99 protein-coding genes, 1 pseudogene and 3 riboswitches (2 of these 103 only partly in view) are annotated in these 115,343 nt (G+C 47.0%); of the genes and pseudogenes, 24 read left to right on the forward strand and 76 right to left on the reverse strand.

Going from position 1 to position 115,343, the window contains the following annotated elements; translation table 11 throughout:
- The 4 genes from MKY48_RS18725 to MKY48_RS18740 form a co-directional block, all read right to left on the reverse strand.
- Window positions 1-836 carry the 5' portion of a sugar ABC transporter permease gene (locus tag MKY48_RS18725; RefSeq protein WP_076321643.1) on the reverse strand. Its footprint begins 58 nt before the window's first position, so only the first 836 of its 894 coding nucleotides appear in the window; the start codon lies at window positions 834-836; its stop codon lies off the left edge, out of view.
- Between the two features lie 97 nt (window positions 837-933).
- Complete coding sequence (locus MKY48_RS18730; RefSeq protein WP_339265384.1) at window positions 934-2,316, reverse strand: sugar ABC transporter substrate-binding protein; 1,383 nt, start codon at window positions 2,314-2,316, stop codon at window positions 934-936.
- Window positions 2,317-2,445: 129 nt separating this feature from the next.
- A complete protein-coding gene (locus MKY48_RS18735) occupies window positions 2,446-3,522 on the reverse strand; it encodes a GntR family transcriptional regulator (RefSeq protein ID WP_339265386.1) in 1,077 nt (358 codons plus the stop codon).
- A 526-nt stretch (window positions 3,523-4,048) separates the two neighbouring features.
- Window positions 4,049-5,104 carry a substrate-binding domain-containing protein gene (locus tag MKY48_RS18740; RefSeq protein ID WP_339265388.1) on the reverse strand — a complete coding sequence of 352 codons (1,056 nt, stop codon included), beginning with the start codon at window positions 5,102-5,104 and terminating at the stop codon, window positions 4,049-4,051.
- A gap of 131 nt (window positions 5,105-5,235) precedes the next feature.
- Between MKY48_RS18740 and MKY48_RS18745 the strand changes: the two genes are divergently transcribed.
- Window positions 5,236-6,837 carry a sialidase family protein gene (locus MKY48_RS18745; protein ID WP_339265390.1) on the forward strand — a complete coding sequence of 534 codons (1,602 nt, stop codon included), beginning with the start codon at window positions 5,236-5,238 and terminating at the stop codon, window positions 6,835-6,837.
- 700 nt (window positions 6,838-7,537) lie between these two features.
- On the opposite strand, the gene MKY48_RS18750 is transcribed toward MKY48_RS18745, so the two are convergent.
- The 3 genes from MKY48_RS18750 to MKY48_RS18760 form a co-directional block, all read right to left on the reverse strand.
- Window positions 7,538-8,272: a class I SAM-dependent methyltransferase gene (locus MKY48_RS18750; protein ID WP_339265392.1), complete on the reverse strand. Its 735-nt coding sequence runs from the start codon at window positions 8,270-8,272 to the stop codon at window positions 7,538-7,540.
- Between the two features lie 126 nt (window positions 8,273-8,398).
- On the reverse strand, window positions 8,399-9,040 hold the full coding sequence (locus MKY48_RS18755; RefSeq protein WP_339265393.1) for a hypothetical protein: 642 nt from the start codon (window positions 9,038-9,040) through the stop codon (window positions 8,399-8,401).
- Between the two features lie 34 nt (window positions 9,041-9,074).
- Window positions 9,075-10,061, reverse strand: coding sequence for a phosphotransferase (locus MKY48_RS18760; RefSeq protein WP_339265395.1), 987 nt, complete (start codon window positions 10,059-10,061; stop codon window positions 9,075-9,077).
- Window positions 10,062-10,370: 309 nt separating this feature from the next.
- Between MKY48_RS18760 and MKY48_RS18765 the strand changes: the two genes are divergently transcribed.
- A complete protein-coding gene (locus MKY48_RS18765; protein ID WP_339265396.1) occupies window positions 10,371-10,541 on the forward strand; it encodes a hypothetical protein in 171 nt (56 codons plus the stop codon).
- 11 nt (window positions 10,542-10,552) lie between these two features.
- Window positions 10,553-10,732, forward strand: a complete 180-nt coding sequence (locus MKY48_RS18770) for an H-type small acid-soluble spore protein (protein WP_076321652.1) — start codon at window positions 10,553-10,555, stop codon at window positions 10,730-10,732.
- Window positions 10,733-10,839: 107 nt separating this feature from the next.
- Here MKY48_RS18770 and MKY48_RS18775 read toward each other — a convergent pair whose 3' ends face one another.
- The 20 genes and pseudogenes from MKY48_RS18775 to MKY48_RS18870 all read right to left on the reverse strand — a co-directional run bounded on the left by MKY48_RS18775 (window position 10,840) and on the right by MKY48_RS18870 (window position 36,685).
- The gene (locus tag MKY48_RS18775; protein WP_339265397.1) at window positions 10,840-12,246 is read right to left on the reverse strand and encodes a PQQ-binding-like beta-propeller repeat protein; all 1,407 of its coding nucleotides are present in this window, start codon (window positions 12,244-12,246) and stop codon (window positions 10,840-10,842) included.
- A gap of 195 nt (window positions 12,247-12,441) precedes the next feature.
- Window positions 12,442-13,392: a hypothetical protein gene (locus tag MKY48_RS18780; protein ID WP_339265399.1), complete on the reverse strand. Its 951-nt coding sequence runs from the start codon at window positions 13,390-13,392 to the stop codon at window positions 12,442-12,444.
- On the reverse strand, window positions 13,352-13,873 hold the full coding sequence (locus MKY48_RS18785; protein ID WP_339290321.1) for a sigma-70 family RNA polymerase sigma factor: 522 nt from the start codon (window positions 13,871-13,873) through the stop codon (window positions 13,352-13,354). The genes MKY48_RS18780 and MKY48_RS18785 overlap by 41 nt, the downstream gene beginning before the upstream one ends.
- A gap of 335 nt (window positions 13,874-14,208) precedes the next feature.
- Window positions 14,209-16,485, reverse strand: a complete 2,277-nt coding sequence (locus tag MKY48_RS18790; RefSeq protein ID WP_339265403.1) for a glycoside hydrolase family 3 C-terminal domain-containing protein — start codon at window positions 16,483-16,485, stop codon at window positions 14,209-14,211.
- Between the two features lie 19 nt (window positions 16,486-16,504).
- Window positions 16,505-17,746: a PTS transporter subunit EIIC gene (locus tag MKY48_RS18795; RefSeq protein WP_098745902.1), complete on the reverse strand. Its 1,242-nt coding sequence runs from the start codon at window positions 17,744-17,746 to the stop codon at window positions 16,505-16,507.
- A 201-nt stretch (window positions 17,747-17,947) separates the two neighbouring features.
- On the reverse strand, window positions 17,948-20,443 hold the full coding sequence (locus MKY48_RS18800; RefSeq protein ID WP_339265405.1) for a helix-turn-helix domain-containing protein: 2,496 nt from the start codon (window positions 20,441-20,443) through the stop codon (window positions 17,948-17,950).
- 377 nt (window positions 20,444-20,820) lie between these two features.
- Entirely contained in the window at window positions 20,821-22,278 is a 1,458-nt protein-coding gene (locus MKY48_RS18805) for a discoidin domain-containing protein (protein WP_339273563.1), read from the reverse strand.
- A gap of 51 nt (window positions 22,279-22,329) precedes the next feature.
- Window positions 22,330-23,517, reverse strand: a pseudogene (locus MKY48_RS18810) (glycosyl hydrolase family 8); the annotation flags it as partial.
- A gap of 116 nt (window positions 23,518-23,633) precedes the next feature.
- The gene (locus tag MKY48_RS18815; RefSeq protein WP_339293527.1) at window positions 23,634-23,963 is read right to left on the reverse strand and encodes a discoidin domain-containing protein; all 330 of its coding nucleotides are present in this window, start codon (window positions 23,961-23,963) and stop codon (window positions 23,634-23,636) included.
- Window positions 23,964-24,293: 330 nt separating this feature from the next.
- A complete protein-coding gene (locus tag MKY48_RS18820; RefSeq protein WP_339290324.1) occupies window positions 24,294-25,037 on the reverse strand; it encodes an ABC transporter permease subunit in 744 nt (247 codons plus the stop codon).
- A 108-nt stretch (window positions 25,038-25,145) separates the two neighbouring features.
- On the reverse strand, window positions 25,146-25,838 hold the full coding sequence (locus tag MKY48_RS18825) for a CD3324 family protein (protein ID WP_339290326.1): 693 nt from the start codon (window positions 25,836-25,838) through the stop codon (window positions 25,146-25,148).
- 11 nt (window positions 25,839-25,849) lie between these two features.
- Window positions 25,850-26,554, reverse strand: coding sequence for a hypothetical protein (locus MKY48_RS18830; protein ID WP_339290327.1), 705 nt, complete (start codon window positions 26,552-26,554; stop codon window positions 25,850-25,852).
- A gap of 145 nt (window positions 26,555-26,699) precedes the next feature.
- Window positions 26,700-27,851 carry an N-acetylglucosamine-6-phosphate deacetylase gene (gene nagA, locus MKY48_RS18835; protein WP_339290329.1) on the reverse strand — a complete coding sequence of 384 codons (1,152 nt, stop codon included), beginning with the start codon at window positions 27,849-27,851 and terminating at the stop codon, window positions 26,700-26,702.
- Window positions 27,848-28,636: a DeoR/GlpR family DNA-binding transcription regulator gene (locus MKY48_RS18840; protein ID WP_339290331.1), complete on the reverse strand. Its 789-nt coding sequence runs from the start codon at window positions 28,634-28,636 to the stop codon at window positions 27,848-27,850. Before MKY48_RS18840 ends, nagA begins: the two co-directional genes overlap by 4 nt.
- 275 nt (window positions 28,637-28,911) lie before the next feature.
- Window positions 28,912-29,385, reverse strand: a complete 474-nt coding sequence (locus MKY48_RS18845; protein WP_339265416.1) for a heme-binding protein — start codon at window positions 29,383-29,385, stop codon at window positions 28,912-28,914.
- Window positions 29,386-29,478: 93 nt separating this feature from the next.
- A complete protein-coding gene (locus MKY48_RS18850; RefSeq protein WP_339290334.1) occupies window positions 29,479-30,507 on the reverse strand; it encodes an alpha/beta hydrolase in 1,029 nt (342 codons plus the stop codon).
- 221 nt (window positions 30,508-30,728) lie between these two features.
- Complete coding sequence (locus MKY48_RS18855; protein ID WP_339290336.1) at window positions 30,729-31,598, reverse strand: hypothetical protein; 870 nt, start codon at window positions 31,596-31,598, stop codon at window positions 30,729-30,731.
- 354 nt (window positions 31,599-31,952) lie between these two features.
- Window positions 31,953-32,552 carry a short chain dehydrogenase gene (locus MKY48_RS18860; RefSeq protein WP_339290338.1) on the reverse strand — a complete coding sequence of 200 codons (600 nt, stop codon included), beginning with the start codon at window positions 32,550-32,552 and terminating at the stop codon, window positions 31,953-31,955.
- 188 nt (window positions 32,553-32,740) lie between these two features.
- Window positions 32,741-35,014 (reverse strand): hypothetical protein, encoded by a 2,274-nt coding sequence (locus MKY48_RS18865; protein WP_339290339.1) that lies wholly within the window; start codon window positions 35,012-35,014, stop codon window positions 32,741-32,743.
- A gap of 297 nt (window positions 35,015-35,311) precedes the next feature.
- Complete coding sequence (locus tag MKY48_RS18870) at window positions 35,312-36,685, reverse strand: extracellular solute-binding protein (RefSeq protein WP_339265424.1); 1,374 nt, start codon at window positions 36,683-36,685, stop codon at window positions 35,312-35,314.
- Between the two features lie 245 nt (window positions 36,686-36,930).
- On the opposite strand from MKY48_RS18870, the gene MKY48_RS18875 reads away from it, so the two are divergent.
- A complete protein-coding gene (locus MKY48_RS18875; protein WP_339290341.1) occupies window positions 36,931-37,803 on the forward strand; it encodes an AraC family transcriptional regulator in 873 nt (290 codons plus the stop codon).
- Window positions 37,804-37,979: 176 nt separating this feature from the next.
- Here the strand turns inward: MKY48_RS18875 and MKY48_RS18880 are convergent, their stop codons facing one another.
- Window positions 37,980-39,368 carry a HAMP domain-containing sensor histidine kinase gene (locus MKY48_RS18880; protein ID WP_339290343.1) on the reverse strand — a complete coding sequence of 463 codons (1,389 nt, stop codon included), beginning with the start codon at window positions 39,366-39,368 and terminating at the stop codon, window positions 37,980-37,982.
- Window positions 39,368-40,081 carry a response regulator transcription factor gene (locus tag MKY48_RS18885; protein ID WP_215162392.1) on the reverse strand — a complete coding sequence of 238 codons (714 nt, stop codon included), beginning with the start codon at window positions 40,079-40,081 and terminating at the stop codon, window positions 39,368-39,370. The genes MKY48_RS18880 and MKY48_RS18885 overlap by 1 nt, the downstream gene beginning before the upstream one ends.
- A 152-nt stretch (window positions 40,082-40,233) precedes the next feature.
- Here MKY48_RS18885 and MKY48_RS18890 point away from each other — a divergent pair, with 152 nt between their 5' ends.
- The 3 genes from MKY48_RS18890 to MKY48_RS18900 are packed head-to-tail and all read left to right on the forward strand — an operon-like array spanning window position 40,234 to window position 42,649.
- Complete coding sequence (locus MKY48_RS18890; RefSeq protein WP_339290344.1) at window positions 40,234-41,157, forward strand: ABC transporter ATP-binding protein; 924 nt, start codon at window positions 40,234-40,236, stop codon at window positions 41,155-41,157.
- The gene (locus MKY48_RS18895) at window positions 41,157-41,906 is read left to right on the forward strand and encodes an ABC transporter permease (protein WP_339290345.1); all 750 of its coding nucleotides are present in this window, start codon (window positions 41,157-41,159) and stop codon (window positions 41,904-41,906) included. Before MKY48_RS18890 ends, MKY48_RS18895 begins: the two co-directional genes overlap by 1 nt.
- A gap of 11 nt (window positions 41,907-41,917) precedes the next feature.
- Window positions 41,918-42,649: an ABC transporter permease gene (locus MKY48_RS18900; RefSeq protein WP_339290347.1), complete on the forward strand. Its 732-nt coding sequence runs from the start codon at window positions 41,918-41,920 to the stop codon at window positions 42,647-42,649.
- 409 nt (window positions 42,650-43,058) lie between these two features.
- On the opposite strand, the gene MKY48_RS18905 is transcribed toward MKY48_RS18900, so the two are convergent.
- The 19 genes from MKY48_RS18905 to MKY48_RS18995 all read right to left on the reverse strand — a co-directional run bounded on the left by MKY48_RS18905 (window position 43,059) and on the right by MKY48_RS18995 (window position 66,025).
- The gene (locus MKY48_RS18905; protein ID WP_339290349.1) at window positions 43,059-44,003 is read right to left on the reverse strand and encodes a copper amine oxidase N-terminal domain-containing protein; all 945 of its coding nucleotides are present in this window, start codon (window positions 44,001-44,003) and stop codon (window positions 43,059-43,061) included.
- Between the two features lie 149 nt (window positions 44,004-44,152).
- Window positions 44,153-44,974 (reverse strand): GNAT family N-acetyltransferase, encoded by an 822-nt coding sequence (locus MKY48_RS18910; protein WP_339290350.1) that lies wholly within the window; start codon window positions 44,972-44,974, stop codon window positions 44,153-44,155.
- 198 nt (window positions 44,975-45,172) lie between these two features.
- The gene (locus tag MKY48_RS18915; RefSeq protein WP_339290351.1) at window positions 45,173-49,618 is read right to left on the reverse strand and encodes an S-layer homology domain-containing protein; all 4,446 of its coding nucleotides are present in this window, start codon (window positions 49,616-49,618) and stop codon (window positions 45,173-45,175) included.
- Window positions 49,619-49,776: 158 nt separating this feature from the next.
- Window positions 49,777-52,371 carry a LuxR C-terminal-related transcriptional regulator gene (locus MKY48_RS18920; protein WP_339290352.1) on the reverse strand — a complete coding sequence of 865 codons (2,595 nt, stop codon included), beginning with the start codon at window positions 52,369-52,371 and terminating at the stop codon, window positions 49,777-49,779.
- Window positions 52,372-52,720: 349 nt separating this feature from the next.
- Window positions 52,721-53,359 (reverse strand): L,D-transpeptidase family protein, encoded by a 639-nt coding sequence (locus MKY48_RS18925; RefSeq protein WP_339293528.1) that lies wholly within the window; start codon window positions 53,357-53,359, stop codon window positions 52,721-52,723.
- Between the two features lie 206 nt (window positions 53,360-53,565).
- Complete coding sequence (locus MKY48_RS18930) at window positions 53,566-53,820, reverse strand: CUE domain-containing protein (protein ID WP_076321686.1); 255 nt, start codon at window positions 53,818-53,820, stop codon at window positions 53,566-53,568.
- 390 nt (window positions 53,821-54,210) lie between these two features.
- The gene (locus MKY48_RS18935; RefSeq protein WP_339265446.1) at window positions 54,211-54,864 is read right to left on the reverse strand and encodes a SprT family zinc-dependent metalloprotease; all 654 of its coding nucleotides are present in this window, start codon (window positions 54,862-54,864) and stop codon (window positions 54,211-54,213) included.
- Between the two features lie 131 nt (window positions 54,865-54,995).
- A complete protein-coding gene (locus MKY48_RS18940) occupies window positions 54,996-56,489 on the reverse strand; it encodes an arylsulfatase (RefSeq protein ID WP_339290354.1) in 1,494 nt (497 codons plus the stop codon).
- Between the two features lie 292 nt (window positions 56,490-56,781).
- Complete coding sequence (locus MKY48_RS18945) at window positions 56,782-57,168, reverse strand: YkvA family protein (RefSeq protein WP_339265450.1); 387 nt, start codon at window positions 57,166-57,168, stop codon at window positions 56,782-56,784.
- Window positions 57,169-57,444: 276 nt separating this feature from the next.
- A complete protein-coding gene (locus MKY48_RS18950) occupies window positions 57,445-58,239 on the reverse strand; it encodes a DUF2935 domain-containing protein (protein ID WP_339265451.1) in 795 nt (264 codons plus the stop codon).
- A gap of 160 nt (window positions 58,240-58,399) precedes the next feature.
- The gene (gene hprK / locus MKY48_RS18955) at window positions 58,400-59,317 is read right to left on the reverse strand and encodes an HPr(Ser) kinase/phosphatase (RefSeq protein WP_076321691.1); all 918 of its coding nucleotides are present in this window, start codon (window positions 59,315-59,317) and stop codon (window positions 58,400-58,402) included.
- 229 nt (window positions 59,318-59,546) lie between these two features.
- Window positions 59,547-59,993, reverse strand: coding sequence for a nitroreductase family protein (locus tag MKY48_RS18960; RefSeq protein WP_339290355.1), 447 nt, complete (start codon window positions 59,991-59,993; stop codon window positions 59,547-59,549).
- Window positions 59,983-60,573, reverse strand: coding sequence for a nitroreductase family protein (locus tag MKY48_RS18965; protein ID WP_339265455.1), 591 nt, complete (start codon window positions 60,571-60,573; stop codon window positions 59,983-59,985). Before MKY48_RS18965 ends, MKY48_RS18960 begins: the two co-directional genes overlap by 11 nt.
- 73 nt (window positions 60,574-60,646) lie before the next feature.
- Window positions 60,647-61,120, reverse strand: coding sequence for a MarR family transcriptional regulator (locus tag MKY48_RS18970; RefSeq protein WP_339265457.1), 474 nt, complete (start codon window positions 61,118-61,120; stop codon window positions 60,647-60,649).
- A 437-nt stretch (window positions 61,121-61,557) separates the two neighbouring features.
- On the reverse strand, window positions 61,558-62,721 hold the full coding sequence (locus MKY48_RS18975) for an MFS transporter (protein WP_339265459.1): 1,164 nt from the start codon (window positions 62,719-62,721) through the stop codon (window positions 61,558-61,560).
- A gap of 67 nt (window positions 62,722-62,788) precedes the next feature.
- Window positions 62,789-62,888: riboswitch (purine riboswitch) on the reverse strand.
- 33 nt (window positions 62,889-62,921) lie between these two features.
- On the reverse strand, window positions 62,922-63,347 hold the full coding sequence (locus tag MKY48_RS18980; RefSeq protein ID WP_339265460.1) for a VOC family protein: 426 nt from the start codon (window positions 63,345-63,347) through the stop codon (window positions 62,922-62,924).
- A 117-nt stretch (window positions 63,348-63,464) separates the two neighbouring features.
- Entirely contained in the window at window positions 63,465-64,286 is an 822-nt protein-coding gene (locus MKY48_RS18985; protein ID WP_339265461.1) for a helix-turn-helix transcriptional regulator, read from the reverse strand.
- Between the two features lie 60 nt (window positions 64,287-64,346).
- Window positions 64,347-64,787 carry a hypothetical protein gene (locus MKY48_RS18990; protein ID WP_339265463.1) on the reverse strand — a complete coding sequence of 147 codons (441 nt, stop codon included), beginning with the start codon at window positions 64,785-64,787 and terminating at the stop codon, window positions 64,347-64,349.
- Window positions 64,787-66,025: an aminotransferase class I/II-fold pyridoxal phosphate-dependent enzyme gene (locus MKY48_RS18995; RefSeq protein WP_339290358.1), complete on the reverse strand. Its 1,239-nt coding sequence runs from the start codon at window positions 66,023-66,025 to the stop codon at window positions 64,787-64,789. The genes MKY48_RS18990 and MKY48_RS18995 overlap by 1 nt, the downstream gene beginning before the upstream one ends.
- Window positions 66,026-66,156: 131 nt before the next feature.
- Between MKY48_RS18995 and MKY48_RS19000 the strand changes: the two genes are divergently transcribed.
- Window positions 66,157-67,362 (forward strand): MFS transporter, encoded by a 1,206-nt coding sequence (locus tag MKY48_RS19000; RefSeq protein ID WP_339265467.1) that lies wholly within the window; start codon window positions 66,157-66,159, stop codon window positions 67,360-67,362.
- A 1,911-nt stretch (window positions 67,363-69,273) separates the two neighbouring features.
- Here the strand turns inward: MKY48_RS19000 and MKY48_RS19005 are convergent.
- The 9 genes from MKY48_RS19005 to MKY48_RS19045 form a co-directional block, all read right to left on the reverse strand.
- Window positions 69,274-69,603, reverse strand: coding sequence for a four-helix bundle copper-binding protein (locus MKY48_RS19005; protein WP_339265469.1), 330 nt, complete (start codon window positions 69,601-69,603; stop codon window positions 69,274-69,276).
- Window positions 69,604-69,830: 227 nt separating this feature from the next.
- Window positions 69,831-70,481: a type A chloramphenicol O-acetyltransferase gene (gene catA, locus MKY48_RS19010; RefSeq protein WP_339265471.1), complete on the reverse strand. Its 651-nt coding sequence runs from the start codon at window positions 70,479-70,481 to the stop codon at window positions 69,831-69,833.
- Between the two features lie 229 nt (window positions 70,482-70,710).
- Window positions 70,711-72,927, reverse strand: coding sequence for a stalk domain-containing protein (locus MKY48_RS19015; protein ID WP_339265473.1), 2,217 nt, complete (start codon window positions 72,925-72,927; stop codon window positions 70,711-70,713).
- 180 nt (window positions 72,928-73,107) lie between these two features.
- The gene (locus MKY48_RS19020) at window positions 73,108-73,251 is read right to left on the reverse strand and encodes a hypothetical protein (RefSeq protein WP_339265475.1); all 144 of its coding nucleotides are present in this window, start codon (window positions 73,249-73,251) and stop codon (window positions 73,108-73,110) included.
- Between the two features lie 38 nt (window positions 73,252-73,289).
- Entirely contained in the window at window positions 73,290-73,559 is a 270-nt protein-coding gene (locus MKY48_RS19025; RefSeq protein WP_256720460.1) for a histidine phosphatase family protein, read from the reverse strand.
- Window positions 73,560-73,592: 33 nt separating this feature from the next.
- On the reverse strand, window positions 73,593-73,967 hold the full coding sequence (locus MKY48_RS19030; protein ID WP_339265477.1) for a VOC family protein: 375 nt from the start codon (window positions 73,965-73,967) through the stop codon (window positions 73,593-73,595).
- Window positions 73,968-74,110: 143 nt separating this feature from the next.
- Entirely contained in the window at window positions 74,111-74,260 is a 150-nt protein-coding gene (locus tag MKY48_RS19035) for a hypothetical protein (RefSeq protein ID WP_215163912.1), read from the reverse strand.
- 32 nt (window positions 74,261-74,292) lie between these two features.
- Window positions 74,293-74,805 (reverse strand): GNAT family N-acetyltransferase, encoded by a 513-nt coding sequence (locus tag MKY48_RS19040; protein WP_339265483.1) that lies wholly within the window; start codon window positions 74,803-74,805, stop codon window positions 74,293-74,295.
- Between the two features lie 54 nt (window positions 74,806-74,859).
- Entirely contained in the window at window positions 74,860-75,732 is an 873-nt protein-coding gene (locus MKY48_RS19045; protein WP_339265485.1) for an aminoglycoside phosphotransferase family protein, read from the reverse strand.
- Between the two features lie 178 nt (window positions 75,733-75,910).
- Between MKY48_RS19045 and MKY48_RS19050 the strand changes: the two genes are divergently transcribed.
- On the forward strand, window positions 75,911-76,879 hold the full coding sequence (locus MKY48_RS19050) for an S-layer homology domain-containing protein (RefSeq protein WP_339265487.1): 969 nt from the start codon (window positions 75,911-75,913) through the stop codon (window positions 76,877-76,879).
- Between the two features lie 103 nt (window positions 76,880-76,982).
- On the opposite strand, the gene MKY48_RS19055 is transcribed toward MKY48_RS19050, so the two are convergent.
- Both MKY48_RS19055 and MKY48_RS19060 read right to left on the reverse strand, forming a co-directional pair.
- On the reverse strand, window positions 76,983-77,258 hold the full coding sequence (locus MKY48_RS19055) for a CD3324 family protein (RefSeq protein WP_076321710.1): 276 nt from the start codon (window positions 77,256-77,258) through the stop codon (window positions 76,983-76,985).
- Window positions 77,259-77,477: 219 nt separating this feature from the next.
- Entirely contained in the window at window positions 77,478-78,938 is a 1,461-nt protein-coding gene (locus tag MKY48_RS19060; RefSeq protein ID WP_339290364.1) for a serine hydrolase, read from the reverse strand.
- 239 nt (window positions 78,939-79,177) lie between these two features.
- On the opposite strand from MKY48_RS19060, the gene MKY48_RS19065 reads away from it, so the two are divergent.
- Window positions 79,178-80,458, forward strand: coding sequence for an XRE family transcriptional regulator (locus MKY48_RS19065; protein ID WP_339265491.1), 1,281 nt, complete (start codon window positions 79,178-79,180; stop codon window positions 80,456-80,458).
- A gap of 249 nt (window positions 80,459-80,707) precedes the next feature.
- Window positions 80,708-81,121 carry a hypothetical protein gene (locus MKY48_RS19070; RefSeq protein ID WP_339265493.1) on the forward strand — a complete coding sequence of 138 codons (414 nt, stop codon included), beginning with the start codon at window positions 80,708-80,710 and terminating at the stop codon, window positions 81,119-81,121.
- Window positions 81,122-81,161: 40 nt separating this feature from the next.
- Here the strand turns inward: MKY48_RS19070 and MKY48_RS19075 are convergent, their stop codons facing one another.
- Window positions 81,162-82,265: a beta-eliminating lyase-related protein gene (locus MKY48_RS19075; RefSeq protein ID WP_339265495.1), complete on the reverse strand. Its 1,104-nt coding sequence runs from the start codon at window positions 82,263-82,265 to the stop codon at window positions 81,162-81,164.
- A 262-nt stretch (window positions 82,266-82,527) separates the two neighbouring features.
- On the opposite strand from MKY48_RS19075, the gene MKY48_RS19080 reads away from it, so the two are divergent.
- Together MKY48_RS19080 and MKY48_RS19085 are read left to right on the forward strand one after the other, a co-directional pair.
- Complete coding sequence (locus tag MKY48_RS19080) at window positions 82,528-83,451, forward strand: cation diffusion facilitator family transporter (protein ID WP_339265497.1); 924 nt, start codon at window positions 82,528-82,530, stop codon at window positions 83,449-83,451.
- 155 nt (window positions 83,452-83,606) lie between these two features.
- Window positions 83,607-83,813 carry a hypothetical protein gene (locus tag MKY48_RS19085; protein WP_076321717.1) on the forward strand — a complete coding sequence of 69 codons (207 nt, stop codon included), beginning with the start codon at window positions 83,607-83,609 and terminating at the stop codon, window positions 83,811-83,813.
- A 51-nt stretch (window positions 83,814-83,864) separates the two neighbouring features.
- Here the strand turns inward: MKY48_RS19085 and MKY48_RS19090 are convergent, their stop codons facing one another.
- From MKY48_RS19090 to MKY48_RS19105, 4 genes are all read right to left on the reverse strand, one after another.
- Window positions 83,865-85,652, reverse strand: coding sequence for an ABC transporter substrate-binding protein (locus tag MKY48_RS19090; protein WP_339265499.1), 1,788 nt, complete (start codon window positions 85,650-85,652; stop codon window positions 83,865-83,867).
- Window positions 85,653-85,765: 113 nt separating this feature from the next.
- A complete protein-coding gene (locus MKY48_RS19095; RefSeq protein ID WP_339290366.1) occupies window positions 85,766-87,052 on the reverse strand; it encodes a histidine--tRNA ligase in 1,287 nt (428 codons plus the stop codon).
- 259 nt (window positions 87,053-87,311) lie between these two features.
- Window positions 87,312-89,381, reverse strand: coding sequence for a catalase (locus tag MKY48_RS19100; protein ID WP_339265502.1), 2,070 nt, complete (start codon window positions 89,379-89,381; stop codon window positions 87,312-87,314).
- Window positions 89,382-89,615: 234 nt separating this feature from the next.
- Entirely contained in the window at window positions 89,616-91,097 is a 1,482-nt protein-coding gene (locus tag MKY48_RS19105) for a PLP-dependent aminotransferase family protein (RefSeq protein ID WP_339265504.1), read from the reverse strand.
- Between the two features lie 97 nt (window positions 91,098-91,194).
- On the opposite strand from MKY48_RS19105, the gene MKY48_RS19110 reads away from it, so the two are divergent.
- Window positions 91,195-92,109, forward strand: a complete 915-nt coding sequence (locus MKY48_RS19110) for an EamA family transporter (RefSeq protein ID WP_339265506.1) — start codon at window positions 91,195-91,197, stop codon at window positions 92,107-92,109.
- Between the two features lie 115 nt (window positions 92,110-92,224).
- Here the strand turns inward: MKY48_RS19110 and gcvH are convergent, their stop codons facing one another.
- Complete coding sequence (gene gcvH / locus MKY48_RS19115; protein ID WP_076321723.1) at window positions 92,225-92,614, reverse strand: glycine cleavage system protein GcvH; 390 nt, start codon at window positions 92,612-92,614, stop codon at window positions 92,225-92,227.
- Between the two features lie 176 nt (window positions 92,615-92,790).
- A riboswitch (glycine riboswitch) is annotated at window positions 92,791-92,912 on the reverse strand.
- Window positions 92,913-93,098: 186 nt separating this feature from the next.
- Window positions 93,099-93,200: riboswitch (glycine riboswitch) on the forward strand.
- 220 nt (window positions 93,201-93,420) lie between these two features.
- Between gcvH and gcvT the strand changes: the two genes are divergently transcribed.
- The 4 genes from gcvT to MKY48_RS19135 all read left to right on the forward strand — a co-directional run bounded on the left by gcvT (window position 93,421) and on the right by MKY48_RS19135 (window position 98,479).
- Window positions 93,421-94,533 (forward strand): glycine cleavage system aminomethyltransferase GcvT, encoded by a 1,113-nt coding sequence (gcvT, locus tag MKY48_RS19120; protein ID WP_339265508.1) that lies wholly within the window; start codon window positions 93,421-93,423, stop codon window positions 94,531-94,533.
- A complete protein-coding gene (gcvPA, locus tag MKY48_RS19125; protein WP_339265510.1) occupies window positions 94,530-95,879 on the forward strand; it encodes an aminomethyl-transferring glycine dehydrogenase subunit GcvPA in 1,350 nt (449 codons plus the stop codon). Before gcvT ends, gcvPA begins: the two co-directional genes overlap by 4 nt.
- Window positions 95,876-97,333 (forward strand): aminomethyl-transferring glycine dehydrogenase subunit GcvPB, encoded by a 1,458-nt coding sequence (gcvPB, locus tag MKY48_RS19130; protein ID WP_339265512.1) that lies wholly within the window; start codon window positions 95,876-95,878, stop codon window positions 97,331-97,333. Before gcvPA ends, gcvPB begins: the two co-directional genes overlap by 4 nt.
- A 363-nt stretch (window positions 97,334-97,696) precedes the next feature.
- Entirely contained in the window at window positions 97,697-98,479 is a 783-nt protein-coding gene (locus MKY48_RS19135) for an arylamine N-acetyltransferase (protein ID WP_339265514.1), read from the forward strand.
- 42 nt (window positions 98,480-98,521) lie between these two features.
- Here MKY48_RS19135 and MKY48_RS19140 read toward each other — a convergent pair whose 3' ends face one another.
- On the reverse strand, window positions 98,522-99,001 hold the full coding sequence (locus tag MKY48_RS19140; RefSeq protein ID WP_339265516.1) for a nucleoside deaminase: 480 nt from the start codon (window positions 98,999-99,001) through the stop codon (window positions 98,522-98,524).
- Window positions 99,002-99,229: 228 nt separating this feature from the next.
- Between MKY48_RS19140 and MKY48_RS19145 the strand changes: the two genes are divergently transcribed.
- The 3 genes from MKY48_RS19145 (at window position 99,230) to MKY48_RS19155 (ending at window position 101,943) form a co-directional block, all read left to right on the forward strand.
- Window positions 99,230-99,571 (forward strand): hypothetical protein, encoded by a 342-nt coding sequence (locus MKY48_RS19145; protein WP_339265518.1) that lies wholly within the window; start codon window positions 99,230-99,232, stop codon window positions 99,569-99,571.
- A gap of 63 nt (window positions 99,572-99,634) precedes the next feature.
- Window positions 99,635-101,341: an ABC transporter ATP-binding protein gene (locus MKY48_RS19150; protein WP_339265520.1), complete on the forward strand. Its 1,707-nt coding sequence runs from the start codon at window positions 99,635-99,637 to the stop codon at window positions 101,339-101,341.
- Between the two features lie 254 nt (window positions 101,342-101,595).
- Complete coding sequence (locus MKY48_RS19155; RefSeq protein WP_339265521.1) at window positions 101,596-101,943, forward strand: hypothetical protein; 348 nt, start codon at window positions 101,596-101,598, stop codon at window positions 101,941-101,943.
- Between the two features lie 87 nt (window positions 101,944-102,030).
- Here the strand turns inward: MKY48_RS19155 and MKY48_RS19160 are convergent, their stop codons facing one another.
- Together MKY48_RS19160 and MKY48_RS19165 are read right to left on the reverse strand one after the other, a co-directional pair.
- A complete protein-coding gene (locus MKY48_RS19160; protein ID WP_339265522.1) occupies window positions 102,031-102,684 on the reverse strand; it encodes a response regulator transcription factor in 654 nt (217 codons plus the stop codon).
- On the reverse strand, window positions 102,681-103,508 hold the full coding sequence (locus MKY48_RS19165; protein WP_339265524.1) for a histidine kinase: 828 nt from the start codon (window positions 103,506-103,508) through the stop codon (window positions 102,681-102,683). The genes MKY48_RS19160 and MKY48_RS19165 overlap by 4 nt, the downstream gene beginning before the upstream one ends.
- Before the next feature lie 240 nt (window positions 103,509-103,748).
- Here MKY48_RS19165 and MKY48_RS19170 point away from each other — a divergent pair, with 240 nt between their 5' ends.
- Window positions 103,749-104,594 carry a chemotaxis protein gene (locus MKY48_RS19170; RefSeq protein WP_339265526.1) on the forward strand — a complete coding sequence of 282 codons (846 nt, stop codon included), beginning with the start codon at window positions 103,749-103,751 and terminating at the stop codon, window positions 104,592-104,594.
- A 42-nt stretch (window positions 104,595-104,636) separates the two neighbouring features.
- Here MKY48_RS19170 and MKY48_RS19175 read toward each other — a convergent pair whose 3' ends face one another.
- The 6 genes from MKY48_RS19175 to MKY48_RS19200 form a co-directional block, all read right to left on the reverse strand.
- Window positions 104,637-105,113, reverse strand: coding sequence for a GNAT family N-acetyltransferase (locus MKY48_RS19175; RefSeq protein ID WP_339265528.1), 477 nt, complete (start codon window positions 105,111-105,113; stop codon window positions 104,637-104,639).
- Between the two features lie 75 nt (window positions 105,114-105,188).
- Entirely contained in the window at window positions 105,189-107,051 is a 1,863-nt protein-coding gene (locus MKY48_RS19180) for an ABC transporter ATP-binding protein (protein WP_339265530.1), read from the reverse strand.
- A complete protein-coding gene (locus MKY48_RS19185) occupies window positions 107,048-108,835 on the reverse strand; it encodes an ABC transporter ATP-binding protein (protein ID WP_339290372.1) in 1,788 nt (595 codons plus the stop codon). The genes MKY48_RS19180 and MKY48_RS19185 overlap by 4 nt, the downstream gene beginning before the upstream one ends.
- Before the next feature lie 238 nt (window positions 108,836-109,073).
- Window positions 109,074-109,319 carry a hypothetical protein gene (locus tag MKY48_RS19190; protein ID WP_076321737.1) on the reverse strand — a complete coding sequence of 82 codons (246 nt, stop codon included), beginning with the start codon at window positions 109,317-109,319 and terminating at the stop codon, window positions 109,074-109,076.
- Between the two features lie 233 nt (window positions 109,320-109,552).
- Entirely contained in the window at window positions 109,553-110,107 is a 555-nt protein-coding gene (locus tag MKY48_RS19195; protein ID WP_339290374.1) for a chromate transporter, read from the reverse strand.
- Entirely contained in the window at window positions 110,107-110,673 is a 567-nt protein-coding gene (locus tag MKY48_RS19200) for a chromate transporter (RefSeq protein ID WP_339290376.1), read from the reverse strand. Before MKY48_RS19200 ends, MKY48_RS19195 begins: the two co-directional genes overlap by 1 nt.
- 107 nt (window positions 110,674-110,780) lie before the next feature.
- Between MKY48_RS19200 and MKY48_RS19205 the strand changes: the two genes are divergently transcribed.
- Window positions 110,781-111,659, forward strand: a complete 879-nt coding sequence (locus MKY48_RS19205) for a LysR family transcriptional regulator (protein ID WP_339290377.1) — start codon at window positions 110,781-110,783, stop codon at window positions 111,657-111,659.
- Between the two features lie 122 nt (window positions 111,660-111,781).
- Here MKY48_RS19205 and MKY48_RS19210 read toward each other — a convergent pair whose 3' ends face one another.
- A complete protein-coding gene (locus MKY48_RS19210; protein ID WP_339290379.1) occupies window positions 111,782-114,019 on the reverse strand; it encodes an MMPL family transporter in 2,238 nt (745 codons plus the stop codon).
- Window positions 114,020-114,186: 167 nt separating this feature from the next.
- Between MKY48_RS19210 and MKY48_RS19215 the strand changes: the two genes are divergently transcribed.
- Complete coding sequence (locus tag MKY48_RS19215) at window positions 114,187-114,810, forward strand: TetR/AcrR family transcriptional regulator (protein ID WP_339290381.1); 624 nt, start codon at window positions 114,187-114,189, stop codon at window positions 114,808-114,810.
- A 130-nt stretch (window positions 114,811-114,940) separates the two neighbouring features.
- Here the strand turns inward: MKY48_RS19215 and MKY48_RS19220 are convergent, their stop codons facing one another.
- Window positions 114,941-115,343: the 3' portion of a nitroreductase family protein gene (locus tag MKY48_RS19220; RefSeq protein WP_339290382.1), read on the reverse strand. The gene runs 233 nt beyond the window's last position; 403 of the gene's 636 nt are visible here — the last part of the coding sequence; its start codon lies off the right edge, out of view; its stop codon occupies window positions 114,941-114,943.

Below are 115,343 nucleotides of genomic sequence, written 5' to 3' on the forward strand. Positions count from 1 at the left end.
ATGAGAATGCCCAGTACCCAGGCCACCGCGCTGGCATAGCCCATATTGAAGTACTCGAACGCGTGCTGGAAAATATAATAGACGACCGTGGCACCGCTGTATTCCGGCCCGCCATCCACCGCAAGCACGTAAATTTGGCTGAATGACTGGAACGCGCCAATGATACCCATGACGATGACGAAAAAATGGATCGGCGTGAGCAGCGGGATCGTAATTCGCGTCAGTTTGTGCCATGCACCAGCGCCATCGATTTCCGCAGCTTCATAATACGTTGAGGAGATCGATTGCAATCCTGCAAGGTACAGCACCATGTTCCCGCCGATGCCGCTCCACAGCCCGATCAGGATGAGCGAAGGCTTCACCCACTCCGGCTTGCCCAGCCAGTTAGGCCCGGTTATACCGAACGTTTCCCACAGGAAGTTGTTGAGCAATCCGTAATCCTGATTCAATATCCACTGCCACAGCAGTGATACCGCGATAATCGGCGATATGACCGGAAGATAATAAATCGTCCGCATGAACGAGATGCCGGCAAATTTGCGGTTCATTAAGATGGCCAGCAGCATTGAGAGGATCATGCCGAGTGGAATGCCGATCATCAAATAGATCGTATTGTACAACGATTTGAACACTTTCTCGTCTTTCAACAGATCCTTATAGTTTCCGAGCCCCGACCACTGCGGATCGGTAAGCATATCCCATTTGTGAAAGCTGATATAGATCGAGAACAAGATCGGCACAAGGCCGAACAAAAGAAACCCGAGAACCGGCGGAGCCACGAACAGATACAACCACGCCAGTTCTCTTCTGCGATACCCGCCAAGCTTGGTACCCATATTCCATTCCACCTTCGCCTGTATTCGTTATGACAGGATGTCCGTACGGCGGGAGGCACCGATTTGGATGGCTGACGCCCCCCTGCCTTTTACGGCATTATTTATTTCCTTTATCGTACAGCTCCTGCATCTTCGGCTGGATCTGGGCCGTAAAGTCTTTTGCCGACATCTCACCGTTCCATACTTTGCTCGCGTTCTGGTTGAACGTATCGATCCATTGCGTATCCTTCGAGAAAGCCACCACGTCCGGGCGTCCGTAATCTTGGATAATATCAAGGAATACTTGCCGTGTTTGCGGTCCTTTGTCCATTTCCTTAAATTCGCCTTCTGCCATGTCGATCAGGTTAGGAACCGCTTGGCCAAGCTGGTAGTTTTCGCGCTGCCCTTGCTCATCCAGGGACAGAAAGGCCGCCAAGTCGAACGCTTCCTGCGGGTGTTTGGATTTCGCCGAAACGGAAAATCCCATCGAGCCGAGCCAGGTCGCCGTTTGTCCCGTCTTCGGGCTTGCCGGCCACGCAGCAATGTCCCAATCGAAAGGCAGCTCCCAGAATGCAGGCTGATCCCATGGGCCCATCGCAAACATCGCCAGCTGGCCGTTAATAAAGCGGGTATATGCATTCATCGCTTGCTCGGCTTCCTGATTCGGACTGACCTTATGTTTCAGGTTCAGGTCAGCGACAAATTGCATCGCCTCATAGAATTCGGGCTCGTTTACCTTTACCGTGCCAGTGGCGTAGTCGATATATTCACCGCCGTTGCCCCATACTGCCGATTCCAAGCTGTAAGCGCCTACACCATATTGATCGGGCTTTCCGTCGCCGTTAGCATCGACCGTCAGCTTTTGGGCGGCTTCCAGCATGTCGTCCCAGGTCCATTCCCCTGCCGTTGCAGAAGGGTAAGGTACACCTGCTTCGTCAAACAAATCCTTGTTATAAACAAATGACCATGGTCCTACGTCCTTGGGCAGTCCGTACATGTCTCCGGCACCGACCTTGCTGCCGTCAAAGCGATAGCGGTCCATTGCCTGCTTCCATACGTTATCGGGATTAAACAATGAGGTCTGGTCCAGATAGGACTGAATGTTGAGGAGCGTTCCGGCTTCCGCGAAGCGGTAAAACTCGGGACCTCCAACGTAGAATACGTCCGGAACCTTGCCGGAGCTGATCAGCGTCGTCATCTTCTGTGAGTACTCACCTGGCGGCACCGAAGTGTATTTAACGGTAACGTGCGGGTACTTCTCCTCGAAGGAAGCGATCAGCTTTTCGAAAATCTTCTTTTCGTTCGGATTGCCGTGGCCCATAAACTCAATCGTTACAGGTTCTTTTGAGTCCTGCCCGGTGGAAGCTTCATTGCCTGATTTCGGAGTGTCCGGGTTGCTTGGAGTAGCTCCGTCCTTTGGTCCATTGCCGCCGCTGCAAGCGGTTAAGGCGAACATCAGCAGCAGCATGATCATGCCTGCGAATTTGCTCTTCGATTTCATGCGATTCCCCTCTTCTTTAAAAGATGTGGTGTAAGCGCTTTACGAAATCATGATAACTTATAATAATATAATTTTATATACTATATTTAATATAAAATAGGTGATCTCCTCTATTGTCGACCAGCCGCTTTACTCTTTTACCAGCATAACTGGCACCACGATTCTTCTCGCCTCAAAAGCTCCTTCGATCTGCTCGATTAGCAGCTCTACGGTCAACCGGCACATTTCCTCCTCGTTTTGGCGAATATACGGGACATTCGGCAGATCCGGCGGATCGAATGTGATCAGCTCCACTTCGTCCGGCACCTGTCTACCGGATGCAACTGCGGCTTTATAGACATTTCTGCACAGCTCCGTATTGGCCGTGATGATGCCGGTGATATGGGGACTGCCATCTAAAAACGCCCTGATATGTTCAATGGATTGACCTGATGCGATCTCTTCCAGCGGGAGGAGACACCATAAGCTTTTGTCGATCGAATATCCATGCTCCAGAAAAGCCTGCTCAAACCCTTGGGCCCTCTCGTCCGTCACCGTATTCGTAATTTCAGGAGAGATGAACGCGATAGACGAATGGCCTTTGTTAAGTAAATACTCCACGGCTTCCCTAGTGCCATTAACGTTATCCGAGCTTACACTGTATGTCTTGACCTCCTTCAAGAACCGGTCGATCAGAACGAAGGGGAAACGGTCCAGCGAGAGCCTCAGAATCGAATCGTTGTACGTCTCGTTTTCAACCGGAAAAATGATCATGCCGTCCACCCCCTGCTTCAGAAAGGACGAGATGACCTTGGACTCCTCAAGCTGGGATTCGCGTGTAATTCTCAGCATCACTTCATAACCTGCGGCAGAGGCGTACTTCTCGATGTTATCTAAAAAACGCTGGTCCACTTTCGTTTTCATCGTCGGCAGCACTAACCCGATACGCCCGCTCTTGCCCGGACCTGCTGTCCATTCTCCCAACTGATCAAGCGCCGTGGAGTTTTCCGGTCTGCTCATAACGAAGGTGCCCTTGCCTTGGATCCGGACAAGCAAGCCTTCCTCCATCAGTCCGACCAGCGCATTTTTGCTTGTAATTTGACTGACGCGGTAACGTTCGGATAATTCTCTCTCCGAAGGGACCCGGTCCCCTTCCCGCAGCTTGCCGATGGCGATCAGCCGCTTGATATCTTCCTGAATTTTTTTGTATAGCGGCAGAGATTTCAATGCCCATCACAACCTTTATGATTTAAATAGTATATTTAGTATATTATTATAATATAACTTGGTGTTTGTAAATGACTAAAAACATCTATAGAGAGGATTCCAAAGGAAACAGACTGCTCTTAATGGAGACTTTTCAGACGATATCAACAGCAGGAGCTTTGAGATGCAAAGTTTCTTATCAATTAAGCGGCTGACCCAAAAGGTCTTAGATCTTGCGGAAGGCCCCCTTCTTGGAATGGTTCTGAGCAAGGGTGAAATGTGGTGGCAAAGGCAAGCGCTGACACTTGTCCGGAATCGATTCGTCCTCACCGCTACGCCGTGCAGATTGCTTACTTTTAGACGCAAAGAAACCGTTCTTTGGTAAAATGGAGGTTCAACCCAAACCATTTACGAAAGGAACGGTTTCTTTTGTACATTCAATATGCCGTGGGGCAATTCTAAGATATCCCTCAACAATCTACTTTAAGGACGACCCCTTGATGGGTTATTTCATTGTATTCTTAGATCGAACTTCGTGAAGTCCGATTCATTCCGGCCAAATCCAATGGACCGGTACGACTTCACGCCTTGGCTCGTTCGTACCGGACAACTGTTCCGACAGCAAATCGACGGCACGCCGGCTTACTTCATCCAATTGCTGACGGACGAAAGGAATGCCTTCGATATCCGGATCGTCAAAAGCGGCTAGTTGCGGTTCGTTCCCTGCTCCCGTCCTCATTTCCCGAATGGCATAATGGGTATAGCGGGCCAATTCCGCGTTAACGGCAAAGACGGCCGTGATATCGCTCCGATCACGCAGAAAACGAACGACATCCCGTTGTCCGTGACCCTCTGCTATAGTTTCCAAATCCAGCATGCACCATAGTGTCTTGTCTATAGGCAAGCCCTGTTCCATAAAAGCGGCCTCGAAGCCTTTGGCTCTTTCGTCCGTAACCGAATTTGTAATTTCCGGTGACAGGAAGGCAATGCGCCTGTGTCCCACCGCAAGCAAACTGGATATAGCCTCGCGAACGCCTCCGTAATTGTCAGAGCTGACGCTGTACGCTTTGATCTCTTTCAAGAAACGGTCGACTAGCACCAATGGAACCCGATCGAGCGACAAGCGTAGAATTGCATTATTGTAGCTTTCCTGCTCGACCGGGAAAATGATAAACCCATCGACGCCTCGTTCTTGGAACTGCTTGATCGCTCGGTATTCTTCCTCTTGCGACTCGCGTGTAATGCGGATCAACAGGTCATACTCCCGCTCCGCACAATAACGTTCCAGACCATCCAGCAGCTGCTGGTCGATCTTGGTTTTCATCGTTGGCAAAATAATCGCGATCGTCTTTTTTGTGCCCGACTTAAGATGTAGCTCTTCCAGAATGACCTGTTCCCGAACGAAGGTGCCCTTTCCCCGATATCGCACTAACAAGCCTTCCTCTACCAAACCGTTGAGCGCGTTTTTGGTTGTAATCTGGCTCACACCGTACCGCTGGGCCAAGTCCTTCTCCGACGAGACCAAGTCGCCGGCCTGCAGCTCGCCGCTCTGAATGCGCTGGCGTATGTCGTTCTGAATACGTTTATATAACGGATGCTCCATGTCTGACCTCGCTTTTTACGTCAGTCCCACTGAAAAAATAATATATATTTAGTATATCTTAAATGATATTAATTGCGATACAATCCCTTTTAGAAAGCGCTTTCTAATTCGGGTTGGGAGGTTAATTGCATATGATTCGAAACAAAGGCTTCTGGAAGAAACCACTTGCTTTCGTCGTCATGCTTGCGCTTGCTTTAACGGCAATTCCATTGTCGCCGGTTCATGCCGCTTCATCAGGTATGGCGTGGGCTTCGCAGCAGATTGCCATTTATACGCCGCCATCGGGAGGCGTATGGTATCCTCGGCTGCTCAAGCTTACGCCGAGCGAGTGGCTCGTATCCTTCGATACCAACGCTGGCGGAGGCAACACGCGCATTGTCGTCTCCCGAACGCAAGACGGCGGCTATACATGGAGCGCTCCGATCACAGCTGTCTCAAGCAGCGACGGCAATGTGGGGAACGGTCAAATGTTAAGGCTGCCAAGCGGGGAAATTTGGTTAGCCTATCGGCAGGTCGTACAGAACGGCTCGACCTATGACATCCAGCTTAACGTCAAGCGGAGCGTCGACGGTGGTTACACCTGGAGCGATTTGCCTGGCGGATTGGTCGGGAGTTCAACCGCCTCCAGCTTTAAAGGTTTGTGGGAGCCGCATCTAGACATGATCAACGGCACAATCGCGGTGCTTTATGCGGACGACAGTCCGGCTGCGGTCGGAACGACCGGGCTGCAAAATTTGTATATGAAGACCTGGAACGGAAGCGGCTGGGGCAACCGCATCACGGTTAGCGACGGAGTGGCAGCCAGCTCCCGCGACGGTATGCCGGTCATCACGCGAATGAACGACGGGCGGTATATAACCGTATTCGAAGCCTCGGACGTTGCCGGCCACCCTTTTGTCATCAAGTATAAAATATCGCCGGACGGCTTTAATTGGTCGGTTCCCCGCCAAACGATGTACGTGCCCAGCGGCAATGGCAAAAAGGCGGGTGCTCCGTTCGTCGTGAAGCTTGACGACGGCCGTCTTATGGCCGCATTCCAGACCGATGAAAGCAGCGCCAACACGGGGGATCCTTACACCTCGATGTTTACGATGATCAGCTCCGATAACGGCGCGTCATGGCAGTACAAAACCAACGTTTTTCCGGTATCCGATACGAAATCCTCCAACTGGAATGCCCTGATGACCATTGATTCGACCCGTGTCGCAGCTGTCACCAGCGCAACTTATCCGGCAAACGGCATCTATCTGCGCTTCGGGCATGCCGTGACACCGCCGCAAACGAATGTCGTTAACAATCCCGGTTTTGAAACAGCCAATGTAGCGGGCTGGACGACGTACGGCGATGATTACCCGAAACGGATTCTTATTCATGGAGCTAATGACGGCGTTGGGCTTCCCGCTGCCGAAGGCTCTTACTTTGTCGGTCTCGCGGGCACAAGCGGACCTTCGACCGCGTATGTCGGACAGACGATTAGCGGTCTCGATAACGGCACGTATACGATGCGCGCCCGCATGCGCAGCAGCGGAGGCCAGAACAGCTGTGTCATGGAAGTGAAGGACTATGGAGGCAGCATGCTTCAAACCGGGTGTCCGGTGACAACAGCGTGGACGTCTGTCACGATATCCAATATTCAAGTGACGAGCGGCAAGGCGACGATCGGATTTTACGTATCCAATTCGTCCTCTTCCCAATGGGCGGATATCGATCAGGTCGAGTTCTTCCGGAACTAGTAGGAGTATAACCTCCGGCTAAACCAATCGTCTAAATGAGGCCTCTCCACTATAGGAGTAGGCTAATGATAGATTAACATTGTTAAAATTAATTTAATCTAGGGCCATCCATATGTCATCATTGATGCAGTGGGCGGCCCCCTTTCATTTTTTAGTCAGCAAAAAGAATGCTTCATGCCTTTGATTATCTTCATTGTATGAATGATCATCGTCCGGATCGGATAGAGCAGCAGTGTGCCGGAAGCGCTCCTAGTGCGCACCTGACCGCTGGCGCATCTGAAAGCAGAAAAAGGTTGGCTGGGCCGTCTTAAGTGTATGAGCTGGGCCGTGCCTGTTGCCCAGCTTTAGCCCGCAGCACTTCTGGTATCAACGATCTGTTTGTACAAGGGGAGAGAATAGAAGTATGGTATTCGATATAAGTGGGCGACACATTTGATTCTAATCTATTGTGAAATATTCACATGGTGATAGTTTCTAAATCATTGATAAAAGTTCTCTACCTTAACGCCTAGGCATTACAAAAGGCGCTGAATTAATCCCCCCTCCTAACGATACTTTATACGGTCGATGAAAGTTCCCGAAATCAAATGAATAATATCCGGCAGTTTAATATGTAATGGTCGTCACCTTGACCGATTCTCCTCATGAACTAAAAAGGACACCTGTTTAGGTGTCCCTCTGTTTATTTTGTCCAAGCGGGTCAGACCTGCTTATCTGCGGCGATCAATAAGAAAATGGGGCGTCTGAATGCATCATGCCATTCTGGATCCTGAAGCTGCTCGTGTTCTGGCTTAAGCTCAGACATTTCCCTAAACTGGAATCCTGCTTTCACTAACGCATTCATCTGTGTGGCTATATTCCGATGGTACTTGGTGACTTCATTGTCAAGAAATCTAGTTTGGCGTGCGCCTTCCTCATGATAGTGATCGAGAGGCCAAAATAACTTTTCCCCGTCCGGGCCATAATACCAATCTTGTTCGGGCACAGCAGTAAACACGGGGTGTTCAACTGAAAAGACAAACGAACCTCCAACCGTTAGACTCTGATATACCTTTTTACAGATATCCTCGAAATCACGAATGTAATGAAGTGCAAGCGAACTAATCACGACATCGAACTCGTTAGCAGGGTAGTCAAAATCCTCTATTGCGGCCTGCACATATTCTATATTCGTGTCATCGGTCATCAACCTTGCCCTCTCTAGCATGTTCTTTGAGATATCCACTCCGACCACAGAACGTGCATGCTGTTCTCTTACGTACCTGCAGTGCCACCCGAATCCGCAGCCGAGATCAAGCACCTTTTTGTCCCTAAGTTCCGGAAACATCGATCGAAAGGCACCCCATTCTCCTGCTCCCTCTAATCCTTTGATTGAACGGGGAAGTTGATTGTAATTCTCGAAAAATCCTAGATCATCATACTTGTTTTGCTTCACTACAATCACCCCTTAACGTTATTTTATAATTCCCCCCCATTATATTTGACCTGTTTTCATTCCTCAACGCCAGTCATGTTTCTGCTTTAATTGTGATCATGGATCAAGCACTGTAACCCAAAGCGTTTATTCTATGTGTTCTTCATCAAGACGCAAAGTGAACACAAGTGCCCACTCCGTTTTTCTCAACGATTCCGTTGAAAGATCCGCTGTATGTATTTTATTGGTACTTGTAGCATGCATCCCAAATACATGCACGGGCTGGTCTATCGTAAACGAACGTGGACGCGTATCCTGAATCAAACCGTGTGCTGTCAACTTTTTGTCCCAAGGAATAGTAATGGTAGAAAGACTTGATCCCGTGTGAGAAGTGGTGTTGACTTTAATCTTGCTGAACTCCTTTTGACCCTCTATGGATTCCGTGTCAACGGATATGATTAGTTCTACTTCGTTGCTGCCCTTTTGCTCATTCGAACTGTAAAACAAATCTCCGATCGACCCTGCCGAATCTACCTTCTGCCCGTTCTTCCAAATATCGATGTCCAAGCTGACGTTAGGTTTATTTCCCTCATACTTTAATTTAAATGCACCCGTCATCGGACCGAGGAATAGCTTAAACTTCGCTGCGTCCCCTTGGAACAAATCCACCGGTGTAAATTCGATCTTGGAAGATGTCGAATCGGTCTCAGGAGAGATCTGTTCCTTAGTTCCTGCAAAGCAACCCGTTAGAATCATGAAGGCGATTAATATACACGCTTTTAACCTCAATTTACTACCTCCATTAAAATAAGCTATCATGTTACTAAAGTTGAATATCACAGCCATCAAAAGGCAAGCCTCTTTCAATCAGCATAACAGCATGGTTGATTGCATTCTGTTGGTTCTCTGTAAGGCAGCTCTCATGCCCATTCCATTCACTAAGCCACCAGAAGAAAGAACAAATATTTCTATACTCCATAAACATGGGGATTGTTTGTTTCCAGTACTCGGTGAGATGGTGTTCCTTCTCGTAACCCATGAGGAATTCACGCAAGAACAGTTGGGCAAACCTGCTTTTTGTGACACGATCTTCTGCATGCACTCCCCACCAAACGGCATGAGTGGCCGCTATTGCAATGTCTAATGAAAACCAGCCATAGATACTATCATCAAAATCAAAAACCGTTATTTCACTGTTGTCGATAAAAAAATTATAAGGATGGAAGTCATGATGTATGAGTCCAAACGAATCGCAACACCTAGGCAGTGAATCAATCGTACTCTCCATAGAGATCAATTTTTCAAGAAGTACATTGAAACTGCCTTGCTGCAGATGAGGATTATTGATGCTTCTTCTGCTCCAGCTGTCTCTCTTCACAAGGATGTCTGATACTTCATATGATTTCGATAGCCTATGCATTCTTCCCATGGTTTCTCCCCAATTTCTGAATATCTTTGGGCCCCATAGCTGTTCATTGTTTTTATCAAAAAAGCGACCTGCAGCCTCATGAAAAGCAGTTGCTATATACCACTTATCTTCATCGCAGAATATGGCCGTTAACTCATTATTACATGTTTGAATCGGTAATGAAGCACGTACTCCGTTCTTCACCAAGTAATAAACCCAATCTACCTCCGCCCTTATCTTCGGTACATATTCGTGTGATTTCTGAGATAACCGCAAGATATAGGACTGATTGTCCTTCGTAAACCGATATACTTCATTGGTTGAGTTACTCAGGAAGACTAACGTTCCTACATGAAATTCGAAAGATTCTGCGGCTTTAAGCAATAGCTTCGAGCTTCCCATTCAGGATACCTCCATCTTTTTAAGAGTCCTATAGACCAATAATTATAAAAGCCGCTCAAGCGAGCGACTTTGTATTGATTACTGTAATCTCGATCACGATCATGTTTTCATTCGAAGAGTATTCGTTAAGAAGTTTGTGCGACTCCTGTTTTGGAATTATTAGCCAATCAATATGATACCACTCTTCTTATGATTTCGGAAGATAACCCTTCGCGAATGCACGTGAACAGCTGCATAAGTTCGTTTATTTTGGTGCATTGTAGTAATGCAGAGATTACAAAGGTCTTACTACAAAATGGAGGGATCGTTTTGGCGAAGAGTAAACAGCATCAAGAAGCGCATGGGATTGGACAAATAGAACAACAGCTGAATGATCAAATGGAGGCTGCCGAAGAACTTCAAGGACCATCGAAGCTGGATCGAGACATACAAAAAGCCTCTCACCGTCAGGCTGATCCATTGAAAGATCTTTCGAAATAAGGAGAACTGTCATGAACAAACAAAGAGCGATTGAAATTTCGGAATCGGCCATTATGAAAAATGTCACTTATCAGGATACCCCTATCTTTATCCAGCATGTCAATGAGGATGAAACCGCTCGGGTCTATCCGATCGGAAACTCGGAGCAGGAAATGACCGTCCCTTTATCCAGTCTCACCGAGCATCCATAAGATAGAAACACTCACCCAACCTTAAATAAAAAATCCCCATCCAATTTCGTTGGTGGGATTTTTTATTGTTAAAACGAAATATGATTCAAGTAGCACAAGCTATTCCTTTATTTCAACGATGCCGGTACCTTTACCCCGAGGAGTTTATCCTCCGCTTGGATGATGATCATACCGTTTGTCTTTAGCGTCGACTCGTGTAAATCTGCACCCGTCGTTACTCTAAAAACTGGCAACGTCGTCAACATATTGATGCCGAGTAATGTGCCGTTACGCTGCGCCCGATATAACCCTTTCCCATATACGTCAATCTGCGCAACAGGTGCATCGCCTCTCCAATCGATCTGTTCTCCATTCGCCAGCTTGATGCCTGCCAGTTCACGAGTCATTATGTCTTTGAAAATCAACCGTTCCTGAACCAGTCCGATCAACTCCCAGTCGCCCCCATAAGGGCGAGGAAAAGTTCGCAAAGGGACCTCACCTTTCTTATAGGTGTCAAAATTATATTCGGCCACCTTATTGCCCTGATCCATGTATAACTTCCCTTGGTTTATAAATAAGCCGCCTCCGCCGTACTCATATGGCGGCTCCCCCGACATTTTCCAGCTATAATCTCGGCTGCTCTTCTTTACGCCGGTCTTAAGGTTATACACATTTACGATCACTTTGCGGTCCGGCAGCGACTGATAATCAGTCAGCAATGGAGAATAATAGTCAACCGAATACACGAGACCGTTTTTAATTTGGAGCGCTTCTCCCTGACCAAAATGGTCCCATAACTTCTTGCCCGTCTTCTTGTCATAGGCAGTCAATTGAAGAGAAGTGAGCGCTCCTTGTATATAGAACGTCCGAAGGATTACTCCATCCGCCTCCTGAAGATAATCAGTGCCATGTCCTTCTCCTGACGGCTCGTTCGTTTTCCACCGTAACTTTCCTGTGGCTGCATCAAACGCGAAGGTACTGCTCCCTTTTATTGCATACAGCGTATCAACAGTTGGAACCAGCACTTCCGTACGAAGCCGAGTATCCATGTAGATGGATGTGTTCGACTGCCATTTCAATTTACCTGTCTTTGCGTTCAAAGCGTATGGCATCTGATCTCCCGATAGGCCATAAATAACGCCATTATGAAATACAACGTAAGGCTTTAGGTCCTTACCGTAACTCCATAACCGCTTGCCTGTACTCGCATCGATGGCAATCAGCTTTTTCCCGGTGAATGCGAACACCTTCCCATCTTCAGCAATCGCCTGGCGACCTAGATAATTCTCGTCGTCCATATCCAGATAGTTGTCCACCTTCACCGTCCAAGAAGGTTTTACTTCAGGAACTTCGAAGACTGAGGAAGGATACCAGTTGCGTACCGAAACATCGGCAGGTTCTGCATTCACTTGCGTAGGTGGTACTGCCAACACGCCATGGACTGTAAGTAAGCCTGCTGCAATACTTGCAATGATAAGCCGGCGTAATTGACCTTTGAGATGTTTAATCCATCGTTTCATTTCAATTCTAAGCATGAATAGCCCTCCCATTTGTTATGGCTTCTTGCTTCACGACAAATACAACGCTCAGAGAAGGCATAAAGTTCCAAGCGAACTATAAATAATCTTTAAGTTCCCTTAAGTAATTGCCTACATAAAAACTGTTTATCATCCCAAAACGGGAATCAACCCCAATTCGCATTGGAGAAGATTCCCGTTGATTAAAATTTATTATTTCAAATAGCTTTCAGCAATTTTCATCAAGGTTTCTTTGCTTACTTTATTCATGTCTCCATCTATACTATAGACGTATTTGACCTTTTTGTCCGGGCTCTCGTATACCCATTTCAGCTCGTGCCACTGCGAAGGACCAAATTCTGTATGCAGCATTTCTACACCCTTCACTTGAATCTTCTCCTGCTTAAATTCAACTTTCTCGTCAATATACGTTGTAGGGTCGCTCTTTCCAGTCAGATTAGTGATATTAACCCCGATTTTATCCTCTCCATTTTGATACGTAGCATTGAGAATGAAAAACTGATCTGTCATTTCAACCGGCATCATGGCATATCCCTGATTGGATTCTTCCGCCTGCTTTCTCAGCTTTTCTGCCATTTTCTTTTTTTCTTCCGAAGAAGGAGGATTCACTTCCTGAGCATTTTTAAACATTACGTGCGCCGTTTGGAATGTATAATTTCCATTGACTTTGTCTGCGATCTTAACGTATTTATCCGTAATCTTATCGCGCAATTGAGAAAGATCTTGGAACTTAGTTATCTGCGTTCCAAGAATTGTTTCATGATTCGGGTTATTGGCAACCAAATAGAACAGCCCAGCTTCCCCGTTCTTTAGCACCTTTTCCTTAAGTTCATAGTATGCCTCCCAACGCTCTATCTCTTCTTTCGATTCTGTTTTTCCGTAATCTTTCGTCGATTTAGTCTCATATACGACTTCGCCATCCTTATTCGTCAAAGAATGATATTGAACTGCCGCATAACCTGTGGAGGCCATTAACATCATTCCTACAAACGCAGTCAAAGCAACTTTATATTTCACAAAAAACCTCTCCTTTTCTTTTGGCTGAGCATATAGTGTATTCATTACTTTTCCTGTCAGGTCGACGTCGGGAATGCGCGGGTCATCAAACAGTTTTTTCAAATCCCGTTCCCTGTCCATATTCATACATTCCCACTCCCTTTACTTGAGCATAATACTTTCGAAATTTTGCAGATGTACGTTCGTATTTTTTACGAAGGCTTGCGCTGTTCTTGCCGAGAATCAAACTGATCTCCTGGTAGCTCTTATCCTCGACACAACGTAAGATTAACAAATTACGCTCTTCCGCCGATAATTTCGCCATGGCCTGATGTACGGATTCATCAAAATAGTTGGCTTCAATATGCATATCGACATCATTATTTTCTTTATCATCCTGGTAAAAGAAAGGTAAATATTTCACCAGTTTTCGCTTACGGATGATGTCAATACATTGATGATAGGCTATCTTGTATAACCATGCGCCAAAATCCATCTTATATTGAGTATATTTCCGCAAGCTGCGGAATGTTTTCAGAAATACTTCCTGTGCGTTATCTTCGGCCTCGGCATGATTACCCAGCATATGATAACAGTAGAGAAAAATCGGTTTTTGATAAACCTTCATGATTTTCTCGAATTGTTCTGTCTCCCCATCCAACACATCTGCAATGATCTGACTTATCTCCGCGTCATTCAAGCCCTCTCCCCCCCTTTCACTCTATACAACGAACAACTTGACCCATAATGTGACAGCACAATAAATCACTACAGTCTAAAACGAACTTCGCAAGTAGTTTGTTCAGGTGGATCGCCATGTTCTGCACAACTGCTGCATCAGAGCTGGTTCTCTGACAATCTGCAATACAGGGCCTAATTATGGTGGTTGCGCCATTTTGTATACTAAAAAAGCTTGGAATCCTTTTTCAGATCCCAAGCTATTATAAGGAATATTATCTTGTCTTACATGTTACCGCGTCGCTGATAGACTCGACTTATAAGCTCTTCGATGATTTCATCCGGTGACCGGTCAACCATCCAGGTTTGGCCATACATTTGCAAAATCTTAATGACTGGACAGTCTTCCCAAAATCCGATGAACTCTTCATTGAGGTAAATCTTCTCTACGACATGCTGATTCATCTCGTTCAGACACTCTTCCAATACGGATTTCGCAGTGGGGTCGTTGATCCAATCGCTAACCAAGCTGAATTTATGAAATGATACTTCTTCCTTGCCAAAATCACAATACAGTCGCTCCGTAATTCTGATATCACGAGAAGAGCTGCCAAGTGCAATTTGGAAATAACCACTCTCCGCTACCCAGCGGTTATATTTGGTGTTGTAATAAGCAAAGTCTCTCTCTTCAAGTTCAAAGACAATCTGCTGTTTCTCCCCAGGAGCCAACTCGATTTTAGAAAATGCCTTCAATTCTTTCTCAGGACGTGTCCATGTGCATTCTTCGTCGTGGACGTAAAGCTGAACGACCTCTTTCCCTGTTCGGTTTCCGATATTCTCCAGCCAGAAAGAGACTGTGATCCCTGTCTCCGTTTGAGCTACCTTCATATCCTTATAGGCAAATGAAGTGTAGGATAAGCCATGGCCAAATGGAAACTGTGGAGCGAGTTCCTTCCTATCGTAGTATCGATAGCCGACGAACAGCCCTTCACGATAATACAGCTTGCCGTTTTCACCACGGATCCTCATATGTGAAGGATTGTCAGAAAGTTTAACCGGAAACGTCTCGGACAGTTTACCGGATGGACTCACCTGTCCAAACAAAATTTCAGCAATTGCTTTACCCATGCCTTGTCCGGAAAGCCATGAGTGAATGACAGCGGGAACATGCTGAACCCATGGACGCATCGCCAAGGCTGAACCGCTGCTGGTCACCACAATACATTTAGGTTGTACGGCTGCAATCGCTTGAATGAGCAGGATCTGCTGTTCCGGCAAATCAATGCCCTTCAAATCACGCATCTCGGATTCGGCGTACTCAGGCTGGCCAACGAATATAACTGCCACATCCGATTTTGCCGCCAATGCGACACTTTCCTTGATCATCTCCACATGAATGGAGTCATCTTCAGGGTAGCCCTGAGCATAACTCATCTCAACGGAAGCTCCAGCCAACGCCTTCATTTCTTCAAATGGAATATCAACGCGCGTCGGCGTTACTTTTGCGCTGCCGGCTCCTTGAATTCTAGGTTTTTTGGCGAAACGGCCGATAACTGCAATGGAATGGGTTGACTCCGCATGGATCGGAAGAATGCCATTCTCATTCTTTAGGAGCACAATGCTTTCTGCTGCAGCTTTTCTCGCAAGATTGTGGTACTCCATATCAGATACCGGAGCCGATTCTTCAATACCAGTTACACGTTCTACGAGTTTTAGAATACGGGCAACGCTTTTGTCGAGCTGCTCTTCTGCAAGATTTCCGCTCTCCACGGCTTTGATAATCGCATTCGTGTTATAACCGGCTGGCCCCGGCATTTCGAGATCAAGTCCTGCTTTCAGCCCACGGATCCGATCATTCACAGCTGTCCAGTCTGAGATCACGACGCCCTCGTATCCCCATTCTTCTCTCAAGATATCATGTAATAAATGCTCGTTCTCACTAGTATACGAGCCATTAAGCAAATTATAGGAGCACATGACGGTCCAAGGATCCGATTTTTTAATAATTCGCTCAAAGGCGCTTAAATAAATTTCGCGCAGCGTCCGTTCGTCCACCTCTGAACTCGTCACCATTTTCTCGAATTCCTGATTGTTGCAAGCAAAGTGTTTAAGCGAAGCGCCAACTCCTTTGCTTTGGAGACCATTGATGAAAGCAGCGCCCAGTTCGCCTGTCAGACAGGGATCCTCGGAGTAATATTCGAAATTTCTTCCCCCAAGCGGAGTCCGCTTCATGTTGATTCCTGGGCCGAGCAGCAATTCGACTCCCATCTCTTTGGATTCATTACCAAGTGCCTCCCCAACTTCGTGCAGCAGTTCAGGATTCCACGAAGAACCGATAGCGGAGCCCGTAGGATAACAAGTTGCGGGAACATTCTCTGTCGTGATCCCCATTTCATCGTCACTGTTCGTTTTTCGAATCCCATTCGTTCCGTCATACATATGAACCGGCGGAATATCGAGTCTCTCGATCCCTTTGGTCATCCACATATTTAATCCTGCGCACAGGGATGCTTTTTCAGTAAGTGTCATTTCCTTTATCAATGCGTTAATAGATACTTTCATTTGTATCCACCCTTTCATATCAAGCTTCTTCTTGTAACTCCCGCTCTTTCTTCAATTCCTGCGCATCGTACAGTTTGAAAAACGGAAACCATACGGCGAACACAATCAACAAGACGACGGCGAGCAGAATAAGTCCATTGAATCCGGACATGAGGTAAGTCGATACACCGATCGGCGTATACCATAGCTGGAAGATTTTACTTGGGATTTGTGCAAAACCCATATCAAGAGCTAAGTAAACAATAATGGGCGTAATGAGACCATTAATCCACATAGGCACCATCAATAGCGGATTGAAGGCAACTGGTGCTCCATACACAACAGGCTCGTTAATATTAAACAGGGAAGGAATTAATGTTGCTTTACCAATGGTTTTCAGCTTTTTGGATCTGGCAAACAGGAACCAGATAACAAGCGGCAATGTTGCACCCATCCCTCCGATTCCAAGCCATCCGGAGAAAAATGTTTCAAATGTATTAATGTTGACAGGATCCAGTCCCTGCGCAACCAATGCGGCATTTTCCTCAATCGCCGGAATCCATATGGCATACCATATTGGCATCAGAACCCATGGGCTAACTCCGAAGGAATACAATACAACCCCAATAAAGTTAAATAGAATAAACCCGAACAAGCTTTGCCCCATAGCATTAATAGGTTCAAACACGCTCACAATCAGTCCAAAGATATCAAAGTGGAGCTGATATACAAGAACCCAGCCTATGCCCATGATCACAGCAATCGGTACCAGGAAGTCAAACCAATCCATAATAAACTCTGGCATGGAAGACCCTTTTTTAAAGAAAGAAAACTTAGCGCAGACATTCATGATCACGGCGATGAAGACGCCTACAATGAGTGCCGTAACCATACCCGCAGGACCGAAACGCTCAAGAATGAACTGAACGGTTCCGTCTTCGTTTACGACGGGATTAAGCAGCATGAGGAATAAGGATATGCCGGTCATTCCTGCGAGCAGCTTGATTTTGTGCCTCTCCTTTTTCTCCATAACGGTATACGGCGTCAGAAATGCAATAAACAAACCGAGAAGGCCAAAACTGAATGTTGTGATTGGCGTCAAATCCGGCATGCCAGGAATGAAGTCTTGCAAAATTGAGATCAAAGTAATAATAGAACCGATAAAAATCATCGGGATGGCAACCATAATGGCTTCTTGTATTGATGCTATCCAAATGTTATTTGTAATCGCATCCAATCTTGGCGCAAAAGATTCCGTCATCCATTTCATAAAACGCTTCATCTGTTGATTCCCCTCCCTTAATTCTGTTGTGCACATAGCTATAGTATAGGTACTTTTGTTAACGCTTACTCGTTGTAAATTGCCTCGCCTATGGGCGTTTTTTGTTCAATTCTTATCCTTAGATCCGGTTATTCGCATCTACTTGGAATCGACAGCAAAAAACACCCCCTCTCATGGAGGAGGTGTTCTTGAAGATTGTGTTTAAAACTGTTTCTCTAATGTGAGCAATAGCACACCATGCGGTGGAAGATTGATTTCTTTCTGCCAACCTTGATCCTGTAATATCTCTGTCCGGATGACCGGGCCGCTTCTTCCGTGAAGATACGCAAGTTCCTCCTCCGTCAAGATTTCGGGTGCTCCCATGCGAACCCACTCGTCAAAAACGGAGCCATGATCCCGGTCCATCTGATAGGTTGTGCATTTATAGGTTCCCGGTAGATGAGGAATATTGATTTGAAACACCTTGCTGCCTTTCTCTTGGAACACGCTGTAACGGTTATAATTGGACATCTCCGACCAGTCCCCGCTTGAAAACATATGATCTAAATGGACGTAATGATACAGCAGAAGTTGTATGCTCCCGTCTTTATTCTGAGTACCTACATAACCATCACCCTTAACGATTATCTCTTCACCCAGTTTCTGAAGAAGCTCAAAGGCGTAATAGCTCGGCTTCTTAAGTCCATCCCGATTCATTAAACCAAAGCCTCCATAAAACGGAGAGGATGGAACAAGACTTTCCTCAAACACATCAGTGAAGCACCAAAAAGCCATGGCCTGCACATCTCCCAGTGTATTCATCGCATGATACATCACGAATGGGGCCATAAACATGGTATCGTGCAACAGATGCCGGTCATAGAGGGAAAAGTTCCATTCGGTAATATGCAGCTCCATATCACGGAAAGCGGCAAGCTCCATTTTTTCCTGCAGTCGATGGATGCTCTCTTTATAAAAAGTTGGAGGCATCATTTTCGTTAACATATTCTGCTCCGCTTTGAGCTGGGGATACTCCGAATAGATATGAAAAGAAAAGAAATCGATCGCTACATGATGCCTCTTGCAATATTCCATAAACTCCTCGGCCCATGTGTCGTTCCAAAGTGAACCATAACCTAAAGCAGGTCCGCCTGTTTTTAGTTCAGGAAGAACCGACTTGATCACTCGAACGGTAGATTCATAAAAGGAGAAATATTCCTCTTTGCTTCCTGCCCAGCAAACGCCTGATAAATCCGGTTCATTCCATACTTCAAAGTACCACTGTTTTACTTCCTCAGCCCCGTAGCGATTTAAGCAATGCCGAACGAACTCACGAACAAGTGCCTCCCATTTTGCCTGATCAGCTGGAGGGGAAATATTCCCTTTCCACCAGAATACCGTTTCGTTGGAACGGCTGAGCAAGGTCGGCATAAAGCCTAGCTCCACAAACGGCCTGATTCCCAGCTCAATAAGAAAGTCATAAAGCTTGTCAACATAAGCCCAATTATAGACCGGAGTACCGTCATCCTCTTCGTTGTATACCATCATCTCATCATTAAAGATGCCATGAAAACGTATATATTCAAAAGGAATTCGTGCTTTAAGCTCGGAAAGCTGCCGACGCCAGTCATCGCGCAGCCCTTCAACTGCCCTGCCAGCTGTTGTGGTAACATTCCAGTGTTTTTTGTACCCTGTTGACAACATTCCCGGCTGAATCCGAATTTGCTCCTGATCCGTAACAACCGACGTTAGTGGGTTCGCCCTCTCCTGTTCTTGATCCGACTTCACTTCCAGATATCGATATAACGCCCCCATCGCATTGATCGTATCTAATTCATAATAGTCCCCACTAGAGGATTCTTCATATGTAAGCGGTTTTCGATTAGGCTTATCCTGAAGCGGAGCAGCGGCTTCACGATACGAGCTTGGTGTACAACCGTACTTTTCTTTGAAATACTTATTGAATAGCTTTACGTTCGCAAAACCGCAATCCATCGCAATTTCGGTAATGCTCTTTTCACTTCCGGAAAGCTCCGACTGGGCCTTCTCCAATCGGATCAGCGTTAAATACTTTTGGAAAGGAATACCGATTTTATCGGTGAAAAAGTGAGAAAAATAATGCAAACTTAAGTGTTCTTGTTCCGCCATCGTCTGCAGCGTAATCTTCTCTTTATAATTTTGATCGATATAGGTAAGAACCCGATTCAACCTTTTATAGTCATAACTCTTGCTGCCATCTTCAGCTTCCGGATTGATCCCTTCCGAAAAATATCGCAATAAATGCCCACATAAGGTTTGCAGCCTTCCCATCGTGTAGCTTCGATAGCCTGGAGACTTCTTGTTCATCTCCCACACCATCTTTGCAAGTTCTTGCTTGATTGTGTCAAATCGGAAGCCGGTCGGCTCAGCCTCTGTCGTAGAATTACAGGAAATAAAAACATTATTATGCAGCCACTCCGGGCCAAATTGAAGCGTTAATAAAATATTGTCAGGGCTATTCTGTTCAAACTTATGGATCGACATGCTGTTCACCACAATGACATCGTCCTGATGCAGGGTATACTGCTTCTGGTCAAGATGCATGATAACAGAACCTTGGAGAACATAGACAATCTCCACCTCTTTATGCCAGTGAAATGGAACCTGCTTCACACTGTTGACAAACAGCTTAAAAGGCATGTCATCTTGATGCTCGATAAATTCATAAAGGTAACGCATATTGGGCCCTCATTTCTTATGAACTGAAAACGATATATCTTTATTGTACATATCGAACGGATGATAAAGTGACTCATAGATTGCAAATATCATCATAAATTATAGAACCTTATCATGATAGCATGTATAGTTTACGACTTTTACATACATTAGAACACAGGCTATCCGGAGCACTAAATGTTATTATACTAGTTTAGTTTCATTGTAAAGAAAGCTGATGCCGATTAGATAAAAACCTAATCGGCATCATGGTGTTCAGTTTCTTGAAAGGATTCGATAATCCTATGGTTCATGACCAACAAAGTGAAAGGCTGCCCAATTGGCAGCCCTTCTGTCTTAATCCAAGATTCCACTTGATCGTGGTTTTAATGTAGTCATTAATCTCCGTTAATGATAAGAACAGGGCGAATGGCCGTATCCGAATGTTCCTTGGTCGCATAATCTGCGCCCATATCTTCATCTAGACCGACGATGCGGAAGCTTACGACTCCATCCGATTGACTGTTCACAAATGAAGTGACATCAAAGCTCACATAGGCACCTGTTTGACTTACCTTCACGGTCCCCAATGCAGACCCGGCTTCTGTCGGCTGGTTAGTTGCGTTGATCGATGTTTCAGACCATGCATCATTGTTGATACCCCTGGCTTCCACTGTATAGGAGCTCGTATTGCTATGAATATTGGTTACATAGATTTTGAGAATAGCAGAGCTTACGGACCCGCTTAATGAGGTAGTATCAAATTTCAAGTATCCTGCTCGATCGTAAGAGGCATTGGAGGCGCGCAGCTTTACAGTCATCGTATTCTGGGAGCCATATTGATCCCCGGCATACGTACCGCCACGAACGAAGCTGTCCTCGATCGCTGTAAGTTTGACAGGGTTCACCGTATCCCCGCTAGTGGTCGCACTGATTTCGTTGCTTGCAGCCGAGACGTTGCCGGCTGCATCTTTCGCTTTAACCGTAAATGTATAGGTCGTGTTGGCGTTTAGCCCGCTAACCGTCGCTGTCGTGTCGGTAACGATGGCAGCCAACGTGGCGCCCTCATAAACATCGTAACCGGTAACGCCTACGTTGTCCGTTGCAGCACCCCATGAAAGCGTAACGCTGGAGGAGGTCGTGTTGGTTACTGCCAAATTCGTTGGAACCGTTGGTGTCTCCGTATCCGAGCCGCCCGTAGAATCTGTTCCGTACACTTCAAACTCATATAAGGAGTATCCGTAAGGGGTACCTCTGGCCGTGCCGTACATTCTCACGTATCTCGCATTTCGGTTCGAAAAGGCAATCTCATCTATGGCGCCATTCCCGGTTGTTGTGGAGAATACATCCGTCCAATTGGTAGGTGTCCCGTTATCGACAGATACTTGAATCTTGTAACTCTTCGCATAGGCTTCTTCCCAATTTAATTGGATTCGGTTGATGTTCTTCACTGCCCCGAGATCGACATAAATCCATTGCGGGTCAACGCCTTCTGCGCTTGCCCATCGCGTTGCCTGGCTGCCGTCAAAAGCTTTAGCTGGCTCAAAGCCCGAGGCTTCGCTTGAGCTTGCAACGGCCGTCTTGTTCAAGGCAAGATTCGGGGACGATGTATCGTTATTTGTTGTGGCTGTCACTGCATTGCTTGCGCCCGATATATTCCCGGCGGCATCTTTGGCTTTGACCGTAAAGGTGTAGGCCGTGTTGGCGCTCAAGCCACTGATGGTCGCATTCGTTCCTGTAACGGAAGCCGCTGGTGTTGAGCCGTTAAAAACCTCATAACCCGTAACCCCTACATTATCCGTAGAAGCATTCCATGAAAGAGTGACACTGGACGAAGTCTTTCCAGTAACCGCCAAATTCGACGGAGCCGTTGGTGCTTGCGTATCTGCTGGGTTCCCTCCCCCTCCTGGCTTCCACCAGTTACCTGAAATGAACAGCATGTTTAAAAGGGTGAAGCTGTCGCTGTAATAGCCGGATTTATGACTTTTCATCCAGTCCCAGCCGCTATTGATCCAGGCCTGGTTTCCGCTATTCGGGGTTCCTGCCGAAATAAACGGAGCGACAAAAACACCTTCCGCCCCGCTTGCCGATGGAGACACCGTTCCGTTCAATAGATACCCGTCCCGAATATTGTTGGGGTTGCCGCTCGTCTTTCCTTTAATCCAGGAAGTCAGTTTATCGGTGATCGATTTGGCTCTCGTCTCACCATAATGTGCGTAATCCATCACAATCCTGAGTGGTACCCGAGCGGCATTATAATTGTATTCGTCCGTTTCCGGGAACTCTTCCAAATAATTTCGTGGAGCGGGTTTTGGAGGATTGTCAACGACAAAATCCGAAATCAACCCCGTGTTCGGCGAATAGGAGGCGCTGAATGAACTATAGACGTTGTACAGGTTATTGATGACATTCAACCACGTTGAATCGCCGGTAACCTCGTAGAAGGCTCTTAAATGGCTGAGCATCCAATCCGAAGGTCTCGTGTTCAGTGCGCTTTTGCTATCCCAATCGCCGAGATTTAACCGGTTGTTAGTCGTGACATTGCTTTTCTTGATTCCATCCGTAATCATTTTTTTGGCTTCCGCCAAATAATTGATTGTACCGGATGAACCCCATTGATTATGAGCAAGAATGAGCGAGTAAGCAATGTCCAGATCCCCGTCGGTCGCCGAGTAGAAATCTCCCTGCGCGTTTTTGGAGTCCGCTACGACCCAGCCCATCAAGTTAGGATTTCCCTTGCTTTTATAAGCTCTGGCCGTTTTGAACAGGCCGTCGTAAATGGTTTTGGCATTCGGATCATAACCAGCCATTAACACCGTAATGAGCATGCCGTATCCTTGACCTTCGGAAGAGCCCAACGCCTTATACCCGCCAGGTTCTCCTGTAATTTCGCCTTTCACATAATATCCGCCGGGCAAGGAGGACAAGTTGTTCTTCAAATAGCTGGATTTCCATGAATTATAGTAAGCGATAACGTCTGCATTCAATTGCGACTGCGAGAGATGATTGGGCTTCGTAATCCCAGCAAAACTCGCTTGCTGGGGAAATGGCTTTTGCTCGCCTGCTGCGTGGGCTTTTTGTACAAACACCGGTGAGAGAAAAGTCGACATCAAAAGGACGAGGCAAAGTACGTGAATGGACCATTTTTTATACATTCCTATTCCTCCTATTGGATTGGTTTCGGGCATCTTGCCTGTGACCATAGTTACTTCTAAATGATAAGCCCTGCGTCATTGCTGATCATATCGCCGGGATCCGTATCGCTGCTTGAAGCAGCGGAACCGTACACCTCAAACTCGTACAAAGAGTACCCGTAGGATGTTCCTCTTGCCGTGCCATACATCCTTACATATCTGGCATCTCGTGCTGCGAATGAGATTTCGTCCATCCCTCCGTCACCGGTTGAAGTGGAGTATACCTCCGTCCAATTTACAGGCGCTGCCGTATCCGTCGACACTTGAATTTTGTAGCTTTTCCCATAGGCGTCTTCCCATATGAGTTTGACTTTATTAATGCTTTTTGAACACTCGGTATAAGCAATCCCCCTTTCATGGAGTTATAAAAACCACATTCTGGGATGTATACAAATTATTGTATGGTATCTTAGTTCTAATCCCATTTCTCAAATTCGGAAAGGGACTAAATTAAGGTGTATTGTTGTTTTTTTAAGGTTGTCATGTAATCGGCTATGAATTTAGCTCAAGTAGGAAGGACACTAGCGTACCCGATCACATAGACCTCGGGTCTGGATAACGGATAAGCAAAAAGCGCTGTTATCAACAGGCTTACGACGGTTCCAACCAGCGTGGTCAACTCCATTCCTTCACCATTTCTATCTCTCCCCCTTTGTTAAAATAAAGCGTCACGTTTATTAATGCGTCTTACTGCCGTATTTGCTACTAGGATAAGCACTAAACAAACGACGGATTGATAGAATCCAGCTGCTGTCGACATGCCGATATCCCCGGATTGAATCATGGCACGATAGACAAAGGTATCGATGGTATTTGTTGTCGGGATCAGAGCGCCTGTATTCATAGGAACCTGATAGAATAATCCGTAAATCCGACCGGAGAATGCCGCTGACCGCAAGCAGGGTCATGGTGGTGATGACAGGCAAAATAAGCGGGATGGTGATCCGGGTCATCTGCTTCCACTTGGTTGCACCATCAATCGTGGCAGCTTCATAGTATTCTTTGTCTATTCCGATAATGGAAGCGAAATAGATGATGGATAGATAACCTACGTTCTTCCATGCATTTACGCTGACCAGGATGTAAGGCCAATACTTGGGTTCTCCATACCAAGACACCGCCTCCGAACCAAACCAATTGATCAATAACCTGTTCACAAGACCGCTATCCACATTCAAAAAGCTGTAGACCAGATAGGCGACCACGACCATCGAGATGATATGCGGCAGCAGGAATGTGCTTTGATAGAACCGGCTGATCGCTTTATCCTTAATTTCATTAATCAGCAGCGCTACCAGAACGGCTAAAACCAGGTTCAGCACAATAAAAACGAAATTGTAAAGGAAGGTATCGCGGGTTGTTGAACAGCTTGCAGCCATTCCAAAACGCACGAAAAAGCTGTTTAAGTTTTTTAAACACAAAAAGGGGGGTCCCCAAAGGTCCTTTGACCTGGGTCGCCCCCGCTGTCTGTTGTATGACGCTGCGCGTATGAATCTCTCATTAACAATGAGGTGGCTCGTTTAGCAAAGTCATACTTGATTAATATAAAATAAAACATTTTCATAGTGTTTCATAAACCTTTTATAATTCGTTGTTTCCTTCAGTACAATTATGGTTGGATAAGCATTTACTTTGCGTTGTTTTAGTGCAGCTAATACTTTCTTCTGTTCGATGCAATAAAATTTACCTTCTTTATATTGAATAAGAAGTGGTGGAAGAGCAGCTGAGTCTGCTTCATCGGTACAGTCTTTCCCGGCCATGATTCCATTAAACTCGATGAGACGCAAAGGAAATTTAACAACACCGAAATACAAATACTCTTTTCTCATAAAATCATGTGAACTAGGAGCAGCATTTCGGGAGTGGAGCATATAACAATGAATCCATTCTTCGAGCATTCCAATATTCGCATACTGTACAGCAGATCGTACAGTTGGAGCATAAGTGAATTGTTGGTCATTTTTCTTCGAATAAATGATTTTCTTAATGGAATCCAAAGATAAAAAATACTCATCCGCAAGTTCCGAAACCGTTACCCCATTGGCATACTTATTGCGAATCATAATATTACGCCTTTGTAATTGATTTCGGTAACCCGACTTCTCGCCCCAACCCCTTTTTTCCTCTCCAGTAGGAATATAAAGAAGTTTTCCAGCAGCGTATTTCTGAATTTCTTTCAATAACTTCTCAGGTATGATATCGCTGGCATTTTCATATTTCATAGGATCACCCTTTATAAGGCGTATATTCGATCCTTCAGTTGACCGATAGATTTCATAATAGAATTGCAAGATTCTATGTCATCGATCGACGCATGCCACCGCAAAACATCGATTCCCTTGTAATACGCCATACATAAAAATCGTTCTTTAAAATCCGGTATGACAATATTCCTTTTTTTGCAATACTCGAATAACAATTCAGGTATGTTTAAGTAAGGCTTATTTAAGTCCATAATGACAAAATCTAAAAGGAAATCGCATATGCCGGATCTGCTCCAGTCTGGGAAACCGACCGTCGTTTTTCCATCTGTAATCATTATTTCAAAAAACGTGTTATTATTAACTAAATAACGTTTGCCTTCACAATAATCAATTCTAGTGTCCATTTCTATCAAGTATTTTTCGACAAAGTCACGATCTAAAATCGTTGTATCAAAGAGTTCCTTCCAATTATACCAGTATCCTTCTTTATCTTCTGCAAATGTGTCGATTAGAAATTGCCTGCAGGTGCTATACTCTGTTTTGCAATCCTCGTTGAACTCACCATAGCCTTCTACTCCCGCTATATCCGCTGCACTAATTTCCAAGACTTTGTCAAAAAACAACTCGTAACAATCTGCAAACTGATTTGGGCTTAATTCATCTGCGACAAATCCATTTGGTGTCATACTTACCTGATCCGAAAGCATGGACTTAATTATACTGTCTTTACTCATGTTCGTATCTCCTTTACATCAACAATGGTTATACACATCAGCTGCGCACCTGATATGGGGTAATGATAACATTGGCCATGTATCGGATATAGGCAACGAATAGGTTTAGTCAACTTTACACCAGTCTCTTGTGATGACTTCTATTCTAACAATACAATTTACCCTCAATCATCGTCCACTGCACTTGATACCTTTCGTCCATCAGGACGAGATCCGCATCGTATCCTACCTCGATTTTTCCTTTGTGAGATAAACCCAGAATACGGGCCGGCGTAGTTGAAGCCATGTGCACGGCGTCCTCCATTGAAATTCCGTTAGCCACGGTCAGACGTAACGCTTCATTCATAGTCACCGTGCTCGATGCTAAAGTGCCATCCGCAAGCCTTGCAATCCCCTCGGAAACGGTAACGTGATGACCACCAAACATATAATTGCCATCACCTAATCCCATCGCCTGAAGTGCATCTGTAATCAGCACCATGCCTTCAGGCCCTTTGAGACGGTGCATTAATCGGACAATGGCGGGATGAAGATGGATTTGATCGACAATCGCTTGCAGGCTGACATGCGGTTCTTCGAATGCGGCTACAATCAGTCCGGGGTCTCGATGGTGAATCGGTCTCATGCCGTTAAAACAATGGGTTACATGACTCGCACCCGCTGCGAAAGCCAGCTTCGCTTCCTCGTATGTGGCATCGGAATGGGCTACGGCAATCACAACATCCTGCTCTTTCAGATAGGATATGAGTTCCAAGCCTCCAGGCAATTCTGGTGCGATCGTAACCATTTTAATGAGCGAACCCGCTTCTTGAAAAATTAACTTTATTTCTTCCAGATTCGGGTGGCGAAGATATTTCTCGTTTTGCATCCCTTTACGTCTCGGATTCAAGTAGGGTCCTTCCAAGTGAATGCCAGCGATTCTTGCCCCCTGTTCTCGTCCGATTACAGATTTTACGCTGCGAATCATATTGAGCAGATCCTCTGTCGTCGAACTCACGGAAGTCGCCAGAAACGAAGTGCATCCGGTTGCAGCACAAGCGCGTGATACTTCTTGAATGCTGTCCTCGGTTCCGTCCATCATGTCATAGCCATTGGCCCCATGAATATGAACATCTATCATCCCGGGTATGAGCCACATTCCTTTGCCATCAATTAGTTCAGCATCAGCTTCGATTGTTTCCAGTTCTTGCGTCGCTTCTATTCGCTTCAACTTCCCATTCGCAATCCAGACCGTTGCAGAAGGAAGTATTTGATGAGGCAGGTGGACTTTGACATGTTGAATGATTTGGTTGTTCATTTCGACTCAACTCCATCCTGTTGGTTATGTGCCTGACATTCTATAAGCGTAATATTTTTGTTGTCTAATATTTCTTGTATTTCAATGGGAATCGATCGATCGGTTACAATAATATCCACATGATCCAAGTCTAACTTGAACCTCGATTTCACCGCGAATTTGGTATGATCCGCAACAAGTATGACCTGATCCGAGCGCCGGGCCATTTCCCTTTTCACCCGGACATCTTCTTCATATGGATAATAGAGTCCGTCTGGCTGGATTGCCGTCGCACCGATGAACGCTTTATCGGCACGGATTTCACTGATTTTATCAATGACGGAAGGACCGTATAATAATCGATTTTGGGTATGCAGATAACCGCCAAGCAGGTAGATGCTCAGATCTTCTCGGTTGGAGAGTATTCCTACATTATCTATGGAGTGTGTAACCGCTGTTATCTGTTTCGCTTGAATATGCTCCGCAACAAATTGTACGGTCGTAGATACGTCCAAGAATACAGTCTCATGGTCCCGAATCAGTTTAGCGCCATGCTCGCCGATTACCTTCTTGCTCGTGGGCTCATCAATAAGTCGTTCCTGATAAGAAGTAAGCTCCTTTTGCAGTTCAGGCAAGGCTACCCCTCCGTGCGTACGAACAACAACTCCTTCTTGAACTAATTTGACAATATCCCTGCGCGCGGTATCCCGCGACACTTGAAAGAACGAGCATATCTCTCCAACACTCATCGTTTTATGTTGTTTTAAGTAATCCAGGATGTTTACTAATCGTTCCTCTTGGAACATCTCTTCCCCCTCATTTCTTAAGTATTTTCATTCTTTTAATAAGTATATATAAGTAATTCAAAATAAACAATAAGTATTTGTAAGTTTATTATTATTCTTGTCAAAAGCAAAAAAACCACGATTATCGAGGTTTTAAAAGTATACATATGTTAGTCCTATGATATTTTCCATTCCGGCTATCGCACCGTGAGTCCATTTATACTCTTAAATAGGATGAAGACAGGCCGCTTCTTGCACAGAAGCAGCCTGCCCTTAACAATCGAACATGAGCGCCGTTAATAAGTAAACGATTGATTTACAGTGCCAATCCGTGCGTTTGCATATTGGATATCATTACTTCTCATATTTTCAAACGCTTGCACTGCTGCATTGGCAACGTCAATATCCTGTGCGCTTGTTCCTCCACTTACACCAATGCCACCGACAATCCTTCCTTCATGAACCAAAGGAATTCCTCCGCCGAGGATAACGACTTTCCCCTGATTCGTTGTATTAATTCCGAAGGTTGCTCCACCAGGAAGCGCAGATTGCGCTAAATTCGCTGTTGGCATTTGCAAAGCTACACTGGTCCAAGCCTTACCTATGGCAATATCGATACCTGCTATTTTGGCATTGTCCATCCTATAGAAAGCCATTAGGTTTGTGCCCTCATCTACGATCGCTATGTCCGAGTTAAGTCCCATTTGTCTGGCACGCTGTTCAGCAATTTCCAATAACTTCTTCGCAGTTGTTAAAGTGAGTTTATACATCATAGCTCCCCTTTACTAAATAGAAATACTGCATTATATTGTCATATGCCTATAGTGGTGAATTGCCCAATACCAGTACTTCCGGAATGAATGCTAAAGAAATGTCTTGGATACCCATTCAAAAAACTTTTCCTTCTCTTCAAAGTGCGGATAATGCGCAGATTGATCAAACGCGATAAACTCCTTCTGATCGGCTCCAAGCATATCGAAATATTCTTTTGCTGCATGAGAGGATGTCATATAGTCATAATCGCCCATGATAATGTAGCACGGTATTTCAAGTTTCGTTACAAGCGTTGGCAACGGATGTTCTATAACCTCCTCCAACAAAACCTTTTGAGAAAAAGATATCCCGACGTTATATCGAATGACGTCCATTAAGTTATACTCGCTGCTTAATAGCATTCCAAGGCTATTGCCGTCGGGGCTGTCAATAAGTCTTGAAGCTCCGCCATATTGAACGACATAATTTCGGGGAGTGAACATTTCGCCCTTTTTGATTTTATCGGTTAGGCCTTGCAGATATAAGACGTCTTCCGCGTTGCCGGCCTGATGAGCTTGGCTGATTAAGTAGGTCAAACTGTCCATCTCGCTTGTTAAGGTATCCCCCATCTGGCCAATCCCGACATAAGCCTCATATTTTTCGGGAGCCTTATGGGCCGCCTGTGCAGCAATATACGTACCATAAGAATGTCCAATGAGAATTATCTTTTCTTTGCCCAGACGTTCCGAAACGTGATCCGTTAAAGCCAATAAGTCATTTACCAGCAACTCCGATGAAAGATTAGCGTAATCCTCAAAAAAACGATAGGATTTTCCGCTGGCTCTTTGGTCGTAATGAACAACCGTAAACCGGGTTTCCAACAAGTCTTGATATGCCGCGGCATAAGGGATTTCCGGAGCTCCAGGTCCTCCGTGGACAAATAAAATAACGGGATTGTTCTTGTCATCGCCGCGTATCATCAGTTCTTGCTTGCTTCCATTGATCTCTACTTGTTCTAGTATGCTAATACTATTTTCGCCTTTGATGGACGATGTCCAGGTAGGAAAAATTAGGGCTGTTATGAGTAGCCCTATTAGTGTTATCCCGATAATTCTTAATGTTTTTTTCAATTTTCTCATGGTCTTGGGACACCTTTCAGCTTAAAGCTTGAAGTAAATTGCGGATTGCGGAAGATCCAATGTAGATTTCATTACATCTCATTGTACCTTAGGCTCGTTTACTCCAAATCCTTCCTGAGACTGAATTGGACCTAGACCCTAGTCGAAGAAAGCAGCGGCATTAGAACATAGCTAATAACAAAAAATGCCGCTGATCTTGATACAGATCAGCGGCGCAGAAACTACCAGGAGGATAGTTCGGTCCTTTTCCAATTGTTTTGGGCAACGCAAACATATACATATTGGTCATCCCAAGAGATCTGTCCTTGGCTGCATGCAGCAGTGGACGAAGCGGGCGTATACTTTTCGCGAAGACGCAGCATATCCCCGTTTATATCGAGCTTGGTGTCGGGTTCATTCGTGCCAATTCCGATATTGCCGTCACTGCGCTGCACGGTGAGTGGGGAATCGAGCACTTTGCCGTCATCTCCATAACGGACGAACTGCAGGTTGGCACCCGCATTGTCACCCGATTCCTCTAAACTGTCGGCCCGTACGGCCCATCTCGGTGTCGTCTCATTATCCTTGCCGGCTGCACTTAGTTGGATATCCCGATTCGTCCCGCTTTCGCCGGCTACCCGCAAGATACCACTCATGACATTGAAATTGGACGAATGCGTACGGATCTCGCTTACGTCGGTGTCAAACGGAATTTCAAACCGGGTAAACAACTGGTTGGGGTATTGACCAGTCGGCGACATAGTCGTCTCGAACGAGATATGCTTATGATCTTGCTGCTCCGGATTGTTTGCCTTGTCATGGGAAATGATCGCCGTCTTGTCCTTGCCATTCTCGTCAACCCAGACAATCGCCGGCTTGGCCCTTTCCGCCGTCCATTGCAATCGAATCAGATCGGACTGATGCCCTTCTTCCTCGATCCATTTCTTATCGGTGGATAAATGAAGCCGTTCATTGTGCGGTATGCGTATATCGTCGCCGTTTTGCTCGGATTGTCCAAGTGTCGTTTCCACTTCCTTTTCCTGATCCGTACAACCCATGCCGAGCAAGAAGATGCTCACCATTATAATCATAATCGTCCCTAATAATTTCACAGTGTTTCCCTCCATTTATCGGTATGATTCGATTTCGTTCGTGTTCATGAACAAAAACACTTTGTCTGATCGTATTATATCCAACCCCCAGCGTACACCCATTTCATCAAACTTCCCGAAAAAATGATTCTTTTCGTCTATAAAGTTTTGTCGGAATTCGTCCGAAAGGTGTGCTTCGGTTGGTCATAAAAACAGCCCAAACTTTCATTCTTTTGTAGGCCCAGCAAGAGGGACTTTTGGGTCATTCGGTAGTAACTGGTTCGAGCTTAAAACATGAAGTCCTAGTCTTCCAAGATTATTCGATATCGTTAAAACAAAAAAAGCCGCGATTTCCGCGGCTTTCAATATATGTGATTAATAAACTTCATAATTTTGTCCGGTTTGTGCTCCTTCTACGCTTTTTTTGAAAGCAAGGGCTACGCGACTAGCAGGAACTGCTTCAAAGCCCGGAAAAAACTCGCCATATTTTCCAAGTGATTCTTGTAAGACATTGGGGCTAACACTATTTATACGGATTCCCCTAGGCATTTCAATCGAGGCGGATTTAACGAACGCTTTAACACCACCATTGGCCATGGCCGCTGATGCCCCTTGAGGAATGGGATCATCCATCATGATGCCCGTTGTTAGAGTAAAGCTTCCGCTGTCATTAATGTAGTCCATTCCCAAAAGGACTAAATTGATTTGCCCTTTAAGTTTACTTTCAATCCCTATTTCGTTTAACTCAGGCGTTAATTCGGTAATTGAAGCAAAATGAGCACCGCCTGTTGCACTAATGACTGCATCCACTTTCCCAACTTGCTCATACATGTTTTTGATGCTATCAACCGATGTAATATCAACCATTACGTCTGTTCCGTTTCTTCCAGCGCGAATGATTTCATGATGTTGTCCTAGTTCTTTGGCGACTGCTTGTCCAATCGTACCGCTTGCCCCAACCATGATTATTTTCATGTTTGCTCTCCTTTCCATCTACAAAAAACCTTGCACCATTTGAAAATATCCATTCAGCGCATCTTAAAAACCATATTTATATTAACACATCATCGGTAAGACATAAAAAGTCGCCTCAATGGGCGACTTTCTATTCGTAGATGTTTTTCCTGCAAAGAATATCTACTTAAACCGATTCTCTGCTAAAATCAAGACCATTCACCAATGACCGCTTGTATGCGCTGCTCCACTTCCGAACGCTTTTCTTCCGTAATACTTCCCGCTTTGGCTTTATTCAGATGCTTGAGCGCATCATTCAGATGCTTCACGGCCTGATCCTTCTTGCCCTGTTTATGCTTTAGCTCTGCTTGTTTCAGAGCATTGCCGATCTGCTGGCTAAGCGGATGGCTGATATCACCCTGCAACTTCCAGGACTGAATATCGTCCATCAGGGAGCCCAGGCTATCCGGTGCCGCCGCATCAGACACTTCAATCTTCATCAGCTGCGTATCGTTCGTGTAGTAAATGTTGCCGTCGTGTCCCAAATTCACGTGCTGGGATTCCGCCAGCGTCTGGTGCTCCATCGTTTCCGGATTGACCACGGTGACATGACCGGCAAGCGTCAGATACATAAGGCCGTCCTCGCTCCAGCGAATATATACCGGACGCCAATTGCCGTATTTCTCAACACCTTCGTAAATCGTTTTGCTTTTTACAATTTCCTGGGTGTTCGGGTCTACAGCGAATAGCGTTCCGTCAAAAGCCGCCCACAGCAGCCCGTCCGGACCAAAACTCGTACCGCTGATGATATGAGGCGTGGGAGAAGCGCCTTCAATGGAAGGTACCCATTCCTTCTCCACTTTGCCGGTCGCGATGTCCCAGATAAACAATTTGGCCGCCGGTTCTGAAGGAGTGATGCCCAGTCCGCCAGCGACGGTGGTGGAACCATAGACCTTGCCATCTTTCACCGCAATGCCGACAATCGACTGATTGTTGATGACGTTCTTGTAGTCGGTATAATTGCTGCCGTTGGCCGGATCATAAATGGTTAGGGATCCACCGAGTTTGCCGTAATCCGGAATGGTACCGATAAACAGCTTGTCCTCCGCGGCTCTCATGATGAACGGTCGATCCTGGCCGGTAATTTTGAACAGGCTCTTACGCTGTGTCGGATTTTCCGTATTGTATTCAAAGATATCCGCCCCAGGATAAACGCCCATATACATCTTGCCGTTCATGGACACCATCCCTTCCGACTGACCCATAGGGAAGGTCTCGAATGTTCCTGTCTCAATCGAATACGCAGACCCTGTTCCGCCAGGGTATCCGCTAATGAACAGACGTCCATCCGGACCGTTCTCCATCGTCTGGACAGGAATCGGGTTGCCTTTCACCGGATATGGAATCGCCTTGACCTGTTTGGTCGTAAGATTCATGAAGGCTACGCTGCCGCCGAATTGAACGGTTGCAAGAGAAACACCTGGAAGATCCAGATCGTTTGGAACCTCAATCCAGGCCGTATTGCGCAGGAACGTTCCGTACACCACACCGGTGTCAACAGCAGCAAGGGTATTCAAATCCACTTCCATCAAATGGTTATTCTGCACGAAATAGATTTTATTGCTGCCTTCCGGTCCGTAAGAGAGACGAATGCCTTTATTGTTCAAGTGGTATGTCTCGCTCCACTTTTGCAGATCCAGATCATAGAACAAAAGCGCGTTGTTTCCTTTGCTGATGCCGGCAACCAAATATTTGCCCGCGACATCCAGCTGGTTCACCATGCCGATGTCAACCGCTCCGTTGTAGCTCGGAATCTGGATGGTCTCCTTCTCGCCAGACTCCACATTGACCTTCACAATGCTGCCTTCTATCCCGATGCCGACATACAGGTATCCATCATGATACGCAGTGGAACGACTGTAGCTTTGGCCCGTGCCTACAATGCCGTAGTCCTTCATCTCCCTTGTAGCGGGATCGTAGCGGCCCGCTTTCGCATGGGGATAAGAACCGAAGTAGACCCGGCCCTGCTCATCGTGAGACAAGCCATATACGACCTGCTCACCGATCCCGCCCAGAACTTTCAATTGTTTAGTCACCGGAGAGTAGGAGTACAGTGTGCCGTTCCCCCCGATATACACCGTCCCGTCAGGGGTCGTAATATGCGTCCAAGAGCTTTCGGATCCCGTTAACGGGTGCGTGCTCAGCACTTCTTTGGTTTTCAGATCAATGACATGAAAGATAGCCGGCTTGCCGGATACCGTTGTATACATAACCTCGCGCCCGTCCTGAATTCCAAATGCCCCGTCATAAATCGCAACGCTTTGCATCGGAGATCCCAAATCGATAGGATTACTGTAAGTTTTCCCAATGTCCGCCGAGGCACTTGTGGGGAAGAAAACCGCAGTCAGTAACGTGGCACAAATCGCGAAACACAGGCGTTGGAGTGCCTTCTTCACGTGAAGCCTGCTGTGGGTTATGTTCATTAATTCATCCTCATTTCTATTATGGAATGTACCGTAAATCAAATAACTGTCCGACCTGTGCAGGTAAACTTGATCGTTTTACCAAGTAAGGATCGCGGCATCCCTCCCCGACTAAGAATGTTGAATCATGAAGTCCTGGTATTTATGTAGTTCATATACTCGCAAAGAATTTAGCATATACCCTATATAGTGTCAACTGGTTCTTATCTGGTATTTATCTTAGAATGATAGAATCGTTCAGCCTCAATTGAAAACTTGTAAATTCGAGAAAGTAAAAAAAAGCCGTGACCACGGTGGTCACAGCTTATGAATCCATTTGTCTCTTGTTGTTTTACTTCCCAGCCCGGACATCAGCTCTTCCTCATCGATCAGATAAGAGAAGTATTGCTTCAACTGCTCGCGGAACAGCAGCATCTCATCCAGACTTAGTCGTATATCTTTGCAGGTCTTATATAGATGAGCCATTTCTCGGTGCAGGTTGAGACGGGAGGGCCGTCCCTCCATCTCCGGATCCACATTCTCAGTAATATAGCGGTTTGCTGGTAGGCTGTACGAATGCCTGCGGATGTATTCCTGCACCTCGTTAGAGGCCAGGAAATCGGCAAAGCTTTGGGCCAGCTCCTGCTCTTTGGAGTGGGCGCTTACCCCGATCCCGGTGCCCAATAGCAGTGTTGTTCCATTATCAAAATGCGGCAGAGGCGCCACGTCATAAGTAAAGGACGCTCCCTTCAGCTGGTTGAGCAGATAATACGTCGTCAAAATGACGGAGACCTTCTGCTCACGGAACAGATTCTCCGCTTCAAAAGCGCCTTGAGCCAGCGCCAACGGGAACATGCCGTCCTCGTGAATCAGCCTGCGGAGCCAGGACAAACCCTCGATCGCCCGGCTCCATGACGAATCAATCTCCGTATCGCCTCTATTCTGCATGAGGAAAATGGGCCATCGGTTCAGCGAATACAATTGCAGGGCCAGACTGTAACGTCCGGGGCTTTTCAGCTCCCTCAGCATTCGCTGAAGATCGTCCCAGCTCCAACCACTGTCCGGCTCAAACTGTCGTTTTTCCCGAAGATGCTCCTTGTTGTAGGCTAAAATCACGGGAGAATGAATGAAAGGCTTTGCCGCCAGCTTGCCTTCGGCATCCACGAACGGAGCATGCAAAAAAGTGTAGGTTGACGCATAGGGCTGCTGTGGGAGAAACAGACCGGTACTTCCGCTCTCCTGGAAATGCATCATATCCTGCATGTTGACGGACAACACGTCCACAATGCCAAGTCGCATCAGGTTCGCGATGCTTTCCGCATGTTCATACGGCAGGTCCACGATTTCTACAAAAATATCCGGGTGCCGTTCCTGGAACAGGGCAAGTAGGGCCTCCATTTCCGCCTCTGCATATAGAGAAGGATACATACCGAAACGAATCTTCCGGACTTGTCCGGTAGAAGCAACCACTTGGGTGCCCACACGGGGCACTTTAACGATCAATTCTTCCTGAACCAGCTGATCCAGCGCTTGCCGGACCGAATTTTTGCTTAGACCGTACAGCTCGATCAGAGACATTTCCGACGGAAGATAATCGCCTTGAGCGTAAGCGCCGCTTTTAATTTTTTGGCGCAGATCGGTGACCATGCGCTTCATTTTATTTTGAAAAGTATACCGGTCGGATTTAGCCATATGTGTCCACCTTTATTTACCATAACTGGTTTGCTACATCAATCCATTCTTATAGTATACTCACTCTTCAACTCGTTTGGCAAAATTAAATCCCATGAAAACTGTACCTGGGCAAATAATCGTTGAATCAACAATCAACAAAAAAGGATTTATTCATATCATCTCGAACATGATATTTCGGTGCATGGATTGCTAGGTTACATTGGTTACCATCCCCTATACTCAATCTTGAAAGGATGGTCTGTATGGATTGGCTGGATCGTATGAACAACGCAATGGAATATGTAGAAACACACCTGTCTGATACGATTGATTACGATATCGTGGCTAGAATTGCCTGCTGCTCAACATACCATTTTCAACGAATGTTTCCATTCATAACAAATGTGTCGCTTTCAGAGTATATTAGGCGCAGACGGCTGACCCTTGCCGCATTTGAACTGCAGCAGAGCGGTACAAAGGTCATCGACATCGCTTTAAAGTATGGTTACGAATCGCCTGAGGCATTTTCTAGAGCGTTTAAAAAAATGCACGGTGTGATGCCAATGTCAGCGCGCGACAAAGGCGTTACCCTGAAGGCCTATCCTCGGTTATCCTTTCATATTTCGATTCGAGGAGATGTTGAGATGAATTACAGAATGGAAGAAAAACAGGATTTTGAGATGTTCGGCGTATCAACTGTGGTGAATAGCGATGACGATCATCCGTTTATTGATATACCTGCTTTTTGGACTAAATGCATATCCGACGGCACCGTTGATCGAATCCGTACAGCTGCGGGTCTGGGGGAAAATGGTCAGATCCATGGGATACTATACAACAAGCAAGGTGGGGAATTTTCCTACATGATCGGTTACTTTATGCCCCAGAGTGGCATGCCAGAAGAGTTTGAAAGACTCCCGATCCCACCTCAAACCTATGCGATATTCTCAACCGGCCTATACCCCGACGGGCAAAGCGGTATTCATGATTTATGGAAGCGCATTTGGGCAGAGTGGTTTCCAACCTGCAATTACGAACCAGCAAATGGTCCTGAGTTTGAAATGACTTACGATAGAGGCAACAGCATGTATGAAATGGAAGTTTGGATCCCTGTCGTTAAGAAGAAGGGCTCTTAGAACGAGAAGAGCAGCACGAGGGTCAATCTCTCATGCTGCTTTCTCTCGTCCTGCTTCTAATACCCTCTACGCTTAAAATAATAAACGATACCCAACACATTAAATGATCATCCGTTCGTCTATGTGCGCGATATTCGCGGCTTTTTAACGAATATGTTAGTAATTAGATACAATGCTTACTCTCCAACCTTAGAAGCGGGCAGTTTTACAACAGCTGTAAGTCCTTCCCCTCGATCACTCTCCAGAATCAGTTCTCCCTGATGAGCCTTGGCAATCCTCTCCACCATGGGTAGTCCCAGTCCATGTCCTTGTCGGTTCGGGCGTGTTCGTCCAGAAGTGTAGGGAAGTAAAATCACGCCCTTTAGTTCTTCTTTCGGGATGCCTTTTCCGTTGTCCGATACCACAAAGCTATAAAACACCCCGTCTGCCGGACCCGTTTTCAATTCAATTTTACATCCGTCCGGATTATGCCTGATACTGTTCTGTACCAGGTTCGTTATCGCCCGATACAATAGACGTTCATCCCCGCTCACGATCAGACTCTCGTCCATCACATGAAGAGAAATGTCATAGCTCTCATCGAGGCCGTTGTTTAAAAAGTCGGATACGACCTGTCTGGCCAACGCGGAGAGACGGATCGACTTCAACTGTAATGGCTGCATATCGTATTCCAGCATCGATACCAAATTCAGATCACTCACCAAAGATCGCAAGCGTTCCCCCTGGCGACGGATGATTGCAGCCTGTTGTTTATACTCAGCAGACAGTTCCGGCTGGTCCTCCAACTCGCTCGCATAACCCAGGATCATGGACAGCGGTGTCCGGATATCATGGGAGATGCCTGCGATCCAGTTCGATCTCGCAACGTCCCTCGCTTTGAGTGCATCATTCTTCTCTTGGAGCATCTGAGAGGTCGAATTGATGCTTTGGGACACATCATTGAATATACCCCCTGTATCCACCTGGACCGGCTCTTCCTTGGAAAGAGCATGGATGCCATGAATCAACGGCCTTATTCCCCGGATGACCCGCGTTCCAATTAGCACGGAAACCAGCAGTGCAAGGGCTACATTGCACAACAGTAACAACAAAATTCGTACAGGTAGGGACCTTAGCCACTCGACCAAGAAGTCGATTTGATATTTTCCGTAGGTGTTTTTAGGATATCCCAATACCAGCAATCCATCTTCTCGTTCCCATACATATACGGGGTATTCCATTAGATAGTAGCGGGAGAACTTGGCTACGTCCGTTACATCATAGGACCTTGGAATGTCCTCAGGCAGTCGTTCGCTCCACTGTACCTGCCCATCCCGATCCATCAACATGGCCCAAGTTTGGTGCGTATCCAGCAGCTGAATCCCCTCATGGCCAAGCACATAGTTTCCCTGTTGCAGAACCAATTCGTTGGCCAATTTCTGCACAATTGCTTCAGGGGAAGGCCCTTTGTGATTTTCCTGGAAAATCAATGAACCGAGTAGTACCAGATTGAACAGTAACAGAAGAAAGGAAACCAGAATCGTCGAACCGACAAACCGCCTTAATATCCGGATAACGCCATCCATTATCGGGACTCCTGTGTCATGAGTTTATACCCGAGTCCACGCACGGTTAACAAATACACCGGATTTGATGGATCTTCCTCGATTTTCTCCCGAATGCGTCGAACATGCACCATCAAAGTGTTCTCATAACCATAAATCTCATCACCCCATACGGCTTGGCATAAAGCGTCACTGGTTACGATCCGGCCCTGATTCTCATACAGCTTCATCAGTATGGAGTGCTCCTTGGCAGTCAACGAGAATTCTTTGTGCTCCCTTAGTACGACAGCGCTATCCAAATCTACCGTTAGAGCACCCAACCGAAATACAGGTAACCGTTCTACGATGTTGGAGGCATATACCCGCTTCAAAATAGCCATCAGTCGGAGAATAAGCTCTCTGGGCAAAAAGGGCTTGACCATATAATCATCAGCGCCCAAGCCTAGCCCGAGCAGCCGATCTTCATCTTCACCTCGCGCAGACAAAAACAGTACAGGCATGTCCGTAAACGACCGGATGGATGAAAGCAGCGAAAAGCCGTCTCCATCCGGCAGCATGATATCCAATATGGCCGCATCTGGCTTCTCCGATCTGCATACAGACAGGGCATTCGAGAAATTGCCGGCAGTATAGATCCGGAAGAAGCCTTCTCTTCGTAGGAAACGTTCAATCATTTCCCGTATTTCAGGCTCGTCGTCAACAATCAGTATTTTTTTATTCTTTATCAAGTCCATTTCACATCACCCAATTTAGTATACATGACGAATGCATGCAGCCGATATTTTCCTAATCTATTTAAGGTAAATGTAAGGTTAACTTCAGGGGAACGCAAGAATCCTGTTCTATAGTGGGCAACAGAGACCTTTATGAAATGGAGTTGAAAACAATGTTAATTACGTCGCCCCCCATCGTGGAGACCCATAACCTGTCCAAAACTTACAGTGGTACACACCGTGTAAACCAGGTGAATCTAACAGTGCAACCCGGTCAAATCTTCGGCTTCCTGGGCCCGAATGGAGCTGGCAAAACAACCACGCTTAAGATGCTGCTCGGGCTCATTAAGCCTACCGAAGGCAAGGTCAAAGTGTTTGGCAAAGACTTGGACAATCATCGCCCGTCCATTTTGAACCAGACCGGTTCCCTGATCGAATCTCCTTCATATTACGGCCATCTGACAGGACTTGAGAATTTGAAGGTCATGCAGCGCCTACGCAGCGTCCCGAGCAAGAATATTGACGAGGTACTCCGAATTGTAAGACTCGAAAACCATAAGCATAAGAAGGCAGACCAATACTCTTTGGGTATGAAACAACGGCTAGGCATTGCCATGGCTTTGCTCGCCTTTCCCAGTCTGCTGATTCTGGATGAGCCAACGAATGGCCTTGATCCTGCGGGTATCGGCGAAATCCGTGAGTTAATCAAATCCCTCCCCGGACAATACGGGATTACCGTGGTGTTATCGAGCCATCTATTGTCGGAGATAGAGCAGATTGCAACATCCGTAGGCATTATCAATGACGGTAAGCTGCTTTTTCAGGGGACGATGCAGAACCTCCAAACCAGCAACAAAGCCACCATTCGTTTCAAGACAACGGACCCGACAAGTGCGGCGAAGATTCTGCTAACCCAAGGATATTTACCCAAAATCCAGGGGAAACAGCTTGTGTTTGAACATCTCCCGGACGAGGAAGTTTCACGCATAAATCGGGTGCTGGTGGAACAAGATCTTCCCGTCATCCGGATTGAGGAGCATAAAAAGAGCCTGGAAGACATTTTCCTTGATTTGACCGGAAGGGAGCGGAGCCTGTAATGAACGCTCTGTCACTGGAGTATTTCAAAATGCGCCGCAAACGGATCTGGGTCATGCTTACGCTGTTTCTTGCTGCTGAGATGGTCTGGGCATCCATGTCCATGAGTATTTCCATCTCAAGGAGCGCTGCAAATGCGAGTTGGGAAGCCTTGATCTTCAGCATCTCTTCCATGAACGGTCTGTTTCTTCCTATTATTTCAGCTATTGTGGTTTCCCGCATTTGTGATATGGAGCATAAGGGAAACACGTGGAAAATGTTAATGACAACCAATATAGGTCGGAATCATGTCTACGCTGCAAAATACATATGTGCGAACAGCCTGATCCTCTACGGTATTATGGCGCAGGCAGTTTTCATCGTGGGATTCGGCAAATCCAAAGGCATTGGCGGGAGTTTACCGCTTTCCCTGCTCGTCCAATTTACCATCGGAACGATGGTAACAACATTCGTCATCATCGCTCTCCAGCAATGGTTGTCCATTACGGTACGGAATCAGGCTTTCTCCTTATGTTTGGGCATGCTGGGCGGCTTTATTGGAACGACATCTGGGCTATTTCCGTCCGGTATTCGTCACCTGTTCGTTTGGTCCTACTACATGGATTTAAGTCCAGTTACCTATGTGTACAGCTCTACTTCAGGTTCATATCTATCAGGCACGCTGCCTGCTGGATTGCTGATTGCTTCTATTCTTATGGCTGCGGTTTTCTATTTTGCAGGGATCATTCACACTTCAAAACAAGAGATCTAAGGAGGAACCCCATGTTAAGGAGCATTTCCGCCGAATGGCTCAAACTTCGACATTCCCGCATCGGCCTGGTACTGGCGATACTGCCCGTATTCAGCCTGCTGATCGGATGCTTTAACTTTTATTTCAATCAAGCGACCTTGCAGAACGGTTGGTACAGCCTGTGGACACAAGTCAGTTTGTTTTATGGAGAGTTTTTTCTGCCCATTCTGATTGCCATTTGCTGTGCCTTCGTATGCCGATTGGAACATGCAAACCGTAACTGGAATATGGTTCTTGCTTCCCCGATGCCCATCTCCAGCCTGTTTGTTGCCAAATTGTTTACCGTCAGCCTGCTGATCTTCGCGGCCCAGACCTTCTTTATGTTCATGTACTGGGCCGCTGGCCGGTTATTCTCCATTCCGGGTCCGTTCCCGATGGAAACCCTAGTATGGAGCCTGCGCGGATGGTTCGCTTCCATTTCCATTGCGGCACTGCAGTTGGGGTTGTCCATAAGGATCAGAAGTTTCGCTACGCCTATCGGTATCAGCCTTTGCGCCGTTTTTCTGGGACTCGGCTTATATGTACTGAACTTTGGCATGCTGTTTCCCTACTCTTTGTTGACCATAGGCATGGGCGTCCTGAGTCAAAAAGGACTAACCCTTGCGGAGAGCCTCGTTTTTATGTTCATGAACAGCACCTTTATTCTGCTATTCGGAACATGGTCCATCCGCCGCTTGAAATATAAAGATGTCGCTTCATCCTAAATTCATAAAGAAAAAGGAGCATTGAATATGAAAAGAGCATTTGCCATCCCCGCATTTTGAATTGCACTTTTTGTGATTTTTATGTCAACTGTCCCATTGACTTCAAATCATCTGACGAGTAGAAACATCTACTATACTATCGTGGATCGCGCTTTCCACAGCATAGGGAATAATGACTCATATATTTATGTAATGGTTGGATATACCAAGGAAGGGAAAGCGAAGGAATTATCTTTCTCTACCAGCAAACCGATTCCAAACGGAGCTTATTTGAGGCTGTATGTCTCAATCATTCGAGGTGTAACTTACTGGGAAGAAGTTACGGTAGACGAAATGCCCTTCTTAACGAAGACATTATTAATACAAAAAGCCGCTGATCTCATTCTAAATCAGCGGCTAAGAAATTTACCTATTTTGCTTCCTCTTCATACACAACAACGGTCTGACTTTCTGATTCCCACTTGACCGTTGCATTCAATGCCTCACTTATAAAGCGTACGGGTACATACGTATTGCCCTTGGTAACGGTAGCTGGGGCATCCAACGAGACCTTCTTACCATTAACGGTCGCTGTTTTACTGCCAACCAGGAGTTGAATGCTCACCCCGTCCTTCGTGACGGTGATGGAACCTTTTTCAGAATTCCAGATTACCTCGGCTTCCAAAGCCTCGGCTATAGCGCGAAAAGGAACATATGTGTTGCCTTTTTTGACAAAAGGTTCGGCGTCAGAAGCTTCGCCGTTCACATACAGCTTAACCCCATTCTTTTTACCCGCCTTTTCGTTAAGCTTACCCATCGTTTTGTATAAATCCAGATTTTTGAAATTTGCTTGAATGGCTTCTTCTTGCAGATACACAGCGTCTGTCACGCTGCCGTTTGTTTCAAGCATGCCCGCTGCCGCTTCTAATGCCTTGTTTTTGTCAATAATGGCTTCAAGTTGTTTTTGTTGTTCGTCCGTCAGCTTGGCCGCATATTCGGTAAGCAAAATATTTGCTAAAACAGCGCCTGCCGGTTTATCTTCTACGTTTTGAATAGCATTTAACAAACCTTTGTATCCTTTATGTCCTTTGCCCTTGGAATCCGCTTTTCCGGCGGAATCGTCGTTCGTATTCTCTGTTTCTGAGGGAGGGGAATCCTCAACTTGATCTTCTTCTTTGCTGACCATGTCATCAGATGACTCGACTTTCTCGATTTGATGCTCTTCATTTTGAGTTTCTTTTTCTTTTGGTCCTTTTGGAGAAGCCGCGTTACTTGTCTTGCCAGGTGGGGTGTTGCCCGGTTTGGCTGAAATTGTGCCTGCGGTGGTCGCAAACATGAGTGCCGCACTGGTGAGCAGGATGACTGTTTTTTTCATGATAATTCCTCCAAATGATAAAGAATATATGCTCCTTCATTATCGGCAGAATAAATCGACTCCAATAGATGTTCGTTTGATAGAATTATCGGGTTAGAATGAAAAAGTCGCCCAAATGGCGACTTTTCTTGCACATATATCGATTTTTTTCATCTGCATTCATATTTATAATAATCTTGTACATGCACTGATTTGAATCCAACCGACTCGTATAATCTAAGAGCATGGTCATTTTTCGTTTCGACTTCTAAGTGTACCGTATATCCGGCGGAGCTTTGCTTTTTAACGACTTGGCCAAGCGCCTTTCTGCCTATTCCTCTGCCCTGATATTCCGGCAAAATGGAGAAACCATAAATCCACGCCTGCCCTTCTTCTCGACTCACCCGAAGTTTCCCAACCGTTTCTTCGTTCACGTCAATCATGAGCACATCCGTGTTATCCGCGAAATGATGTCTTTCCATCTTTCTGGCGTCATCTTCGTCCAATCCGAACGCCGTCACGGACAAACGAACGCTCATTTCGAAATCCTCTTCGGTTGCCTGTCTCAGAAGAATATCGTTTGTCTCCTCCAGCGGCGTTTCGCGCCATTCCATTTGATGCTCCGAGAATGCATATTCAGCACCTTGTGTATTCAAAAAGAATTTTGCCGCATCTGATCCCGCAGGCGCGTTCAACAAGATTTTCTTGTATCCATTTGAGTTTGCTTTTTCCATTGCCAGGTGAAACAACCGACCAAAATGCCCCTTTCGACGTTCACTTGGTTTTACCATGCCGCATACCTCGACAGTAGAACCAAAAGCATACAGACCTAAAAACGCTATAAGTTCGCCGTTTTCATAATGAAAAAAATCAAGCGGCTCCGTTTGGCGATCTCTTAGCATTTCCCAGTTAAGCTTCAGTTGTACATGATCATGAATTTCACACTCTTTTTGCAATTGTTCAATGTCTTGTAGTTGCTGTGTCGTTAACATATTTTTCTCCTTTTAACTGTCGCATCAATAAAACTAAAGCTATAAAAATTCGGAACACCTAGCCGGGAGACGAACATCATCTGTCCGTTAAGTTCTACTTTACCATACTCACATGATGTGAGGGCATTCATTTGACTACACAAAGAAAAAAGGACTTGTGGCTAAATACCAGCAAGTCCTTCCCTTATTCGACACTCGTTAATCCAAGCCTTTTGTCTCCATGGCGCGCCAAATCACGGTAATCGCTTCTGCGCGGCCAGCATGAGATTTGGGTTTTATCATGTCGTTTGGATAACCCTTCATGATTCCATGATCTACTGCAATCATCATCGCTTCCTGTGCCCAAGCTGCAATCTTATCCTGATCGGTAAAGATTTTGTTGGTACGCGCATGGTCCAATTGAAAAGCTTGAACCACCATTTGTGCCATTTCTTCGCGCGTAATGAAATCGTCGGGGCCAAAGGTAACCGAATCGTATCCTTGAATGATTCCGTAATAATACGCTGTTGAAATGGCTTCCCTCGCCCAATGATTCGTTGTATCGGCGAACTCCTTATTACCTTTACTAGTGAGCCCCAATGCATGAACCAGGATTGCTGCTAATTCTGCTCGGCTAATCGTACGATCAGGTCTGAAACTTCCGTCTGTATAACCGTTCACAACGCCTTTTCCTGCGAGTTTCTCAATGTTCTTTTGTGCCCAATGACCCTTCACATCGGTAAACGTAACACCGATTTCAGCTGGCACCATCGTTTTCGCGAAAATCGCAAATGAAGTAAAGTGGTCGGTTGTACCACTTATAATCCCCTCATCCCAGTCAATGTTGACGTTATCCAGCGCTACCCATTCCTTCGTATCTTCGTTAAACTGACGGAGTTGGAGCACGTGAAGGCCTTTTTGTATGGCGTTGGCGTCAAATTTCAAGCGGATGGTTACCTCTGCATCGAATTTTCCGGATACATCTTTCTTGAACTCCACAATTTTACTAGCTAATTGTTCTCCTGCGGATAGGGGAAATTCTTCATCATCTGGAAGTGTTAGATTTATGGATAAATAAAATGGCCTCTTCAGTGCTTTAGCAGGAATGAGAATCTGCCCACCCTCAAAAGCAATGGTTCTCCCTTCCAAGCCTACAAGAAAGGTGTTGCTCGGCAGTGAATATATATGGCTACCGTTAGTGAGATTTGCATCGCTTGCTTCACTCGTCTTCTGGGTTATCAAACGATATCGGCTGGACGTGACGTTAACCGCATTACCTGTTTGGTCCTGTGCTCTTACATGCAAGTACCAATCACCGTCAACACCACTTTTCATAAGCGTAGCCTCGTTCACAAATGGTCTCCAGCCTGTAGCTGGCATGGACGAATCGGTCGTCCAATGAAACTCCAGCGAGGCTTTATCTATGCTGCTTCCTGAATCAATGACCGTTACCCTCGGTGTTGCCGATGTTGCCTGCATTTCACTTCCATTAGGGTAAATCCTAATCGATGGCGGCGTATTGTCGATCTTCACCGTGATGTCCAGGAATAACGTATTGCCCGCTTGATTGGACGCCTCAAAACGAATGTTATTTTCGCCTTCGCTCGATATTTCAATGAGGGCCTTGTTCTCGTAGGCTTGTGAAGGCCCCCCGTTTAGGGTGTAAGTCAGATTAGCGATCTCGCTGACTCCCGATTCGGCATAGACGCTCAAGGTTACGCTCGACCTAGCCCATTCGCCGCTCGTATATTCACTTCCGTCCGCCTTCACTAGTGTAGGCGTCAAAGTTATACCCGTTGTGCTGATGCAGACTGTACGTCGTTCAATCGATTCATTGCCCGCTGTATCGACGGCCTTGAACGAAATTGTATGAACACCTTCATCACGAAGGACGATATCTGATAAATAAGAACTCCACGACACTCCGTCATTTAGCGAATACGTAAATGAAGTGACGCCAGACTCGTCAGATGCTTCTGCACTTACGTTAACCGTTTGATGGCTCCACGTGCGATCAACATATTCCATTCCATCCGCCGTGGTCATCGTAATGGAGATGGATGGCGGTGTATGGTCAACGGGAAGAGTCAGGTTGTCGATGATTCGATCCGTTAAACTGAGCAACGCATTGTTTGCGTGGTCGGAAATATTTCCGGATTGTGTATCGTAGGATAGGAGAACCTGTTGATCTTCTTCAAATGCTTTATCTACATTAAAGACAAGCGTATGAGTTCCCGATCCGCTCACCCGAGTAATAGTAGAAGGCCTCCCGTCCGCTGTAATTGTAATACCTCCGGCGTCAGTGAGGGTGACTTCTTCATCGAAGGTCACGATGACGTTATTCGGATGCTCACGTTTAATCTTCGCACTGGTGACGGTTGGTGGAGCAGCGTCCCATTCCAGGTTCGCTGCAATTCCTTGTAGAACAGGAAACATGGCTCCCTCCTGTAACACCCATATTCCGCTGAAGTCCCACTCGGTACCGAAGAGTGCATGCTGTTTCATTTCCGACGTCACCCGCGGTTCACCTTTGCCAGTATCAGATTGTCCGGTCGTTTCCTTATTATAGAAGCTCGCTGTAACCGTGCCGAATTCCCGTCCGACCAACCCGCCGACTTCGCCGCTGCCGGTTACACCGCCGACGGCATAAGTGGTCCTGATGTCACCGATATTCCTTCCCACGAGTCCGCCAACATCGGAACGACCGGAAGCGGAACCGATTGCGTACGAATCATTGACCTTACCGCTCTCATTCCGCCCCACGAGGCCTCCGATAAAATCCATTCCGGTAACAGTCCCAGCGGCGAAGGACAGGTTAACTTGGCTATTCATATCAAGGAGTCCGACCAACCCGCCGACATTGAATTGACCATCAACTTGACCCGTTGCGTACGCCTTATTTGCCAGACCCGCATTCAAGCCGATCAATCCACCGATATGGCTGTTTCCGCTAACGCTCCCGGTAGCATACACAGCCTCAGTAACACTCCCTATGCTGTTCCTTCCGACCAGTCCACCGACTTCGTTCATTCCATTGACCGTCGCACTCGAACTAGAACTGCCGATCATTCCGTCGTTATTCCCGATCAGACCACCCGTCTTGTCTGCTCCGGTAACATTCCCTGAAACATGGACCTTCATAATCTGACTGCTGGGGCCGTTCTGTCCCGACAGCATGCCTGTCTGAAGGCCGCCGGTGACATCCCCGTTCTTTAAATGAACGTCTCGAACCTCACCGCCAGAAATATGACCGAACATACCGACACTCAACAAACTGCTCCTGTTGATATAAAGGCCCGTAATATCATTTCCTTGCCCGTCGAGCGTACCTGTGAACGGAGTGCTGTCATTACCGATTGGTTCAAAGCCGAAACCGTTCCCTATACTCGTCGCCCACATATCGGAGCGACTGTTGTCAGTGAACGTTGTGTCGAAATCAATACCCTGCGCCAGTGTGTAATTCGCTGACAGATCCATGGCCATCAGTTGCAGTTGATGCGAGTTCCCAATTGCGGCCGACCATTCGGAGCGAAGGAATGGTCGTGTCGAGTCTTCGACCATAAACCAGTCATTGTTGAAATCCCAGCCCGAGTAACTCGATGGGGTTAGTGCATGTGCGGTAGTGAGGCCGGTCGCTTTACAAGATCCGTATGTATCGTATCCGCAGGCGTTATCCAAGCCGACCGTTTCGGCATCCCAGAAACTGTCGCTAAAAGTTCCGCTATTACTCCCAACCAGACCACCCACAATATGATCGCGCCCGCTGACGCTGCCAGTGGCGTATGACTGAATGATCGATCCGTGGTCCGTGCTGCCCACAAGACCGCCGACAGCACTCCCGCCATGTACAGCTCCCGTGGCGTATGACTGACTAATGAGAGCAGAAATATTATAACCGACCAGGCCGCCGACATGTTCAGCGCTCCCGCTGACGGCACCCGTGGCGTATGACCGGAGTATTTCCCCACCTTCATTATCCCCTACTAACCCTCCGACTATAGAGGTGCCACTGATCGTACCGGCAGCATAGGAGTCACTCACCGTCCCGTCATTACGCCCTGCCAAGCCACCGACATAATCGGTACCGATGACAGGACTCGTAGAGTAAGAGGAGGTTATTTTACCGTGAATGCCATTGTATCCGACCAACCCTCCGACGGTGGCCATCTGGCTTCTAACCGTTCCGGTAACGTAGGACTGCTCAATCGTTCCAGTGTTACGCCCTGCAAGCCCGCCTACATGGTTGTTTCCGATGATCGAACCTCCTTCGAGAGCGATATGGTCTATCACCCCGTTGGAGCCTACCATCCCGAATAGGCCGACAATGTCAATCTTGGGCTGATGAATGGTCAGATTACGGATGACATGTCCAGCTCCATCAAAGACACCGGTGAACGGGCTATTCCCGTTTCCGTCGTTGCCTATAGGCATAAAGCCAGCCCCGTTACTCCAATTTGCTGTCTCCGAAGCATCGATATCCGCTCCGAGCTTGTAATGAGCATTCAAATCATTACGCACGGCGTTTAATTGATTTAACGTTGTAATGACGTAAGGATTGTTCGCCGTCCCGTCACCGGACATTGCATCATTCGAAGCGAATGCTTGAAACGGGATGATGCCTATCACGAGAAATAATGCCATCGAAATACAGAAGATGCGTCTCATCTGATCTTTTCTTCCTTTCGTTAATTCAGTTGTCACGATGAACATTATATTGGATTTTTCGATAGTTTGAATCTAACCCCGGTTATAGGCCCGGTTATAGTTCACACATTAAAAAGAGGACCCGCCATCCGGCGAGCCTGCTGTTGAAACTTCTGTGTTTAACCCTGAAACTCTTTACCTCTTTTAATCGCCTCGACTCGGTTTTTCACCTGCAGCTTGCTGTAAATGCGATTGATATGTGCCTTCAAGGTCCCCATTCCGATGCCAAGCGTTTCAACGATTGCCGGATTGTCCATCCCTTCCTCCATATAACGAAATATCGTATATTCTCGCGGTGTCAGAAGCTTTTCTACTGTTGCTTTGCCCTGTACCGGAGATTCGGCTGTTCCTCCGAAAGCGGACAATATTCTCCGCACATAGGCAAGTGAAGGCGCATTTTTATCTCGAATATTCCCTTTTTGACGATGTTGGACATATTCCGCTAGCAGCTCTGCTACCAGATGGCCTTTATCAACAAACACACGGATATAATCATCGGGCTTCGCAAATGTAAGCGCCTCTTCCAGCTTGAGCAGTGCTTGTTGCGGCTTATCCCTCACCTGCAGCATCATCGCCTGGAGCACTTGGATCTCCAAAGCGTCCATCGGACGATGGCCTTTTACCGCAATTTGCAGCAATCTCTCAGATAACGCCCATGCCTCCTGAGTGTTGCCGGTCTCCACCAATACTCTAACAAGGAAGATATAGACGAATAGCTGATATACGGATACCGGATCATCCGACGAGACCTTGTAGCGATCCTTCCATTCAATAGCTGCAGATAAGTCTCCAGAATCCACTCGCAGACGAGCCATTTCGACATCCAGCAAGATGGGGGCTTCCTTAGCGCCATCCTCAATCGCCCTTCTATAGGCTTCCTCCAACCATTTTTCGGCTTGACTGATGTCCTGCCTGGATTTGCTGATACGTGACATGAAAAGACTAGCGGGAACGTATACCTTCTCTGGTTGATAATGCGCCTGACTCGTGCCTTGTAAGCCCAGCTTCAAGTAAGCCTCCGCCTGCTCCAGCTCGTTGCGTTCGTAGAGTAATTCTCCATAACATACAACGACCGAATCCTGCAGGCCCATTGGCTTCATGAACTCGATCATGCTCAAAAAGAAGGTATCCGAAAGGCCCCGAGGCAAATGTTGGCCGCGCTTGCCATTGTATGACCTGTAGATAGAAGGAGAAAGTGGCATATGAGGAGATGCAAAGATCAGATCCGTTCCTTTAGGACTATGCTGAAGTGACAGATGGATATACTCCAGTCCTTTTATCATATCCATGTCATATTGGGTCGCTTTAAAATTCCTTACATAATACAAATATCCCAAATAGCGATTATTCTCTTCCGGGCTCCAGCTTGCTGAGGAAGCAGCATAATGCTTTTCTGCTAGCTGTAAATACCGTTCCGACAGCTCCAGCTCCTGGGACCACAATAACGAAAAAATGTACGAAAAATAAAGGTACGGATACTGCATAAGCAGTTCCTCGGGAATCGCCGACAACCACACCTTCATGGTCGAAAATTCCCTGCGGACCATCAAACTTCTCATCTGTTCTAGCAGACGTATCGCTTCCGAATGATAGGCTCCGGCCAAGTAGTAATCTATCGCTTCTTCGAGCAGTCCCTGCGATTCACACCAGGCTGCAGCCGATTGGAAGAGCACATTTGTCCTCGCAGGATCAAGGCGTCGCTGCTGCTTCCGCAAAAACTCGCCGAATACATGGTGAAATCGGAACCAGTCCCTGTTCTCATCCAGCGGGATGAGGAACATATTGCGTTTATCCAGCTCCGCTAGCATCTGTGCACCATGTTCGCCAGCTACAACCTTACATAGCTGACCGTTCATTCGCTGTAAAATCGAGACGTTCAACAGAAATTGCCTTGTTGGCTCGTCCAACGATTCAAACACTTCCTCGAATAAATATAGCTCGACGCGTTCCGGGTTGGAATGTACGTACTTGAAAGCTCCCATCCACTCATCATCATGAATAGACAACGAGATCAGCCTAAGTCCTGTCACCCAGCCCTCGGTTTGAAATTGGATTCGTTCAATCTGCTCTCTCTGCAGCTCCCTCTTCTCAACGTTTTGGAAGAAATTCACCGTCTCCTCCAAATTGAAACACAGCTGCTGGGTATGGATTTCCTGGATCCAGTCCCGACTAATCCATCTCGACTTTAGAAATCCATGGATGCTTCGACTTGAGAAACAAAGATGCACGTAGGAAGGCAAATACTCCAGAAAATAAGAAACGGAAGCCTGGATATCCGTATTATGTATGACATGCCAGTCATCCAATATCAGAATAATCGGCTCATTCAGGCTGTTCAATTCATTTAACAGAGCAACCATAAATGGCTCGTATTGGCCCGGGCTTAGCATTGCGTTCGCGGCACGAACGGAGTCTGACAACCTGCCGATTGCCTGTTCGATCGCTTTCATGAAGTAGTTCCAAAATCGGATGAGGTCATTATCCTTGTCATCCAGCGATAACCACCCGACGGGTAGGTCCAGTTGTCTGGCCCAATCACTGACCAGTGTCGTTTTACCGTATCCGGCAGGAGCCGTCACGAATGTCGCCCTGCGGTTTAGTCCAGCATTCAATCGCGCAAGCAGCCGGGGACGCGGCACTGATTGATAAAGGGGCTGGGGCAGTTTCAATTTAGTTGAAAGCAAGAAATGGCTTTCCTCTCTCTCTTGTATCATGCAGCCTCTTTTCGTTAGCCTCTATGGGCCGTTTCTTAGGTTTTGTCAATAAAAATTTCCAGAATCAGGGGATAACCAAGTATATGTGTGACATGTTTTATAAAATGAAGGATATCTAAAATTCAGATTATCTTAGTTTAAGAACTTTTGCACCTGTATTTTGGGAACAACTCGTTTTCTTAATAGAGTCGATACTTGGAAATCACTCAATATGCCATCTGAGTAAAGCAGCATGGACGATTATGAATGGGTTGATCTTTGTGTAGGTCGCGTGAATCCGTTTTTGCCGCCAACAAACAGCCCCCATTTTGCTTAAGCAGAATGAGGGCTGTTTATCTTGGATACTCATTTATTCAATCAAACCAAACTCTTCATATACCTTTCGAGAAACAACACCATTTGGAATAAGGTGATGATCCCTCTGATATTTCTTAAGTGACTCGGTTGTATTGAAGCGGAACTTCCCGTCACATTCCCCATTGTAATATCCTGCACTTTTTAGACGGGATTGAATAAGCTGCACATCTCCACCAACATCCCCTTCAGCTAAATCCCTCGGATTTTGATTTGTGTCTCCAAGTACATGACCGTATATCGTTACTTTGGTTCCAATCGGAATTAATTCGTACAGTTCAATAACATCCTTATTATGCATCCTAATACAACCATGGCTAAGGTGTTGACCAATTGAATAGGGCTTATTCGTACCGTGAATTCCAAAATTCCCCCACGGTACATTTAATCCTATCCAACGTGGGCCAAATGAGGGTCCCCAATTCGTTCCTTTATATTCAACTTTAAAATCTCCCACTGGAGTCGGAGTTGACGGATTGCCAACAGCTACAGAGTAGGTCTTAATTACTTGCCCATGTTCTCGTACAAGTAATTTGTGACGTTCGGGGTAAATTGCAATCTCAAGATCGCTTTGATCATGTATAATCGGCAAGACAGGAGTAGTTAAATGAAATACTCCTAGGATTGCCAACATGATTAGAATTAATTTTTGATTAGTTGGTATCATGTATTTTCACCAAGTTAAGTTATTTTCATATTGATCAAACATCTTTAATATTTAATCAATCACGTCATTTTATACAGTTCATTTTTGTTGATTTTCCTCCTTCGATGACAAAACAAAAAAATATCTAAACAAAAAAAAGACTGTTCATAGACAGTCTTTTTTACTGGTTCAAATCAATTATAAATTGAGCCTGAATTTACTGTTGGCATCATAGAGTTGTTTTGCATCATGCCTTGGGTGTTCGAGTTTCCGTGACAATTATTGTACATTTGCTCTAAATCGGAATCGCTGAGATTGGGATGCATTTCTTTCATGAATGGAATCATGTCTTTAAAGGTACTTGGAGCTACCTCCGAAGCATAGACCGCAGTTCCGATGCCAAGTGTCAAAACAGCAGCACCTACTATCGCGATGAACTTGGAGTTCATGATGTTCACCTCCTTTCAAGACCTTCATGCCCAGTAAGATTCAATCTTGCTTAGGATGATTAATAAAATAACCTTCATAGCTGGCATGTTCCTACTGATATTCGGGTCAGTAATGACTCTTCCTTTATCATACATATTAAATGTGTTGAAGCTGTGAAGATATCATAAACGTCACTCTCCCTTATGATTTCTTCACATATTCGTTACCATAAAGTCTGTAATCAAACCGCCCACGCTTCGATATTGGATAAGAAAAAAAGCCACCCAATTGGCGGCTTAAGCATGCATATGTGTTTATTTTCGATCATGATTCGTACCGGTTTGGGGATATTCTCAGTTACTTGTTTACGTTCATGCTAACTGCTTCTGTTCACATTCTTCTCCAGCGCATTATAATGTCATGGCGTGTCCATACTTTGCAAGGAACGCTTCCTTCGCTTTGTAATCCTTCATCATGCTGCCAACGAGTCGCCAGAAGGAGCGATCATGATTCATGTGAATGAGATGACAGAGCTCATGAATCACCACATAGTCAATGACCTCAAGAGGCGCCATCGCGAGACGGTAATTGAAGGTAAGATGCTTAGTCGAGCTGCAGCTGCCCCACTTCGTTCGCGATTCTTCAACGGTGAAGGATTTAGGCGTAACTTTCAACTGCTTCTGATAGATCTTTATCCGTTCCCCGATCACCTTCTTACAGCTGGCGAAGTAAAACTTCTTCAGTTCATGCTGGAGCGCTTCTTCCGTAAGCCCATGCGTTTCGATTAACTCATCAAGCGAATAATATTTGCCAAGATGAAGGAATTTGCCACTCTCTTCGTATGCTCTGACCTTCGGAGCAGTTCGAGCTTCCTCAATCGCTTGCAGCTGTTTCAAAATTTTATCCCCATACTGCCTCACAGCGTTCAGCACCACATCATCACCTGTATGATTCGGTGCCTTCACCGTAACAAGCCCTGAGGGATCAATTTGGATTGAGATCTTTTTGCGTGGGCCATATTCTACATGACATTCTATTTGTTGTTGTCCTAGTTCAATCTTCATATTCAACTTCGTTTCTAAAAGATTTTATCTTCATTGTAACAGAATGGAACCGAATCCTCCTCTATTTGTGGTAAGATTCAACCTGTTGCGTGTTTTATGGGCTCGAATAAAGCACACTCAAAAAAATGCAGCTATATTTTAATATGGGATAATATTGCTGATGGTTTCCGGCCTGTGATCAGTTGTTGCCCATCCGTATAGCCCTCCTCACGACCATCAAGCTCCTGTATGAGAACAGAGCGCCAATATCGGATACGTTCTTGGCGTTCTTCATCCGCAATTGCATTATGCAGTTCTTGCGGGTCATCAATCAGGTCAAAGAATTGCTCCTCACCCGTTTGGGAGAACCAGATGTACTTCTCCTTCCCATCAGTCACCCAGTGATTCGACTGCATTCCTTGTGCGTGCTCGCCATGCAGATGGTGGCGCCAAGACCGAACGCTTTGCCCTTCTTTCTCTTCTGCTGAGGCAAGTCTCCAGATGCTTTCTCCTTCGACTGTATCCGGTATTGGCACGCCAGCCGCTTCCAGCAGCGAAGGCATGATATCCCGCATCTCCACCACTTGATCCGACACCATGCCGCGCTGCAAGCCTAATCGGTTGCCCGGATCATTGACGATAAACGGTACATGGGTGCTTCCTTCATACGGAAGAGACTTCCGGAATAAGTGATGGTCTCCAAGCAGCTCGCCGTGGTCTGATGTAAACAGGATGACTGTGTTCTGCAGCTCGCCATATTCATTCAACGATTGCAAGAAGCGGCCAATTTGGTGATCGCTATGCGTGATCAGGGCGTAATAGGCAGCCATCGCTTTACGCAAGCGGCGTTTCGGTACCAGTCCCCTCCCTGTGGTAGGAGAGTACCCAGCCAGATCGGGGTCTTCCGTTTGCGCCCAGTCACCCACCGGCGGCTCCGGAATATCGGCATCCTCATACAGATCCAGATACGCCTGCGGAGGATCGAACGGCGGATGGGGCCTGACGAAAGACATCCACAGGAAGAATGGCTTCCCGGGATCTCGGCGACGTAGAAAATCAATAGACTGCGTGACCACCCAATTCGTCGGATGCAGCATTTCTGCCAAATGCCAAGGACGGGCGACGGTCGATGCGTTGCAATCCAGACCGAGATCGATCATATCCGCGCCGGGCACCCTCTCACGGAGCCATTGCAAGTAATCGTCGACTTGATCGTAATGCTCCTGCATCGGAATACTGTGGTAATTGCGGTTGTGATGCAAGTAACCGTCGTGAAGCATGACATTGTGGAACCCCATCAGATTCCGTGCCGGATAGACGTGCATTTTGCCGATACACTGTGTATGATAACCGGCACCGGCCAATTCCCCAGGCAGCGTTCTCTTATAATCCCATGGCACGCAGTCTTGATAGCCGACACGGCCATGAGCCCGCTGTGATTGGCCGGTGAATATGGCTGCCCTTGCAGGTACGCAAGTCGGTGTGGCAGAATAGGCACGGCTAAACCGTACACCAGTCCTCGCAAGCTCGTCCAGATTGGGCGTCTCAACGACAGGATGACCCGCTATGCTGAGACAATCAAAACGCATCTGATCGACTGTAATGAGTAGAACATTAGGCCTTCCTTGGTTTTGACTTGAATTCATCACGTTCCCCCTCCCAACTACACCCCGCGAATTCTTCAAAATTTGGTCAACTCCACTTTTATCGGGACGGCACCCACTGACTAATAAGTCATCGCAGTTTCCCAAAAACGAGATGTTCTATTAAAAGTATTCGTCCGAATTCATTAATATCCTTTTGTTGAAATCCTAACGTCCCTGTTGAAGAAACCGTTGATGAGATCACCTAAAAAAAGTGAAAAGGAGCCGCAATCGTACGACTCCTATCATTTCGTTGCTAGCAAACTACTCCTTGATCCATTGAAGCTTTCGCATCCTATTGATTCAACACATGCCGATATGCAATAAGTGAAATCCATAGCACAGCCGCTATCCATATAACAATAATCATACTACCTGCAAACCAATTTTTCGGTTTACCGCGCTTCATCCGTTCCTCGGCTTGTAGTTCATGCTCTTGGACCACGGCTTCCGGAATCATCTTCAATGTGATCGCAATTCCAAGAGGGACTAATATCACATCATCCAGATAGCCTAGTACAGGGATAAAATCTGGAATCAAATCAATTGGACTAAAGGCATAAGCGACAACACATATGGCGAATATTTTGGCGTACCAGGGAGTCCGACTATCTTTATAAGCAAAATAAAGTAAAAAGACCTTTCTTTTTAGCATCCTAGCCCATTTCTTTATCCGATCCATCGTATTCGTTCTCCTACGTTGCATTTTACTTCATATTACCACGCTATCCTGTCCAACAGCTAACTGATTTCTACTGGTTAGTTAGGCGGCTATCGTTACGAACTCCTAGCCCTTTTGGATATAACAAAAAAAGTCGCCAACATGACGACTTCGTAGGAGACCTTGCTTATTCGAGGCAACCTTGGTCAGTTCAAGATGCACCGCCATCTTTTTATTGATCAGCATCCATCGAGTGACAGGCTTTCGATCAAATCCAAGGCATGCGGGCACCACTCTTCAACCAGTGACTCTCGGCTTTGTCGGATCGCAGTTCGGGTTCTGTACTTCACCCAAAGCAGCCAACTTGGACAAATAGTAGCACTCTTCACGATACATATGATCCGGCATCAGCGGATTAATCCGGTCCAACACCTCTCCGCGCAGTTCAAATTCTTCGAGTTCCGCCAGAAAGTGCATGAACACCCTCATTTCCATATCGACATCAGCATGGAATTTGCGCAGGGCAGGGAAATCTTTTATATGGGTCCTTAAATAACCCGTCATTTCTACTGCCTTTAGATAAAACCCTTCAAAATCTTTCTGAAACGCCATGCTTTTTGCAATTAACGGCTTTTCAGCAAAATCCAGATCGGCCGCTAGGCTTGCTGCATGACCATATGCATCCTGCAGCCACACCATATCATAATGCAAGGGATGGAACAGAGGTACGCCCTTACCTTCTTGTAACGCCTGTAGTATCCGAAGGTATTCCTCCAATTCATTGACCATATGGTTGACAAAGGAAGGGGTCAGGAGAAAGTCAATTTTGCCTGCAAGCTGTCGTTCCAGCAAATTCAGCTTGAATTCACGCAGTTCATAAGAGGCTTTATAGGCATCCTTCGTCAGTTTCTCGATGAATGTGGAGGCATCGGGTCGCCGCGACTCCCCTAGCAGCATATCAAATTTAGCCATTAAGGACTCGGCTGTGGCGATATCCCCTTTTTCCTTGGGTGAAAGCGCAGTAAAAATAAAACGACAGTGGTCGCCAAGAATCTGTAACCAAAACCGGTGTTCATACAAGGGATCACTCATTGATCTAGCCCCTTCCAATAGCGTTATTCTCAGAAAATATATGCTACTGACAGCCGAGTAGAACGCGGAAGGGATAATCGTAAGACAATATTCGCGACTCGAGCATCATCCATAACATAAAACAGGACAAGAAAAATTCTGTTGTTTGTCTAAGGCCGGCTCACGACTGCATCTCGTTTTCGATCCGTTTCATAAAGTCTTCAGCCGCGCTGTATCCGAGTTGTTTAAGATACCAATTGTTGGCCGCCGCCTCGATCAGACTGGCAACGTCGCGTCCCGGTTGAAGCTGAACCTCGATATGCGGAATTTGAATGCCTAAATACTCTGTAAACTGAGGTACCGCCTCAAGCTCGTTGTTTAGGGAATTTTCCCGCCAAGGCGACAGCTCAATATCGAGCACAATTCGCGTCTCGTCCTGGAACGCCGTGCGTCCGTATTGACGAACGACATTAATTAAGCCGATGCTGCGTAGCGCCAGAAACTCGCGTGTTGTCTCATTATGTGTGCCAAGAAGTGTCGAAGGGCCCAGCTTTTTAAGCACCACAATGTCGTCAGCCACAAACCGGTGACCACGTCTGATCAAGGTGTGGGCTGTCTCACTTTTGCCAATCCCGGATTTACCCCGAAGCAGGATTCCTATGCCCGATACATTCACACATACCGCATGGATCGACATCTCCGGTGCCAGTGTCTTCACCAAATAGCTGTCTAACTTAGCGATAAATTCCGTTGTTGTCTCTGTCGTCCGCAATAATGGTATGCCTTCCTGATTACAGAATAGCGTCAGATAAGGAATCTCCTGCTGTCCTGACGTAACAATAAAGCACGGCGGATGATATTTGACGATATTCCCGATATGTAACTTGCGTTCTTCTATGCTAAGCGTCAATAAATAGTTGATTTCTTTGCGACCAAGCACCTGCACTCGCTCCATAGGAAAAAAATCGAAATACCCGACAAACTCCAGCCCGGGCCTATGCGTCTGTGGACGGGTAATCATACGATCCATGCGATTGGCTCCTGCAAGTACTTCCAAATGAAAAATTTCCGTAAGACTTTGAACGGTGATCGACTTCATGTTGTTCTCCTCCTGCGGTTGCAGTATGTATTCCGATATATTCAACGAACAACAGGTATTTTCCTGCCTCTTTGTCTCCATTTACGAGACACCCACCCTTCCGGCTAATTTAGATCCAGGACGACCATGACTGCCTCCAAACATGAGTTTACATCAAAAAAAGTCGCCTATTTGGCGACTCTTGTGAGTATATAATGTGATCATTATCGTAGGCTTGCATGGCATCCATCTACAACAACTCAAAGGTAAGGTCCGGTGTGCTCTCCACCTTCACAGGCTCCATGGATTGTTCATGATATCCCATTTCCAGAACGGCAACGATCCGTTCGCCATCCTGAACACCAAATCGACGGGTGCAAGCTCTATCATAAATCCAGTCATTCATCGTCATTCGCACATGGAGCATGTGATCCTGAGCGAGCAGACGGAAATTCTGTATGAGGCAGCTTGCAGCTCCGTAATCTTCTTCTATCTTATGAGGATCATGATCTTCCTTAATAACCAATATCAGATAGGCCGAAGCCTGGTCCTGCAATTCAGATAGCATGCCTGTATTACCGGAGCCAATAAATATAAACCGCCAAGGTTCCCGCATTCCGTCATTAGGAGCCCATACAGCAACATTTAACAATTCCAGAATATGATTTTCGGAAACAGGTTTAGCGCTATAACTCATCAAATGGCCCCCCTCGACTCGATATCATTGTCCATTTCTTTTCAGCTTGTGTACGTGCTCTGCCTCTTGGAGCCTTATCGAAGTATCCGAGATGAAAAATACCAACCAGCCTCTCATTAGGCTGCAGCTTCAACAGCTCGAATAATTCTTTGCTCTGCATCATCGGTTCTGTATCCCACAGCGTACCGAGCCGACGTTGCCAGGCAAGAAGCTGAAAATTTTGCATGATCCCGCAGACCGCTGCATAATTCATATCTCTTTTCCTTCTGTCCGCATCCGTAGAGGCAATGATGATAAGATGGCCAGGTATATCGGTGACCCTCTTCCGAACGAAATCCCGAACCTTTTCCGGCAGCCATTTGACCAGTCTGTTCTTCACCAGCGGTTCCAGCATACTGACAGCCAAACGTTCCTTCGAATCCGCCGTCCCCGCATACACGCTTCGGAAGGCCACTTCCTCTGTGGACGGATAAAGCTGCCGCGCAGCGTAGAGTAATTCGATCACCAGCTCCTGGTCCACGGGAATGGAGTTAAACTTGCGGATGCTTCTTCGTTCTCTGATCGTCTTCACGAAATTCATGCATTCAACCCCCAGCCATTGCTCGCTTGAATAACCCTTCAAGATTACAAGTATCGCATCGGCGAACATATTCTTAATGATAAAAGTCAACCAAATCTCCAAATAATCGCTTCATAAGTTCAAGCTCGGATTCGCTATATCTGTCCAAAAAATCGATCATCCTCTGCTGCTCCTTGATATGGAGCTCATCATGAATAGCAAAAAGCCTTTTCCCGGCCGCTGTTAGCCGGAAGTACACTTCTTTTTTGTTATCATTGAGCTGGGCCCTGCGAACCCAACCCGCCTTCAATAATTTATTGGTTATCTTGGAGGTGTTCCCTTTGCTCAGGTTCATCGTTTCGGCAATGGATGTAACATTAATCGGTTCTTGCTCACCAATACACGCAATGGTATGTAGTTCCGTTATGTTTAGTGTGGATTCTATCTCTATTAGTTTCCGGAGCTCTTCGATAAAAGCGCTGCTTAACCGGTTCTCATATTGTTCTTTTTGCTGCAGAAATTGAATGAAATTTTCATGGATAGCGTTTTTTATTTTGCTCGTACTCATGATTATGCAAGCTCCTCGACTCATTGTTTTTTCATTATAACCAAAATTAGTTTCGCAAGAAACAATATGAGCATACCAGGGAAGTTATACCTCGGAAAGTTATGATGATTTCAGTTGTCCAGTCCATATCACCCCCTTCAAATCAGAATATTGTTTCCATTGAATAGATAACTAATCAGTAAAATGGGAAGCGAATCTAAATAACATTGAAATATTTATTCACATGAAACAATTATATTTTAAGGTTATTTTGATCCGATGTCAATTCCGTCCGTTCTTCATATCAGCCTTTAACGCAGCAGGATCTTCGCCAGCAGAACGCGTTTATGCCTTGTGCTTCTAGCAGAGCTTCTAGCGGAGCTTCTAGCGGAGCTTCTAGCGGAGAAAAAAGACAGCTGCGTCATCGCAGCTGTCTTTTGATAATGAGCAATAATGGACTATTTGCTTGTCTTCAATGCAAGCGCAGGTCTCGTTAAGGAATAAACGGCGCAGATTAGCGACACCATGACAATTCCTCCGCCTACCCAAGACGTACTGGATACGGTACCTCCCTGCTCTAACACAAGGCCGCCGATAGCGGATCCCAGGGCAATTCCGATCTGCAGCGCGGAATTGTTGAAACTCTGCTGGATATCGGACGAGCCCGGATCCACTTGAATCAAGTAATTCTGCAGCGGAGGGGCCAGACTCCAGCTTAATGCACCCCATATCATCATCACGACCAAAAATACGCCGATCGAGAATGTGGAGAACGGCAATAGGAACAGCACCAACATGAATGATGTAATGATGATTACAATGCTCTTATGCGACCCCAGCCGGTCGGCGAGTGCGCCTCCAAAGGCCCCACCGCCGACTGCGGATAGTCCGAACAGGAAGTAACAGATGCTGATCCAGTATGGACTCAGCCCAAGTTCGGATTCAAGAAACGGCGTGAAGTATGCATAAATCGTGTAGTGCCCTGCAAGCATGAATAAGGTAGCGAGATGCGCTCCGGCGATTTTCGATTTGCCGAGCGCCTTGATCTGAACGGATAACGGCGTGACATTTTCAGGCTTGATCCGATCCAGAAACATATAAATCAAGATCATGGAGCCAATCGACAGAATGCCGATACCGAGAAACAGTACCCTCCATCCAAAAGCTTCACTAATCAAAATACCGAGCGGCACGCCAAGCACCAACGATGAGCTGATTCCCATATAAATAACGCCTAATGCTTTCGCCCGATGTTCAGGTTCAACCACCTTGGCGGTAATGGTCAACGATAACACGATAATCAGCGCTGTGCTCATGGCAGTTAATATTCTAGCAGCCAATAGCATCGTAAAATTCGGGCTTACATAAGCCAGCAAGTTACCAATAAAAAAAACAAATAAGGAAAACATATAAAGCCGTTTCCGCTCCACTCTTGCCGTAAGCGCAAGGAGAACCGGTCCTGCTACCGCATAAACTAGGGCGAACACGGTAATCAGCTGCCCAGCCGTGCCGAGTGAGATATGCAAGTCATCCGCGATGAGCGGCAATATTCCGCCAACAATAAGTTCAACCAACCCGACGGATATCGTCGAAATCGCTAGAATTAATACTTTCAGATTCATCTGGAATAGAATCCCCCTTCTTCGATGTCGTATTTGCCTATAATCAACAAAAAAATCCTGATTACAAAAAATGAGAAACATTTTCTGTAATCAGGATTTTACGGTTCCTGGTAGAGACCCTCAGACCATATTAATGAGGTTATACATTCAAAATATTTTATTCAGTCGCAAAACAATCGTTGTTTAATTTATCACATCCGTTACGAAATATCAAGCTCCCAAGCAGGATTCCAGCAAATCTCCCACAAATGTCCATCCGGATCGAGAAAATGGCCGGAGTAGCCCCCCCAGAATGTGTCTTGTGCTGACACGGTTACCGTTGCACCCGCCCTTCTGGCTTGCTCCATCACCTCATCCACTTCTTCCTTACTGCCGACGTTGTGACCGATGGTAAACTCTGAGGAACTCGGAGGGGACAGAGGAACATTCGCCTCAACTGACAGATCTTTGCGATTCCATATCGCCAGCTTCACGCCCGCTTGCAATTCAAAGAATGCTACAGCCCCATGCTCAAATTCCGTCCCAATGATCCCTTCGGTCGGGAGTCCGAGTCCATCGCGGTAAAACTTCAATGACCGCTCCAGGTCATCGACGCCGATTGTAAGTACGGATATACGTGCTTTCATTATGGCATTACCTCCTATGCATCATCGTTACCTCATACTTATTTTCGTCGATGACTCTATTGAATGATTGTAAAAAACGGACAACGTGCTTCTACACATCAACAATTCCATCATTGATCACTTCAAAGCCTGTACGGGTGACATGCCATATAAACGCCTGAAGTTGTTAATAAAATGAGGCTGATCATAGTAGCCGTATTGGGCAGCAATATCAGGAAATCGGATCGGCTTGGCCTGATGCAACTCCAGCAGCAAATTTTGAAAACGAATGATCTCCGACATTTCCTTCGGACTGACGCCGAGTTCCTTCTGAAATGCTCTTCTTATGGTTCTCTCGCTATAATTAAGTTTATCAGCCAAGGCACGAACCGTTATTCTCCCTTTGGCGGCGTACAAATACTGCATGCCATGCTCCAGCAGCGGCTCGGAACGGACGTTATTCTGTCCTAAGACGCCCATTAAAAACCTTTCAACCACATCCATTCGGTTGGCGGAATCCAGTGCTGTGACCATTTCCTCGTTCAACTGATTCACATCCAGCCCCCATGCTTCCTCTAAGAACACAGGACCCTCACGGAAATCGGAAGCTGGATAATGTATGAATGGGCGGACGGACTCCGCAAAAAAGCGGACACCGAACAATGCCTGATCCTGCGTCAATCTCATGGCTTCATAAGATGACATCAGTCCGGTAATAAAGCCGGAGGTTGAAGCATCCCGTACCTTCAGATTAAATATAATATCGACGCAACCGTCAGGAAGAATGCGATGAAGCGGCTGCTGAAGTGGCGAAGCTGTATAATCCAAGGTCCAATAACAGGCCACATAAGGACTTAATGCAGGGCTTGGCAGATATTCGTGATAGGTGTAAGAAGAGTCCGGAGACGGATTCTCTATCGTTGGAGCTTGTATAGGGACATAGTTCCGCAATGTGTTCACCCTTTATTAACGTTGGATAGCGAATGACTCAAGTAACTAACAACTGAATTACAGCATTGATTAATGCTGCCCTGCTTGAACCCGAAGGTTCATCACATGACCGTCACGTGTCGTAGTGTAAACCTTCCAATCCCCCGTTACTCCGGTCCCATCATTCATGACAAATGTTCGGATGCCCTCCCTGCCGGCTTTGACATCCATATATCCGAATTCCTCCGTTCCTCGGTAGACATTCAGAATCACTGTACCCGAGCTGTTCCTATTACGAACCTTAACGGTTAATTTATTTCCATTATCTGGAATGGTGGTAAACGTATTCTCGTATGCACCGATACTTCGGTACTTATCTAAGTCTATGAATTGTACCTTATATGGAGCATGGCTTGTATCGCCCTCAACTTCCTCTATGTACGATACAGGATGTTGAATGTGTTCGCCCGCACTCTGTGGGAACAGCGCCAGCCCCAGGAACATGACAAAGGAAACTCCAAGCCATTTCATTACGACTTAAGCCCCCGAATAAACTTCCCTATACGATGTGCCGCTTCGTGCAAAGCTGGCTCTTCCTGGACCAACGCGATTCGCACATAGCCCTCTCCTTCGGAACCGAAAGCATCTCCAGGAATAACCGCTACGCCGGTTTCAAGCAGTAATTCGCGGGCGAAACGGCGCGAGCTCCATTGAACATCACGAAAAGCTTCAGGGAGCCGGGCCCATAGAAACATCGTGGCCTGAGGTTTAGGTACAACCCATCCTGCTTCGGCGAGTGATGCCACGAGGACATCACGCCGAAGCTCATATAGTGAGGCGACAGCCTGTTCCTCATGGCCAGATGCCATGGCTTGACGCAGTGCATGGACAGCCGCAATTTGTACAGGCTTGAATACACCAAAATCAATATTGCTTTTGTACTCCCGCAGCGCGCCCACTGCTTCCTCATGACCGGCAAGAAAGCCGATGCGACAGCCTGCCATGTTAAAGCTCTTTGAGAAGGAGTGAAATTCTACTGCGATGTCGATCGCGCCGGGAACCTGCAGAATACTCATGGGGCGATAGCCGTCAAAACCCATTTCGGAATATGCAAGATCATGAACGATCAGTACGTCCCATTGTTTTGCCAACCCGACCAATTTTTCGAAAAAAGCATAATCTGCCCGGACCGCAATCGGATTCCCCGGAAAATTCAACAGAATGAATGTCGCTTTCGCCCAAACCTCCTCCGGAATGCTGTCCAGATCCGGAACAAATCCAAACTCTTCCTTCAGCGGAAGATACCAAGGCCTAACGCCTGCAATCGCAAGCGCTCCGGCATAGATTGGGTAACCCGGATTCGGTACAATGGCCACATCTCCCGGATTACATATGGCCTGAGCCAGATGCGATAATCCATCCTGAGATCCCATCAAGGCGAGTATTTCGGTATCGGGATTGACATTTACACCAAAACGGTATTCCATCCAAGCCGCTGACTGTTCTCGAAACTCCGCGATTCCTCTAGTACCTGGATATGTATAGTTATCTTCTTTCAGCGCTTCTTGGCTAAGCACCTCACGGATATCCGCAGAAGGACCACGGTCAGGGCTGCCGATGCTCAAGTCGATAATATCTCTTCCCTCTTGAAGAGCCTCTTGTTTCCACTCGCTGACCTCGGCGAATATGGAAGAACCAATCTGCGATAGTTTGTCTGCACGCCATGTGCGTTTTGAAGTTTGATTCGGCAAGATATCCACCCACTCCACTTTTTCCCTACATTATAGCATGAAGCTGGAGGTGCATCGCTTTAAAATCCTCATCTCAGGCTTGACTTGAAAAGCCTTTCATAACGTAAGATCGAAGCATACAAAAAGAGAATTCAGGAGAAGAGACAACCATGACCAGAACACGAGAGACCATCTTTATTATCGCCTTTACTTTTGCAGCCTTTGTACTTGGTACTACCGAATACGTCATTGTTGGATTATTAAAAGACATCAGTGTAAGTCTCAGCATTTCGCTTGCTGCAGCCGGTGTCCTCGTATCCAGCTTCGCTATTGCTTACGCCATCGGAACGCCGTTTGCGGTCACGCTGCTCGGACGTATTCCTCGGCATGTTACCATTCTGACAGCGTATATTGCGGTGTTATTGTTTAATTATTTGACCATCTTTGCCACCACGTACCCCGTCATGTTATTCATTCGCATCATCACCGCGATTTTGTGCGGATTAACTTTATCGCTGGCCATTGCCGCAACAAGCGAGCATATGAGCGCTTCCCGCAGGGCTGGCGCGGTTGCCTGGATCATCGGAGGTTTCTCGATTGCGAATGTCCTTGGCGTTCCTGTCGGAACGCAAATCGGCCAGATGGCCGGATGGCAAACGGCTTTCATTGTTACATCATTGGTCGGGATCATCCCGCTAGTTTTGATGATGGTTGTCATGCCCAAGAGCAATACCATTAGCGTAAGCTCCATGAAACAGCAATTTGCCTTGTTCAAGAACAAGCGGATACGACTTGCCTTCTTCATTCCGGTCCTTGGCGTAGGCTCTGTATTTATCGTATACACGTACATAACGCCGCTTTTAGAGAATGTAATGGGAATTCCGCAGCAATGGATCAGTACCGTTCTGCTGGCCTATGGCGCCTTCACCATTCTTAGTAATTGGCTCGGGGCCAAGGTAGCGCAAGGAAATTCAAGGGTAAAATTGAAAGTGATTTTCATCATCCAAGCGATGATTATGATGGCGCTTGCTCTTACCCTATCACTCCCGTGGATGGCCTTAATGTCGTTAATGCTGGTCGCCTGCTTCTCCTTTGCGCTCAGTACCGCCGTTCAATTATACCTGATTGACCTAGCGGATGAATCTTCAGCTGGCTCCAAGGACTTCGCTTCTACACTTATGCCGGTCGCATCCAATCTGGGCATCGCCGTTGGTTCTCTACTGGGCAGCCTTGTCGTGGATAACGTTGGTCTCGAATATCTGCCTTGGGCTGCCGTTGTGTTCGCAATCGGAGCATTTGCCGTTACCTCCCGCTGCCATCAGCTGGATCAAGAGCATATGGGTTTAACGCCTCTGGCATCGGCAAAGGCTTCGTAGAACGCCCTTTTTTCAATCCTTCTCATTCTTTTCTATGGTCGACAACCAGACCATCGTATCGGGATGGGAAACATTCCAGATCAGCGTTCATTAATCGTTAAATTCAAAAAGCTTACCCGTTATGTAACGGCGTAAGCTTTTTGTTTTACTGTTATTCAGTTTATCAGGCATGCTTGAATGACTGTCGACTATATGCCGATTAGCCGTGTACAAATTTCCTTATTACGATTCCGCCATCCAACATTGTTAAAGTCCATGGATTTGCGATATTTGAGGACACTGATTCCGCTATTTCATTGGTTTTACGCTTTTCGTAGCAATATGTGGACAAGAGATCCGTTATTGCGGGATAATTGGGGGATTAACCCGTGATTATGGTGCAATAGCGGATCCCGTGTCCGCATGAACTCCATAATGGGCTGATTTCGACAAAATAACGGATTCTCTGTCCTCATGATCTCCATATTGGGAGAATTCCAGTATATAGCGGAGATTACTCTGTCTGCATGTGCCCCAAAGTAAGCCGATTTCCGCAATATAACAGATCCTCTGTCCCCATGATTTCCATATTGGGCGAATTTGAGCATATGACGGGACTCTTCTGTCCGCATGTGCCCCAAAGTAGGCTGAATTCCGCAAAATAACAGATCCTCTGTCTGCATGATCTCCATATTGGGCGAATTTGAGCATATGACGGGACTCTTCTGTCCGCGTGCCCCAAACTAGGAAGATTTCGCCGAAATAGCGGATCCTCTGTCCGAATATACCTAATTTATCCTATTTTTGCGTATAACTGCAATTCATTTCAGCAGCGATAGCCGTGTACCGAATCCCACATTATGATCCGCCACCCGACATCGTTAATGTCTATCGAGTTTCGATATTTGAGGACACTGGTTCCGCTATTTCCTTGTTATCACCCATTTCGCAGTAATATGCGGACATGAGATCCGCTATTGCGAGATAATTGGGGGGTTAACCCGTGATTATGGTGCAATAGCGGATTCTGTGTCCGCGTGAACTCCATAATGGGCTGAATTCGCCGAAATAGCGGATCCTCTGTCCGAATATACCTAATTCATCCTATTTCTGCGTATAACTGTAATTCAGTTCAACAGCGATAACCGTGTACCGAATCCCTCATTATGATCCGCCACCCGGCATCGTTAATGTCCATGGATTTGCGATATTTGAGGACACTGGTTCCGCTATTTCCTTGGTTTTACGCTTTTCGTAGCAATATGTGAACATGAGATCCGCTATTGCGAGATAACTGGGGGATTAATCCGTGATTATGGTGCAATAGCGGATCCTGTGTCCGCATGAACTCCATAATGGGCTGATTTCGGCGATATAACGGATCCTCTGTCCTCATGTCCTCCATATTGGGCGAATTTGAGCATATGACGGGACTCTTCTGTCCGCATGTGCCCCAAAGTAAGCTGAATTCGCCGAAATAGCGGATCCTCTGTCTGCATCTGCCCAATTTGTCCGATTTCTGCGTATAATTTTTATTCAGTTCAGCAGCGATAACCGTGTACCGAATCCCTCATTATGATTTGCCACCCGGCATCGTTAATGTCTATCGAGTTTCGATATTTGAGGACACTGGTTCCACTATTTCCTTGTTATCACCCATTTCGCAGTAATATGTGGACATGAGATCCGCTATTGCGAGATAATTGGGGGATTAACACGTGATTATGGTGCAATAGCGGATTCTGTGTCCGCATGAACTCCATAATGGGTTGATTTCGGCGAAATAACGGATCCTCTGTCCTCATGTTCTCCATAACGGGCGAATTCCAGTATATAGCGGGGCCTCTTCTGTCAGCATGTACCCCAAAATAGTACGTTTCCCGCATATAGCGGTTCTTCCCGCGTCGTCCTACTGTTCGATGGATGCCTTACTTAGGCAACCATCTCCCGGCATACTTTCGCACATCGGAAGCATGCTTCAGCACATTCCTGGCAGTGCTTCATATCATGCTTCTTACACTCGTTGCCACATGCTTCACAGACATCGGCGCAGATCCTGCATATTTCTGTGGCATACATACTGTTCGTGGACAGCGCTTGAGCAGCAAATCCGCAAATATCCGCACACTGCCGGTCCAAGCGAATGCATTCTTTCATCATCGCCACATCATGTTCATCCAAACATGCGGTGTAACAATGGTTACAGGCTATCATACAGCGCAAGCATTCCTCGATACATTGTTGAACTTGTTCATGTGACATCATCCATTCTCCTTTCGGTCTTAGCGTTCATAGGATACCTTTTGTCAAGGTTGTATGTAATTAACCAAAACTTGTGAAGATAATATGAGGATATTTTATAGAGTCGAGATCATTGGTGTGAATAGAAAAGACGACTGCGCAGCAGTCGTCTCTTATTTTTCATGATTGCCATGAATGGAACATTACCCGTAAATATACGGTCGAGTTGAACATTAATTGGAGATGAATTAAGTTAACCAGCCTTCACATGAATCCGCCAAACTCTGCAAATCTTGAAAGAACATGCTGGCATGGTAACCATCACACACAGCATGGTGCACCTGCAATGAGACTGGGAGCAGAATACGGCCACCCTGCTCGATATATTTTCCTCCGGTTATGATAGGAAGAAGATAGTCTGCTTCATTGACAATGTTTAGATTAAATCCGCTAAAGCTTGCCCAGGGTATCATGGATATGGGAAACGTGTTCAGCGGTGGATTCTCTTTAACGAAAATCCCTTTTGCATCCCGATAACGCTCCATGTCCTGCTCGTAATGATCGTGAAATCGATAGAAATCATTCGAACATGCTGTCCATAAACAGGAGAAGGTATGGTCATCATTATGGAAAAAAGTATAGCTTGGCGTCATCCGATCCCAGTAACCCAATTCCCCTTCGGGACTATAGGACGTTTTGAATTCGACCCGGTTATTGACAACCCTGGTAACCATATAAATAAAAGCAGGATAAAGCTTGAATCCATTAGCTTTTAACGAATACAGCAAGCGAGTAATGTCGATATCCACGGTAATGCTAAAGGTACATTTATTCGATCGATAATGCTCGTAATAAGGTTTTCTCGTCCACTGTTCAACATCTATAATATGAAATTTCATCGTTTATGCCCTCCTAAAATAAAATCGTTCTATTTCAGGAGGGAATATCCACTGATCTAATCACACGCCATCACTCCAAAGTTTCCGTATTAGCAGATTTCTGTTACATCTTCGAGTTTAACTGATTCTGCCCAGTTTCATTATTATAAATGATACAGCAAGAGGCTTCACTCCTCAAGCAGCTGCTTAAGTCGTAAAGCCTCTATGTCATCCAATCTTAATGAAGAACTTAAGGCATTTGGGTAAACAGCAGGTTTACTGGCAAATTGCTTCCCGGCGCAGCCGTCAGCATGATTTCAACCTTCTGTTCGTAATCGCCTGTACGGTAGAGGACTGCTTGCTCGCCGGGAGCTACCTGTCCAAGGGAATAGATCGGTACAATCGTTCCATTTATCATGGCATATCCCGAGTACTTACCGCCCCGTGGGTTAAACGAGATCAGGGTATCCGGCGCTACGCGATCCAAAGTAATTTTATACAAGACACCAAAGTTACCCGTGTTGTGCGTAATGTCTCCAACCATAGGGTCCATACCTTCCAGGTTAGGGTCATCCTGATTGTCTCCAAGTACGAGACGTTCGGAATCTGCACCTACCAGTTCGGAATAACGGATGACCCGCGTCGAATCCGGATAGGTTCCGCGGTTGTGAACACCATCACGATTCAGGATCGGCAGCGTGCTCAGAACCTTCAATGGATCGGATTTCTCATCAATCATCACAACATCGAACTGAATCGGCAGGTCGCTGTACATATCCGAGTATAGGGAGATGACATGTCCTTGCTTCATTCTAACATCGCTCAGTTCCGTCATGACCAGCTTCTGTTCACCTGGTGCAAGCGTTACTGAAGTTCGCTTTGAATCGTCCTGCATGGATTGGAAGTAGTTCAGCACAGACTTCTTGCCTGCTGCCGTTGCGATCGGCGACGGGCCTGCAAATCCCAAGTAATCTTGTCTGAGCGTTACCGGAGTGCTGTTCTTGTTTGTTGCAATAACGTACATTTTCACATTTTTATTCAAATTGTTCACATGGTGAATCATAAAGCGCATATCGCCAACTGCCGTCTCTCGGTACACAATGCCTTCGGTGTTGACGGTTTCGGGACTGTTACTACGAATCAAGGTGCTTGGCTCGTCGTAAAAATCATAATTGATCTTCGCACGTGAAGTCACATTACCGAGGAACGTGAATTTCTCCCCTTCCGGGATAAAGAGCATATTGAAATCCTCTTCTTTATATAACGTTTCGTTCGTCACGTTAATCGTCGTCTCGTAGGTGGAACTAAGTCCCTTCTTATCGGTGGCCGTTAACTTGATCGTATAAACGCCCGGTGTGAAGAAAGCATACTGTTTATTCTCCCACTTGTACGTCAGATCCTCAGGCTTGTCCTGGTCATCAGTACTTAGGTTCGTATAGGTAATCAACTCACCCATTTTATACTCGGACTTATCGGTCTCGAACATGGCAACAGGAGGTAGATTCGGCTGAATGACCGTAATCTTTTGGCTATAAGGCTCGCTCCACGCTCCTGTAGAATCCTGAACCGAGTAAGTGACTATGTATTCGCCTGGTGCATCGAAAATATCCTGCTTGCCTTCCCAGCGCTCGTCGATGATCTCACCTTGTACATTCTCCAGCTGCGGTGTATAAGTCACTGTTGTTTCTCCTGCAAAAATCTCTTTAGGTCCCACCGTAAACTTGGCTACGGGCTTGGTTTCCAGATTCATGATGACACGTTTGCCTACATTATCCGCTTTATATTTAATATCCAGCGCTTGGGTTATAGCTGTCAGCGGAACCATGAAGGTGCTATTCGTCTGGTAGGAGGTTCCCTTCATCTCTTTCGTCACGCCATTCACGGTATACTTGCTGCTGTCTGTTTTGAAGCGAAGCTCAGTGGTTCCTTTGGTAATGACGGTTTCTTTGGTCTTCTTATCGTAAGTGACCTTGAAGCCTACACGGTCCACAAGGGCACGAATGGGAACATAGGATACTCCCTTTTTGACTTGCATCGGCTGTGGTGCATTGTAGGTAACGCCGTCTTGTACCATTTTTGTACTATTAAAATATAGAATAAGTTCTTTACCTGTTACGGTTTGTTGGTTATTCTGGTTGTCCGGCTCTTCCGTAGTTGTTGCCGGATCTTTCACTTCGCCAGTTTCCTCAACCGGTACTTCGGTTGTTCCTTCTTCATTCGGCACTTGAGACCCTTCCGTCACTGTCTCTGTCTGAGTGGTTGTCTCTGTAGTATCGGTTGTTTCTTGAGCAGCGTCTGTACCCCCGGATTTTAATGCTTTGGTTGCCGCAGCATTTTGCTCGTACACTTCTTGGGTGACTGACTGTTGTGGCTTGTCTGCGGTATTTGCATCCGCGCTCGCCGGATAAGCTGCAGCTAATTGGGCAACAGCCAATACGGTTAGCAATGATCGTTTCTTCAGTTTCATTCCATAACTCCTTCTAATCCTTTTTTGATATTTATTGAGGTCATACTATTAGACGCAAATTTTGGTAAAAAAGTTTCTCTGATCTGTTAATAATATTTACGATGATATAGAACATTGTAAAACCTATGAAAACTCCCGCAACAGCACGATGGCCATAGCGGGAGTTAAATATATATTATTTCACGATAGATGCTCCTGCAAATTCGTAGCCGCAATCATCTTTTTCCCGCTCCGATCATATCTCCATAGATGAACACCTGTGTCGCCAGTCGGGATATGAATGTCCGTATGATAAGGAAGATTCAAGAAGCTTCGGAATAACATCGAGATCATCCCGCCATGGGAGACAATGCATACTCTTTTCAAGTCAGGCCATTATTTTGCTCCATTAAATCATCGTCATAGGTAACGGGGACTTTTGTCGTTTCAGCTATTGCTGCCGCGGTCTGCTTGGCCCGGTTTAACGTGCTGGAGAAAATGGCATCCACGGTGTATTCACGATGAATCCACTCCGCTAGGAGCCGCGCCTGCTGCTGGCCAAGATCCGTTAGTGCATAGTCAGCCCGTCCTTCACACCGATTCAAAATATCCGCTTCCGATTGTCCATGCCTGACGACCAGAATCTCAACCATGTCTTATCCCCCCTTTTTTTCACGCTTACGGCTCTATAGCTTATTACCAACCGCAATCCAGCGCCCGTCCACATCCTCAAATACAAACTCATGATTGTTATAATCCGTCGTCGACAAGGCTCTGACAATCTTCACGTCCAAATCGATAAGCTTTTGCTGGATTTCCCGTTGTCCATAAGTAATAAAATAAGCATCATACCCATATCCGTAACGGATTCGATTCGGAACAACCTCAATTTCCGTCTTCGTTAATACAATCTCAACAGAGTCCTTGTATAGGCACACATGCGGTTCTGCTGCATTAAAATAGTTCACAGCACGGAACCCGATTCGCTCATAAAACTCGCTGGTTTTCTCGAAGTTAGACGTCGGGAAAATTTGCAAGCAATGGGAAAACCCTTTATTCATCGTTCGATCTCCTGTTCGAGCTTATTTATGATCCTTCTCATTTCCACGCTTAAAATTCCCGGTCACATTAGCCAATTAGTTGGGCTCAGTTGATTGCATTTATCCACATTGCCCATCTTTTCATACTCCTCTAGATCGTAACTCTACGGTTTATTCTTTAATTCACGTATATCTTTGATCATGAGATCGAGTCTCTCAATGATTCTCTCGTCATTATCCAACTTCTTTTTGAGTCTGACCTCAATCACAATGAGTTCAATGATAAGCACCACGATAAGAACGCCGATGATCATAGCCCGCTCCTTTCTGAACCTGCTTTAATGCTTTATTTAACCAGCTCTTTAATCAGATACAGATTCAAATCGTCATCCGCACATACCATGTCACCGGGCACCACAGGTTCATTGCTGTACATAATCCCGTTGCCATCAGGAATATAACCGCGACGGACATAGATTCTTTGTGCCGCACCATAGTCTCTGTACAATCCCACGCCGATACCGATACGCGGCATTTTTTGGCGGACGATGTTCTCGAATTCTTCTAGGATGCTGTTAGCTATGCCGTTTCTCTGGTACGCTGGGAACACATTCAGATCATTGATTTCCGGAATATTCTGATCTCGAAAATATGGATAACTCGATTCGTATTTCAAGTGGGAAACACCAGTCAGCTCCTCATGAACAAAAGCCAACAAGGTGACACGCTTGCCGATTTGGTTCTCATATTCGCAATAATCATAATACTCATCCGGGCGATTTATATTTTGCTGTTGAAACGCTTCTTTCCAGATGCTTTTCAGCTCCGTGTTATCTAACACCTTTAATGTAACGTCCATTGGTTTACCTCGCTGTTATGTATTTTAATGGTAGGATTCAACCCTGATATTGTCTCATCTAAAATCTCGCATGCCTGCCTCAAACGCCTCAGCGTCTTGATGAATGACTCCATGCAGCGCCTCTTGCAAGGCAAATGTGCTTCTATAAAAATGTACACGCTCCGCAATTCGGTCTCCATTCGGATACATGGCGATGCACTTTTCGAAGAACTCTTGACCGTACCCCGACAGAATTCCCGCTAGATCATAAGCCGGATCTCCAATCCCAGAGCCTCCAAAATCTATAATACCCGTAATTCGGCCTTTCTCCGGACTCCAGAGGATGTTGGACGTGCCAAAATCACCATGAATGCAGGTTGGACGAATGTCATGATTCGCAGGGTTGTTCAGAAACCTGGTGAAGTTGCTTGAGATTTCCTCTTGTGCATCAGGCCTGATATAACGAAACAAATGGTCTTGAATTTGAGTGTACAATCCGGACATCTCTTCGTGGACATTTACGATATTCGTATCGTCAGCAATCCATTCATTGATCTCCACAGCATGAAGTTGAACGAGAAATTCGACCAACTGTTCCGCTACCCTATCCTCGATGTTCGAATTCCGGTGTGGAAGCAGATCTTCTGTCCATAACGGTTGACCTTCGATTAACGGATAGCCCATGAACATTTTGCCCACCTGCATATCGTCAAATGAAACATACATCGGATTCGGTATAGGCAGCGTTACCTTGGTCTTAATCCCATTCAATAACTGTGTTTCTCTGATCATGGCTTTGAGACTTGCTGCGTACTTAGGAAATCTGAAGACAAGCGTTTGATTCACAATCAACACATCGTTGTTCTGACCGATGCTGTCAATCTCAACATCTTGAATATGTAAATGTGGATAAACTTCTTGTATGCGCTGGGTATATGATGGATTCATGTATAAACTCCTTCTACTTGCGAATGTCATTAACCTCTATTTTAATGCTTTTCCTTAACTTGGTAAATCATTACAGAGCAATTTTGCAATTTCGTTGGAATTACTCTTGCATGACAAGCCCAAAGATGACATTATATTCCACGTAAGAAATCTGTCGCGATGAGGAGAGAATCCGGAAATGAAAAATTTAGGGAAAGTGCTGGCTGTAACTCTGCTTACGATCTGTTACATAGGGACGCATAGTGGAGTTGCGCTTGCAGATGAGACTCCGTTCAAGGATGTACCATTGAATCATTGGGGTTACTCTCACATTCAATGGGCCGTGGAGCAAGACGTGGTTGACGGGTATCCGGATGGAACATTCAAGCCGAAACGGACCGTGACACAAAGCGAATTTTTGACGATGCTCATTCGAGCTGCCTACCCGAAGGTTATCCCTGACGACTCCTCAACGACACCATGGGAAGAACCCTATATCACGTATGCCCGGAACTTAGGCTGGAAGGCTGCGTCACCGAAGAAGAAGCTTACGCGCGGATTGGCAGCTCAGTTGTTGGCGAACGCCACCGGCAAAAATTACGATCTAAAGGATTCTATCCAATACATGCTTGACTTGGGCCTTGCACAAGGGATATCAGGAAAAAACATCGAGGGCTATCAAGCAAATCAAGAAATCACACGTGCTGAGGCCGTGACCCTAATCGAGAGGTTCTCCATGAAATACAATAAGCTCCATAACGTATCATCAAGCTTGGAGTTATACTCTCATGCTGATTTATTCCACGAGTATACAAACAGCACCTATCACTTTCGACTCGAGATTCCCAAGAGCTGGGACACGCGCTATGAAGTCCGTGATCAATCCATCTGGAACAGCCATCATCTGAACTTCGTCAATACAATGACTCAAGGCACGCTGTTCACCATCTCCGTCTGGTCCAAGAATGACTGGGCTAAGCAGGAGGAAGAAATCAAGGGACAAATACCAGCTGTACAGCTCGGGGAACGAGGCAATCAGGTGTATGTATTCCACACACCTACTGATGTCCAATACGATCCATCGAATGATAACGCCAAGAACGAGTATCAAGGCATGTTTTTGGACGTACAAAATATCAAAAGTTCGTTCCAAATTTCCGATAAGTAACTTTTCTTAATTTAAAAGCGGCCAGGACAAGTGTCCTAGCCGCTTTTTCCTTCTGATAACTAATGCTATATAACAGTCTTACTAAAATGAGCTATGATCTCGCCTATTCTTTCATTCGTTCTGCCCGAATAATTCTACGGATCGATTGCTCTGTTAAATAATATCGTTCTGACAATGTACGGATGGAGTCGCCATGCATATAACATTTGAAAATGTTCTGATTCCGAATATCCAGATCCTTCTTTACCCCGGTTTGCTCTCCCCAGGACTTCCGATTCTCCGACTTTCTCGGAATATAAATATAACTTCCATCAATATATTGTTGAATGGTTTTGACTATGTGTTCAGGCAAAATATCTAGTGCTTTCTCGTATTTCATTCTCCCTGCTCCTATCTACATAGAATCTTGTAAATAGTGAGCAAAGCCGACACATGAAATATTGCAGCTCTAATTAATGTTGAAGAAGGCTCCGAACAAATTCTCTGCTCGATATTTCCGTGCTGCTTTGCCCGGAGCCTGATTTAACGACTTGAACGGTTGTGCTTCTAATGTGAGCCATCATGATTTTCACCTCGCCAAATTTGGATGATTCAAAGTTCACTCGCTTCTACTCTCTATTCTAACAAATTCAATTTCCTTTGCACCAGGCTCGAATAACAAAATAACGGATAAGCGATCCACATTCCCGTTCGAGTCCGTAAGAAAAGTCGCTTTGGTTTTAATATCAAACTCCGTAACATGGAGTTCAAACTGATTCGCATTTTGATGTGTGAGGGGGAACAGCATTGAATTGAATCCTGCCCGAAGCTCTCCATCTGTATGTTCAACCATCATTTCTCCATACGCTGCATGAACATACGTCCCTGTTAAATCTAATAAGGAACTGGACAATGGAACAATGGGTTCTTTCGCACCTGAAGTTGCCTCACGGTTTGTGGCCGGCTCGTTCGCAACGGTTGCTTCCTTCTTTTGTCCCAACGCTTGCCCACTCCAGTCCTTGACCTCGCCACCGAGCAAAGAATCGAAAATGTAATTGGCTATAAATACAGGAAGCGGAGTACCATTGAGATTCGACAACACCACGACGCCAATCTTCTCCGTAGGAATAAAGGCAACATGTGCGGTGAAGCCGTCAATATTGCCTCCGTGACTCACCATCCGTAAGCCTCGATAAGGTTCGATCAGCCAACCGAGACCGTAGCTGCCCATATTTGTATTATTTTCATTGACCTCGGTCATCTCGCAAACCATATGGGGCGTGTGCAGCGTATCCAGCACTTCGCTAGAAATGAGGCGCTTCCCGTTGTGCATTCCATGATTCATTTGAAACCTTACCCAATTCGCCATATCTTTGATATTGGAATTGATCGATCCCGCCGGGCCAATGGTATCTATATTTCGAAACGGAATGATTTGAGCCTGATCTTCAATTTGCATATAGGGAATCGCATAATCATGTTGGAGCTGCGTCTTGTCTACAGAGAATTGACTGGATGCCATGTTCAGCGGCTCGAATATCCGCTTCTGAACAACGTCTTCCCAAGATGATTGACTCACATGCCCGATAACATATCCCGCCACCATATACATGATATTTTGATACTGCCATTTCGTCCTGAAATCTACATTTGGTTCCAAGTACTGTAGTCGTTCTATGATTTCTTCTCTAGTCAGTGATGCGTTATACCACATGAGCTCATGCCGCGGTAAGCCTGAACGATGGCATAACATATCCCTCAGCGTAATCCGCTCCGTTGCAAAAGCATCAAACATTTTGAAATCAGGAAGATACTCCTTCACAGGTGTATCCAAATCCAAGATTTTTTCATCCGCCAAAATTGCGGCTGCCAGTGCAGTAAAAGCTTTGGTGGACGAACCGATCGCGAACAGCGTCTCACTTGTCACAGGCAGGCTTTGGGCGATATTTCGATACCCGTAACCCTCCGTCATGACGATCTCCTGATCCTTGACCACCGCAACGGACAACCCCGGAACCTTCCATGCCTTCATCTGCTCCTCGATATATGTATGGATGCCCTTTAACGATTCCATTGTCATTAAAATCTCTCCCATATGATCTCCTTTCCTTCAACTATACAATTTATGAAACAAAATATATGGGTCCACAACCTATGCATCATACATCATTCGACACCCCAAGACACATTTCCTTGCTAACCGACACACCACTCTCAAGTGACTAGGTCCTTGTTCCCCTTTTAACCATCAGTCCGGATTGGACTCGCTCGGCATGGTATACTTTTCCCAAAATCCAGTTATAGAAGGAGTCTCCTTTCGTGTTAAAAGAGCGCATTGATTTCTTGTGCAAGAAAAAAGGAATAGCTCGCAAAGAGCTGGTAGAGGGATTAGTGACAACCACCCATTTTGCGAACATCCTTGCCGAGCGTTATCCACTGGCCGAGGACCTTGCCGAGCATCTGGCACAGCGTTTGCAAGTGACCCCCTCCTACTTAGTCAATGCAGCTAATTCCGATAAGGATACACTCGAGACCGCGGAACGCATCTTTGAAGAATTATCCCAATCGGTCTCTCACATCACAGAGGAGCGCATATACGATCTTCCGGATCGACATGACAGTCTTACGGTAGAACTCACAACGGCCTTAATGAAGGCGGTCTATTATCAACAAGTGAACGATGCGGTGTCCCATGAATATCTGCACCAGAATTACCTCAATTTTTATCTGGAAAAATACGGCCGTCCCGATGACGCAGAACTCCCGCTGCCCGCGAAAAAAGCGATGCTGTTCTATAAAATCCAGTTCTATCGATCCAAGAACCGCTATCATGAGGCTTTAAGCCAAGTGAACCGGTTAAGCGAACATGTTCAGATCGGCACCGATTTATGGCTGACCACTCAAAACTTCAAAATGGAGGCCTGTATATTTTTGAAGCAATATGACCAGGCCAAGCAGGTGTTTGAAGGAACGATGAGACAGGTTTATGAAGACCGCTTGTTTCACCGCTTATCCGATCTGTACATCGCGTACAGCGGCTACTGTTATTCCATGGGACTGTATCAGGAGGCGCTGGTTACCCTCTCTATGGCAGAAGCCCATTTGGTCTATGCGGTAAACCAGGGGAACATGGTGTCAACCATCCTGAACAATCGGATTATCATGCTGACGATGCAGGGAGATCATGAAAAAGCGGAAGAAGAAATCAACCGTTTCGAAGGACTACTCGCGCGGGAAGTGGCGGAAGTACGGCAGCAATTCCGTCCAGTCCTATTGATTTACCGGTGTGAATTGACCTTAGCACAAAAGCAATGGGGGCTTTTAACCCAGTATATTCAGGAGCTGAAAGCGATAGAGCTTACAACGGATCAAGAGATGTCGGTTGCCTACTACCAATGTCAGCTAGCCTTGGCACACGGTCATCATGATGAATTTATGGGGCATGCCCTGTCTTGTCTACCATACTACGAATCCAATCATCTTACATTGCGACTTGAATCCTTATATGAAGCATTGGCCGCGGTATCGGAGGAATTAAGGAAATACAAAGAGTCAGCATCTTACTACAAAAAGCTGGTCTATCTGCTTCGAAGTAAATAATTCATGAGCTTAAAAGGTTACAAAAGCATGTTCCACCCGCAAAACTTTTGTTGTTCCCTTCATTTTAATCGCTGTACGACAGGATAAAGAGTGCACAAACCTTTGAATACGGCAAAAGTTTGTGCAGAAGTATCGTGTTGAGTTACTCCTAATGCCGGAAGTTTTGTATCCTTGCCAAACCATTGTCTCCTCAGACCCCCACGGGTAACATGGAATTATAAATAATTCTACTAGTGAGGTGCTAAGCTTATGGGATGGTTTGGAAAAAAGAAAAGTCCGGAGGACGCGCTGGAAAAAGCAGATAAAATGATGAACAAAGGTTTAACCGGCATGATGATGAAAGGTTTTGTTCCGAAAGAGCATCGCAATGCCATCAATCAAAGTTTGGAGCAGGCGAAGCAAGCGCAGATGGCAGCGACCGGAGCCCTGGCATTAACGGCCACCGCTAAAGTACGAACCGTACGGGATACCGGAAAGCTGATCAATTTCGACCCGGTTGTCATCCTGGAATTGGATGTAACCGAGAACGATGGGAGCCAATATACCAAAACGCTGGAGACCCTCGTATCGAAACTACAAATTCCTAGAGCCGGTGATATCATTGGTCTTGCCCAGCATCCGGCCAATTCGTCAGAGCTTGTCTATATGGGACCGATTGGATAAATATAGGCAAAATAAAAAGGACCTCATTCAGGTCCTTTTGTCATGTGCTCATAACTTCCTGCAATTTCTCATTCAACAATTGGAAGGCCTCTTGAATGCTTTCTCTCGGTGTTTTACCGTACCGTTCCCCAATGTGAACTTCCGTAGAACATTGACTTTCCCCTGCTTCGTTCAAATAACTGATCAATCCGATGCCCGTGACACGGAAAACCTCGATAAGAATGAGTTCAAGCTGTTCTTTGTTCAATTCAAAATGGACATGAAACATATTCGATACAGGCACGGCAGGCTTCGTATTCACGCCCTCGCACGAATTAAACAAAGCTGCAAGCTCTTTAGCCTCCTGGTAATATCGGCCCATGTTACCTATTCTTTCGGTGTAATAATAACTTGAACTAATGATATACGGGTAAAGACTGACCAGATCACCGCCATGACGCCTTTTCCATACCTTAGACTTCGCCACGAAATCGGTGCCGCCAGCCAGAATGGCGCCGGCAATCCCACCTATACCTTTATAGAAGGACACATATACACTGTCAAACAGTGCACAGATTTCTGCCGCGGTTTTTTGATAATAAGGGGTGATCTCGAACAATCTTGCCCCGTCCAGATGCAGCTTAATGCCTTGCGAACGGCAATACGCCGATATCGCTTCCAACTCTTCGTATTCGGGCAACTGCCCTCCAATTTCACGCTGCGGCAACTCCAGCAGCAAACATGCAATGTCACGATCCAGGCTCTGCACGTCTTCAAGCGTGATCAAACGCTCTTTATCGGCAAGAAGAATCGGTTCGATATGATGCAGCTCCTTAAGCCCGTCCTCTTCGTGAATCTCCAGATGGCAGAGGGGATGATAGGCCACTCGTTTCAGCTCCGCATCATCACACCAGATCCGCAAAGCAATCTGCTGCGCCATGGTTCCGCTTGGGAAAAAGACAGCTGATTCCTTGCCCAGAACGTCTGCCATGCGCGCCTGAAACTCCTCAATGATGGCCCCTTTGCCGTATGTATCCCCCATCTGCGACCCATCCACATCCCGAAATGCTTCAAGCAGCACCTCGAGATTCCTGCGGCTATGTCCAATCAATGGATAGGCTGTTTCGCCATAAGCTTCACTAATCGATTTACGCTGTTCTCCCATGTCGCATATCACTCCTTCTCTTCAACCGATAATAAGAACAAATCATCACACAAAAAATTTAATTTCCTCACTTATCAAGCATACTAGATAAATGAATAAGTGAGAAATTATTTTCACTTCCACAAAACATTCGGAAAAACTTGACAAAATCAAACGGTAAGATTACATTATATATGAGCATATGCTCATATTATATATAACACAAAATGTTTTATGATCTTTGATTACAATCAACAGATGGATCCGAAGGGAGTTTTCGATTATGCATCATCATAACCACCATCATGGACATGACCACAGCCACCATGATCATGCCCGCTCAGGAAACAAAAAAGGCCTTGCCATTGCCCTCATCATCACAATTGGCATCATGATTCTAGAGTTTGTAGGGGGCTTGCTAACCAACAGTTTAGCTCTGTTATCCGATTCCGGACATATGTTAAGTGATGCCAGCGCATTGCTGCTCAGTCTGGTCGCATTATGGTTTGCTACGAAGCCAGCATCGCCGAATAAAACCTACGGCTTTTACCGTTTTGAAATATTGGCAGCACTATTAAATGGAGTCGCCTTGTTTGTCATCGCCGGTTTTATCGTATGGGAAGCGATTCAGCGCTTTGATAACCCGCCGACCGTCGCCAGCGGAAGCATGATGCTCATTGCGGCCATCGGGCTGTTGGCTAACCTTCTCAGTGCCTGGTTCTTGATGCGGACGGGGGATGTGAAGAACAATGTGAATCTCCGCAGCGCATACCTCCATGTTATCGGTGATGCACTCGGCTCTGTCGGCGCAATCATCGCCGGGATCGTGATGATTGCCTTCGGATGGTACATTGCGGACCCGATCATATCCATCCTGGTGTCGATCTTGATTCTGAAGAGCGCCTGGAGAATCATACAGAATACCGTTCATATTCTGATGGAGGGCGCACCGGAAACGATTAACTCTGAAGAGGTAACGAAGTCCCTCCTGTCTATTCCTGGGATCACCGGCATCCATGATCTTCATATTTGGACGATTACGTCCAATTTCGACTCCTTGAGCTGCCATCTCGTCGCCCAAGATGACGCGAACACTTATGAGATCCTGCAACAAGCGATTGATCTTCTGGACAGTCGATTCCACATCGAACATGCCACGATCCAGATTGAGAATTCCACCATCACCCATCGTGAGCATAAAGTCTAATCTCTTCTCTGCGGTAATCCTTTAGTTCATGAAAAGGGGAAAAAGGGCTGCCGAGGTTTACACTTTTTACAAATTCGGTTGACCTCCATAATGAGAGTATCAAGACATTCTACTGGCGTTACAGCGAAATCTGAATGTCTGATAGGGAGGTTAACATGATCAACGATGTATATACACTGGAAAAGCTGAACGAATACCAGCAAGCAAAATGGGACGAACTTGATCGTCAAGGAAGATTCATTATTCATGACGAGATCGCGTGTGAATCGCAGCATACCTCAACCCATATTCGAATTCTCGATAAACTTCATGGCTTCTTTCGAAAGCGGAGATCCCGAAGAAGCCGTACGAAATCCTTATAAGTAAAAAGAGCAAGCGCGAATAACCGCGCTTGCTCTTTTTATGGGAAGAAATCATTCTCGCCAAATCTGCTTGAAGTCCAGCCATCCCAGATTATTGATGACCACCCCTTTATAAGAAGGATCCAAGCTTGCGTAAAATCTCGTGTGAGTCAAGAATGAAACATGCGCTTCCTCCCGAAGCCTCTCTTCAATATGGGATAAAATACTCAAACGCTCCTCATACCATTCGCTGGCAAGCGCATCATCTATGCATTCTTTCACCCAATGATGCAGCGAAGGATCCATGAACTCTTTAACTACGCTTCCCTTCTGCACGTAGTTCTCGATTAAACATACTTCTTCACCTGGAAGAACAAGGCCGTGCAAGATACAATCCATGCTGTGCATCACGTCCAGTTGGTGCATGGTATCCATCCTCTCCTCTCGGATGATCAATGGAATCCCGATGGAAGCGCATTGATTCTGAACCCATTCGGCGTCTTTAATATGCTTAGCGAGCGTAGCCAACGTAATGGGAGAGCCGTCATAACCCGACTGTTTCAGCAGTGACTTTGCGAGTTCGGGATCATATCGGTCTTTACGATAAGGCGCTTGCTCATCCATGATGAACCCTTTGGCTGGGTAAAGCCGATTGTCACCAAGTTCGCGTATCATCTCCGCACGGTTCAGAATGAGGCTGAATGCCCTGCGAAATTCGATGGACTGATAGGGCCCCGGCTTTTTCATATTCCATGTAATCAACGTCGTGCAGCCTTCGGAGGATTCGATGATATCAACAGCATGCTTCTCACCGTTATGATCGATATGCTCCGGATTCCGCAGCAGCCGCTCCCAACTGACCTCGCAATGCTCCGCATCTTCCGGCATCAAGATAATGTGGATGTTGTCCAAATGCGGCCTCCCATGATAATAATGGGGATTAGCATGAATGGTCAGCCGATCATCGGTCCATTCCTCTACCCGAAAGGGGCCCGTTCCAACAGGTTGCTTCCAGAACTGTTCTTCATGGACGCTTACCAAATGTTTAGGCACGATGGACATGCAAATGGAGCTAAGAAACCGAATGAAAATTCGATTCGGCTTGTTTAGAATAAAACGAACCTCTCGGGGGGACACCACCTCTACCCGCTGCAGTTCACGCACGATCCAAGCATTTCGTTTATCCCGTCCCAGGCGTTCCACCGTGAATTTCACGTCCTCCGCCGACAATTCTTTACCGTCATGGAACCGTATTCCTTTACGCAGATGAAAGGTCCAGATCGTTCCATCCTCATTGCTCTTCCAATAATGCGCGATAACGGGGAGGTATTGATCATTTGCATTATCGTATATCACCAACCGGTCAAATATCTGCTGGATCATGTGAGCTTGAAAACTGTAGTAGCATTCGGCGGGATCCAACGTTTCAATCAGGCGGTAAACCGGAAGCCGCAGAGAATCCATTGCTTCTTCTTCCCCTTCGTTCATCTCCTTGCTAAAGCCAAAATGCCCGTTCATCCATTCCACATAAGAATCATTGGTGTGCATACCCTGACCATAGGTACGCAGCAGTTCGAAGGCTTGCTTATATTCCCCTCTTATCGCGAGCTGCTGCGCTGCCTCCTGTAGCAGATTTGCTTGATCGGCGAGAAAGGTAAGCTTGGAACGGATTCCGCGCCCACGTCCCGCCTTCCATATAATCCAACCCTTCTCTTCCAGTTTGCGTATAACGAGCTTGGCATTCCGCGTTGTGCAATACAGCGTATCGGCAATCTGCTCAAGCGTCACTTCCGTAGCTGTACTCGCTGGAGCGTTAACAGCAAGCTTCTGGTGCAGCATGAAGAATTGTTCGTGCAGCATTGCAATCCGCTCCCCCTGGTAAAATCTATACGCTTTATTCTACTTGGAGATCGTTTCGAGCGCGAGTACCTTTTCGGTAGAAAACCATTATATTCGAAAAATAACAAAGGCATTCATCCTTCACAGGATTGAATGATAAGCTCTACCGCTTCCTTCAGAATCAGTGTAAGCTCCTTGCCCTCGGTCATTTTCTTCAGTCGGACCATGCCCGAAGCCGCTTCATCTTCGCCAATCAGGATGGCATAAGGGATGCTTTCAGCTGAAACGGATGCTAATGTTTTTTTCAATTTGCGTCGGTTGTCCGCCAATCGAGTATGAATCCCGCGATTCCGGAGTGCCGCTGCTGCCGTCAACCCTTCCGGAACGGTTTCTCCTATCGGGATAACCATAACGAGCGGCTTGTTCGTTTCAATCGGACGGTTCCGGATCATCTCCATGATGGATTCCATGCCAAACGAAAGACCCACCGTAGGATATGCAATATCCTCGCGTCCAACGAGCTGCCCGATAATCGCATCATATCTGCCGCCTCCGCCCAAGCTTGAACGGAAATCGTGCGATGCATCAAAAATTTCGTATACGGTTCCCGTGTAGAATGACAAGCCTCTTGATAGAAACGGATCAAATATGCAGATGTCTTGCAACCCGACGCGCTGCAGCATATTTTGCAGGATCTGTACTTCCCGTGCGCCACGCTCGTTGTCCAAGTTGTATTTGCTTGTTATCTGCTCAAATGTCGGCTCCTTGAGATCAACAAAATCCAGAATTTGACGACAAATCTCCGGTTCGAGTACCTTGCCCGCAAGTTCTTGCCGAACCCCCTCTTTGCCAATCTTATCGAGCTTATCCAGGGTCAGCATGACGGATGGTTTCATCTCTTCCGGTACGCCCATAGCGCCAAGAACTTCACCCAGAAAGCTTCGATTGTTCCACCGGAGAATGATTGGAATGTCAAGTCTCCGAAACACTTCGGCTGCAAGCTGCATTAGCTCAACTTCCGCTTCTGGTCCCGAGATCCCTACCACATCAACGTCACACTGCAGAAACTCCCGCAATCTGCCGCGTTTCACGGGACCATCCCGGAATACCTTCCCCATCTCATAACGCTTGAATGGCTGGCTGATGGCGGGATTCAGCGCGATCACCTTAGCGAATGGAATCGTCAGATCGTACCGGAGACCCAGACGTCGCGTGCCTTGATCCGTCAGCTGGTACATTTCCTTCAGAATTTCTTCCCCTCCTGCGTATTTGGAAGACAACAGGTCCGCTTCATTCAGAATGGTTGTCTCCATTTCAGCATAGTCATAGCATTCAAACACTTCACGCAGCGTCGATTGCACCTTTCTTCGGACCGCCTGCTCTTGGCCAAAATAATCATACGTTCCTTTTATATTCTGCATCGCTAACTCATCCTTTCTTTCTAATGAAAATAAAAAACGCGCCGGACCTCATGGTCCCGCGCGCTTGATATGCGGCAGGGAGGCCAACGCGAACAGCGTTAGCCCACCCTGTAGAATGACAGGCGTGCTAACGCTGCTTGTGATGATGAAGTTGATTGAATTTAATGTTTATCATATTAGTATCCCCTTCACCTTTTTTAGCCAGTGATTAAGGGGGATTATAGCGCAATCCATTTATTAATTCAAGGGCAATCCATTCTTAGATGGTGCGCGACCAATGGCGATGCGCCGCGATCGCCTCAATGAAGGCTTCGCCAAACGGCTTCAGATCCACATTCTCCTGAGCAACAACGATCCCTTCGCCGCTGGATGAAGGAAGTAAATTTGCCCCTTCGGCGATGGCTGCGATCGGTTTGAAATGCTGATACGCTTCCTTGACGAAATCCAGCACCTTCTGCTCCGCCAGGAGCTCCGATACACTTAACGCGCCGCCTGCGACAAGCACCGCATCGAACAAGACTGAATCCGCCCCCAGCAGCGAATGGTTCACTTCCAATTCCGCGCCGGCCTTGCCTTGAATTACACCCAGCTTCGCGCTAACCACTTCGGTGATGATGCCGGCTTGCTGCAGCTGCGTAAGCACAAACGGCAGTTCATCCGTGAATCCGTTGCCTGCCAGTACCGCCACTTTACGGGTTAACGGGAGCTGCACGGTATTCATCATGCTCAGTGCCGGAGAAGACTCGCTGGAAGCGGAGCCACTGGTTTGCGGAGGCATGGTTCCAATCCCCTCCGAAATTCGGGTGGCAAGTTCGCTATCAACGTTGGCGAACAGGTCGACGACCTGCTGGCGAATTTCCTTTCGCTGCACTTTACCAAGCTCGAACTGGAATGCGGCTACGATATGCTGCTTCTCGACCTCAGACATGCTGTTCCAGAACAGGGCTGCTTGGCTGAAATGATCCTTAAAGCTGTCACTGCGTGCCTGCACCTTACGTCCTTCCACCTTCTCGGTGTAATGCTCGTAACCGCCGCGCTCCACTGGAACTGGCTTCGGTGTGTTACCGGCAATGCCGTTCTTGTGGTAGCTGACTGGTCCCTTATTAATGGTCATACGGTGCATCCCGTCACGCTGATTGTTATGAACCGGTGCAATCGGGCGGTTGATCGGAATTTCGTGGAAATTGGGTCCACCAAGCCGTGAAAGCTGGGTATCGGTATAAGAGAACAAGCGGCCTTGCAGAAGCGGATCATTGGTAAAATCGATTCCGGGTACGACATGTCCGGGATGGAATGCAACCTGTTCCGTCTCCGCAAAAAAATTATCCGTATTGCGATTGAGCGTCATCTTACCGATGATTTTGACGGGAATGAGTTCTTCGGGCCAAATCTTGGTCGGATCAAGGATGTCAAAACCAAAACTGAATTCCTCATCCTCCCGAATCATTTGAACACCAAACTCAAATTCCGGATAATTCCCTGATTCGATCGCATCCCACAGATCGCGGCGGTTAAAGTCAGGATCCTTGCCTGCCAGCTTCTGCGTTTCATCCCATACGAGGGAATGCGTGCCGAGCACGGGCTTCCAGTGAAATTTCACGAAATGCGCTTGTCCTTCTTCGTTCACGAAACGGAAGGTATGGACGCCGAAGCCCTCCATCATTCGGAAGCTTCGCGGAAGCGAGCGGTCGGACATCGCCCACATAATCATGTGCGCGCTTTCCGAATTGTTTGCGACAAAATCCCAGAACGTATCATGGGCGGATTGCGCCTGCGGAATCTCGTTATGAGGCTCAGGTTTAACAGCGTGAATAAAATCAGGAAACTTCATGGCATCCTGTATGAAAAAAACCGGCATATTGTTGCCAACCAGATCATAATTCCCTTCTTCCGTATAAAACTTGGTTGCGAAACCGCGTACGTCCCTGACAGTGTCCGCTGATCCCCTGGAGCCCGCAACCGTGGAGAATCGGACAAACACCGGGGTGACGACGGAAGGGTCCTGCAGAAATTTGGCTTTTGTATAATCTTTCATGGATTCATATAGCTGAAAATAACCGTGAGCCCCAAAACCGCGGGCATGCACAATCCGTTCCGGAATCCGCTCATGGTCGAAATGCGTCATCTTCTCTCTGAAATGGAAGTCCTCCATCAAGGTCGGACCGCGCTCTCCCGCTTTAAGCGAATGTTCATCCTCAGAGACCTTAAGTCCCTGATTGGTTGTCAGTTCCTTAGCGTCATTGTCTACCGTGAATTGTTCCAGCTGTTGGTCCTTGCTCGTCTTGTTGTAACTGCTGTTAGCATTCGAATTGGCGTTTGAATTGTCCATTTGTCGGAACCTCCTGGTATGTAGGTAGTAGATGAGTGTCTGACGAAGTTGCACTTGGTAATAGATCCGCTTGCGAACCCGAAATGTAATTACCCTGCAAAATGGAATACGAATCCAGCTTCAAACTTCCTTCATGAAAAGCTCATCTAACCGTTCGATTGGGTTTCGCGCCTGCATCTCCTGTCTCCAGCAAAAAACAGCCCCCTCCTAGAGGTGGGCTGCTCTGATTGTAATTCAATGATTGTCCAAACATATGCTGCGATTTTGCACATAACACACCCGCTCCGATATCTCGATGAGACGACGGACCCCTTCTTCCAGCTGAATCTCGCTGATATACGAATAACTCAGCCTGATCCACGAGTCCATCTGATCCAGCGGGTCGCAGATACGCCCCGGCACAAACGCTACCGATTCCGCCAGGCATTGCTGCAGCAACGCATCCACGTTGACGTTTTCCGGCAGCTGTATCCACAAATTCAAACCGCCGCCGGGGCTGTTCCATCGCCATTCTGTAGGCTCAAGCAGCTTCTCCATCCTCTCTTTACGAAGCTCCAGCGCAATCCGCAGCTTGGCCACATGCTCCTGAAGTCTGCTCGAGAAGAAATAGTGCTGGAAAATCTTTTGCGTCAGCAGCGGCGTCCCGTTGTCCGACAACGCCTTGATCGGAAGGATGACATTCATCAGTTCCGGACGGGCAGCCAGCACCGATATCCGCAAGCCGGGGGCCACATATTTGCTGAAGCTTCGAATGTGAATGACATAACCTTCGGTGTCGTAGTAAAAAAAAGGCAGCGGCGGCGGATCTCCAAAATAAATGTCGTGATACACCTCATCCTCCACCAGAATGCACTGATATCGCTCCGCCAGTTCCACCAGCGCCTTGCGCTGTGTGATCGGCACCGTATATCCCGTCGGATTCTGAAACGTTGGGTTCATATAGAACAGCTTCGGTTTCTCCGCTCGCATAAGACCTTCAATTCGTTCAAGGTCGTACCCTTCCGGTGTAATCTCAATTGGAAGCAGTTTGACATTTTGCTGCACAAAAACATCGATCGCCGGACTATACGTCGGCCGTTCGATCAATACACAGTCTCCGCTTTTGACGAGCGAACGCGAGATCAGGTCGATCGCTTGCTGGGATCCCGTTGTAATGAGCAGCTCTTCCGGATGGACCGTTATGCCTTGTTTGTCCATAAAATAGCGAGCCATCTCCTCGCGCAGCTCCAAATCTCCGGATACGGAAGAATACGTGCTTAATACTTTCGGATACATGTCAAACACTTGTTTCACGTGATTGGACAAGAATGCATTTGGCAGCAGCCCAGGATCAATCAGCGCTTCCGACATCTGGTATTCGACCTGATGCCTGTGAATGTCGGACAAGCGGCTGCGATTGACATACACCGATTTGGCCTGATATGCCCATCGCGGGCTGGTTGTAAGGGATTCCGGTAATGTGTCTTCCGTCTTACCCGCTACGAAGTACCCTGATTTATATTTTACTTCCACGATCCCTTCCTCAAGCAGCAGCTGATAAGCCTTCAGCACCGTTAATCGGTGAACGTTCAAACGCTCCGCCATCGCCCTCACGGATGGGATTTTGTCAGTCTCCTTCCACTCTCCCCGAGCTATTCCTTCCAGTATCGTGTCATAGACCGACTGCTGTAATGTTCGCTTACCATGATTCTTGTCGTCCAGCGTTGATAATTCCATCTGCTCCTCCCCAATCCACATAAATCATATCTGTTCTACCTATCGCCAATCTGTTCTATTAACTACCTATTATAGTATAGAAAAAGGAGGATGCTACATGATTATTTTTAACTACTTGCTTATGTGCGCCATTTTCAGTACGACGTTTCTCGCCATCAAGATTGGCGTTGAAGCAGGACTGCCGCCGTTTCTCTCAGCAGGGCTTCGATTTCTTCTGGCGGGCGCCTTCATCTTCCTATGGATGATATGGCAGCGGAAGGCAAAACCGAGCCTTCTCCTGCGAAAGGAATTCCTTCTAATCGGGATGACCAGCACATTCTTGACGTTTGCAACGCTGTATTGGGCCGAGCAGTACGTGTCCTCAGGGATCGCCGCCATCCTATCGGCAACAGGCCCCATGATGATTCTGATGATTCAATCGGTTGTGATGCGGAAAAATGCCCGGCGTAGTGATTATTGGGGATGCGCGGTCGGTTTTGCGGGGGTATGTTTGCTCATTATGCCCGAGCTAGCGATGGGGAGCGATCTCATCTGGATTCTGAGCTGTATCGCAATTCTTATAGGCGAAATCGGTTATAGTGTGGGCTCCCTGGCTACCCGGAAATTGTCCTTTGACATGCCGAATGTCTCACCGATTACGATCAATGCGGTGCAGATGATGTATGGCGGCGCAGCCCTATTGCTGTTATCCCTGTTCAGTGAACAGGTACAATGGAATGGTATTCTAACGTTGCCAGCCATCGGATCTGTCTTGTATTTGACGATGGTTGGCTCGATGCTGGGCCATAGTCTATATGCCTGGCTGCTAAAAGCAACGAATGCCTTTTTCCCGTCCACCTGGCTCTTTGTTTCTCCAATCATCGCGTTGGGGCTGGGCGCATTTCTGTACGACGAAGCAATTTCTTCCTATTCCATCATTGGCAGCATGCTCATCATCGGCGGGATTCTGATCGTGAATCTCCCTGAGCTTCGAGCACGCCGGACCGCGCGCCGTGTGGCTTCAAGCACTTGATATCGAACCTGCAAGGCTCCAAGGATTAACGCAAAAATTAAAACGGCTGCAACTCGTAAACCTCATCACGAGTAGCAGCCGTTATGTTTCATTATTTAAGGTTATGATTCAATACTTAATCCACTTTGGCACGATATGCCTCTGCGGTGAGCAGCTTTCCGAGTGCCTCCTCCAGGTCACCTTCCACCTCAACCTCAATGATCCATCCGCCTTCGTACGGCTCTCCGTTCACAAGCTCCGGCTGATCTTCCAGGGAAGTATTCACTTTCGTGATGGTACCGGATACAGGGGAATACAGTTCCGATACGGTTTTGACCGACTCAATGGTACCGATGCTGTCACCTGCAGCAACGACAGCGCCCGCCTCGGGGAGTTCTACGAATACGATATCGCCCAGCTGGCATTGCGCATGATCAGAAATACCGACGCGCACCACATTTCCATCTACCTTCAACGCCCATTCATGATCGTCGCTGTACACCAAATTCTCTCTGATTTCACTCATTACGGATACTCCTCTTTTCTTAAAGAAATGAAATTAAGGTGAATAAATGAAAAAAAGGACGCGAAAAAAGGCATTCGCCTTCTCTCTGTCCTCGGTACCTGAGAGTTTATGATCGACCGCTTCTTGTTTTCGGTTCGACCTTTCCCCTTGGGTGGCTTGCGCACTCTCCAGAGCTGCGTCAGATGGCGGTTCGTTTACCTGAGAGATTACTCGTCAGCCTGGCAGGCGTAACGGTTTGCTCCTTCGGTGCCGCCAAGGTTTGAACCTTCTCGTGGCGGTCTCTCCCATCCATCATCATCCGCATATTCGGTTGGCTTATTCTCCCACAGAATAAAACAGGGATGCAGTGATGTCAAGATATCTGACAAAAATTTTAAGAATGAAAATATTTTGGTGAAATAAAGGTTGACACTTTATGGAGAGGCACGTTTATAATAATCACAAGAACGTAGAATGATCTGACAACTCAATAATTTTCACGCGGATGATGGTAGCGGGAGAGATTACCGACAAGATTGACAGGTAGCGCCGAAGGAGTAAGCCGTAACACGGTGAATCTCTCAGGCAAAAGGACCTTTACCGGACGCACCTCTGGAGAGAATTCTGAATGTAGAATCACCCACGGGGAAACTCACACACGCTTGACATTATACTTACATGACATGTGGGGTAACTCTCAGGTACAAAGGACAGAGCAGAAGGATTACGCAACGAGCGGGCTTTTTTTAGCACGGCTTGTTATCCTTCTGTCTGTCCTTTTTTGGTGTTTCCCCCAATTGATCATGCCAATTAGAAGAGGTGAAGAGATGAGTTCATTACAACGTACACCGCTTTACCCGCTTTATTCCGATTTTCCTTCTGCCCGCTGCATCGACTTCGGCGGCTGGGAACTGCCCGTGCAATTTTCTGGCATTGTTCAAGAGCATGAAGCCGTACGCAAGCACGCCGGCCTGTTCGACGTCTCCCATATGGGTGAATTTATCGTCACCGGACAAGACGCTGAAGCTTTTATCCAGAAGATGACCACAAATGATGTAACCCGCATATCAATTGGCCAGGCCCAATACACGTTAATGTGTTACGACAACGGCGGTACGGTAGATGACCTGCTTGTGTATAAACTGTCGGCAGATCGATTCATGCTGGTTGTAAACGCATCCAACATCGACAAAGACCTCCAGTGGCTTCAAGATCATCTTGCAGGTGATGTCACCATCCGTAATGTGTCCGCTGAGACGGCTCTCATTGCGCTTCAGGGACCTGCCGCCGTGAACATCATGTCACAGGTAACCAATGAGGCGCCAAGCGAACTCCCTTCCTTCCATTTTATTCAGAACGCACAGGTATGCGGCTGCACCGCCCTGCTCTCCCGCACCGGTTATACCGGAGAAGACGGCTTTGAAATCTATTGCTCCGCTGGGGATGCTCCCACAATTTGGAGAGAACTATTAGCTGCCGGAGAACCACATGGTCTTGTTCCAACCGGACTCGGCGCCCGCGATACACTCCGTTTCGAGGCGAAATTACCCTTGTACGGCCAAGAGCTCTCAAACACGATCTCTCCGCTTGAAGCCAGTCTCGGTTTCTTCGTGAAGCTGGACAGCGGCGATTTCATCGGTCGGGAAGCGCTTCAACAGCAGAAGCAAGACGGTGTACCGCGTAAGCTGGTCGGCATTGAACTCATCGATCGCGGAATTCCGCGATCCCACTATCCTGTATACAACAATGAAGGAGAACCCATCGGTGAAGTGACCAGCGGTACCCAATCCCCTTCACTCAAGCGAAATCTCGGATTAGCCCTGATCGAAACCTCATATACGGGTCTCGATACCGAGGTATGGGTCGAGATCCGCGGTAAGAAGTTAAAAGCCAAAGTGGTAAAGACACCATTCTACAAAAGAGGAGCTACCTTAACATGAAGCATCGTTACTTGCCTATGACGGATCAGGATCAAGCCGATATGCTTGCTGCGGTCGGCGCGGAAACGATCGAAGATCTGTTTGCCGATATCCCCCAAGCGGTCCGTTACAACGGCGTTCTCCCCATGTCAAAACGGCTGGGTGAGCCTGAGCTTCTCAAGCATATGCGCCGCCTGTCAGACCGCAATGCCGATTTCGACCGTTATACAAGCTTTCTGGGGGCTGGTTTGTACGACCACCACATTCCTGTCGTACTCAATCATGTGATCTCCCGCTCTGAATTCTACACCGCGTATACACCGTACCAACCGGAGATCAGCCAAGGCGAGCTGCAAGCGATTTTTGAATTTCAATCCTATATCTGTGAATTGACCGGCATGAAAGTTGCCAATGCCAGCATGTATGACGGTTCCACGGCACTTGCCGAGGCTGCGGCGCTCGCCAGCGGGGCAACCAAACGGAAGAAAATCGTCATTTCGCGTGCTGTCCATCCCGAAGCCCGTGAAATCGTTCTGACTTCGGCCCGCGGACTCGATCTGGACGTCGTGGAAGTCGGCATCGTCAATGGCGTTACCGACCAGGATGCACTCGCTGCTGCCATAACGGATGATACCGCCGCCGTGCTCCTGCAATCACCGAATTTCTTCGGCTGCATCGAAGATGTGAAATCAATCGAGCCGCTGGTTCATGAGAAAAAAGCACTGCTTGTGCTGAGCGTAAACCCGCTGTCCCTTGGTTTACTGGAATCCCCTGGCGTGCTTGGAGCCGACATCGTTGTCGGCGATGCCCAGCCGCTTGGCATTCCGGCATCTCTCGGCGGACCGACCTGCGGATTCTTCGCGGTATCCGAACCGCTGATGCGCCGCATTCCTGGTCGTATCGTGGGTCAAACCGTCGATCAGGACGGCAAACGCGGATTTGTACTGACACTGCAGGCGCGGGAACAACATATTCGCCGTGAAAAGGCAACGTCGAACATCTGCTCGAACCAGGCGCTGCTCGCGCTGTGTGCGTCCGTATATATGTCTACCCTAGGTAAAGCCGGCATGCAGGAAGCAGCGCTGCTGAATGTGCGCAAATCCCATTACGCTGCCGACCGTGTCGCAAACGGCTCCCTCTCCCTCCCGTTCAGCTCGCCGTTCTTTAATGAATTTGTGGTGAAACTGCCCGAAGGAACGAATGTGAAGCAGGTCAACTCGAAGCTTCTGGGTGCAGGTTATATCGGAGGTTATGATCTTGGCGCTGTGTACCCTGAGCTTCAAGGATGCATGCTGATCGCCGTGACCGAACGGCGGACGAAGGAAGAAATCGACCAATTTATTGGTGAATTGGAGGCGATCGTATGAAACCGGAAAAAGCCTTGATATTTGAACTCAGCAAGCCCGGCCGTGTCGCCTATTCCCTGCCCGAATGCGACGTTCCGGAAACCGACGCCGCATCCTTGATTCCGGAAAGCCTGCTTCGCAGCAAACCGGCGGAACTGCCTGAGGTCTATGAAGTTGATGTCATTCGTCACTATACCGAGCTGTCGAGACGGAACTTTGGTATCGATAACGGCTTCTATCCGCTCGGCTCATGCACAATGAAATACAACCCGAAGATCAACGAGGATGTTGCCCGTTTTGCTGGCTTTGCCAAGATTCATCCGTACCAGCCTGAAGAAAGCATTCAAGGCGCTCTGGAGCTGCTCTATACCCTGCAGAATGATCTCGCAGCACTGACCGGCATGGATCAAGTAACACTTCAGCCCGCTGCGGGAGCCCATGGGGAATGGACAGGGCTGATGCTGATTCGTGCTTACCATGAAAGCCGTGGCGAGAAGCGCACCAAGGTCATTGTTCCCGACTCCTCGCACGGTACCAACCCTGCCAGTGCAACGGTAGCCGGTTACGACACGATTACAATTAAGTCCAATGAGCGCGGCATGGTGGATCTCGATGCCCTTCGCGCAGTTGTCGGTGACGATACGGCGGCTTTAATGCTGACAAACCCTAGCACACTGGGGCTGTTCGAAGAGCAAATCGTGGAAATTGCGGAAATCGTGCATGAAGCCGGTGGCCTGCTATACTATGACGGAGCCAATTCCAACGCCATCATGGGCATTACCCGCCCCGGCGACATGGGCTTCGACGTAGTCCATCTCAACCTGCACAAAACGATGAGCACGCCGCATGGCGGCGGCGGTCCCGGTGCAGGCCCAGTTGGCGTGAAGAGCCTGTTGATCCCGTTCCTGCCAAAACCGATCGTGTCCAAACGCGAGGACGGCACCTTCTATTGGGATTACGACCGTCCACAGTCGATCGGCCGCGTGAAGGCGTTCTATGGCAACTTTGGCATCCTGGTCCGGGCCTACACGTATATTCGCACCTATGGACCGGAAGGACTGCGCCGCGTCTCGGAGCTCGCCGTGCTGAATGCCAATTACATGATGCATCGTCTGGCTCCATACTACGAAGTAGCCTACCCAGGGCTGTGCAAGCATGAATTTGTGCTGTCCGGCAAAAAACTGAAGGAGTTCGGCGTACGCACCCTCGATGTTGCCAAGCGGCTGCTCGATTTTGGATATCATCCGCCAACCATCTACTTCCCGCTCAACGTAGAGGAATGCATCATGATTGAGCCGACCGAGACCGAGAGCAAAGAAACGCTGGACGGTTTCATCCACACGATGATCCAGATTGCCAAAGAAGCCGAAACCACGCCGGAGGTTGTCATAGGCGCCCCTTATACCACGGTCGTGAAGCGACTCGACGAAACGACGGCAGCACGTAAACCGGTTCTGAACTGCACCTGCGGTTAATATTGAGTTAATCTATACTCCTTAAGAAAGGGTGTCCCCTCGCCGTAGGATCGGCGGTAAGAGACACCCTTTTTTGTGCTGGACAATATAGAGATTTAGTCACCTGTTTAATGACTATTTCAGCAGCAGCCAACTTCCCCTCATACGATGGGACTAACTCCCCGGATAAAATTGGGGGGCATTCCCATTCCAGCCCAATAAACCTACGGTCATTCCACAAACTATCCATGCTATCCATTAGCAGAGTCCCTTCCGCCTCCTTCTTGTTCTCTATTAGAAAGCCCAAATATATGATATAAAGTATATAATTATATACGGCTTACTTCTACCAAGCTGACCAAAGACGAAAGATGCGGTGATCGAATGAGTAACCCGATACATGGCCTGGACGCAAACCAATATCTTGAGCGTATTGGATACACGGGCCCGATTGTAAACAGCGCTTATATGCTCGCCAGATTGCAGGAACAGCATGTGCATACCGTACCCTATGAAAATCTCGATATCCTTGATCGAATTCCACTTTCCCTGGATATCCCCGATCTTTACGATAAAATCGTAACCCGGCATCGCGGCGGCTACTGCTTCGAGCTCAATGCGCTATTTGGCTGGCTGCTGCAGGAACTGGGATTTAAGGTCACTCATTATTTCGGACGCTTCTGGCGTGATGAAACCGATACGCCTGCTAAGCGTCGGCATCATATTCTGCAGGTGGATATCGAAGAACAGCGATATATTGTCGACGTCGGTGTCGGAGGAGCCGGACCGCGCCACCCTCTGGAATTGGTTGATGGCCTTGTGCAGACTCAGGGGAACGAGACCTACCGGCTCGTCCAAACCGAAGCGTATGGCTGGATGCTCGAAGAGTGGAAAAAAGAAGCCTGGGATCCCGTCTTCTCCTTTACGGAGGAACCTAACTTACCGAGAGATTTCATCACCACTTCATTCTGGTGCGAGTATGCCCCCGATTCACCCTTTAATAAAACGGCTCGGGTATCCATACGTACAGCGGAAGGCAGAAATACTGTGGATGATGACGAATTCAGAATTTACAAGGCCGGCGGCGTCCACACCTTTAAACCGGGCAATGCACAGGAATATGCCGAAGCGCTCTATACATATTTCGGCATCCCTATCCATAAATAAGAATAAACCGGGCTTTCCCATGCAGGGAGCCCGGTTTTATTATTAATATTCGATTTTGCGCTCAGCAGAGCTCCACGCTTGAAATGGCAGTAAATAATCCTCTGTTTGAACCTGCTTCATAGGGATGGAGCGCTGGTCCAATGGCATCGCAATTTCATCGTATATAAAATGATCATCGAATCCGATCTCAGCCGCATCCTTCTTCGTGCTTGCATAATAAACGGCATCGGGCCTGGACCAGTAGATGGCCCCCAGACACATCGGACAAGGCTCGCAGCTGGTATAAATCGTACAGCCTTTTAATTGGAAATCCTCCAGGTGCAGACATGCTTCCCTTATGGCTTGCACCTCGGCATGAGCCGTCGGGTCGTTCAGCGCGGTAACCAGATTCCGGCCCTTGCCAATCACTTGACCCTCCTTCACCACAATCGCTCCAAAAGGACCACCCTCCACAAGTTGAACGTTTCGATGGGCCTCTGCAATCGCTTGACGCATCCAGTACTCATGTTGATGTTCACTCACAGTGTACAGCTCCCTTCCCATGTTCATTCTGATCCCGGTGTGCGTATTCATCATCCATGACAATCTCCTGGGACAGCTAATTATCATCATAGCATATCTTCCATCGATCTCCTCAATTTTTCCAATCCAATGGAGAAAAAACAGATTGACGAATCGTATACAAATGTATACAATCACTTTAAATGGTATACAAACGTATACGTTATTATCGTTGAGGAGGTTGATATTATGCGCCAAGAGGAACAGGATACATCGAGTCAAGAACGGTCGGAGCCTCGGGACCGGGATAACCATCGGCACGGCGGGAGACACGGAAGACGGCGTGAGGAAGGCTGCGGCGGCAGGGAAGGCGGCAAGATGGCGCAGACGTTCCGCCGGGGGCGCGCGCTTTCTTTTCTCGACAATTTGGTTGTGAAACGAGAGACCTTGAAGAAGCAAGTCAATGACCCAGACTTTGAAGCCATCAGAGAAGTGGTCAGCGGAGAGTTGAAAGCAGTGGACCAGATTATTCAGGAGTACATTCAAGCTTTTGAGCTGTATGATACGAAACCATCGCAAGACAGCCCCTAATGGCTGTCCGCTAATCTTAACCCAATAACCCTGACAGAGGTAGAACCTGGAGTGTGATAATTCTTGATCAGAAAGTTTTTTTCGTACTATCGGCCGTACAAGGGATTGTTTATTTTGGATTTTACATGTGCCGTTATTGCCGGACTGCTGGAGCTTGCTTTCCCGCTTGCCGTCAGCAAATTCATTGACGATCTGCTGCCAAGCCAGGATTGGCCGCTTATCCTGATTGCCTGCATCGTCCTTCTCTCCATCTATGCGCTGAATACCGCGCTGCAGTACATCGTAACTTACTGGGGGCATATGCTCGGCATTAATATTGAGACAGATATGCGAGAGAAAATGTTCTCCCACATTCAGAAGTTATCCTTCCGTTTCTTTGATAATAACAAAACTGGACATCTTATGGGGCGCATCACGAATGATCTTAATGATGTCGGAGAAGTAGCCCACCATGGACCGGAAGATGTGTTCATCGCTGTTATGACGCTGCTCGGTTCCTTCTCCTTAATGGCTTACATCAACCTGGAGCTAGCTTTGCTCACCTTTATCATCGTGCCGCTGATGGCATGGCTGATCATTAAATTCGGCAGCAGAATGACCACGACCTATCGTCAACTGTTCCGTAATGTAGGGAATTTCAATGCCCGCATCGAAGACAATGTTGGCGGTATCCGTGTGGTCCAATCGTTTGCAAACGAAGAGCATGAGAATAAATTGTTTCAGGAAGAGAACAAGCAATTCCGGGCCACCAAACTGCTCGCTTATAAAACGATGGCAAAAAGCTCATCCATCAGCTACATGCTGATGCGTTTGATCACGGTATTTGTCATGATCTGCGGCGCGTGGTTCTTCATTCAAGGCAAAATTGAAATGGGTGAATTCATGGCCTTCCTGCTGCTCTCCAACATCTTCTTCCGTCCGATCGAGAAGATCAATGCCGTCATTGAGAGCTATCCCAAAGGCATTGCCGGCTTTAAACGCTACCTGGAGATTATGGATACCGATCCAGAGATCGCCGACGTGCCTGACGCCGTATCCCTGTCCTCCGTGCGAGGAGATATCCGCTTTGAAGGCGTTACCTTCGGATACGAACCTTCCCGGACGATACTGAATAACATACATCTCACGATCCGTGCTGGAGAAACGGTCGCGTTTGTCGGACCGTCCGGTGCGGGAAAGACAACCATCTGCAGCCTTCTCCCCCGCTTCTATGATGTGGATCAAGGCAAGATCACAGTGGATGGAATCGATATCCGGAATATCAAATTGCAAAACCTCCGCAAGTATATCGGCATCGTGCAGCAGGATGTGTTCCTGTTCTCCGGTACGATTCGCGACAACATCGCTTATGGCGATTTACATGCAACGGACCAGCAAATCTGGGAAGCCGCACGGCGTGCTTCGCTGGATGAACTGATACGAAGCTTGCCGGACGGTATGGAAACGGTGATCGGGGAACGTGGGGTTAAGCTGTCTGGCGGTCAGAAGCAGCGCTTGTCCATCGCGAGAATGTTCCTCAAGAACCCGCCAATCCTGATCCTGGACGAGGCCACGTCGGCACTCGACACAGAGACGGAAGCGCAAATCCAGAAGTCCCTGGCTGAGCTGTCCGTCGGCAGAACAACGCTGGTAATCGCTCACCGACTGACCACCATTCAGAGCGCAGACCGAATTATCGTCGTCAATTCCGATGGTATTGCCGAGCAGGGAACGCACCAGGAATTGATTCATTCCGGTGGTGTGTACAGCAGACTTCATCAAGCTCACTAACGAAGCCAACGATCCAATGTTATACATGGATATTAAACTGAAAGTCATGAAATTCCGCAACAAATATGTAAAAGGATGACTCCGCACGGAAGGGAGTCATCCTTTTTTTCGAGACGGCTTAAGAATCTAATCCTTATGACAAGCTGTCATGATATCACGCAAGAGAACTTTGGCCGCATTGTCCTTGGATAAAAAAGTTGCCACGCGGAAACATTAATGGCGTACTACAATGACATCGTTTCAGGAGGCGCTTTATGTTTTATATCTACTGTGTCGGTCTACTTTTTGGCGGGCTGTCGATCATCAACCTTGTCTTCTCGTACCAAACCAAGCATATCCAGCATTTGTTCTGGCCAACGCTGCAGTTTCAGTTATTCATGCTTCCTCTGTTTCTCATTGCTAACATGTGCATCGGATACGGAATCCGTTATGGATATAAAGCCACCGAACAGTTAGGCTATACGTTGATCTTCTCCAAATGCCTGGAAATCCTGATTTCGTTAGGAGTGGCTTACTTGTTCCTGAAGGAAGTTCCAACATGGAAAAATTGGGCCGGCATCGGGATCATTGCGCTGGGCATATTCCTTGTTAAACAGAAATGAACGCGTACACTCCTTGGACGTCTCTCTCGCTCGCTTAAAGTCATCCTTTGAGTTATCTTAGCGGATAAATAGACGCGGGCGTGACCGTTACCTCTTCCCCATCCACCCTTGTTCAAAGGCATAACGGGTCAGCTGTACCCGATTTTCCAAATGGAGCTTTTGTAAAATGTTCTTCAGATGGTTCTTGACCGTATTCTCGGATATACACAAGGCAGCCGAAATATCGCGGTTGGACAACCCCTCGGCTACGAGTCCCAAAATTTCTTTTTCCCGCGCCGTTAATGGACTATTGCTTAGATTCGGCTTGTCATGCTGCGAAAACTCCTTCAGGATACGAAAAGCAAGTTCCCTGCTCACCGGTGCTTCGTCCACGGCAATGGCTTTGAGGTACTCGTGCCATGATTCGGGATTCAGATTCTTCAGCAGATAGCCTTGCGCTCCACGTTTCAGGGCGTCAAACAAATGAGCGATATCGTCGGATACCGTAACCATGACAATTTTAACGTAAGGGAATTTGTCCTTCACTCGCTTGGTCGCTTCCAATCCGTCCATCCCAGGCATCTGAATATCCATCAGGATAATATCAGGCATCCATATTTCGGTCAGTTCCAGCGCTTCCTCTCCGCTTTTTCCTTCAGCCACAACCTCAAAGGTCGGGTCGCTGCTTAGAATGGTGCGAATTCCTTCTCTCGCAAGATCGCTGTCATCGATGATTAACACGCGAAAAGGCTGCTCGTTCATGCGGTATTCTCCTTCCGAATGCTGATTATCGTCTTGTTGTTATGTCTTTCTACCATGAACTTCCAGCCCATGGCCTCGGCCCGGTCCTTCATGATTTTGATTCCATACCGGTTGCTGCCGAGCGGCTTGTCCAACTCAAAACCTTTGCCATCATCGCTGACGGAGCAGTGCCAGCTTGAATCAACCGCTGTCGCAGTTATCTTCACATGGTTCGCTTCGGCATGCTTATGAATATTCAACAAGGATTCCCTGATCGAAGCCAGCAGTTCCACCTTTTCTTTGGCGGACAGCATGGCATCCGGGATTTCCCAATGAACGTCGAAATGCAGATTGGTCTCCTGCTTGATTTCCTCAATTAAGCTGTTCATGCTATGCATCCACGGAATGGCTTGCGGATCTGCCGGATATCGGAGATTAGCAATGGCTTCTCTAACGTAGGTATTGGTTCGGTGGACACTTTCCTTAATTTCCTGGTATGGAATGTCTCCGGTTACTCCCGATTTCTCAATTCGATCAATTTGTGCGTTCAGCAAGAATAAGGATTGGGCGATTCCGTCATGAAGCTCCCGGCCAATCTTCTCCCGTTCATGCATGGCCGCTTGCAATGCCCTAGATTGGTTCAGTTCCTCCTGATTGCGTTCAATCAATGCGAACAATTGAGTAAGAAACAGTATGGAAACCAAGAACACGATAACAGGTGCCAGCAGGTTGCCAAGATCCATTGATATATAAGGCAGCAGGAACTCATGCCGAACATACTCCCAAATGCCAATCGTCAACGTAGGAATGATCAGAATCAACCATTTCATTTGTTTATAGGACATACCTTTCCTCCTATTTCAATCTAAAACTTGAATGTACCGCCTCTTTACCTATCATGTTACCACTAGATATCCCTTCATTGTAATCAAATTTGGCCATGAACGGAATGACTCTAAAGAGCTACTAACCTTACCAAGTTTCACCCGTACTGTAATAACCTATTTACAATTCAAGTATAAATCGCGTATAAAGAGTAAAAGATATCCATTCATTCCATTTCCGATGAAGGGAGCTGCAGTTAGATGAAGCAAAAAATTGCAGTGATCATTGTACACGGATTGGGAACACAAAAGAAAGACTATGCGGATAAATTTATGAAAAAATTGAGAGAAACCTTCTCTCAAACCTCCGGTATTCCGCATGAGCAACTGGCCATGGAGGCTGTGCATTGGGCCGATGTATTCGCGGCACGCGAGTCTGAGTTAATCAACAGCAGCATTAAACCTTACCGTTTACGTTATCAGCACCTTCGGCAGTACGTGATCCACAATCTGGCGGATGCCGTGGCTTATCAGCCCGTAGAATCCGAAGATCAGAACTATGAGGCCGTTCATCGGACGATCAGTGAGGCGCTCCACCGACTTGCCTTCTCTGCCGGCCCCGAGGCTCCATTATGCGTGATCTCTCATAGCCTGGGATCTGTAATCGCCAGCAATTTCTTCTATGATTTGCAATTTTCCTCCCGCGGGCATCGTCTGGTCGTTGACCCGAAAGCTCCGCTGGAGCGCGGAGAACTCCTGACCTTATTCTATACGCTGGGAACCACCTTGCCATTGTGGAGCATGCGGTACCGCGATTTTGACAAGCCGATCAACGTCCCTTCCGGGCATCTGAAGCACTATCATGATCAACTGCTGGGGGAATGGGTCAATTTCTATGATAAAGACGATATCCTTGCTTATCCCCTTAAGAGTATAAATGAAGCATATGACCGCACGGTACGAAACGATGTATCCGTTAACGTGGGAAACTGGTTGACCTGCTGGAATCCCCTGTCCCACAGCGGTTATTTCTACAGCAAACCGATTCTGGAGTATATTGCTTCAAATTTGGAAGCTACCTGGCGGAGCGTCAACCAAGTAAAATAAAGCAATGCCGCAAAGACCAGGTGTCTTTGCGGCATTTTTATATCAGATGGCTATATTCATAACCCATTGTTCTCCCGTAGGCCCGATCCTTCTTCTGCCCGTATCTTCGAAACCAACCCGTTCATACAGCTGCTGAGCCGGAACATTCTTATGGTTCACGACCAACACCACTTCATCGCAGGAAGGAAACTGACTTCGAATGAACGATGGCAGCGCAAGCATCCCTCTTCTGGCATACCCCTTACGCTGCTGACGATGGTCAATGGATAAGGTAGTAAGCAGCATGGCATGAGAATTGCTTGTATACTCCTTGACGCGCTCCGTGGCGTGCAGGATAAAGAAGCCGACAGGATGATCATCAGCTAAAATGACGATGGGAAACTGACCTTCCACTAGGTTTAATGCTTCTTTCGGATGAGCGGTAAATTGGACTTGTTCATCCGGAAGCTCGAATTCATTCAAGATAGGCAGGTGTTCTGCCGAACGGAATTCCAGCTGAATTTGTTCCGCTTTTTGCATGGGGGGATATCTCCTCTGTCTATGGTGAAATGGATACATCTTTTACTCTATCGATTGCAATCTTGATCTTACTTATTATCCTGTTTCTTCGCCATACCACAGCTGCCGGAAGCTTTCGCTTGAAGCCAGCAGCTGTTCTGCCGTGCCTTCAGCCTCAATCTCTCCGCCATTTAACACGATGATATGGTCCGCATGGTGAAGTGCTGCTTTTCGATGCGATACCACAAGGCAAGTCGCCCCGCCGCGCTCGCTGAACAGCCGCTCCCATAACTTACGCTCGGTCTCAACATCCAATGCGCTGGATAAATCGTCAAATACATACAGCTCCGCGTCCCGTACCAGCATCCTTGCAGCCGCTGTCCGCTGAGCTTGACCGCCGGACAGCTTGACTCCTCGTGGTCCTACCATCGTCTCCAGGCCATGCTGCAGATGCTTGATATCTTCTTCCATTACAGCCGCATGTAGTGCGCGGTCCAGACTGCCCGGCTCCTCGATTATACCTAACAGTATGTTGTTACGCAGTTTATCACTGTACAGCCTGGGGATCTGCGCAGTATACGCACTCTGTGGAGGTATAAAGAAATCAGCGGGTTCTGTTATCCTCTCACCGTTCCACCGGATCTCGCCCTTTTCAGCTGGCAGTAAACCCAGCAGGGTGCGAACCAGCGTCGTTTTACCGCTGCCGATCATCCCTGTAACGACAGTAAAGGTACCACGCTTCAGGGTCAGATTAATATTCGATATACCGCGTCCGGTTTCGGGATATTGATACGACAGTCCTTGCGCTTCAAGCAGTAAAAGAGGTGGCGCCTCGATATAAGCCGTTTCCACGCCGTCTTCGGCTGCAGAAATGGTGGAAGGATGGATTCTTTCATTGGTCAACAAATCTTTCTGTGTCCTACGATTAGGATTAGCTTCCTTCTCTTTATTCTGTTTGTTCTTAACCTTACCGATACCGATATAATTGGCTGCTGTAAGCAGCGAAGCCGGTGCCCCTTGCAGCATGGATTTGATGCGCTGAAAACTGACGCCCATCTGCTTGTAGTAGGTCATGAAGTTGCCTACGTTGGATATGAGCTGCGTGACAAAAGTTAAATAATATACAAAGAGCGACAAGTCCCCAACCGTAAAATCGCCACTTCGCATCTTAAGACTCGCAAGCACGAGGATCAATCCTGTGCCGAGGTTGACGGAGTTGGTGAATACGGAAGATAAGGTCTCCGTTAACAGCTTATCCTTCACCATGGATTGGCGCCGTTTCTCACTAAGGCTTACAAACCGTTCCACTACGCGTTTCTCAGCCCCTGCGACTTGAATGGCTTGCACGTTGGCAAACATTTCGCTAATCGCACCGGTTACCTTGGCCGTCGATTCCCGGCTTGCTGCCCTGTATTTCTGAATGCGAGCTGTCGCAATCTGGGCCGCAGTGACCACCAGGATCAAAGGAACGAACACGAGAATCGTCAGCTGCAGATCAATGGATATAAGAATCCAGCTGGCAACGATAACGAATCCGACCAGTCCTAAAGTATCCACCGACCAGCTTGTCGCTTCTTCGGCCTGATCGACGTCATCCCGAAAATTGCTGATGGCTTCACCTGGGGAGCAAGGTATCGCCCGAGCTCCAGGCTCCTTCATGACATGGGACAGCATATTGCGACGAAGCAAGGTGCTGATCCGGAAGCGAAAATGCACGTCTGTCATGAAACCGCCGAAGATCAGCGCAATCCGGGCTAAAGCAGCGCCAATGAGCAGCACGGCAATCGCCCAAACGCCGTAGGGAAAAGCATATGTACCTTCCAGATGGTCAAAGAAAGCCTTGGTTAACAGTCCGGGGATCAGTGGTGCCATATGGATAAGGGACCATGCCAGCAGGTTGATCAGATACAAGCCAGGCCGGTACAGAATCAACCGCCAGAAAAAATGTCTTGTTTTCATGCCAGCACCTCCTCCATTCCAACGGCCAGCATGCGGCTAAACCGTGATTGCGGGTCTGAGGCAAGCTCTTCCCGGCGACCACTTTCGAGCATGCGACCATTCTCCAGAATAAGAATCCGGTCGGCACGTTGAACCGTAGCCAAGCGGTGGGCAATGATAATACACGTCTTCTCCTGCAGCAGACGCGTAATGGCTGCTTCAATCCGGTATTCCGTTAACGGGTCGAGGCGGGATGATGCTTCATCAAGGATGACGAGACCCGGATCCGTCAGAAAGACACGGGCAAATGCCAACAGCTGGGCCTCACCAGCCGACAGGCTCCCCCCGCCTGAGGCCAGGTTCGTATCGAGCCCTTCCTGAAGCGAAGCATACCAGTCCCCAAGCCCAAGCTCCTCGAGCACGGATATGATTCGGCTATCCGCGATACCTTCATCAAACAAGGTCAGATTATCACGAACAGTCCCTTCCAAAATCTCAATATTCTGCGTAACCATGGCGACTTTGCGCCTCAGTTCATGAAGCTTGAAGGCCCGGATATCCGTTCCTGCAAGCGTGACGCTACCCTCTTGAGGATCATAGAAACGCAGCAGCAAGCGGGCGATTGTCGTTTTGCCGCTGCCTGTACGCCCGAGCAGCCCTAGAGTCTGGCCTGGTTCGAGCCGCAGCTGCAAATTTTCGAGCGTAACCTGCCCGCCCTCTTCATATGAGAAGTTTAGGTTGCGGAATTCCACCGACAACGGACCTGGTGGAAGCGGAGCTCCAGGTCCGTCTTTGATCTGAGGCTCGGTTGCCAGCAATTCCCGGACCCGCATCAAGCTGGCATCTGCCTTTTGTAAGTCCTCTAATTGGGTACGGATCTTCTCAATCGGCTTGGCTAACAGCTCGGTATAATAAAATACTAAATAGATGGAGCCGATCGTCAAACCGCCATGTCCATTCTTCCACAGTATGGCGCAGACGATAAATGCGGCCGCATTGCCCAGCGCAAACACCAATATTGTTGTGCTCCACATAAGGAAAAATCCGATGAATGCACGAACTCGAACCGGCAGCATGCGTCTGGCCATCTCGTAGAATCGATTCATGACATATCCAGCCGCCCCGTTGGCACGCGTATCTTCAGTGCCTTCGAGGTGCTCGCCAATGAATCCGTAGAAATCCGCATTCAGCTCGCGCCATCGCTTCCATATCGGTATCGCAAACCGCCGAATATGCTGAATGACGTAGATACTGCCGATAACAAACACTGTCATGACAAAACCAATCCAGAAGTTCTCCCGATACAGAAGAGCCAGGATCCCGATCATAAGGAGCAGATTGCCGAACAGATGGATAATAAAGCTGGAGAAGAAATTAGCAAGCGCATTCACATCGCCATCGACCCGTTCGATTAAAGAGCCGGACGTTTGCGTTTTGTGGAAGCTCATATCCAGCGAGAGGCAGTGCTCCGCCAATTCAGCGCGAAGCTTGTTGGTTGTCGTCCAGCCCAGATTCTCGCTATAGTAAGCAGCCGCAATGGATACGCCTTGTTGGAGCAATGAAAATACGATAAAAAAACCTGCCGCATAATAAAGGGATGTCAGATTTCCCTCTCCTTGAGCCGTATCGATAAAATACCGGATGATCTGCGGATTAATCAGTTGCAGCCCGATTGAAAATAATAGCAGCACCGTTAGCGCTGCCAGCAGTTTCTTATGCGGGAATACGTATCGGAATAGCATCTCCCGGTACATGCCAATCCCCGTGGTCCTTCGCTTGCTGTTTAACGTGTAATCGCTTTGCATTCGTCTATAATCCCCCCGCTTCAGGTTAACCCTCTTGATAATAATAAGCTTCCTGGGAAGATATGACAAGAACATGGGTTCCTGTTTCCGAAAAAATTTACAGTCGATTGATTAGCGACACATCTGCCAGCAAAATCGCTCTGATTAAGAACTCTTTTGAGCCCACGCTAAAAAGACCAGCCCCCTGAGCATGGGACTGGTCTTCAAAACCGTTTACGTATAGAGAATCAACATGATCTTATGTCTCTGCCACTAATTTTAAGAATTGATTAATCATTTCGGGGGTGATTTCCTGGTTCTCGGGCATTTTGACTGCCGAGCTCTTATTAACGGATTGGATGGCCACATTGGATCTAGCTGCACTTGAAGCGATACCGGATCGGGCTTGTCCATCATGCACATTGTCATGGTTAGCTAACATCATCATCAGAAAAGCACTTCCAAGTCCTAACGACCACATACTCATTTTGTTTTTCTTGTTCATCTGCGTTGCTCCTTCCATCACTTGTAGTGACATACTTAGTATAAGGTCCAAACCTTAACGAGAGATGAAGGCAACCTAAAATCCAGTTAAGTAAAGTGAGGATATGATGATCGCCTCTTATTTTCCATAATTCCTTTTATATACCATATTTATATTAAACAGATTCGAATTATTTGTTTACATAATATGAATTATGTTTGAAATCAACTGCGCGACGAGCCGCGAAGATTTCTTTAATAAATAATGCCTCCCAGTATCCCCGTCAGAACCATGAGAAGGATCGGGTTCATCTTCCATTTTCTCAATACAAACAAAGATCCCGTAAATACACCTACAGCAATCCAATCCACTTTAGAAGCCATGCTTATTGCTGAAGTCCCAAGAAACGTCATTAGCAATATGGTTGCAGCAGCCGAAATAATAAGCCCCAGTGATGCCGACTTCAGGCCATTCAAAGCTTCAAACACATAGATAGATTTATTGAATTTTTGAAAAAAGCGATACAGCAAAATAGAAATGCCGACACCTGAAATCACGCAGCCGAAAGTTGCAATCATTGCGCCCGGTATCCCCGCGACCTGTAAGCCAACAAATGTGGAGGTGTTTACTGCTAATGGGCCGGGTGACATTTGCGAGATGGTAATGATATCGGTAAAAACCCTTTGCGATACCCATGCGTATTTTTGAACTGCCAGTTCCTGAATGTACGGGATGATTGCGTACCCACCCCCGATACTGAACGAACCGATCTGAAAAAAGACCCATAACAGTTTCAATAGTTCCCCCATTATTTCTGCCGCCTTTCATTAAGCCGCACTCGCACAATACATAAAAAACAACACGAGATGAGGATAATGGCTACATTGACTTCAAAGATAAAATTCGCTAAAAATGCTGCCGGAATCATCAGAGTAAGAAATAGAGAACGTTCTTGGATCATCATACTGCACATATCCACAACGAAATCAACGATAAGGGCTGCAACGCCTGCCTGCATTCCTCTCAATACTGCGGAGATTAACGGATCCGCCGCAAACGCAACATAGAACGTGGAGATGAATCCCAATATGACGAGGGATGGAATGACAGCAGCAATACAACTGATTACAGCGCCCGTCATTCCCGCTACCCGAAACCCTGCGAGAGTTGACAAGTTGATTGCGATTGCTCCTGGTGAGGACTGTGCAATAGCAGCCATATTGACGAGTTCATCTTCGTTGAGTAGTTTTTTCCTGGATACGAAATACTTCCGAATCATCGGAACAACAACATACCCACCGCCAAATGTAAATGTGCTGATAAACAAATTTATGCCCAGAAGCCAGATATATAGTTGGGTTCTTTGGCTTATCATCAGATCGCCTCCTTGTCACCCTGTTATTATGGAGGTTGATGATTGATTAGTAAAATGATATTATTTTGCAATAACGATTAGTTTTATTCATGGGAGGGAGAGCATCAATGATGACACTTCGGCATTTTGAAATATTTCGGGCAGTAGCAGAAACGGGAAACTTCACAAGGGCTGCGGAAAGGTTATATATCACGCAATCGGCAGTTTCTCATGCCATACGTGAACTGGAAGAAAAGGCAGAAACAGCATTGTTTGACCGACTTTCAAAAAGCGTTCAGCTTACAAAAAGCGGCCGGCTTTTGTTGGAGGAAGTTACACCGATTCTATCTTCGTGCGAAGCATTAGATGCACGGATCAGCTGTTTGGAAAAACAAGCTCCCTTGCACATCGTTTCCAGCATTACCATTGCAGCGTTCTGGTTACCAAAAATCTTGAAAGCCTTTCAAAAAGATTGGCCTGATATACTGATCCATGTCGATGTGGTCAGCGCAGCGAATGCCATTGAAATATTGCGGAACGGCAAAGCTGACATCGCTTTGATTGAAGGTGCGGCTCCCCAAGGGCCTTTTACATGCATCCCTTTTGCTTCCTATCCGTTATATGTTGTGTGCGCTCCTGACTATCCCATCGATCACAAGGAGTTGACTCTGCAACAATTTTGCTCTGAAAAATTATTGTTGCGTGAAAAGGGGAGTGCGATCCGCGATACTTTAGACAGTGTTCTTTATTTGTCCGGACATACCGCGCAACCTGCATGGACAAGCGTAAATTCCTTAGTATTGATCGAAGCTGCCAAGGCTGGATTCGGCATCACGATTTTGCCTGATGTTCTTGTAAGTGAGCAGCTATTGCAGGGGGAATTGATTTCACTGTCTGTTCAAGACCTCTTGTTGAGAAATGAATTGCTTGCCGTTCACCATCGAGATAAATATCTGACAACTCCGTTAAGGGCCCTTCTTTTGCACATAGAATCTACGATGTCATGAAGCCTCCTCCTTATCTTACTAGCCCCCCCCTCACGCTCGTCAAAATCGGCAACAACCACCTTCATCTCTTACATAACCTTAAGATGAGGTGGTTGTCACAAGAAATCCATATTAAGTTAAGGCTACGCTTTATTTTCAACGGTCAATGTAGATTTCTCTTCGGTAACCAACTGTTGTTTGCCTGGCCAGAAAGCCCACTTGCCCAGGAGCGTTGTGATCGCGGGTACCAGGAAGGGTCTTACAATGAACGTATCCAGCATAACACCGATGGCCGTTATGATCCCAAACTGTACCAATACTTGAATCGGAAGCGTGGCCAGTACGGCGAAGGTCCCTGCCAGGATTAAACCGGCTGAGGTGATCACCGAACTCGTCTCGCCCACGCCTTCTTTAATCGCCTGCTTCAGGGGCATCTGCTTCCGTTTTTGCCATATGCTCGAAATCATGAATATGTTGTAGTCTTCGCCCAGCGCGACCAGGAATACAAACGAATACAGCGGTATGGCTCCTTGGATGGCTTCTGCCCCCAGACCGTAATGAATGATAATCCAGCCAAGCCCCAGGGCGGAGAAATAAGACAAGATGACCGTGGCAATCAGATAGACGGTTGCCACAACCGATCTCAGATATACCAATAGCAACAGCGTAATCAAACCGATGACGACGGGAATGATCAGTTTGGCATCATGTTCTCCCGCGATCTCCGTGTCATACTGGGTAGCCGTTTGACCGCTGATCCACACGGCTTCCGCCGGATTCTCGACTCCTGCCTTCTCAAGTGAAACCTCCGCGATCTCCCTGAGATCCGGAATATGCTGCATCGCTTCCATAGAGTAAGGATTCATGGATAGCTCGATTTCATAACCGATAATATCGTTATTCTCCGCCCCATTCTGCGGTTCGGATACACGATCCACATAATCCAGAGCCTTCAGGCGTTCTTCAAGATCTAAAGCTTGCCCCGCGCCATCCACCATCAGCCGAACCGGCGCAAGCTCTCCTTCGGAGAACTGTTCGCCGATGACGGTGAATCCTTCGCGGGAAGGAACATCCTCAGGGAATGAGGATAGGAGATCGTAGGTGAATTTGATTTGGGATGAGAAGGTCGCAAGTCCACCCAGCAATACTAAAGCTACCAAGACGACGGTCCATGGCTTCGTTGTCACCATACGGCCGATCCGGCTTTCCTTCTCTTTGTGCGGTGCAGGAACCGGCTTTCCTTTTTTCTTGGCGCGCTCCGCTTGCATCTCCGACGTTCTCGGAATGAAAGGATAAAAGGAACCTCTCCCGAAAATAGCCAACAATGCCGGTACCAATGTCAGACTGGCTATGAACATGATCAGAATTGACAAGCTGAAAGGCACCGCAAATCGTTGGTATGCCCCGTACTGAGCCAGAAGCAGCGCAAATAGAGACAAAACAACCGTGAAGCCGCTCATCGCAATGGCGCCCGATGAACTCGTAATCGCCTGGAACAAGGCTTTGCGTTTATCGGGTTCATGCCATAACAGCTGGCGGAATCTCGAAATCAGGAACAAGCAATAATCCGTCCCGGCTCCAAAGAGCAGCACGGTCATAATGGCGATGGATTGGGAATCCACGGTGATAAAGCCTTTATCCGCCATAAACCCAAGAATCGGGCTCGTTACCATATAGGCAAAACCGACTGCTACAAGCGGGATTAGGGCAAGAATCGGTGAACGGTAAATCAGCAGCAGCAATATCAGCACTAGAAGCACGGTTGCAATCATGAGCGACACATCGGCATCCTCAAACAATCCCGTTGCATCAATAGAGATTCCAACCGGACCTGTTACGCGAGCACTGATTCCGTCTCCGCTCTGGATGGCCGTCTGAAACGGATTACCGCCCAGCAATTGTTCCGATCGCTTCTCAAGTTCTGCCGTTCCTTCCTTGAGCAGGTCCGTCTCCTGGTCTTCTTCAAAAAATAGCGGCATCACCAGCGTGCTCTGATCCTCTGACAACTGGGCGCTTAAAGCCTGCGGAGGCAGCTGATGGAAAGGAACAACGAAGGTTTGATACGGGAGCGGATCGGATTCCAGGCTCGCCGTCAACTCCTGCAGCTTGGTTAAATCCCCTTCGTTCAATCCATTGGCTTTATGCCACACGATGAGAGCCGGTACTCCCCCGTTGCTAGGAAATTCCTTATCGGCAATGGCTTCCGCTACGACGGATGGAACATCCTCCTTCAGGTTGGCTGCATTGTTATCCTCTTTATCTGCAACAGCCGGCCATAGCAAATTCAACGTCAGTGCGATGAGTACCCATACACAGAGCGTGACCCATTTGCTTCGCTTCCCTGCAACCCATTTTCCGTAATTCGGTCCTGATCCGTGCATTTGTAGATCCTCTCCATTCCGTGATGTTCTTTATCATGATCTTGTTTCTTCCTTAGTTAGACTGAAAACAAACCGCGCAAATTAATTATATATACCGGTAGGTTAATTTTCAATATTCATTTTGAAAAAACGACCTGCATGTCTTACACTATACACAGGAGGTCATCATGACAAAAATACGAAACCCCCGAAATCCCGGGCGTCCCAAAGCAGCTGCCGATCAGGCTCCTATCCAGGAAACCATCCTCTGGACCGCCTCCAAGTTATTCATGGAAAATGGCTACGAGCCCGTATCCTTGCAGCAGATCGCGAAGGCTTGCCAAGTGACCAAGGCTTCCATCTACTATCATTTCACAAGTAAACCCGAGCTGTTTAAAATAGCGGTAACCACGATTCTAGATAAAGCATATGCTTCTACTCGTCAGTATCTGCAGGAAGCCGATACCCTAGAGTCTGGATTGATCCGGGTAGCCGAAGCGAAGATTGCCAAGCCTCATGCCGAGATGGAGACCATGATGCGGGAAGCACAGCCTTTTTTATCCCAGGAGCAGATGGCCGCTATCCGTGAGGCGGAACAGCGCATTCATGAAGTCATCGCCGATCGGTTTAATCAAGCCATGCGTTCTGGTGAACTTCGGGAAGGCAATCCTTTGCTCATGGCGCAGGCTTTTTCGGCGATGCTGATGCTGGGCAATCGTGAAGATACCCGAAGCGGTTATGCCAGCCCTCGTGATATGGCTGTTGAGATCGTAGATCTATTCTTGCACGGAGCAGTAAACCTTCCGAAGTAACACGCTGCTCCATAACTGCATGCTTCACACATGAATCAAGAGATTTAGTTCACGAATCATGAGCATCGATCATATCAACGCAAAAGAACGGAGATCATCAAGCAGGATCTCCGTTCTTTTTGCTTATGTGTTAGATTTCATTCCAGAAAGCAACGTCTTCAAGCGGCAATCTTACCGTTGGCCGACCTGGAGCGGCTGCTTTCCCGATGGCAATCAACATGACACTGCGATAATGGGAAGGAATATTGAACTCTTCCACGAATTGAACTTTGTTATATCCGCCCATCGGTACGGTATCATACCCTCTGGCCCGTGCACTCAGCATCAGCTGCATGGAGATCAGTCCGGCATCCACATCCACGATGCTTTCTTTAACGGATGGATCCAGGTTCGCATACATATTTTCGGCCGTATAAATGAAGCGCTCCTTCACCTCTTCGGTCATATAACCGGCTTTTTCAGACATGGAATAAATCTTCTCGCCTTTTTCATACCATTTCAGATCGCCCAATACGGCGATGACGGCCGAGGCT

The sequence above is a fragment of the Paenibacillus sp. FSL W8-0187 genome (assembly GCF_037969755.1).
Lineage (GTDB): Bacteria > Bacillota > Bacilli > Paenibacillales > Paenibacillaceae > Paenibacillus_AQ.

Coding starts and splice junctions, on each gene's coding strand:
- MKY48_RS19015 (WP_339265473.1), bottom strand. CDS start 72,927: ATGAAACTGAAGAAACGATCATTGCTAACCGTATTGGCTGTTGCCCAA.
- MKY48_RS18925 (WP_339293528.1), bottom strand. CDS start 53,359: ATGTTGGCAATCCTAGGAGTATTTCATTTAACTACTCCTGTCTTGCCG.
- MKY48_RS19035 (WP_215163912.1), bottom strand. CDS start 74,260: ATGATCATCGGCGTTCTTATCGTGGTGCTTATCATTGAACTCATTGTG.
- MKY48_RS18980 (WP_339265460.1), bottom strand. CDS start 63,347: ATGAAAGCACGTATATCCGTACTTACAATCGGCGTCGATGACCTGGAG.
- MKY48_RS18800 (WP_339265405.1), bottom strand. CDS start 20,443: ATGCGTTACCTTTATGAATTTATCGAGCATCAAGATGACATGCCTTTT.
- MKY48_RS18895 (WP_339290345.1), top strand. CDS start 41,157: ATGAACGCTCTGTCACTGGAGTATTTCAAAATGCGCCGCAAACGGATC.
- catA (WP_339265471.1), bottom strand. CDS start 70,481: ATGAAATTTCATATTATAGATGTTGAACAGTGGACGAGAAAACCTTAT.
- MKY48_RS19075 (WP_339265495.1), bottom strand. CDS start 82,265: ATGGGAGAACAGCGTAAATCGATTAGTGAAGCTTATGGCGAAACAGCC.
- MKY48_RS19110 (WP_339265506.1), top strand. CDS start 91,195: ATGATTATTTTTAACTACTTGCTTATGTGCGCCATTTTCAGTACGACG.
- MKY48_RS19070 (WP_339265493.1), top strand. CDS start 80,708: ATGGGATGGTTTGGAAAAAAGAAAAGTCCGGAGGACGCGCTGGAAAAA.
- MKY48_RS18825 (WP_339290326.1), bottom strand. CDS start 25,838: ATGAAATATGAAAATGCCAGCGATATCATACCTGAGAAGTTATTGAAA.
- MKY48_RS18990 (WP_339265463.1), bottom strand. CDS start 64,787: ATGAAATGGCTTGGAGTTTCCTTTGTCATGTTCCTGGGGCTGGCGCTG.
- MKY48_RS19145 (WP_339265518.1), top strand. CDS start 99,230: ATGCGCCAAGAGGAACAGGATACATCGAGTCAAGAACGGTCGGAGCCT.
- MKY48_RS18780 (WP_339265399.1), bottom strand. CDS start 13,392: ATGAATATGGACAGGGAACGGGATTTGAAAAAACTGTTTGATGACCCG.
- MKY48_RS19205 (WP_339290377.1), top strand. CDS start 110,781: ATGATGACACTTCGGCATTTTGAAATATTTCGGGCAGTAGCAGAAACG.
- MKY48_RS18790 (WP_339265403.1), bottom strand. CDS start 16,485: ATGAAAGTATCTATTAACGCATTGATAAAGGAAATGACACTTACTGAA.
- MKY48_RS19030 (WP_339265477.1), bottom strand. CDS start 73,967: ATGAATAAAGGGTTTTCCCATTGCTTGCAAATTTTCCCGACGTCTAAC.
- MKY48_RS19005 (WP_339265469.1), bottom strand. CDS start 69,603: ATGTCACATGAACAAGTTCAACAATGTATCGAGGAATGCTTGCGCTGT.
- MKY48_RS18905 (WP_339290349.1), bottom strand. CDS start 44,003: ATGAAAAAAACAGTCATCCTGCTCACCAGTGCGGCACTCATGTTTGCG.
- gcvPB (WP_339265512.1), top strand. CDS start 95,876: ATGAAACCGGAAAAAGCCTTGATATTTGAACTCAGCAAGCCCGGCCGT.
- MKY48_RS19160 (WP_339265522.1), bottom strand. CDS start 102,684: ATGAACGAGCAGCCTTTTCGCGTGTTAATCATCGATGACAGCGATCTT.
- MKY48_RS19080 (WP_339265497.1), top strand. CDS start 82,528: ATGCATCATCATAACCACCATCATGGACATGACCACAGCCACCATGAT.
- MKY48_RS18845 (WP_339265416.1), bottom strand. CDS start 29,385: ATGTATAAACTCACTTTAACAACTGCGAAGAAGTTATTGGAAATTGCT.
- MKY48_RS18775 (WP_339265397.1), bottom strand. CDS start 12,246: ATGCTTAGAATTGAAATGAAACGATGGATTAAACATCTCAAAGGTCAA.
- MKY48_RS18910 (WP_339290350.1), bottom strand. CDS start 44,974: ATGTTAACGACACAGCAACTACAAGACATTGAACAATTGCAAAAAGAG.
- MKY48_RS19045 (WP_339265485.1), bottom strand. CDS start 75,732: ATGAATCCATCATATACCCAGCGCATACAAGAAGTTTATCCACATTTA.
- MKY48_RS19060 (WP_339290364.1), bottom strand. CDS start 78,938: ATGACAATGGAATCGTTAAAGGGCATCCATACATATATCGAGGAGCAG.
- MKY48_RS18930 (WP_076321686.1), bottom strand. CDS start 53,820: ATGAACTCCAAGTTCATCGCGATAGTAGGTGCTGCTGTTTTGACACTT.
- MKY48_RS19135 (WP_339265514.1), top strand. CDS start 97,697: ATGAGTAACCCGATACATGGCCTGGACGCAAACCAATATCTTGAGCGT.
- MKY48_RS18870 (WP_339265424.1), bottom strand. CDS start 36,685: ATGGCTAAATCCGACCGGTATACTTTTCAAAATAAAATGAAGCGCATG.
- MKY48_RS18865 (WP_339290339.1), bottom strand. CDS start 35,014: ATGAACATAACCCACAGCAGGCTTCACGTGAAGAAGGCACTCCAACGC.
- MKY48_RS18745 (WP_339265390.1), top strand. CDS start 5,236: ATGATTCGAAACAAAGGCTTCTGGAAGAAACCACTTGCTTTCGTCGTC.
- MKY48_RS18795 (WP_098745902.1), bottom strand. CDS start 17,746: ATGAAGCGTTTTATGAAATGGATGACGGAATCTTTTGCGCCAAGATTG.
- MKY48_RS18840 (WP_339290331.1), bottom strand. CDS start 28,636: ATGTTCCAAGAGGAACGATTAGTAAACATCCTGGATTACTTAAAACAA.
- MKY48_RS19085 (WP_076321717.1), top strand. CDS start 83,607: ATGATCAACGATGTATATACACTGGAAAAGCTGAACGAATACCAGCAA.
- MKY48_RS18945 (WP_339265450.1), bottom strand. CDS start 57,168: ATGGATCGGATAAAGAAATGGGCTAGGATGCTAAAAAGAAAGGTCTTT.
- MKY48_RS19025 (WP_256720460.1), bottom strand. CDS start 73,559: ATGGTTGAGATTCTGGTCGTCAGGCATGGACAATCGGAAGCGGATATT.
- MKY48_RS18915 (WP_339290351.1), bottom strand. CDS start 49,618: ATGAGACGCATCTTCTGTATTTCGATGGCATTATTTCTCGTGATAGGC.
- MKY48_RS18875 (WP_339290341.1), top strand. CDS start 36,931: ATGGATTGGCTGGATCGTATGAACAACGCAATGGAATATGTAGAAACA.
- MKY48_RS18785 (WP_339290321.1), bottom strand. CDS start 13,873: ATGAAGGTTTATCAAAAACCGATTTTTCTCTACTGTTATCATATGCTG.
- MKY48_RS18965 (WP_339265455.1), bottom strand. CDS start 60,573: ATGAATTTCGTGAAGACGATCAGAGAACGAAGAAGCATCCGCAAGTTT.
- hprK (WP_076321691.1), bottom strand. CDS start 59,317: ATGAAGTCGATCACCGTTCAAAGTCTTACGGAAATTTTTCATTTGGAA.
- MKY48_RS18920 (WP_339290352.1), bottom strand. CDS start 52,371: ATGATACAAGAGAGAGAGGAAAGCCATTTCTTGCTTTCAACTAAATTG.
- MKY48_RS19155 (WP_339265521.1), top strand. CDS start 101,596: ATGTTTTATATCTACTGTGTCGGTCTACTTTTTGGCGGGCTGTCGATC.
- MKY48_RS19210 (WP_339290379.1), bottom strand. CDS start 114,019: ATGCACGGATCAGGACCGAATTACGGAAAATGGGTTGCAGGGAAGCGA.
- MKY48_RS19175 (WP_339265528.1), bottom strand. CDS start 105,113: ATGCAAAAAGCGGAACAAATTCAGCTGGAATTCCGTTCGGCAGAACAC.
- MKY48_RS18900 (WP_339290347.1), top strand. CDS start 41,918: ATGTTAAGGAGCATTTCCGCCGAATGGCTCAAACTTCGACATTCCCGC.
- MKY48_RS19185 (WP_339290372.1), bottom strand. CDS start 108,835: ATGCAAAGCGATTACACGTTAAACAGCAAGCGAAGGACCACGGGGATT.
- MKY48_RS19215 (WP_339290381.1), top strand. CDS start 114,187: ATGACAAAAATACGAAACCCCCGAAATCCCGGGCGTCCCAAAGCAGCT.
- MKY48_RS18770 (WP_076321652.1), top strand. CDS start 10,553: ATGAACAAACAAAGAGCGATTGAAATTTCGGAATCGGCCATTATGAAA.
- MKY48_RS19165 (WP_339265524.1), bottom strand. CDS start 103,508: ATGTCCTATAAACAAATGAAATGGTTGATTCTGATCATTCCTACGTTG.
- MKY48_RS18935 (WP_339265446.1), bottom strand. CDS start 54,864: ATGAAGATTGAACTAGGACAACAACAAATAGAATGTCATGTAGAATAT.
- MKY48_RS18950 (WP_339265451.1), bottom strand. CDS start 58,239: ATGAGTGATCCCTTGTATGAACACCGGTTTTGGTTACAGATTCTTGGC.
- MKY48_RS19050 (WP_339265487.1), top strand. CDS start 75,911: ATGAAAAATTTAGGGAAAGTGCTGGCTGTAACTCTGCTTACGATCTGT.
- MKY48_RS19090 (WP_339265499.1), bottom strand. CDS start 85,652: ATGCTGCACGAACAATTCTTCATGCTGCACCAGAAGCTTGCTGTTAAC.
- MKY48_RS19040 (WP_339265483.1), bottom strand. CDS start 74,805: ATGGACGTTACATTAAAGGTGTTAGATAACACGGAGCTGAAAAGCATC.
- MKY48_RS19100 (WP_339265502.1), bottom strand. CDS start 89,381: ATGGACAATTCAAACGCCAATTCGAATGCTAACAGCAGTTACAACAAG.
- MKY48_RS19190 (WP_076321737.1), bottom strand. CDS start 109,319: ATGAACAAGAAAAACAAAATGAGTATGTGGTCGTTAGGACTTGGAAGT.
- gcvH (WP_076321723.1), bottom strand. CDS start 92,614: ATGAGTGAAATCAGAGAGAATTTGGTGTACAGCGACGATCATGAATGG.
- MKY48_RS19095 (WP_339290366.1), bottom strand. CDS start 87,052: ATGCAGAATATAAAAGGAACGTATGATTATTTTGGCCAAGAGCAGGCG.
- MKY48_RS19195 (WP_339290374.1), bottom strand. CDS start 110,107: ATGGGGGAACTATTGAAACTGTTATGGGTCTTTTTTCAGATCGGTTCG.
- MKY48_RS18885 (WP_215162392.1), bottom strand. CDS start 40,081: ATGGACTTGATAAAGAATAAAAAAATACTGATTGTTGACGACGAGCCT.
- MKY48_RS18880 (WP_339290343.1), bottom strand. CDS start 39,368: ATGGATGGCGTTATCCGGATATTAAGGCGGTTTGTCGGTTCGACGATT.
- MKY48_RS18730 (WP_339265384.1), bottom strand. CDS start 2,316: ATGAAATCGAAGAGCAAATTCGCAGGCATGATCATGCTGCTGCTGATG.
- MKY48_RS18830 (WP_339290327.1), bottom strand. CDS start 26,554: ATGAGTAAAGACAGTATAATTAAGTCCATGCTTTCGGATCAGGTAAGT.
- MKY48_RS18740 (WP_339265388.1), bottom strand. CDS start 5,104: ATGGAGCATCCGTTATATAAACGTATTCAGAACGACATACGCCAGCGC.
- MKY48_RS18890 (WP_339290344.1), top strand. CDS start 40,234: ATGTTAATTACGTCGCCCCCCATCGTGGAGACCCATAACCTGTCCAAA.
- MKY48_RS18975 (WP_339265459.1), bottom strand. CDS start 62,721: ATGAATCTGAAAGTATTAATTCTAGCGATTTCGACGATATCCGTCGGG.
- MKY48_RS19180 (WP_339265530.1), bottom strand. CDS start 107,051: ATGAAAACAAGACATTTTTTCTGGCGGTTGATTCTGTACCGGCCTGGC.
- MKY48_RS18860 (WP_339290338.1), bottom strand. CDS start 32,552: ATGAAAATAATCATGGTTGGGGCAAGCGGTACGATTGGACAAGCAGTC.
- gcvT (WP_339265508.1), top strand. CDS start 93,421: ATGAGTTCATTACAACGTACACCGCTTTACCCGCTTTATTCCGATTTT.
- MKY48_RS18960 (WP_339290355.1), bottom strand. CDS start 59,993: ATGAGTTATAGCGCTAAACCTGTTTCCGAAAATCATATTCTGGAATTG.
- MKY48_RS19200 (WP_339290376.1), bottom strand. CDS start 110,673: ATGATAAGCCAAAGAACCCAACTATATATCTGGCTTCTGGGCATAAAT.
- MKY48_RS19170 (WP_339265526.1), top strand. CDS start 103,749: ATGAAGCAAAAAATTGCAGTGATCATTGTACACGGATTGGGAACACAA.
- MKY48_RS18940 (WP_339290354.1), bottom strand. CDS start 56,489: ATGAATTCAAGTCAAAACCAAGGAAGGCCTAATGTTCTACTCATTACA.
- MKY48_RS18760 (WP_339265395.1), bottom strand. CDS start 10,061: ATGGGAAGCTCGAAGCTATTGCTTAAAGCCGCAGAATCTTTCGAATTT.
- MKY48_RS19105 (WP_339265504.1), bottom strand. CDS start 91,097: ATGGAATTATCAACGCTGGACGACAAGAATCATGGTAAGCGAACATTA.
- MKY48_RS19000 (WP_339265467.1), top strand. CDS start 66,157: ATGACCAGAACACGAGAGACCATCTTTATTATCGCCTTTACTTTTGCA.
- gcvPA (WP_339265510.1), top strand. CDS start 94,530: ATGAAGCATCGTTACTTGCCTATGACGGATCAGGATCAAGCCGATATG.
- nagA (WP_339290329.1), bottom strand. CDS start 27,851: ATGAACAACCAAATCATTCAACATGTCAAAGTCCACCTGCCTCATCAA.
- MKY48_RS18850 (WP_339290334.1), bottom strand. CDS start 30,507: ATGAGAAAATTGAAAAAAACATTAAGAATTATCGGGATAACACTAATA.
- MKY48_RS19020 (WP_339265475.1), bottom strand. CDS start 73,251: ATGTTATTCCGAAGCTTCTTGAATCTTCCTTATCATACGGACATTCAT.
- MKY48_RS18970 (WP_339265457.1), bottom strand. CDS start 61,120: ATGAGTACGAGCAAAATAAAAAACGCTATCCATGAAAATTTCATTCAA.
- MKY48_RS19055 (WP_076321710.1), bottom strand. CDS start 77,258: ATGAAATACGAGAAAGCACTAGATATTTTGCCTGAACACATAGTCAAA.